Consider the following 103047-nt stretch of genomic DNA (forward strand, 5'->3'; position numbering starts at 1 on the left):
CGGCAACCGGGCGCGCAACCGCAACATCGTCAACGTCTCCAGCCTCTCCGGCTCCAAGGTGTACCCGGGCGGCCAGGCGGTGTACGCCGCGTCGAAGGCGGCGCTGAACCATCTGACCCGGCACCTCGCGGCGGAGTTCGAGGAGTTCGGCGTCCGCGCCAACGCGGTGGCTCCGGACAGCTTCCCCGCTCGGGTTCCGACGGAGAAGGTGCTCCAGGCGATCGTGGAACTGGACGCGGGCGCGATGAACGGAGGCGTGTACAGCGTCGTCGCGAACTGAGCCCGCCGGGCCCTCGCGGCGCCGCCTCTGGCAGTGTGAGCAGGGGCCGAAGCGGCACCGCGCGACGCCGCACCGCCGCGGCGTGTTGGTGCCGATCGCCCGCGGTGACCTGCTGCATACTCACGGAACGTGAGACAGGGGGTCGCCGAGCCAGCGCCAACTCGATCCGAAAGTGCCGATACGACATGCGAGTCGACGGGCGGGAGATCCCGGTAACGGGCAATCTCCTGGAACCGCTGATCCGGCGGACCACGGACATCGTCCGGGTCATGCTCGCGGCGCTGTGGCTCGGTGTGGTGATCGCGGCCTCGGTCATCACCAGACCGGAATGGCTGGCGCTCGAGGATTCGGTGTCCGACATCGTCGGCTTCCTCACCCCGGACCAGTCCAACCTGGTCTACCTGCTCTACGGCATCGCGATCCTCATCCTGCCGTTCGCGATCCTCATCGAACTGGTCATCGGCAGGCAGTGGAAACTGCTCGCCGGATACGCCGCCGCCGGACTCGTCGCCGGCCTGCTGCTCTCCATCACCGGCACCGGCATCTCCGCGCCGCAGTGGCACCTCCAGGTGCCCGATCGGCTCGACACCTTCCTTTCCCAATTCCTCGACGATCCGCGCTGGATCGCGATGCTCGCCGCGGTGCTCACCGTCTCCAGTCCGTGGCTGCCGACCAGGCCGCGGCGCTGGTTGTGGTTCCTGCTGCTGGCCTTCGCGCCGATCCATCTCGTGGTCAGCACCGTGGTGCCCGCGCGGGCGATGTTCGGCCTCGCGGTGGGCTGGCTGGTCGGCGCGCTGATCGTCTGGGTGGTCGGCACACCGGCGCTGGAGGTGCCGCTCGACGCCGCGGTGCGGGTGCTCGCCAAACGCGGGCACACCGTCACCGGATTCACCGTGGTGCGGCCCGCGGGCTCGGGGCCGCTGGTGCTCTCGACCGCCGTGACCGGCCCGGAGCGCGAGCTGACCGTCGAGATGTACGGCAAGAACCAGCGCAGCCACGGCGCACTGCGCATGCTGTGGCGCTGGCTGACCTTTCGCAGCAGCGAGACCGGGGCGCTGCACGGTTCCATGCACCGCGCCGTCGAGCACCGCGCGCTGATGACGATCGCCGCGGGCGATCTCGATCTCGCAGGCCAGCAGGTGGTCGCGGTCGCGGCGCTGGATCGCGGCTGGATGCTCTACGCGCACACCGACTCCGGCGGCGTCCCGATCGCCGAGATCCCCGGCGAGCGGCTGCCCACGGTGTGGAAGGCGCTCGACGCGCTGCACGGGGGCCGGATCGCACACGGCGACCTGCGCCCCGAGGACATCCGCGTCACCGAGGACGCCGTGCTGTTCAGCGGTTTCGGCAGCGCCGAGTTCGGCGCCTCGGACACCCAGATCCAATCCGACATCGCGCAGCTGCTGGTCACCACGGCCGCGATCTACGGCAAGGAATCCGCGGTGCGCGCGGCCATCGAAGCGCTCGGCGAGCAGACCGTGCTCACCGCGACCCGCCGCCTCATCAAATCAGCCACCCCCTCCGGTATCAGGATGTCGATTCCGGAGTGGAAGTCGGTCGTGTCCGAAACCCGCGACGAGGTGCGCAAGCAGACCGGCAAGGACCGGATCGAGGCCGATCAGATCACCCGGTTCTCCCGTAACCAGATCATTCAGCTGGTGCTGCTGATCGGGCTGGTCTACGTGGCGTACCCGTTCATCAGCCAGGTCCCGACCTTCTTCACCCAGCTGAAGACCGCCAACTGGTGGTGGGCGCTGCTCGGGCTCGCCGTCTCCAGCCTCACCTACGTCGGCGCCGCGGCCGCGCTGTGGGCCTGCGCCTCCGGCATGGCGAACTTCCGCAACCTGGTCATCATGCAGATCGCCAACACCTTCGCCGCGACGACCACGCCCGCGCGCGTCGGCGGTCTCGCCTTGAGCGTGCGGTTCCTGCAGAAGAGCGGGCTAGGCGCGGTGCGAGCCACCGCGGCCGTGGCGCTGCAGCAGGCGGTGCAGGTGATCACCCACGTCAGCCTGTTGATCCTGTTCAGCATCGTGGCGGGGACCTCGGCGGACCTCTCCCATTTCGTGCCGGATCCGACCATCATCTACCTGGCCGCCGGTGTCGGTGTCGGCATCATCGGCACATTCATGTTCGTGCCGAAACTGCGGCGCTGGCTGAACAATTCGGTCCGGCCGCAGCTCCAGGAAGTGCTCGGCGAACTGGGCCAGCTGGCGAGGGACCCGAAGCGGTTCGCCATCATCGTGGCGGGCGGTGCCGCCGTCACGCTCGGCATGGCGGGTGCGCTGTGGGCCAGCGTGGAGGCCTTCGGCGGCGGCGCCACCTTCGTCACCGTCACGATCGTCACCATGATCGGCGGCACCCTGGCCTCGGCCGCCCCGACCCCCGGCGGCGTCGGCGCCGTCGAGGCGGCCCTGATCGGCGGCCTCGCCGCCTTCGGCCTTTCCGTGGACATCGCGGTGCCCGCGGTGCTCCTCTACCGCGTCCTCACCTGCTGGCTGCCGGTGTTCTGCGGGTGGTTCACCATGCGCTGGATGACCTCGAAGAACATGATTTAGGGCGGAGCGCGAGCTAGTCCTTGGTCGCGCGGAGGATTCCGGCGATCGGCGGGACGGTCTCGAACTCGACCGAGCGGAAACCCGCTGCCAGCAAGGGTTCTCGATAACGGCGGATGTCGACGGCGGCGAGCGGGTCGGCGTGGTGGTCGGTCGCGGTGTCGCGGGTGCGGTGGGCCGCGAAACGGGACATCGCGCGGATCGCGCCCGGTAGTACCCGGCCGGTGGGGTGGGTGTCGGCGAGGAGCAGTCTGCCGCCGGGGCGGAGCACGCGGAACATGTGGGCGAGCGCGGCCTCGCGCTGCGCCTCGGGGATGTGGTGCATGACGAAGGTGCAGGTCACCACGTCGAAGGAGGCGTCGGGCCGGTCGAGGGTCTGCGCGGGGCCGAGCTCGAAGCGGCAGTTCGGCTGTTTCGTGCGCGCGGTGGCGTAGGCGATCATCCGCGGCGACGGATCGCGGCCGACGACCTCGCCCGCGGGACCGACACGGACCGCGAGCGCACGGGCGAGATCACCGGGACCACAGCCGATATCGAGCACGCGATCGCCGGGCGCGGCGCCGCTGTGGGCGATGAACTCGTGGTCGAGCGCGCGCCCGCGGCCGAGCGCGAACGCGGAGCGGAGGAACCGGTAGCCGCGCGGGCGGGTGATGAGGATGCCGATCTCGGCGGGTTGCTTGTTTGCGGACTGTTGTGCGTTTCCGGACATATGTTCATGATCGAAGGTGGCCGCCGCGGCGACCAGAAGCAGAAGTACGGAATCCGTCCGGTTCGGGACAGTGCGGCCCGGTCCGTCCGGAAACGCAGGGATTGAGATGCACGAGACCACCGACCGCCGGGTGCGGCGCACCAGGGCGACATTGCACCGGGCGCTGATCGAACTACTCCTCGAACGCTCCTACGAGCGAATCACGGTGCGCGACATCCTGGATCGCGCCGACGTCGGACGCTCCACCTTCTACGCGCACTTCCGCGACAAGGACGACCTGCTACTGGTGAGCAGCACCGAATACCTGCGCGCGGCCATCACCGCCGCGCGACCGGACGACCCGGCCGCGCCGCCGCCTTCGGCGCCGCTGGCGCCGATCTACACGCTGTTCCGGCTGGCCTCGGAGAATCCCGAGGTGTATCGCGCGCTGCTCGGGCGCAAGGCAGGCGGCCAGCTGCTGCGTGCCACCCGCGGCATGGTCGGCCGGGTGCTCACCGAACAACTGTCCGGACGCTTCGCCATGGACGACGAGGAATTCGCCGCGATGGTGAACTTCCTGTCCTGGGGCGTGGTCGGCACGCTCGGCGCTATCGCCGACGCGGACCCGCCGATCCGGGCGGACATCGCCTATCGCCGGTTGGAGACGCTGATCGGCCCGGGCCTGACGGGACGCGTCCGAGCGGATTGATTCCCCGTCCGCTTCCGCTGACACTCGACCTTCTCGCCGGGCGCGGCGGGCGGGTGCGGCGCGGAGAATCGATGGGGCGCGCTGTCGTGCTCAGCGGCGGAAGCGATCGACGGTTTCGGCTGCGGTGGTGGGCGCGGAGTTCGAGTGGGCGTTCGCTCAGCGGTGGATGATGTCGAGGGCTTCGGCGGCGGTCACGCATCCCGCGGTGACGAGCTCGAGGTTGGCGAGGGTCGCCTCGTGCGAGGCGGGATCGGCGGCGGTGACGCAATCGGCGACTGGGTGCACCGTGAAACCGAGATCCGTTGCGTGGCGGGCGGTCTGCTCCACGGTCAGGTTGGTGGCCACGCCGGTGACGAACAGGGTGTCGAGGCCACGGTCGGTCAGCCAGTCGGCGAGGGCGTTGCCCGCCAGCCCCGAGAGCTTCTGATTGTCGTAGGTCGCGCTCGGTTGCGCCGCCATCTCCGTGATGAGCTGGGTGCCTGGCGATTCCGGGCGGAACTCGGTCTGTGCCGCGCCGACCGACCGCATGAAACCGGTGTTGCGCACCAGCCCGCCCTCGCCGACGGGAATGGTGAAGCGCGTGAAGATCACCGGGAGCTCGGCCGCGGCGGCCGCGTCGTGGAAGTCCACCGCGCGCGGCACGACGCCGCTGGCCGCGACCGGCGCGGCGAGCATCGGACCGAAGAATCCCTCGGGCCGGATGACATTGACCTGCCAGTGCAGGGCCAGCACGGCGGCGCGGATGCGTGGAATCGCCATGCGTCGATCCTGACGCATCCGCGCCGCGCGCGTGGCCGGTTTCCACGACCCAGTTCGCGGAACCGACACGCAGGCAAGGTACTAGGACGAATAGTCCTTGCGCAGCTGGACTTTCACGACCTTGCCGCTGGCGTTGCGCGGCAGCTCGGGCACGATCACCAGATCCTTGGGGTGCTTGTACCTGGCCAGGTTCTCGTTGAGGTACGGCTCCAGCTCGTCCAGGGTCAGCTCGGCATCGGGGTCGATCAGCGCGACCACGGCGACCGGCACCTCGCCCCACTTCTCGTGCGTGCGCCCGACCACGGCGGCCTCGCGAACCTTGGGGTGTCCGAAGAGCACGTTCTCCACCTCGGCGCAGTAGATGTTCTCGCCGCCGGAGATGATCATGTCCTTCTTGCGGTCGACCACCCAGACGAACCCCTCGTCGTCCGCGCGAACCAGATCGCCGGAGTGGAACCAGCCGCCCGCGAAGGCCTCCGCGGTGGCTTCTGGCTTGTTCCAGTAGCCCTGCATGAGAGTCGGTCCGCGGTAGACGATCTCGCCGACCTCGCCTGGCGCGACATCGTTCATCTCGTCGTCCACGATGCGGGCCTGGATGGTGGGGATCGGCTTGCCCACCGAACCGAGCTTGCGCAGCGCGTCCTCGCCTTCCAGCACGCAGGTGATCGGCGACATCTCCGTCTGGCCGAAGACCGCGACATTGGCGGCGTTCGGGAAGCATTCGGCCATGGCGCGCAGCACCGAGTCCGAGGCGGGCGCCGCGCCCCAGCTGAGCATGGTGAGCGCGAGCTTGCGGTCCTTCACCGTGGGCTCGGCGCAGATGGCCTGCCACTGGGCGGGTACGCAGAACGCGGTGGTGGCCTGCTCCTTCTCGACGGCGTCGAGGAACTCGGTGGGATCGAACGCGCCGAGCGGATGCAGCACGGTCTTGCCGCCGAGCAGGAAATACGGTGCGAGACTGCCGAGTCCGGCGATGTGGAACAGCGGCGAGGTGCAGAAGCCGATGGCCTCGGGGCCGAGGTCCATGGCCCGGATACAGGTCAGCGCCTGCGCGTTCATGTTCGCGTACGAGAGCACCGCGCCCTTCGGGCTGCCCGTGGTGCCCGAGGTGTACATGATCAGCGCGGGGGTGTCCTCCGGAATGTCCAGCGGCGTGTGGGGCGTCCCCTCCTCGGCCAGCACGTCGTCGTAGCCGAGCACGTCTTCGGCGGTCTTGCCGCCGATCACGATGCAGGTCTCGAGTGCGGGCGCCTGCGCGAGCACGGCGGTGGCCAGCGGCTGTAAGACCGTGTCGGTGACGATGGCCTTGGCCCCGCTGTCGCCGACGATGTACGCGACCTCCGGCGGGGTGAGCCGGAAGTTCACCGGCACCGCGATGGCGCCGAGCGCGTTGATGCCGAAGACCGCCTCGATGTATTCGGGGTAGTTCAGCGCGAGAAGGATCACCCGGTCGCCGAACCCGACGCCGCGCCTGGCCAGCGCGTCGGCGAACTTCAGCGACCGCTCGTGCAGCTGCTGCCACGTCGTGTCCACACCACGGAACCGCAGGGCGACCGCGTCCGGACGCATCTGCGCGTGGGCGGCGATCTGATTGTTCCAGTGGTTGCGCCGCGACCTGATCGGCTCGTCGAGCGCCTGTGCACCGGTGGTCATGCCACGTACTCCTCTCGGACCGCCTGCAAGCGTCCGCCGGAGTGGCCGACCGCGTGGACGGGCTGAATTGAGATGAGAATAACAACTAACTTAACCGGACGGCAAGAGATCAAGAGATGAATCCTCGTTAATTGTCTCAGCGAGGTTCCAAGATCGTGAAAACCGACTTCAGCTGCACTTATGCGGATATCCTTCGCCTTCATCGGCGCTCCGCGAGCGCCTAATACCCACTCATCCATGCGAACCGCGACTCACTTACCAGTTGTACACAAGTCGATTTTCGTGTCACGATCATGGCGTCGGGGCGGTCCGGCACGCCCACGCGAACCCGGCGGTGGGACGAGCCGTCACCGTTCGAGGAACACAGCGGTTCCGGCAACAGCGCGGTTCGAGGAACACAGCGGTTCGGGAACACAGCGGCGAGCGATCCCCCGGACGCCGCGGTCACACGGAGGAGAGCGCAATGCTGCGTACCAGGTTCACCGAGGAATTCGGGATCGAGCACCCGATCGTGCAGGGCGGCATGATGTGGGTCGGCCGGGCCGAACTCGTCGCCGCCGTCGCGAACGCAGGCGGGCTCGGTTTCATCACGGCGCTGACCCAGCCCACCCCGGACGATCTGCGCAAGGAGATCGAGCGCACCCGGCAGCTGACCGACAAGCCCTTCGGCGTGAACGTCACCATCCTGCCCTCGATCAACCCTCCGCCGTACGCGGAGTACGTGCAGGCCATCATCGAAAGCGGCGTGAAGATCGTCGAGACGGCAGGCAGCAATCCGGAACCGTTCCTGCCGTACTACAAAGAGGCGGGCATCAAGGTGCTGCACAAGTGCACCAGCGTGCGGCACGCGCTCAAGGCGCAGAAGATCGGCGTCGACGGCGTGAGCATCGACGGCTTCGAATGCGCGGGACACCCCGGCGAGGACGACATCCCCGGCCTGATCCTGATCCCCGCCGCGGCACGCGTGCTCGATATCCCGATGATCGCCTCCGGCGGCATCGCCGACGCGCGCGGCCTGGTCGCCGCGCTCGCGCTCGGCGCGGATGGTGTCAACATGGGCACCCGCTTCCTGTGCACCGCGGAGTCGGCGATCGATCAGAAGGTCAAGGAACAGATCGTCGCCAACAGCGAACTCGACACCCAGCTGATCTTCCGCACCCTGCGCAACACCGCGCGCGTGGCGGACAACGAGATCAGCCGCAAGGTGGTCGAAATCGAGAAGGCGGGCGGCACTTTCGAGGACGTGCGGGAACTGGTCGCGGGCGCGCGCGGCCGCCGGGTCTTCGAAGAGGGCGACCTGGACGCGGGCATCTGGTCGGCGGGCCTGGCCCAGGGCCTGATCCACGACATCCCGACCTGCGGCGAACTCATCGGCCGCATGGTGGAGGAGGCGGAGGAGCTGATCAGCGCTCGCCTCGCCTCCATCCTCGCCTGAGTCGTTGCGGCTCGGGAATCCCGGCCCGCCGCGCCGACGAGTCCAACCGAGCGTCAGCGCGAAGGGTTACGGGCGGCTCGTGCCGTGACCGCGGCGAGGTCGTGACCGGCGACGATCTCGATGTCGTCGGGCAGGGCGTGCAGGCGGTGGATGACGGCGAAGGCGGCGTCGCGATCGGAATCGAACAATTGGCCCGGCATGGGCGCCTTTTCGCGCAGCAGGTCCACCTGGAGTTTGCTCCACACGGCGTCGCCGGCGAGCAGCACGCGGGTGCCGTCGTCCACCGCGAGCAGCACGCCGATGCTGCCGGGGGTGTGGCCTGCCAGGTCGAGCAGCAGCACGGAACCGTCGCCGAACAGGTCCTTGCTGCGCGGGAAGGTCAGCACCGGAGGACCGTCGAGTTCGAACGGGTCGAAAGCGCGACCGCGCAACGGACCTCGGGCCACCCCGACCGGCGCGTGCTCGCCGAGCATCGCCCAGGCGTGCTCGGCGGCGGGAAGCCGGACCGGTATCTCGCCGGGCAGTTCCAGCAAGCCCGACACGTGATCCCAGTGCAGGTGCGTGGGAACGACGAAATCGATGTCGCCGCCCGCCAGATCGCGCGCGGCCAGCGCGTCGGACAGACCGAGCACCGGCTTGTCCGGCGCGGCCAGCAGCGACACTGGGAACGGCAGCTCGGGTATCACCCGCTCGTGCACGCCTGAGCACAGCGCGGGGTCGACGAGGAACCGGGCCTTCGGGTGTTCGATCAGGAACGCCGACATGATCAGCGGCAGCTCCCGCAGGCTGCGCACGCCCTCGGCGACGATGGTCTCCGGAGCGGTCATCTCGCCCTGCGCAAGCACGGTTAGCCGGACGGTAGCAGAAGGTCGCGGCGGCTCGGCGACGGTCAGCCGGGCCAGCAGGTCGGTGTCGGGACGACGTGGGCGCAGCAACCGCGCAGGGGTCGCGGCGAGCGCGGCGCAGCAGCGCAGCACGGTGGGCAGCGTCGGCGTGCGCTCGGCGCGCGTGGCACGGTCGGGTTCGGGCACGGTTGTCACCGTATGTGACGCGCTGGTTTCCGGAAAGCATCGGCGACACGCGCGGCGGCGGAAACTCTCGGCGTGTCGCCAAACGCGCAGGCGCGCAGCGGAAAACGGACGTTTTCCGGCCCTCTCCGGTGCGGCATAATCGCGGGGGTACCGTTCCCGGGCCGCAATCCGCCGGGAGACGGGGAGGGAGGACGAGATGCGGCCCAGTCACCCGGACGGGCGAAGTGATACCGATCGAAACGGCCATACCGACGTGCGCGGCAGGCGTGCCGCGCACACCGCCGCCGCGGTCACAGCGATCGCCGAGTTGCTCGGCGTCGAGACCGCGGCCGTGTCCACCGATACACCGTTCGCCGAGCTCGGTCCGATCTCCGCGCAACTCGCGCGGCTGACCGCACAACTCGAGGACGCGATGGGCGTCGAGGTGTCGCTGGAAGCCGTGTACGACCACCCCGATATCGAGCAGCTGGCCGCGTTCCTCGCGATGCCATGACGGCAGGCACTCCGTCCATACAGCCACCGGTCGCCATCATCGGCATGGCGTGCCGCGTGCCCGGCGCAGCGGGCTTGGAGGAATTCTGGCGGCTGCTGACGAGCGGGCGCGACGCCACCGGCGATCCACCGCCGGGCCGCGAGGTGACCAGGCGGGCGGGCTATCTCGACGACATCGAGTGGTTCGACAACGACTGGTTCGCCATCTCCGCCCGCGAGGCCGCGCTGATGGATCCGCAGCAACGCGTCGCGCTGGAAGTATCCGTCGAAGCGCTCGACGACGCCGGAATCGGCTATCGCACGCGCGGTTCGGACGCCGCGGTGATTTTCGGCGCGTGCGGATACGACCACGGCGTCACGGTGCTCGGCGGCGGCGAGCAGGACGCGCCGTACGCGGTGACCGGTTCGGCATTGAGCATCATCGCCAACCGGCTGTCCTACGCGCTGGATCTGCACGGGCCGAGCCTGGTGGTGGACAGCGCGTGTTCGTCCTCGCTCGCGGCGGTGGACCTGGCCCTGCGGCTGCTCGCGGACGAGACGGTGCCGTTCGCGATCGTCGGCGGCGTGAATCTGACGCTGCTCCCGCACACCTCCGACTACCTGGCCGAGAGCGGATTCCTCGCGCCCGACGGACGCAGCAAACCGTTCTCCGCCGCGGCCGACGGCTACACGCGCAGCGAAGGGTGCGGCGTGCTGGTCCTGCAGCGCACCGCCGACGCGCATCGCGAAGGCAATCGGGTGTACGCCGAGATCCTCGGCGCGGCGGTCGGTTCCGACGGGCGCTCGAACGGCCTCTACGCGCCGAACGGGCGCGCCCAGCGCGAGACCATCCGCACCGCGTGGTCCCGCGCGGGCCTCGACCCGCGCGGGGCGGGCTACATCGAATGCCACGGCACCGGAACGGCTCTCGGCGACGCGGTGGAAGTGGGCGCGCTCGCCGCGGTGCTCTCCGACGACGACGCCGCGGACACCTGGATCGGTTCGGTGAAGTCCAATCTCGGCCACCTCGAGGCCGCGGCGGGCGTGACGGGGCTGATCAAGACCGCGCTGTCGATTCACCACGGTGTCATCGCGCCGACCATCCACTTCGACACCCCGAATCCGCTGCTGAAGCTCACCGAGCGCGGGCTGCGTGTGCCGCGCGAGCCGGTCGACTGGAGCGCGACTCCACCGCGGGAGCGGCTGGCCGGGGTGAGCTCGTTCGGGTTCGGCGGGACCAACGCGCACGCGGTGCTGCGCGGGCATCCGACGACGACGGCATCGCGCGGCGAGGAGCCTCCGGTGCTGATCCCGGTGACCGGGCGCGACGTCGCGGATCTACAGATCCAGGCGTTGGCGCTGGCGCAGCGGCTCGATGCGGCGGGCGAGTCCGCGGCGAGCACCTTGGCCACGGCGGCGGCACGGTTGCTTCCCGAACACGCGCGGGCCGGCGTGCTCGCGCACGACCGCGCGGAGGCGATCGCCGGATTGCGCGCGTTGGCTCGCGGCGAAAGCGGCGCAGGGATCACCGGTCCCAGTACGGGCAGGCAGCGCGGCGGTGTGCTTTTCCTGTTCGCTGGGCAGGGCGGACAGCACGCGCGGATGGGACGGGCGTTGGCGGCGCGCTATCCCGTGTTCGCGCGCGCACTCGCCGAGGCCGCGGACGCGATCGCGGCGCAGGGCGGGCCGAGGGTGTGGACGCCGCGCTACGGGTTCGGCCTCGGCGGAGACGGCCGCGCGGCCACCGAACTGGTGCAGCCAGCGATCTTCGCCTACCAAGTGGCTTTGGCGAAGTTGCTCGACTCCTGGGGTGTTCGGCCCGACGCCGTCGTGGGGCACAGCCTCGGCGAGATCGCGGCGGCCGCGGTGAGCGGCGGGCTGACGCTCACCGATGCGGCGCTGGTCGCGGTGCGGCGCAGCCGCGCCTTGGCGCGGCTCGACGGACAGGGCGCGATGGCGTTGCTGGAGGCGACGCCGGACGAGGCGGAGCGGTTGGTCGCGCCGGTACAGGCCGAAGTGGGTATCGCCGCGGTGAACGCACCGCGTTCGGTGGTGGTGTCGGGGACACCGCGCTACGTCGACACCATCGTGCGACGGGCGAAGCGCCGCGGCATGTTCGCGCAGCGCATCGCGGTCGACTTCGCCGCGCACAGTCCTCAGGTGGCCCCGATGCTCGCCGAGTTCGTCGACGGATTGGCCGATTTGGCGCCGCGCACACCGCACACGCCCATGTACTCCACCGCGCGCCGCGCCGCCGTACTGACGACCGCCGCGCTGGATCGCGGCTACTGGGCCGAGAACGCCTCGGGCACAGTGGAACTCGCGGCCGCGCTGGAGCAGGCGGCCGCGGACGGGCTGACGACGGTGCTGGAGCTCGCGCCGCATCCCGTCCTCGCTCCGGCGGCCCGCGAGTTGCCCGACTTCCGCGATTCCACGCATCCGGTGGCGGCCCGTGACGACGAGGCGGGGACCTTCCTGCGCTGCCTGTCCCGGCTGTACGACGAGGGCCGCTCGCTCGACTGGTCGGCGAGCGGACCGTATCTCGCCCCGCCGCCGCGAAGACGCTGGCGGCGTAGTCGATTCGCGCCGGTCACACAGACGCGCCCGGAAACGGCGATCCCCGCCTTCCGCCCGGATTCGCTGGACGACCATGTGGTGCAGGGTGTTCCGACGGTACCGGCCGTCTACTGGATACGCCGACTGCTGCACCTGGCGAACGGCGCGGCCGCCGGGATGATCGCCGATTTCGTGGTCAACGAACGCACCGACCTGACCGTCCTGGCCGCCGCCGAGTACCACGCGGACGATACGAGCGTGCGGGTGCGAGCGGGCGACACGGTGCTCGCTTCGGCGCGGCCCGCACCCGGCCCCGCGCCCGCCGACATCGTCGCCTGGATGCGGGCTGTCGACGCGAACCGCGCCACCCAGCACCGCATGCGGCCGTTGGCGCCCGGCGCCTTCTACGAAGCATTGCGCCGCAGGGGTCTCGAGTACGGTCCGCGATTCCGTTCGCTCCGTGCGCTCTCGGCCGCGCCGGGCTGCGCGGTCGGGCACTTCGACGCCGCCGAATTACACAGTGCCGCAACACTGGACGGCTGCCTGCATCTCCTGGCCGCCGCCGCGGACGGCGCACTACCCGACGGACTCGTCCCGCTGCCCATCGCGATGGACACGGCGTGGGTGTCCACCGAACCGGGGCGTGTGGCGGCCGAGGCGCACGCCGTCGTCCGTGAGCGCACGGCGCGGGGCTTGATCGGCGACATCGTGGGCACCGATCAGCACGGCGTTCCGGTGCTGGCGTTCGCCGGCGTGCGCGTCCGTTTCGCGGACGCGGCCGCGCTCGGCCACATTCGACAGGACGAGGATTTCGGCGAGGACGAACGCGGCGCGTTCCGCATCGAAACGTGGCAGCCGATGCTCGCGGGCGATCCCCGCTCGTCACAGGCGGCGCGGAGTGATTCCGGCACGCACGCGTCCCGCGTCGCACACCGTCGGCGCGCCCTCGTGGTCGGTGAGTCCGATCTCGCCGTCCGCCTGTCCCGCGCGCTGGAGCGCTCGCTGCCGACCGAGCGGATCGCGCGCGAACCCGACGCCGCGAGCGCCGTTCTCGCATCGGGGTCGCCGGCCCGCGACGCCGCCGACCGCACCGCGCTGGTGGTGGTCTGGCCCGAGGACAGCGCCGATCTCGGAGCGGCCGCGACGACCTCGCTCGGACGGGCGCTGGACCTGCTCCAACGCGCTCGAGCCGACACCTCGATCGTCTCGCTGACGGTGGTGCTCCCGGCACGCGCGCGGCGCGGCGGAGTCATCGCCAACGCCCTTGCCGGACTCACTCGTACCCTGCAACTCGAATCGGGGCGCGAGGTGCGTTTGGTGTGGGCCGATTCCGACCCGCGTACGCTCGCCCGGCTCACCGAACTCGTCACCGAACCCGACGATTCCCTTCCGACCGAAGTCGAAATGACCGGGGGCGACATGGCCGTCCGGCGGTTCGTCCCGGCCGCGCCCGACGCCGCGCCCCTCGTGATCGATCCGAGCGGAACCTATGTGGTGACAGGCGGTCTCGGTGCGCTGGGCGCGGTCGCGGTGCGCTGGCTGCTCGACTCCGGCGCACGCGACGTGGTGGTGCTGACGCGTTCGCCCCGCCCGGTGCCCGCCGTGCTGGACGGGTCCGAGGATCACGTCGTCGTCGTCCGCTGCGACGTGACCGATCGAAGCGATCTCGCCAACGCGCTCAACGACATTCGCGAATGCGGTTCCACCATCCGCGGTGTGGTGCATGCCGCGGGCGCGCTGGAGGACGCGGTCTTCGACGCCGTCGACCAGGATCAGCTGGCGCGGATGTTCGCGCCGAAGGTCGGCGCCGCGGCCGACCTGCTGGCGCTGACCGCCGCCGACCCCACCGATTTCGTGCTGCTGTTCTCCTCGGCCACCGGCGCTTTCGGCGCCCCGGGTCAGGCCGCCTACGCCGCGGCCAACGCCGCGATGGACGCGATCGCCGCATCGGCGGACGGTGGGCGCGTGCTCAGCATCGGCTGGGGCGTGTGGACATCGGGTCTCGCGGCGGCGGCAGGCGGCGCGGAGCATCTGCGACGAGCGGGGATCGCCGCACTCGACGCGGAACGCGGCGCGGCGATGCTGGCCAAGGCCTTGCGGTACCGCGGGCCGTATCTTCTGGCGCTGGACTACACGCCCTCCGGCCACCGGTCTCCGGTAGCCGACCGGCTCCGCGAGCTCTTCGGCGAATCGGTATCCGGGCGGGTTCCGGACGCGATCGGTGCTGCGGCCCAGGGACTTTCCGTCGCATCCCGCAACGGATCTGTCCGCCGGTCCGATGGCGCGGCGGGCACCGAACCGGAGCCGATCACCGCCGCCATCCGCCGCGTGCTGGCCGCCACACTGGACCGGCCTGCCGAAACCATCGGCGCCACCGACGATTTCAACGATCTCGGCCTCAGCTCGCTGCTCGCGATCGAGGTGCGCCGCACCCTGGAGGCCCGGCTGCGCATCGCGATCTCGACGGCCGAACTCTTCCAGCACCCCACCATCGCCGCCCTCGGCGCCGCACTGGCCGACCGAGTCGCCGCAGACGACAGCGAGGCACCGTGACGGCGAGTTGTTCACGGAGACGTTCGGGCAATGGTTTTCGGCACGCGTTGGTCGATCCGGTAGCACGGGCTCGAGGACCTCATCGCCGTGGAGGGCCGGCAACCACTATCCGTCCGACATCGAGTCGACGGTGGCCTCCACCGCGCCCGAGATTCGCCAGGGCCATGTGACCGCCTTCGGCCACGACGACGGGCGGCGTGAGGATCTCGTGGTGGTCGCGGCGACGACCTGAGCGGTCAGTCCTCGGTGCGGCCGAGCAGACGGTCGGTTTCGCGACGCTCGCGTTTGGTGGGGCGACCAGTGCCGCGATCTCGGCGCGGCATGGTCGCGAGGATCTCGGGGGAGGGCGGCGGCGGGCTGCGGTCGATCAGGCATTGCGCGGCGATCGGAGCGCCGACGCGCTTGGTGATGACCCGCTCGACGATCACGATGCGTTCGACACCGCCGGCCCGGATACGGATTTCGTCACCAGGCCGCACCGGTTGGGCGGGTTTGGCCGTCGCGCCGTTGACGCGGACGTGCCCGCCTCGGCAGGCCTCCGCGGCCGCGGACCGGGTCTTGAACAGGCGTACCGCCCAGATCCAGGAATCGACCCTGGCCTGCGATGGGGCAGCCTGTATTCCCTGCGGCACTGGTTCAGACTATGCGTAGGTCCGCCGTCGCTCCAACCACGGCGGGCGACGACGGACCTCGTCCGACTGTTTTCGTCAGTCCACGATGCGACGCGCGGTGACCACCATGTCCGGACGCAGCGGGGTGTAGGACACCGGCTGGCCCGACTGAACGGCGTTGAGCAGCTTGCCGTCGCCCGCGTAGAGGCCGACGTGGCCGCCGCCGTTGGTCACGACGATGTCACCGGGCTGCAGGTCCTGGAAGGCGACGGGAGCGCCGACGTGGGACTGCTCGAAGCTGGTGCGGGGCAGCTCGATGCCAGCCTGCCGGTAGGCCCACTTCACGAGGCCGGAGCAGTCGAAGCTCGACGGACCCGCGGCGCCCCAGGAGTACATGGCGCCGACCTTGGACTTGGCGGCGTCGAGAGCGATGTCGCCCGGGCTGTTCTGCTGCTCGAACAGGTTGGGCATCTGGAAGTTCGGGAACTGCGGCGCGGCGAGCGGGGCCTGCTGAGGGGCGCCGGGCTGCGGCGCGGCGAGCGCCTGCTGAAGCTGCTGGTTGAGCTGCTGGACCGGCTGCTCGAATTCTTGGGGGACCGGCACATCGAAACCACCGAGGCCGGGGATGTTGATCGTGGCGGCCATCGCGGGCACCGCGGGCATCGCGCCGGTGGCGGCCACCGCACCCAAGACGAGAGCACCCTTCACGGAATTCGGCAGTCGCGATTCCCGCTGCAAGCTGTGTTTACCCACCGAGCTGAGTCTCCGATCTTCCTGCTCTTCCACCGACCGGGTTAGCTGACGGGTTCGGGCCGGGAAGATCGGCCCTACCGCGGCGGCCTTGTGGCTTTTGCGGATTCACCCCAGACGAACCTGTGGGTCCCCGGTTCGACAGCCGGATCCTGGTGTGGCTCCGACAGCCGATTAGGCGGTGACTTCATGGCGCCACTCCACTTACGAAGCGACTCCCTCCATGAAGTCACGAAGAGATTACGATGTCGGCGCGGTGTTGTCCAGCGCACAGCGCGTGGTTTTCGGCCTCTTGTGAAAATTCACTGGACGACCGGGCGAAATGCTGCTGCGCCCGTTAGGTCACGACTAGGTCACGGCGCGTCGAGTAGCTGTTACGAACCGTGCAGTGCCTGTTCGCTATCGCGCGTCGCGGTCGGCGACCGCCCGCTCCAGCTCCACGATCCGCCTGCGCGCCTCGGCGAGTTCGGCTTCGAGCCTGGCCACCGCCAGCTCGAGTTTGCCCAGCGCCATGACCAACGGGCCGACCGCGAGATCGGCTACCAGTTGCGGGTCGTCGTATCCCTGTTCGATGGCGACGAGGATGTTGGACCGGATCAGGCCGGCCTGGGTCGCCCCGGCGGGCACGGTCCACGACTCGACCACCTCGGCGGTGGTGTGGGGAGCTGACTCCTCGGACATGACCCCTCCGTTCCCGCGCGCCGACCGTTCACCGAACCGCCCCAAGCGTAAAGACTTCCGCGCAGAAGACAAGCGCGAAATACCCCTCTCTACGACATCACGTAGAGATAGCAAGATTCCGATGTCCGAACGCGCTACGGTGTGTGGGCATGGACCCCGTGCGCAATCCGTATGCACCCGGCGCGGGTCAGCGCCCGCCCGAACTCGCCGGGCGCGACAAGCAACTCGCCGCCTTCGACATCGTGCTGGAGCGCATCGCCAGGGGCAGGCCGGAACGCAGCGTGATGCTCACCGGATTGCGTGGCGTCGGTAAGACCGTGCTGCTCAACCAGCTTCGCTCGGCGGCCATCTCGCGCGGCTGGGGCACCGGGAAGATCGAGGCGCGGCCGGATCAGGAACTGCGCCGACCGCTGTCCTCCGCGCTGCACATGGCCACCCGCGCCATCGCCATGGCGCACCGCAATCCGGAGCGGGTCGACGATTTCCTCGGCATTCTCAAAGCCTTCGCGCTGCGGGCCACCGCGGACAAGGGCATGCGGGAGCGCTGGCAGCCCGGTATCGACGTGCCCGCGGTGTCGGGGCGCGCCGATTCCGGCGACATCGAGATCGATCTGGTGGAGCTGCTCAAGGAAGCCGCGGCGCTGGCCGGCGACATCGGCGTCGGCATGGCGATATTCATCGACGAGATGCAGGACCTGGGCCCCGCCGACATCTCCGCGATCTGCGGAGCCTGCCACGAACTGAGCCAGGACGGCGCGCCGCTCATCGTCGTCGGGGCGGGTCTGCCGCACCTGCCCGCGGTGCTTTCCGCATCGAAGAGTTATTCGGAGCGCCTGTTCAGCTACCACCGCATCGATCGGCTGGACCGGGAGTCGGCCGACCGGGCGCTGATCGCGCCCGCCGAGCGCGAGGAGGTGAAGTTCACCGAGGAGGCGCTGGAGGCACTGTACGAAAAGGCCGATGGATATCCCTATTTCGTGCAGGCCTACGGCAAGGCGGTCTGGGACCAGGCCCCGGAGAGCCCGATCACCGCCGAGGATGTCGAGGTGGCCTCGCCCGCCGCCGAGGAGGAGTTGGCGGTCGGGTTCTTCGGATCTCGCTATGAGCGGGCAACCCCCGCGGAGCGGGAGTACATGCGAGCCATGGCCGATCTGTCCGGCGACGACGGTCCGGTCGCGACGGCCGCGGTGGCCGCCGAACTCGGCCGCAAACCGGCCTCGCTCTCGCCCGCGCGCGACGGCCTCATCAAGAAGGGGCTGATCTACTCGGCCGAGCGCGGCACGATCGGCTTCACCGTCCCGCACTTCGGACGCTACCTGCGCAGCGTGTGATCGCCACTTCGACGGGGGACGCACCGCGAAGGCGACGCCCGTCCATAGACCGCGCACGCCCGGAGCGCACCCGCGTATTCACCTTTCTATCAAGATCATTAGAAATCGATAGAAATCGATACCCCCATTCACCTACCGGTGAGTAACCGACTTTCCTACACTCGAATGTGATTCTGATCACCTCCGAGGAGGACACCATGGCGACTGCCGCGAAAGTCGACGCCACCGAAGAACAGGCTCGCGCACTGGTCGAGGAATCCCGCGAAACCGGCTGGGCCAAACCATCGTTCGCCAAGGAGATGTTTCTCGGACGGTTCCGGCTCGATCTGATCCACCCCTACCCGCAGCCGAGCGCCGAGGACGCCGCCCGCACCGAGGCCTACCTGGCGCGGCTGCGGCCGCTCTGCGAGAGCATCGACGGGTCGGTGATCGAGGCCGAGGGCCGCATCCCGGACGAGTACGTCAAGGGCCTGGCCGAACTCGGCTGTTTCGGCCTGAAGATCCCCGAGTCCTACGGCGGCCAGGGCCTGTCGCAGTACGGCTACAACCGCTCGCTCATGCTCGCAGGCTCGGCGCATCCCAGCATCGGCGTGCTGCTCTCGGCGCACCAGTCCATCGGCGTGCCCGAGCCGCTGAAGCTGGCGGGGACCCCCGAACAGAAGGCCGAGTTCCTGCCCCGCTGCGCGGCGGGCGCGGTGAGCGCGTTCCTGCTGACCGAGCCCGATGTCGGTTCCGATCCGGCCCGCATGGCGAGCACCGCGACCCCGACGGCCGACGGCGAGGCCTACGAGCTGAACGGCGTGAAGCTCTGGACCACCAACGGCGTCGTGGCCGAACTGCTCGTGGTGATGGCGCGGGTGCCCAAGAGCGAAGGGCATCGCGGCGGCATCTCCGCGTTCGTGGTGGAGGCCGACAGTCCGGGCATCACCGTCGAGCGCCGCAACGCCTTCATGGGTCTACGCGGCATCGAGAACGGCCTGACGCGCATGCACAACGTGCGGGTACCGAAGCGCAACCTCATCGGCAGGGAGGGCGACGGGCTCAAGATCGCGCTGACCACGCTCAACGCGGGCCGTCTCGCCATCCCGGCGTTGTGCACCGCCGCCGCCAAATGGTCGCTGAAGATCGCCAGGGAGTGGAGCGCCCAGCGCGTGCAGTGGGGCAGGCCGGTCGGCGAGCACGCCGCGGTGGGCGAGAAGATCTCCTTCATCGCCGCGACCACCTACGCGCTGGAGGCGGCGCTCGACCTCTCGGCGACCATGTGCGACGAGGGCCGCAACGACATCCGCATCGAGGCCGCGCTCGCCAAGCTGTGGGCCAGCGAGATGAGCTGCCAGATCGCCGACGAACTGGTGCAGATCCGCGGCGGACGCGGCTACGAGACCGCGGCGTCGCTCGCCGCCCGTGGCGAGCGGGCCGTCGGCGCCGAGCAGCTGCTGCGCGACCTGCGCATCAACCGGATCTTCGAGGGTTCCAGCGAGATCATGCGGCTGCTGATCGCGCGCGAGATGGCCGACGCGCACATGGCCGCCGCGGGCGCGCTCGTCGACCGCAACGCCGAGCTCAAGGACAAGGCCAAAGCCGCCGTCGGCGCCACCGGCTTCTACGCCAAGTGGTTCCCGCAGCTCGCCGTCGGCGCGGGCACCGTGACCGGTACCTACGCCGAATTCGGTGCACTGGCACGGCATCTGCGGTTCGTCGAACGCAACTCGCGCAAGCAGGCGCGTTCGCTGATGTACGCCATGGCCCGCTGGCAGGCCGGTCTCGAGTACCGGCAGAACTTCCTCGGGCGCATCGTCGACATCGGCGCCGAGCTGTTCGCCATGTCCGCGGCCTGCGTGCGGGCCCAGGCGCAGCTCGCGAGCGGAGGACCCGAGGGGCACGCGGCCGTGGAACTCGCCGACACGTTCTGCCGCCAATCGCGCGTCCGGGTGCGCAGGCTCTTCGACGCGCTGTGGGAGAACACCGACGACGAGGACCGCACGCTCACCAGGGGAGTGCTGGACGGGCGGTACCAGTGGCTGGAGGACGGCATCTTCGACCCGAGCGAGGGCACCGGACCGTGGATCGCCGACTGGCAGGTGGGACCGTCCACCGAGGCCAATCTGCTGCGTCCGTTCTTGCCTTCGACGCGAACCCACGCCACGTAGAGGTCGGCGCAGAGCGCCCGGTGGGGCCGGTCCCCACCGGGCGTCAGGCGACTCTGCGCGAGTATCGCCGATTCGGTAGAGAGTCATAGATTGCCGATACACGCGGGCGGCTGTGGTTCGTCCGCAAAATCTGGGGGTTTCTAGGAGGTTCGGTAGACCGCCCGATACGAAGGTCGTGAGCGGGCGATCGAGCGGAATCTCCGTCTATCTAGCGATCCGGCTAGATTTTCGTAGATTCTCCTGCGAAGAGGTCGGTCAACCGAAACCGATCGACCGGCGGCCTCGGTTGGACAACGTGTCCATAACGTCCGGTATGGGCGGCTAACGGCGCGGAAATGGATATCGAACAACCTGTCAAGACGCTCCGGCACAGGTGCCACGCCGCAGGAGAAAGCCAATGTCGACGATCGCCCGCCGCGCCGCCGATTACGACGGCCACCGTGTCACGGTGTCGACCGATGACGGTATCCCGATCTCGGTCCGCACCTTCGGCGCCGACGATGCGCCGCTCACCGCTGTGTTCGTGCATGGGCACTGCCTGCACACCGAATCGTGGTCCTTCCTGCGGGAACAACTCACGCGCCAGTGGGGCGACGCCATCAGGATGGTCTTCTACGACCACCGGGGCCACGGCGCGTCCGGCGTGGCCGCCCCGGCGACCTACACCATCGACCAGCTCGGCCACGATCTCGACGCGGTGCTGCGCGCGGTCACGCCGGTCGGCCCGGTGGTGCTGATCGGACACTCCATGGGCGCGATGGTGCTGCTCGCCTACGCCAGGCTGTTCCCGGAGGCCATCGGGACGCGCGTGGTGGGCGTCGGCCTGATCGCGGGCGCCGCCAACGGGCTCACCGAGGTCGGCGTCGGCCGGCTCCTGCACCGGTACGCGGTGGTCTCGCTCCAGACCGCCGTGCTGCGCGCGCCGCGGGTCATGCAGGCGTCGAAGCGGTTCTCCCGGCGCATCTTCGAGCCGATCATGCGCGAGGCCAGCTTCGGCACCAGGAAGATCAATCCGAGGATGATCGCCGTCGCGACGGCCATGCTCAACGAGACGCCGCTGCTGACCATGTCCAGCTTCCTCGGCTCGCTGATCGCGTTCGACGAGACCGCGACGCTGCACCGGCTCGGCACCATCCCGGCATTGGTGCTCGCGGGCTCGGCCGACATCGTGGTGCCGTTCGCACACTCGGTGCTGCTGGCCGCGCAACTGACCAGCTCGGAGCTGGTCCGGGTCGAGGGCGCGGGCCACAGCGTCATCCTGGAGCGGGCCGAGGAGGTCGCCCTGTCGATCGTCGCCCTGGTGAACCGGGTATCGGCGACGATGACCACCCCCGGCCCGGAGTACGCCGCCGCCAGCTGATCCGGCCGAACTTCACCGCTGCGGTTGCGAACCGTCGCGGGAGCGCGCACCCTCGATGCACCCCCCGAAGACGCGGGCAACATATCCGCAAATCTGAGAATCCCGAATCGCACGAGCTTGTTCGGGATTCTTTCTGTACTGTGTTGTAAATCACGTTGTGTGGTGAGTCACACGACTCGGTAGCGCGCGGCCCTGGGGAGATCTCCGGAACCGCCCGTGCTGGCCGGGCTCGCACGGCCACCGGGGAACTCAGGAGGTAACGATGACACGCAGCGATATCGCGGAACTCCGCTACGCGGTCAACCAGCTCCGGCAATCCATCGGCGCACTGCGCACCCACTACGGCGACGCGAACACGGTGCGACGGCTGGAAAACGACCTCGACCGGCTCGTCATCGATGCCGACGAGTTCGAGCAGTCGCCGCCGCCCGAAGTGACCCGGCGCCCCCAGGAGACCATCTACGTACCGGACAGCAAATCCGACGAGGCGGCCTGGATGGGCGCACAGGACGAGGGCCTAGGCTTCCACTCCCGCCCACGCACGAAGTAGCGACTCGACAGCGGTGCTCGCCCGTCGATTCGGGCGAGCACCGCTGCGTTCATCCCCGGAGTCGCGCGATCCGCCCACCGTCGTTGTCGCGGAAGCCGATTCGAGACGGCGTGGTGCCGCCGAGCACGACGACGCCTGTCGCTCAGACTCGAAGGCACCCAGAGGGCGCCTCCCGTGGACCACGATCGGATCAGTGATCGTCGACGCGAAGCCGGGGCCACCCAGCGGTTTTGCCGCCGCCCGCAGCACGCCGACCAGGGCGGCGTCCGAAATTCTCGCGCCCTCCGACCATCCGGCCGTAGCCGCACCCACGCCCCATGTGTGGCGCAAATCATAGGCGGCAGGGCGGGTCGGTATTGCCGGGACCACGCTCGAGCCATAGCTGACGTGTCGTATGGTGCTCAGCATCACATTGGATCGCGGTCGGTATCGATTCCGTCCGCAGAGCAGATCAGCGAGGCATCCACCTGTGAGTGCCGCACCGACCGCCACCCCCCAGCAAGGGACCGGCGTTTTCAGCAAGACCAGGGCCCGAATCTCCGAGCGCACGCTCCGCACCGACCGCTGGTGGGTGCCGCCGCTGTTCACCGTGCTCGGGCTGGCCGCTTTCGTCATCTACGCGACCGTCAGATCGTTTGTGCGAACGGCATATTGGGTGCCGGACTACCACTATCTGACGCCGTTCTACTCGCCGTGCCTGAGCGCGTCGTGCGTCCCGGGTTCCAGCCACTTCGGCGAGCCCTTCGGCGAACTGCCGATGTGGATTCCGCTCGGCTTCGTAGTGCTCCCGTTCCTGCTCGGCTTCCGTTTGACCTGCTACTACTACCGCAAGGCCTACTACCGCGCGGTGTGGTTCTCCCCGCCGGCCTGCGCCGTGGCCGAACCGCACGGCAAGTACACCGGCGAGACCAGGCTGCCGCTGATCGTCCAGAACGTGCACCGCTACTTCTTCTATGTGGCCGTGGTGGTTTCGTTGATCAACAGCTACGACGCGATCATCGCCTTCCACGGCAAGGACGGCGGGTTCGGCTTCGGCCTCGGCAATATCGTCCTGCTCGGCAACGTGATCCTGCTGTGGGCCTACACGCTGTCGTGCCACTCCTGCAGGCACATCGCGGGCGGCAGGTTGAAGCACTTCTCGGCCCACCCGGTGCGGTACTGGTTCTGGACCCAGGTGTCCAAACTCAACACCCGTCACATGGGGCTGGCGTGGACCACGCTCGGCACCCTCGTGCTGACCGACTTCTACGTGATGTTGGTGGCCAGCAACACCATTTCGGACCTGCGGTTCATCAACTGACCGCTCGACTCAGGAGTACTCGCGGCAATGCCAGAAGTGGAACGGCACAAGTACGACGTCGTCGTTATCGGTGCCGGTGGCGCCGGACTGCGCGCGGTGATCGAGGCCCGCGAACACGGGCTCTCCGTCGCGGTGGTGTGCAAGTCTCTGTTCGGTAAGGCGCACACCGTGATGGCCGAGGGCGGCTGCGCCGCCTCGATGGGCAACGCCAACGAAAAGGACAGCTGGCAAACCCATTTCAGGGACACCATGCGCGGAGGCAAGTTCCTCAACAACTGGCGCATGGCCGAACTACACGCCCAGGAGGCCCCGGACCGGGTCTGGGAGCTGGAAACCTACGGGGCGCTGTTCGACCGGACCGCCGACGGCCGGATCAGTCAGCGCAACTTCGGCGGCCACACCTACCCGCGGCTCGCGCACGTCGGCGACCGCACCGGACTCGAGATCATCCGCACCATGCAGCAGAAGATCGTCTCGCTGCAACAGGAGGATCACGCGGAGACCGGCGACTACGAGTCGCGCATCAAGGTGTTCGCCGAGTGCACCATCACCGAGCTGCTCAAGGACGGCGAGCGGATCTCGGGCGCGTTCGGCTACTGGCGCGAATCGGGCAAGTTCGTCCTCTTCGAATCTCCAGCGGTGGTGCTCGCGACCGGCGGCATCGGCAAGTCGTACAAGGTGACCTCGAACTCGTGGGAGTACACCGGCGACGGGCACGCGCTGGCGCTACGGGCAGGCGCGACGCTGATCAACATGGAATTCCTGCAATTCCACCCGACCGGCATGGTCTGGCCGCCCAGCGTGAAGGGCATTCTGGTCACCGAGGGCGTGCGCGGCGACGGCGGCGTGCTGAAGAACACCGACGACAAGCGGTTCATGTTCGACTACATCCCTTCGGTGTTCAAGGGCCAGTACGCCGAGACCGAGGCCGAGGCCGATCAGTGGCTGAAGGACAACGACTCCGCTCGCCGCACCCCTGACCTGCTCCCCCGCGACGAGGTCGCGCGCGCCATCAACTCCGAGGTCAAGGCCGGGCGCGGCACCGAGCACGGCGGCGTCTACCTCGACATCGCCTCGCGACTGCCCGCCGAAGAGATCCGGCGCCGCCTGCCCTCGATGTACCACCAGTTCAAGGAGCTGGCCGACGTCGACATCACCAGGGAGCCGATGGAGGTCGGCCCGACCTGCCACTACGTGATGGGCGGCATCGAGGTCGACCCGGACACCGGCGCCGCGACGGTGCCGGGGCTGTTCGCGGCGGGCGAATGCTCCGGCGGCATGCACGGCTCGAACCGCCTCGGCGGCAACTCGCTGTCGGACCTACTGGTCTTCGGACGCCGCGCAGGACTGGGCGCCGCGACCTACGTGGAACTGCTGACCGAGCAGCCCGAGGTAGCCGATGCCGACATCGCGGCGGCGGCGAAAGCCGCTCTGGCACCGTTCGATCCGCCCGCCGAAGGCTCCGGCGAGAATCCCTACACGCTGCACACCGATCTGCAGCAGGCGATGAACGATCTGGTCGGCATCATCCGCAAAGAGCACGAGCTGGAGCAGGCCATCGAGCACCTGGACGGGCTGCGGGAACGCTTCGCGCAGGTCACCGTGGAGGGGCATCGGCAGTTCAATCCCGGCTGGCACCTCGCCATCGATCTGCGCAACATGCTGCTGGTGAGCGAGTGCGTGGCGCAGGCCGCGCTGCTGCGCACCGAGAGCCGCGGCGGGCACACCCGCGACGACTTCCCCACGATGGATCCGGTCTGGCGCAACAAGCTGCTGGTCTGCGCGATCGATCCGGCCGACGCGGCGGAGGACGTACCGCGGGTGCGGGTGACCCCGGAGGACCAGAAGCCGATGCGCGCCGACCTGCTGGCGCTGTTCGACCTCACCGAACTCGAAAAGTATTACAACTCCGCCGAGCTCGCCGGGCACCCGGCCAGTTCGGCCTCGGCCACAGAAGGTGAGGCGTAGCAATGGGTTACGACGCCAAATTCCGCGTGTGGCGCGGTGATCAGGATGGCGGCGCGCTGGAGGACTTCACCGTCGAGGTGAAAGAGGGCGAGGTGGTCCTCGACATCATCCACCGGCTACAGGCCACCCAGGCGCCCGACCTAGCGGTGCGGTGGAACTGCAAGGCGGGCAAGTGCGGTTCGTGCTCCGCGGAGGTCAACGGCCGTCCGCGTCTGCTGTGTATGACCCGCATGTCGACCTTCGAACCCGACGAGCTGATCACCGTGACGCCGATGCGCACCTTCCCGGTGATCCGCGACCTGGTGACGGATGTGTCGTTCAACTACGAGAAGGCGAGGGAGATCCCGTCGTTCACCCCGGCGCCGGATCTGAAGCCCGGTGATTACCGGATGAACCAGGTGGACGTGGAACGCTCGCAGGAGTTCCGCAAGTGCATCGAGTGCTTCCTGTGCCAGAACACCTGTCACGTGGTGCGCGACCACGAGGAGAACAAGCAGTCGTTCGCCGGACCGCGCTTCCTGATGCGGATCGCCGAGCTGGAGATGCATCCGCTGGACGTCGCCGATCGCCGCGAATTGGCCCAGCAGGACCAAGGTCTCGGCCTGTGCAACATCACCAAGTGCTGCACCGAGGTGTGCCCGGAGCACATCAAGATCACCGACAACGCGTTGATCCCGCTCAAGGAACGGGTGGTCGACCGTAAGTACGATCCGCTGGTCTGGTTGGGGAACAAGCTTTTTCGGCGCTGAATCGCGAGCCGAAGCGTTCTCGGAGCCGAAGCACCGATGACAACCGGCCGGGTTCTTGGCCCGGCCGGTCGGCGCACCCGTTCACAGCATCGCGACGACACCTATGGCGACCAACCACACCAGCACACCGACGAACAGCGCCGACAGCAGTGAGCTGGTCAGTACGAATATGCCCACCGATGACACCGCGAAGAGCAGTCCGACGATCAGCCATTCCACCCAATCGCCCGGACGCAGCTTCTTGTACCGGGGTGGGGAGTTCTTCAACCCACGGTCCACAAGCTGTGGGCTACCCGCTCTCGGCCGAGGTAAACGTGTAACCGTTGTCGAATCTGCTTCGTATCGTGATCTTTTCGCCAAAGATGATCACGGATCCGGATACGCCACGACCCGGCCCGCGGGCTTTCGCACCGTCGGACCGGGCCGTCGAACGTCAAGGTAGATCGAACTCGCCGTCGTGTACCCCCGCGGTGAAGGCGGCCCATTCCCCCGGGGTGAACACCAGCACGTGACCGTTCGGGTCCTCGGCGCTGCGCAGGGCTACGTGGCCCGCCGCGAGCAGCGCCACTTCCACGCCCCCGGATCCCGCGCCACCCGCGCTGCGCCACTCGGCGCCGGTCGAATCCACCGTGGCGCCGAGCTTGCCGTGCACCGCGTCCTCGGACATGTTCACGGGCGGGCGAATTCGCCGTCGGCGACGCCCGCCGAGAAGGCGTCCCACTCGCTTGGCGTGAAGATCAAAGCCGGACCCTCGGGGTTCTTGCTGTCGCGGACGCCGACCTGCCCACCGGGCAGGAAGGCCACTTCCACGCAGTCCCTGCTGCCCGAACGGGTGCTCTTGATCCAGGTCGCGCCGACGAGTTCGGTGCTCATGCCGCACACTCCTTCGCTAACTGCCTAAGCAGATGTCTACTGGGTTGGATGTCCAGCGCAGAGCGCTGGAGGCACTCGTGTGCCAGGTGGTAACGCTGAACATCGGCCGGTCTTTCGAGGTAGAGGTCCCCGGTGAAGCCTTCTACGTACACCACCGGAGGCTCGACCTGATGTCCCTTGCTGTCGGTGCCGAACCCTAGAACGGTGAACGGACCCGTGGAATCGCCGAGCGGGACGCCGGCCGCGAACGGCAGGATACGCAGGGAGACATTGGGTCTGGTGCTGAAATCGGCAAGATGACGTAGCTGCGCCGCCATCACTTTGGCGCCACCCACCGCGCGGTGCAGCACCGACTCGTGCAACACCACCTCCACCGTAGCGGGCGAGGCCTTCCTCGTGACGAGAGCTTGGCGTTGTATGCGTAATTGCACGCGCCGCTCGATTTCGTCTTCGGTGTCTTCGGGATAGCAGAGCCGGTTCAGTGCCCGCGCGTAGTCGGGGATCTGCAACAGGCCGAGCACGAGCTCGGGTTGATAGGAGCGCAGCTCGCGCGCCGAAGCCTCCAAACCGACGTAGACGTCGAAGTTTTCGGGGATCAGATCGCCGAACGCGTGCCACCAGCTCTTCACCGCGGCCTGCTGCGCCAGGCCCTTGAGCCCGTCACAGAGCTCGTCGGGGATGCCGTAGATACGACATAGCTCCTGGATGTCGATGGTGCGGATGCGGTCGGCCTGGCCCTTTTCCAGCCGCTGCAAAGTGCTCGCGCCCCACTCCATCAGGCGGGCGGCCTCGGCGATGGTGAGCCCGGCCTGGCTACGCCAGTCCCTGAGGTATCTGCCCAATTGGCGGCGCGGTAGGGTAGACGAGCCGTTGTCGGAGGCCGCGGGAGTGCGGTGGGTCTCGGAGGTCGCGCTCTCCGAATTCGCTGCTGTTCTTGCCGAACTCGCTGACACAGTACGCTCCGCTCTGTGCTCGGACTCCTCACCCGAGGCGATCCGGGGCGCACCCACAAGCTCGGTTCCCCGTGACTTCGCTTGGGCAATAAGGGCAATGGGGCTTCGTGTGGCTCTGCTGTGGCGTTGTCCAACGTCGGTAGCGGACTTCCTCGTCCACTATGGAGAATCCTGCCCTCCCGGTTGGATTTCGTGCTGGGAATTCGCGCGAAATCTTTTGAGATCCCCGAACACTGCCGTGTCGCGGCGGCTCCGGTGGTGTGCTGGAAGTGTGCTCGGATCGAGCGCCGCACCGGGAAACGGACCGAGGAACGAGGAGTCATGGCCGTACACGTCATAGGGTCGTCGTTGATGACCAGCGATCTGACCCCACATCGAGCGCGCAGCGTAGGACAGGAGAGCTGGGTGGTCTCGTACCTGCCAGGGCGCACCCTCACCTGCGCGCAAGCTGTTGCGGCGCTGCGAGTTGCCGAAGTTGTGCCAACCCTGCTTGACACCGTCGGCGAGCTCGCCGACGAGGTGGGGCTCACCGCGCTCGAGGCGGTCGGCATGGCGGTGCACCAAGCGCCATGGGACGAACGGCCCGCGCCGCGGCGCACCCGACTATTCGGCGCGACCCGCGAGCGGGTGGGGGTCGCCTGATGCAATTGACGAATCTGAACATGCACGTCGCCGGACTGCTGGTCTGCGGACGCGACCCCGGCGTGATGACCGACGAACAGGCCCACGCGGCAATGCAATTACATATCGACTGCACGGTAGACAGCTGTCTGGTGCGCCGCCGGGCGCGGACCACGCTGGTCGAATCCGGCAAATGCGTCTTGGACGAGCGGGCGCTGCAACTCTGAGTCAGTGCCAGGTGTGATCGGTGAGCGGGGTGCGGGGGCCGAATTTCGGCTTGTACGCCAAGCCGCTGATCTCCAGCAGACGGACGGCCCGATAGCGATGCGGGCGAAGGGGTTCGAGGTACTCGACCATCGCCTCGTCGTCGATCGGGCGGCCGAGCAAGGTCCAGCCGACGACGGCGGCCAAGTGGTAGTCGCCGACCGAGAGGGCGTCGGCGTCGCCGTAGGCCCGCTGGGCGGTCTCGGCGGCCGTCCAGATACCGATGCCGGGCACCGAACACAGCCGGCGCGCTGCCTCGGCCGGATCCTGGTCGGTGGTGCGCTCCAGCGATTCCGCGAGCCGGGCCGCGCGCACGATGGTCTGCGCGCGCTGGGGTCCGACGTTCGCGCGATGGAAGGTCCAGGACGGGATGCGCCGCCAGGTTTCGGCGTCCGGTGGCAGGCGCAGTCCCTCCGGAGCGGGTCCCGGCGCGGGTTCGCCGAACTGACGCACCAGCTTTCGCCAGGAGGCGCGCGCCGAGATCGTGTGCACCTTCTGCTCGAGCACGGAGGGCACCAGTGATTCGAGAACCAAGCCGGTACGCAGCATGCGCAGACCGGGGAAGCGGCGGTGCGCCTCGACCACCTTGGGGTGTTCGGGCGCGAAATCGGACAGGTCCTCGTCGAGGCAGAGCATGTGCTCGAGCCGGTCGAGGAATTCGGCCGCGCCGGGCCCCCACGCCTGTCCGCGCACCGAACACCGGTCGTCCTGGACGAGCCGGTAGGTGACCGGGCCGCTCGGCATCCGCGAGGCGTGCCAGTGCGCGCCATCGGCGGTCACCTGATGACAGGGGTCGCCCACACCGTGGCGCAGCGGCGCGATGGTGTGCGCGAGATCGATCGGCCGGTCGGACCGCACCGTTCGAGCCAGGCCGGACCGCGCGGCCGTCGCCATCTGTTCGCGCACGGACCCATTGTCCGGGAGTCCCGTGCGGCGACCGCACCCGGCCGGTCGTTTTGCGGAGGGTTGGCTCGGGCGCGCGGATACGGCGCCGGTATTTCGTAACGTGATGAATTGACGTCGCGATATTCGTTCGATCGGCAAACAGCTGGCAGTCGACACAATGGAGGATTGAATGATCACCAACGCGCTCAACTGGCTGCTCAATGCGTGGGGCAGTGTCTTCGCGGGTAGCTCCGGTTACCAGATACCCCCTGGCATGCTGCCCTTCGGTAGCTGAGGCACGCTCGCGCACTCGCCGCGAACATTCTGCGGCGAGTGCGGAATCCTCACTCTCCCACGAGGAATTGCGCCAGATGTCGACCGGGTCGTCCGGCCAGCTGAGTGCTCTGGGTGCGGCAGGAGAATCCGTCGGCGACGAATATCGCGTCTTCGGCAGCGGCACGTAACGCGGGAAGCAATCCATTACCGGCCACCGCGACCGAAATGTCGTAATGGCCTTTCTGCATTCCGAAGTTTCCGGCCATGCCGCAGCATCCGGCGACCTCCGTCACTTTCGCGCCGGTGCGGGTCAACACCCGGCGATCCGCGTCGAAACCGAGCACCGCATGCTGATGGCAGTGCGGCTGGACCACCACCTCGGCGTCGGGCCGCCGGGGTGGATGCCAGTCCGGGTGTCCGATCAGGAACTCGGCGAGCGTGCGGACCGCCGCGGCGGTGGGCGCCGCGCGGGGATCGTCGGCGAGCAGTTCGGGAAGGTCGGCGCGCAGGACCGCGGTGCACGAAGGCTCGAGACCGACGACGATGCCGCCCGCGCGGACGTGCTCGTCCAACTCGGCGAGGGTGGCGCGGAGTTTGGCGCGCGCACCGTCCAGTTGTCCGGTGCTGATCCAGGTCAGGCCGCAGCACAGCCGTCGCCGGGGGATGCGCACGCGATGACCGAGCGATTCGATCAGGGTGACGGCCGCCTCCGCGATCTCGGGATCGAAGGCGTCCGTGAAGGTGTCGAGCCAGAGCAGTACATCGGCGCGCTCATGAGACGGTGGTCCTGCGACCTGGGCTTCGCCCGGTGCGGCCGTTCGTAATTCGGAAGACGACGGAGCTCGCAGCGCCCGCGCCCTTTCGGTGCGGCGGAAGGGACGGTCGGCCAGCCGAGGTATGTCTCGGCGGGGGTCGATGCCCGCCGCGCGCAGGCCCGTCCGGCGCAACCAGCCGACACCGGCGATCGCGTTGGCGGCGCGGGGTATTCGGCTCGCGGGGCGGAGCCAGCGGGGCAACCAGCCGAGCGCGTAGTGGTCGCGCGGGCGCGGTCGGCGGCGATAGCGGCGGTACAGCGCCTCGGCCTTGTAGGTCGACATGTCGACGCCCGCCGGGCAGTCGGAGCGGCAGGCCTTGCACGAGAGGCACAGGTCGAGCGACTCCGCGACGGCGGGCGCGGACCAGGGCAGCGCACCGCGCACCACTTCTTGCAGGACGCGGGCGCGACCGCGGGTGCTGTCCTTCTCGTCGGCGGTGGCCAGGTACGAGGGGCACATGAAGCCGCCCGCGGCGGAGCTGTCGGCGCGACACTTGCCGACGCCGACGCAGCGATGCACCGCGGTGCCGATGTCGCCGTCGTCCTGCGGGAAGGCGAAGCCGCCCGCGGCGGGAACCCGCGGCAGACCCGCGACGCGCAGGTCGGCGTCGACCGGGCGCGGCTCGACCAGCACGCCGGGATTGAGCACGGCATCGGGATCGAACAGCGCCTTGTATCCGCCGAACGCCGCGAGCGCTTCGGGGGAGTACATCACCGAGAGCAGTTCGGAGCGGGCCCGCCCGTCGCCGTGCTCGCCGGACAGCGAACCGCCGTAGCGCACCACGAGTTCGGCGGCGTCGAACAGGAACGCCCGGAACCGTTGCGGCGCTTCGGTGATCGGCAGGTCGAGGCGGACGTGGATGCAGCCGTCGCCGAGGTGGCCGTAGAGCAGGCCGTCCACACCGTGCTGCGCGGTGAGCTCGGCGAAATCGCGCAGGTAAGCGCCGAGGTGTTCGGGCGGGACGGCGGAGTCCTCCCAGCCGGGCCATGCCGGTCGGCCGTCGGCGGTGCGTCCGGCCAGACCGGCGCCGTCGGCGCGGATCCGCCAGAGCGCCGCGACCGCCGCGGCGTCGGTGACGATGCGGGTGTCCAGCGCGTGCGTCGTCCGGCACAGCCGCTCGGCCATCGCGAGCGCCTCCGCCGCGCTCGCGCCCGTGGTCTCCACGAACAGCCAGCCGCCGCCGCGCGGGAGTTCGGGCACGGCGCCGCGATGCGCCCGCACCACGTCGACGAGGCGGGAGTCGATGCCCTCGACCGCGATCGGCGCGCACGCCATGACCGCGGCGACGTCGTCCGCGGCCGTGGCGATGTCCGGGTAGCCGAGCACCGTGAGCACGGTGGCGTGCGGCAGTTCGACCAGCTGGACCTCCGCGTCCAACAGCAGCCCGCAGGTGCCCTCGCTGCCGACGAACGACTTGGCGACGGCCGAACCGCGTTCCGGCAGCAGATGTTCCAGGCCGAAGCCGGAGGCTTGCCGGTCGAAACGACCCAGATCGGTGCGCAATACCGCGAGGTTGGACCTGGTGAATTCGGCCAGCCCCGGCACCGCGGCCGGGTCGTTCGCGAGGACGCGCTCGGTTCCGGTTCCGTCCAGGATGCGCAGCTCGCGCACGGTGTCGGAGGTGCGGCCCCACGCGACGGCGCGCGGCCCGCAGGCGTTGTTGCCGATCATGCCGCCGAGGGTGCAGCGGTTCTGCGTCGAGGGATCGGGGCCGAGCCGCAGCCCGTGCGGGCGGGCCGCGCTCTGCAATGCGGACAGCACGACGCCCGGCTGCACCCTGGCGGTTCGCCGGTCCGGGTCGATGCGCACGATCCGATTCAGATGCCTGCTGAAGTCGAGCACGAGGCCGGATCCGATCGCGTTGCCCGCCACCGACGTTCCCGCGCCGCGCGCGGTGACCGGCAGGCCGTGTTCGCGAGCGAAGCCGAGGGTTTCCGCGACATCGGAGTCCGATCGGGGGAACACCACCGCGGTGGGCAGCACGCGATAGTTCGACGCGTCGGTGGCGTATTCCGCGCGCCGCCGCGGGGACGCGTCCACCTCGCCGTCGATTCGCCCGCGCAGCGTTGTCGCCATCCGCTCCTCGGTCACCATGTCAGCCTAGGCGTACCTGCGCCTTCGCTCCGGCCACGCGCAGGCCAGGGGCAGGACTTCGCCCGGCAGCGCCTCCTGTGCGGACCTCCCGCCCTCGCTCCGGCCGTTCGCGGGTCGAAACGGGACTCGCCCGACAACTCCCGCTGTGGTGCGGGGCGAGCTCGGCCGACCGCGCGCGCCTCGGGAAGCCGCCCGGCCGGTGGCGGTTCGTTCTCCGAACGCGGAATTCGCGGCGACGCGGGAATCGACTTGCCCTCAACCTTTGTTGAGGTCCTAATGTCGGTGGCCAGCAGTTGGATGGCGGGGGTCGAGAGGGAGCGATCGTGAGTATCGAATCGGTGGCGTGGAGCCAGATGTATCGGCGGATGAACGCGCCCGACGAGCAGCGTCCGTTCAGTCTCGCCACCGCGAAGCGGATTCTCCGATTCGCCGCGCCACATCGGCGGCGGATCGGGGTGTTCCTGGCGTTCAGCGTGATCTCCGCGCTGCTCGCGGTGGCGACGCCGGTGCTGGCGGGTCGTGTGGTGAACGACATCGTCGGCGGAGCCGCGCCACGCGTGGTGGCGACGGTCGCGGCAGTTATCGGCGTGCTCGCGGTGCTCGACTCTGCGCTCGGGCTCGGCATCCGCTGGCTGTCGTCGCGGATCGGTGAGGGCCTGATCCTCGATCTGCGCAGCGCGGTGTTCGACCACGTGCAGCGGATGCCGATCGCGTTCTTCACCAGGACCAGGACCGGCGCACTGGTGAGCCGGCTGAACAACGACGTGATCGGCGCGCAGCGCGCGTTCAGCGACACGCTGTCCGGCGTCGTCGCGAACCTGGTCACGCTGGCCTTGACGCTGGGCGTGATGCTCGGCATCTCGTGGCGGATCACGCTGCTGGCGCTGGTGCTGCTTCCGGTGTTCGTGATCCCGGCGCGGCGGATGGGCAACCGGCTCGCCGGACTCCAGCGGGAGGCGGCGCGGCTGAACGCGGCCATGAGCACGCAGATGACCGAGCGGTTCTCCGCGCCGGGCGCCACCCTGGTGAAGCTGTTCGGCCGTCCCGAACAGGAATCCGACGAGTTCGCGCTGCGGGCCCGGCGGGTGCGCGACATCGGTGTGCGCACCGCGATGCTGCAAACGGTGTTCGTCACCTCGCTGACGCTGGTCTCGGCCCTCGCGGTCGCGCTGGTCTACGGACTCGGCGGCTGGTACGCGCTGCGCGGGCAGCTGGACGCGGGCGCGGTCGTCGCGCTCTCGCTGCTGCTGACCAGGCTGTACACGCCGCTGACGGCGCTGGCCAGCGCCCGGATGGAGATCATGTCCGCGCTGGTGAGCTTCGAGCGCGTCTTCGAGGTGCTGGATCTGCGCCCGCTGATCGAGGACGCGCCCGACGCGATCGCGGTCCCGGACGGCCCGGTCGCGGTGGAACTGGACGATGTGACCTTCGCGTACCCGTCGGCGGACAAGGTGTCGCTGGCGTCGCTGGAAGAGGTCGCGACGCTGGACACCAGGGGCGGGGTGGACGTGCTGCACAATGTGTCGCTGCGCGCCGAACCCGGGCAGCTGGTCGCGTTGGTCGGCTCCTCCGGAGCAGGCAAATCGACCATCGCCCAGCTGGTTTCGCGCCTGTACGACGTGGACGGCGGGGCGGTGCGACTGAACGGCGCCGACGTGCGGCAGATCGGCGCGCGCTCGCTGCACGAGACGGTCGGCCTGGTCACCCAGGACGGGCACCTGTTCCACGACACGATCCGGGCGAACCTGCTGCTGGCCCGCCCGGAGGCGACCGAGGCCGAGCTGTGGGACGCGCTGCGGCGGGCCCGCCTGCACGATCTGATCGCCGGGCTGCCGGACGGCCTGGACACCGTGGTCGGCGAGCGCGGTTACCGCCTCTCCGGCGGGGAACGCCAGCGGCTCACCATCGCCAGGCTGCTGCTCAAGCAGCCGCGCGTGGTGATCCTGGACGAGGCGACCGCGTCGCTGGACTCGACCTCGGAAGCCGCCGTGCAGGAAGCGCTTTCGGAAGCGCTGGAGGGCCGCACCGCACTGGTCATCGCGCACCGCCTGTCCACGATCCGCGCCGCCGACCAGATCCTGGTGCTGGAGGACGGCCGCGTCGTGGAACGCGGCACCCACACCCAGCTCCTGGCCGCCGAAGGGCGCTACGCCGAGTTGTACCGCACCCAGTTCGCGGACGAGCCGGTCACCATCGCGGCGTGAGCGAATTGCGCGAAAGGCCGCGTCGCGCAACGTCGACGCGGCCTTGTCCCGATGCACCTCGCACCGAAACGCCAACCAAATGCAGTGCGCGTGAGACCTGCATGAGCAATCATTGACCTGATCGAATCGTCGGAGCGCGGAAGGGACAGTGACGTGGAGCAAGCCACGGTGTATCGCTGGAACATCCGCAACGGCACCGGCGTGTTGGTTCGACCGGACGGTCCGCCCGCGTGGTTTCACTTGTCCAGTGTCGTGGAGGGGGACATACACGCCCTGCGAGAGGGTGACCGGGTCGACGTCGAAATCGAAGACGTTCCGCAGGGGGAATACGAATGCAGGGCGGTATCCGTGCGCAGGCACGCCTCGTAGTCACTGTCACTGCCGCGCTCGCGGCGATCCTCACGGTTCTGCTCGCCTTGGCACCCAAGGCAACCGGGCAACCTGCCGGTGAGTACCACTATCACCCGCATGACACTCGCTACCGCTACGACGGAGAGCACGGCAGTTTCACCGGCGACGTGATCTACGCCAGCCAAAACGCCGACGGCGGAAACAGGCTGATCTGGTCGCTGCGGCTCTCACCCTCGGTGCAGGCGATCGTGCAAGGACCGATGACATGCGGAGCCATCGTCGAAGGCAAACGCGGGTACAGCGACTCGCACGCCGGCATTCCCGCCGACTACTGGTGGCATTCGGTCGTCACCGACCTTCGTCTCGACACGACGTATCGCCTGGTCGCGAACTGCAACTTCACCGCAGCGAACGGACACACGACCGCGCCCGGAAACGTCCGGTACACCGTCGAATTCACGCTGCACTCGACATAGCGCGGTGCTGGGCCGCGTCGGGGTGTCCTCGACGCGGCCTTTCGGCTGTTCAGCTCAGAATTCGCCCGCGACGCCCAGGACCGTACGGCCGGAGTGCTTTCCGCTCTTGATGTCGGCGAGCACGGCCGCCGCCTCGGTGATCGGGGCGTAGCTTTCCAGGGTCGAAAGATGCTGGGGGCGAAGCTCGTTGCCCAGACGCGACCAGAGTCCGCGGCGCTTCTCGATCGGCATGTTGACCGAGTCGACGCCGAGCAGCGCGACGCCGCGCAGGATGAACGGCATGACCGTGGTGGGCAGGTCGTGGCCGCCGGTGAGGCCGCTCGCCGCGACCGCGCCGCCGTAGCCGATGCAGCTGAGCACGTAGGCCAGCGATTTGCCGCCGACGCTGTCGACCGCGCCCGCCCATTGCGCCTTGGCCAGCGGGCGCAGCTTCGCCTCGGGATCCTCCGGCAGGCGGCCGATCACCTCGTTGGCCCCGAGTTCGGAGAGCAGATCGCCCGCGTCTTTCTTGCCCGTGGACGCGATGACCTCGAAGCCGAGGCCGGACAGGATGTCCACGGCCACGGTGCCGACACCGCCGGTCGCACCGGTCACCAGGATCGCGCCGTCGTCGGGGGTGAGACCGCGGTCGAGCAGGGCCTGCACGCTCATCGCCGCGGTGAAACCGGCGGTGCCCAGGGCCGCGGCGTCGCGGGTGTTCAGCTCGTCCAGCTTCACCACCCACTCGTCCGGCACCTTGGCGTATTCGGCGAAGCCGCCGTGGTGTGAGACGCCGATCCCGTAGCCGTGCGCGACGACCTGATCACCCGGCGCGAAATCGTCGGACTCGGAGGCGACGACCTCGCCGGTGATATCGATGCCGGGCACGATCGGATAGTTGCGGACCACACCGCCGCCCGGCGTGATGGCGAGTCCGTCCTTGAAGTTGGCGCTCGAGTAATGCACCTTGATCGTGACGGTGCCCTGGCCGAGGAATTCCTCGTCGACCTGCTGCCGCGTCAACACGATCCCGCTGTCCGATTCGTGTGCCACCATCGCCCAGAACTCCATGCGGTCGAGCATACGAGGATCGGTGCCCGCTCGCGGCGCTCCGGCACTGCGCCGCACGTCGACCCGCGTGCGCTCGGTGTGAGAAAGAGTTGCTTCAGACGGCTGCGACTACTCCTCCGGCACGAACTCCAACCGCACGCCGAGCAGGCGCACCGGACGGTCGAGATCGAAGCGGTCGATGATGCGGAGGGCCGTCTCGGTGAGGGTGGCGACGTCGGCGGTCGGCTCCGGGAGTTTGGCCTGTTTGCTGCGCGTGTAGAAGGTCTTGGTCCGCACGGTGACGGAGACGCGGATGCTGATCCGGCCTGCCTCGGCCATTTCCTCGGCGACCTCGGTGGCGATCCGCGCCACCTGCGCGCGGATCTCGGCGGGGTCGGTGAGATCGTGTGGGAAAGTCTCGGATTTGCTGCGGCCCACCGGGATTCGCGGTTCGGTTGTCACTTCGGTGTCGCCCTTGCCGTGGCCGAGCACCCAGAGGTAGGGGCCCGTCGTGGGGCCGAACGCGTCGGCGAGCCGGTGCCGGTCGGCTGCCATCAGGTCGGCGACGGTGTGGATGTCGAGTTCGGCGAGGCGAGCGGCGATGCGGCTGCCGATGCCCCACAGCGCGTCGGTGGGGCGGTGCGCCATCACCTCGGTCCAGTTGGCGGCCGTCAGCCGGAACATGCCCGCCGCCGCGCCGGCGCCGGGCGCATCGGAGGATTTGCCCGCCGACTTGGCGAAACCGGTCGCGAGCTTGGCGGTGAGCTTGTTGTCGCCGATGCCGATCGAGCAGCTCAGGTCCAATTCCGCGATGGCGCCCCGGATTTCGCGGGCGAGCAGTTCGGGATCGTCGGTGTCGGCGGCCAGGAACGCCTCGTCCCAGCCCCACACCTCGATCCGGCCGGGGAAGGTGCGCAGCAGCGCCATGACCTCCTCGGAGGCTTCTTCGTAGGCGGCCATGTCGAGCGGCAGGAAGACGCCCTCCGGGCATTTCCGCAGTGCGCTGCGCAGCGCCATGCCCGCGCGGACGCCGTAGGCGCGGGCGGGGTACGACGCGCAGGTCACCACCTTGCGCGGTTCGTTCGGGTCGCCGTGGCCGCCGACGATGACCGGCTTGCCGCGCAGTTCCGGGTGGCGACGGAACTCCACCGCCGCCTGGAACTGGTCGAGATCGACGTGCAACAGCCACCTGGCCACCTCTCCGTCATACCGCACGGGTATGACAACCAGGCGCGATCAGGTGAACCTGCTCATCGTTGCGCCGTCGGAAAAACAGAACTAAATTCTGGATATGAAGATCCGAGATCGGTTGCTGCTGGCGGCCGAGCGCCAGTTCGCCGACCAAGGGGTGCTGGACGCGACGCTCGCGCAGATCCGCGAGGCGGCGGGCGCGAGCGTCGGCGCGCTCTACCACCACTTTCCGGACAAGGCGGATCTGTACCGGCAGGTGTGGGCGCACGCGCTGACCGACTACCAACAGCACTTCTGGGTGGTGGTCGGTCAGAGCACCGACGCGCGCGAGGGCATTACCGGGGGAGTGCGGGAACACCTGCGCTGGGTGACCGAAAACCAGCACCGGGCAAAGGTTCTCACCTCGGCCCGGCCGCCCGGCGTCCGCGAGAGCGAAAGCAACCGCACCTTCATGATCGACATCGCCCGCTGGTACCGCACCCACGCGGCGTACGGCGCGGTGCGTTCGCTGGATCTGGATCTCGTCTACGCACTGTGGCTCGGCCCCGCGCAGGAGTATTCGCGGCAGTGGCTGGGCGGTGACATCCGCACCGCGCCGACGGAGGTCGGCGCGGAACTGGCCGAGGCGGCCTGGCTGGCCCTCGACGCCGGATCGATACCGAAAAGAATGGAGCGGCAATGACCGTCGGCACATCGGCACTCGATTTCCACCAGGCCCAACAGGTACTGGCCGCGCAACCTTTCGCGGTGCTGGTCGGCACCGAGCTCACCCGATTCGGCGACGGCGCGGCCACTCTCGTCATCCCGATCCGACCGGAGCTGGGCCAGCAGTTCGGCTTCGTGCACGGTGGGGTGCTCGCCTACGCCGCCGACAACGCCCTCACCTTCGCGGCCGGCACGGTGCTCGGCGCGAACGTGCTGACCGGCGGGTTCACCATCACCTATCTGCGCCCGGCCGCCGGAGTTCGGTTGCGCGCGGAGGCGGCGGTGACGGGGTCCACGCGGCGGCAGGCGGTGGTGCGGTGCGAGATCTACGCGGAGTCGGAGACGGGGGAGTCGGTGCTGTGCGCGGTGGCGCAGGGGACAACGCGCAGTGTCGAGCGTGAGCTCGGGGGCTCGTGATCGGCGATCACCACCGAAAACGAAGGGGCCGGGCACGGTTTCCCGCACCCGGCCCCGAAACCGAACTCACGCAGTAGCGGCGAACGCCGGTCGCTTCAGCGTCTCCTCCACCACCGGCTCGATGGCGTAGGCCAAGATCTCCGCCACGTCGGCGACCGGGCGCACATCCAGCGCCGCAAGCACTTCGGCGGGGACCTCGTCCAGGTCCGGCTCGTTGCGAGCGGGAATGAACACGGTCTTCAGTCCGGCGCGCTGGGCGGCGAGCAGCTTCTGCTTGACGCCGCCGATCGGCAGGACCCGCCCGTTCAGGGTGACCTCACCGGTCATGCCGACATCCGAGCGCACCTGGCGGCCGAGCGCCAGCGACACCAAGGCGGTGACCATGGTGACGCCCGCGGACGGACCGTCCTTGGGCACCGCGCCCGCCGGGAAGTGGATGTGGATATTGCGGTCCAGCACCGACGGTTCGATGCCGATTTCCTCCAGGTGCGAGCGCACGTAGGTCAGCGCGATCTGCGCCGATTCCTTCATGACGTCGCCCAGCTGGCCGGTCAGAGTCAGCGAGCGCTCGCCCTCGGCGGCGTTGGCCTCGATGTAGAGGACATCGCCGCCTGCGCCGGTCACGGCCAAGCCGGTCGCCACACCGGGGACCGCGGTGCGCTCCACCGAGTCCGGGGTGAAGCGGGGACGGCCGAGGTAATCCTTCAGGTCGCCGAGACCGACGGTCAGGCGGCCGGAAGAGATTGTCGGCGAGGCGGTTTCGGGCACGTCGTAGCCGAGCTCCGGGTCGTAGCCGAGACCGATGTCGGACACCGCAGCGCCGGAACCGATTTCACCCTCCGAGAGCCGAGTCGCCGCCTTGCGCAACGCCTTCGCGATCAGGCGCTCCATCTGCCGCACGCCGGCTTCCCTGGTGTAGTTCGCCGCGATCTCGCGCAGCGCCTCCTCGGTGATGGTCACCTCGTCGGCGGTCAGCGCGTTGCGTTCCAGCTGCCTCGGCACCAGGAAGTCGCGGGCGATGGCGACCTTGTCGGCCTCGGTGTAGCCGTCCACGGTGATCAGTTCCATGCGGTCCAGCAGCGGGCCGGGGATGGTCTCCATGACATTGGCCGTCGCGATGAACAGCACGTCGGACAGGTCGAGATCCAGATCCAGGTAGTGATCGCGGAACGTGTGGTTCTGCGCCGGATCCAGCACCTCGAGCAGGGCCGCCGCCGGGTCGCCGCGGAAGTCGGAGCCGACCTTGTCGATCTCGTCGAGCAGCACGACCGGGTTCATCGAGCCCGCCTCCTTCATGGCGCGCACGATGCGGCCGGGCAGCGCGCCGACGTAGGTGCGGCGGTGCCCGCGGATCTCGGCCTCGTCGCGTACGCCGCCCAAGGCGACCCGAACGAACTTGCGCCCCAACGCCCGTGCCACGGACTCACCCAGCGAGGTCTTCCCGACGCCGGGCGGACCGACCAGCACCAGCACCGCACCGGACCCGCGTCCGCCGACGACCTCCAGCCCGCGCTGAGCGCGCCGGGCCCGGACCGCCAGGTACTCGACCATGCGGTCCTTGACCTCGTCCAAGCCGTGGTGGTCGGCGTCCAGCACCGCGCGGGCGGCCGCGACATCGGTGGAGTCGGTGGTCTTCTCGTTCCACGGCAGCTCGAGCACGGTGTCCAGCCAGGTCCGGATCCACCCGGATTCCGGGCTCTGATCGCTGGCCCGCTCCAGCCTGCCGACCTCGCGCAGCGCCGCCTCGCGGACGGACTCGGGCAGGTCGGCCTGCTCCACGCGGGTGCGGTAGTCGTCGGCGCCATCGGGCTCGTCCTCGCCGAGTTCCTTGCGAATGGCGTTGAGCTGCTGGCGAAGCAGGAATTCGCGCTGGGTCTTCTCCACGTTCTCGCGGACCTCGTCACTGATCTTCTCGGTGACCTCGGCCTCGGCGATGTGCGCCTTGGTCCACTCGATCAGTCGGGTCAATCGTTGCACCGTGTCGGGAGTCTCGAGCAGTTCGCGCTTCTGGTCCGCGGACAGGTACGGCGCGTAGCCCGCGGTGTCGGCGATCGCCGACGGGTCGGTCAGCTGGTTGACCGCGTCGATGATCTGCCACGCCTCGCGGCGCTGCAACACCGAGACGACCAGCTTCTTGTACTCGGCGGCCAGCTCCTTGGTGCGGCCGTCCGGGGTAGGAGTCTCGACCGGCTCGGCCTCGACCCACAGCGCGGCGCCCGGTCCGGTGACGCCGTGACCGATCTTGGCTCGGCGCTCCGCCTTCAGTACCGCCGCGGGCGCTCCACCACGCATCCGGCCGACCTGTTCGATGGTCGCGACGACGCCGTAAGTGGCGTAGCCCTCGGTCAGTCGCGGCGCGAGCAGGACCGCCTCTTTCTTCCCGGCGCGCGCGGCGTCGATCGCGGCCTGCGCCGATTCGTCCAGTTCGATGGGCACGACCATGCCCGGCAGCACGATCGGATCGGTCAGGAACAGCACCGGCAGATTCTGAGGTGTAGTCACGTGTTCGACCCTTCCAAAAGTTGAGCGATGCCTACTCAACCCCACCCATTCCGGGTTTGTTCCACCCTTTCCGGACGTTCGCTCAGGGCGAAGGCACGATCGAAGGCCGTGGCCGTCTGTGACAGTGCCCGCTCTCGCGTTGACACCCTCGCGAGCGCAATGAGAATGTGGGTGCCTCTACAGCTCACGGCACTAAGGGGAACGCAGGATGAACACTCTCGCATCCGGGGTGTTCATCGACTGGGAAGAGCTCACCGGCCAGACGAAGTTCGTGGTCGACCTGGTCACTTTCCCGATCTTCAGCGCCCTCGCGGGCTGGCTGACCAACTGGACCGGCGTGCTGATGCTCTTCTGGCCGGTACAGTTCCGCGGATTCCGGGTGCCGGGGCTGCAGGTGCTGTACCCGTACCTGCCGCGACGGGTGCAGGTGCTGCCGACCTTCTCCGAGGACGGGCGCAGGCTCGGCTTCCAGGGCTTCATCCCGGCGCGGGCGGAGAAGATGGCCAGCATCTGTGTCGACAAGGCGCTGATGCGGATCGGCAGTCCCAGGGACTTCATTCACGAAATCGACCTCGACGGCATCGCCGACTACATCGCCGAGCTGGCACGCACGCAGGTGCGGCCGCTCGTGGACGAGGTGATGTACCGGGAGAACCCGGACCTGTGGCGCTCGGTGCCTCGGCAGATGAGACAGGTCATCTACCAGCGGGTCGACCGGCAGCTGCCGAAACTGTGCCGCCGAGGCTTCGACTCGCTCGGCGACAACATCGATCAGCTCATCGACATCAAGAGCTTCGTCATCCGCTACCTGCGCGAGAACCCTTACATCCTGAAGGATCTCACCACCACGATCGCGGCCCCCGAGCTGAAGTTCATGGTCCGCGTCGGCCTGCTCGGTGCGCCGTTCGGCCTGCTGATGGCGCTGTATCTGCATGTGCACGACCGCATTCCGGTGCTCGGCTGGGTGCCCGCCTGGGTGATCGTCCTGCTCAGCGCGGCCGCGATCGGCGTGATCGTGAACGTCATCGCGGTGAAGATGGTCTTCGAGCCCGGCGAGCCGCAGCCGCGCTACAAGTACCTGTGGCGCCAGGCGCTGCTGGCCAAGCGTCAGTCGCAAGCCGCCACCGACCTCGCGCGCATCCTGGCCTACCAGGTGCTCACGCTGCCCAACCTCTCCGCGGAACTGCTGGAGGGACCGAACGGCGACAAGACACGGCAGCTGATCGAGCGCCTGATCTCCGAGGAGATCCACCGTCAGCTCGGGCCGACGCATTCGATGGTGCGCGCCGCGTTCGGCAAGCGGCAGTTCGACAACCTGACGGTCGGCGCGGCCGGGGCCGCGGTGGGGTTGGCGCCGAGCATGGTCGAGGACGAGGAGTTCGCGCGCGAGCAGGCGAAGAAGATCGACGAGTTCGCCGCGCGCAAGCTCCAGCAGCTGAGCCCGGGCGAGTTCATGGAGATGTTCTACGCCTCGGTGGAGCAGGACGCCTGGCTGCTGTACCTGCACGGCGCGCTGCTCGGGTTGGTCGTCGGCGCGGCCCACCTGGTGCTTTTCGGGTGGTGACGGGGCGCCGATAAATACAAGCACGCATGCTTGCATTTTTTCGGCGGCGCTGCGATGCTGGGTCCCACCTGGCACACGCGGCGGTGTGCCCGCGATCGGCAAGGGAACTCATGGCTGACCTCGAAGCGCTGCTCGGCGATTTCGCCGGCGAATGCGCGGACCTGGAATCACTGGTCGCCCCGCTGGCCCCGCAGGACTGGGCGCGGCCGACGCCCGCCCCCGGCTGGAGCATCGCCCACCAGATCGGACACCTGACCTGGACCGACGAGATCGCCACCGTCTCGGCGTCGGACGCCGAGGAGTTCGCGAAGCAGGTCGCAGCGGCCGCGCCGAGGGCGCTGACCTTCGTCGACGAGGCGGCCGAGGAAGCCGCCGCCGCGCCGCCCGCCGACCTGCTCGAGCGCTGGCGCGCCGGGCGCAAGACGCTGGTCGAGGCGCTACGCGCGGCGCCGGCGGGCACCAAGCTGCCCTGGTTCGGCCCGCCCATGAGTCCCGCCTCGATGATCACCGCCCGGCTCATGGAGACCTGGGCGCACGGACAGGATGTGGCCGACGCGCTCGGCGTGACTCGCGAGCCGACCGCTCGGCTGCGCAGCGTCGCCCACCTCGGCGTGCGGACCAGGAACTTCGCCTACTCGGTGCGCGGCAAGGCGGCGCCCGCCGAGGAATTCCGTGTCGAGCTCACCGCGCCCGACGGCACGGTCTGGACCTGGGGGCCGGAGGACGCCGCGCAGCGGGTGACCGGACCCGCGCTGGACTTCTGCCTGCTGGTCACCCAGCGCCGCCACCTCGATGACCTGGCGGTGCGTGCCATCGGCGCGGATGCGGAGGAGTGGTTGACGATCGCCCAGGCCTTCGCCGGACCGACCGGGGAGGGACGGGCGGCGGGACAGTTCGCCTGAGCCGATCCCCCCGAACGGCGAGCAGCCCGGCCGGACAACGTCCGACCGGGCTTCACCCGACCCGATTCGAAAAACTCGGGAGCGGGCGAGCGCCAGACTTGGGTGCGCCGTTCGCGTCGACGGCCGGACGACGTTGGCCGGGTGTCTAAGAGTGGCAGTCGAGAATGACGCTCGCCAGCTATCCGCTTTTTACCCGCTCTTCAACCGGCGGAAACATCCGTAGCCCGGTCTATTGTGATCCTGCTCGCACGGATGCGGTGCCCGATCGGGCGGCGTCGTAACCTGGACATGCGTTCGGCTTTCAACGATGCGGGCCGACGACGCGAGGGGAGTCGGGGCGGAGGGAAAGGAACGCATCGTGACGGCACACAATCCTGCTCAGATCGTGCGTCATACCGCGATCGTGTTGGCCGGCGCGGCCAGTCTCAGCCTGACTTTCGTTGCCGGCGCGTACATCGTGAACCAGATGGCCGATCCCCAGCGCGCGGGCACGGTGCAGGCCGCACCGCTGTCGCCCGCACCCGTCGTCGAACCCTTCACGCCGCACCCCGGCCCCCGGACCGCCGTCACCGTGCTGAACAGCGAGACTCACGCGCTGTCGCCGATCTACCAAGCCGCCGTGTTCCCCGCCAGAACGGCTGTGCCGCAATCTGATCCGGCCGCCGCTCTGTCGCGACCCGCCGGGCTCGGCGGTCGATTGGGCCTCGGCACCGCCTATGTCGGCGCGCAGGTCGCCCCGGTCCGCACCAACACCGTCGCGTTCACCGTCGACACCAACGCCTTCTCGGCGCTCACCGGCCTCGTGCTGTCCGAACCCGTGCGCGACCACCTCGGCATCCACCTCGACCCGGCCGGAATCACCCAGCTCCGCACCGAATTCGACACCCGCACCGGCGAGCTCTCCCTCGTCTTCTCCGACGCCAACCTCGGCGAACACACAATCCAACTCCAGCGCCACCCAACCCCCTCCACCCCGGACGCCCCCACCGGCCACGACGACCCCCACCCCACCACCACCATCTGAGATCTCCCCTGGGAGGTGGCGCGCAGCGCGGCGGCAGGGAAGTACTGTCGGGGCGTGTACGACTTTTGCGTGATCGGGGGCGGGATCGTCGGGGTGGCGACGGCTCGGCGGCTGGTGGAGCGGTATCCGGGGGCTCGGCTGGTATTGGTGGAGAAGGCCGCGGGGCTGGGGGTGCATCAGACGGGGCACAACAGCGGGGTGATTCACTCCGGGATCTATTACGAGCCGGGGAGCCTGAAGGCGGAGCTGTGCAGGCGGGGTGCGCAGTGGACGAAGGATTTCGCTGCGGCGCAAGGGATTCCGTACGACGTATGCGGAAAGCTGCTGGTGGCCACCGATGCCGCGGAGTACGAGCGGATGCTGGCGCTGTACGAGCGCTCGATCACCAACGGGGTGCAGGTCGAGCTGCTCGACGCAGCCGAGCTGGTCCGGCGCGAGCCGCGGATCACCGGCGTCGGCGCGCTGTTCGTGCCGGGTACCGGCATCGTCGACTACCGGAAGATCACCGCGGCGCTGGCCGAGCAGGTGCGCGCGGCGGGCGGTGAGATCGTGCTCGGCGCCGAGATCACCGCGATCGAGGAGACCGATGCGGCGGTGACGGTCTCCGGCCCGGCCGGCGCGTGGACGGCGCGCACCCTCGTGGCCTGCGCCGGTCTGCAAGCCGATCGGATGGCGCGGCTGGCGGGCCTGCCGATCGACTTTCGCATCGTCCCGTTCCGCGGCGAGTACTACCAGCTGCCGCCGGAGCGCGCCGGACTGGTGCGGACGCTGATCTATCCGGTGCCCGACCCGAACCTGCCGTTCCTCGGCGTGCACCTGAGCCCGACCATCGACGGCGAACTCACCGTCGGCCCGAACGCGGTGCTCGGCCTAGCGCGCGAGGGCTACCGCAAAGGCAGCGTCGATCTGCGCGACGCCACAGAGATCGTCGGGTTTCCCGGCATGCACCGGGTGGCCCGCGCGCACGTCAGGACGGGGCTGCGCGAACTGCGCAATTCCCTGTTCAAGCGCGGGTACCTGGCCGAATGTCGCCGCTATTGCCCGGAACTCACCGCGGCCGACCTGCGGCCGCGCCCTGCGGGCATCCGCGCCCAGGCCGTGCTGCGCGACGGCACCCTGGTGCACGACTTCATGATCGAACGCACCGCGCGCTCGGTGCACGTCCTCAACGCGCCGTCGCCCGCGGCGACTTCGGCCATGCCGATCGCGGAGTACATCGTCGATCGGATCTGATTCCACCAAGCAACCGCCCGGTCATGAATCTGGAAAGCCCTCTCACCCACATTGCCGGCAATCTCTCGAATAAAGAGGAGAGTTGTAGTACTTTTGTCCGCAGCCGTGGATCAGGGAGGGCCTATGGGCCACATCAAGTACGCGAGTGACGTCGGGGCTCCGGTAGAAGTAGCGTTCACCTACACAGACAACCACCAGTTCGTACCCGACTGGATGTTCGGCGTCGCTTCCTTCGAACCGACCGGCGAGGTGGACCAAGGTCTCGGCGCACTCTTCGCCACGGCGGCGAGGCTCGGCCCGTGGCATCCCACGATCTCCTGCGAGATCACCGAATATCGCCGCAACGTGGTGATCGGGTATACGCTGCGTGGGCGGTTGTCGGGAACCCTGACGCTGCGCTTCGACCCGCTCGGGTATGGACGGTCGGTGCTGACTTCCGAAGCGGAGTACGCTGCACCTCGCGGCTTCCTCGGCCGCATGTGCGCACGCTTGGTCGACAGTGCCGTGCGATCGGCGCTACGTCGTACCGAGTCTCGATTGCGAAGGGAGATAGAGGAATTCCACGGTACCGATCTTGTCGGTCGGATTGCGTAGGGTGCCAGCCATGATCATCGTGAGCACCGACGGATCCTGCCTCCGAAATCCCGGCGGCGCTATCGGCTGGGCTTGGGTCAATCATCAAGGGAGCACTTCGCGCAGCGGGGGAGCCTCGACGGGGACGAATCAGATCGCCGAGCTACGCGCGATCCTGGAGGCCGTCGACGCGCACCCTGGCGCCGAACCCCTTCTGATCGAAAGCGATTCGCTCTATGCGATCAAGTGCGCGTCGGAATGGATCTCGAGCTGGCGGCTGAACGGCTGGCGGACCTCGTCCGGTGGCGCCGTCAAGAACGTGGAGATCATCAAACAGATCGACCGCGCCATCTCGAGCAGGCCGGGTCCGGTCCGATTCCGTTGGGTACGTGGCCATGTCGGCAACTACTTCAACGAGATGGCGGACACCCTCGCGGGCGAGGCGGCCCGTAAGGCCGCGGCTTCGGCGGCCGCCGAGGTCGACGCGCCCGAACCGGCCGTTGTCACCGCGGCGGAGAGCACGGTTCCGCTCGCGCCGAAGACCGTGTCGAAAAGCTCTGCACCGCAACACAAGACCACCGGGCCGCGGGCCTCGGGGAAGGCGGTCGCGGCGGCTCCTCAGACCTTGACCCTGTTCTGAGCAGCTCCGCGACCGCATAGCAGGACCGCCCGAAAGACCTCCGGCGGTGGTGACTGGGCCCACCGCCGGAGGCGCTTTCGGAGAACTTTCCGAACGATCAGTTGCCGGGCTGCGGCTGGGTCGGCGCCGGAGCCTGGCCGGGCGCGGGAGCGCCGCCGGGCAGGCCGGTGCCCGCACCCTTCAGCATCGGCGAGTCGAGCTTGCTCACCTTCCACTTGCCGCCCTCGTTCTGCAGATCCGCGACGATCACCACGAACTGCCGATCCGGCTGCTGCTGAGTGAAATTGGTGCGGAACTGGGTCAGCGTCACCAGCACCTTGGCCTCGCTGGTGTCACCGCCCTGGTATCCGCACTGCACGTCGTCGGCCCAGGACTTGACCTGTGCTTGCACCATGGCGTCGGTGAGCGCCTTGGTCGCGTCGTCGAATTCCTTCAGGAACTCGCCGGTGGAGCCCTCCTTGACCTTCGTGAAGTAGCCCTCCAGGTCCTTCGAGTAGTCGTAGACCGAGACGTCGCGACCGAAATCGCAGGCCGCGCGCGTGGCGTCGTTGACCGCCGCGAGCTCGTCCGACTTCTTCTGGGCCTGGAGATAGAAGACCACCACCGCGGTGACGGCCGCGACGAGCAGGATGCCCGCCACGAATGCCGCGATCACCGGCAGCAGATTCGACCGGTCCTGGGCCGCCGCGGGAGCGGGCTTCGGCTTCGGTTCGCTCTGCTTCTCGCCCGCCTTCCCCAGGTCAAGCTTGGCCGTCTCCGCGTCGCTCTTCCCGGCCGCGGCGGCGCTTTCTGCGCTTTTCTCGGCGGGCTCGACGTTCTTCGTGGTCTCGGCGTCTTTATTGGTGTCGGCGTCGTCGGTGGACATCGATAAATCCTGCACTTTCCCGGCGCGCGCACGCACCGTATCGGCTGGCCGGTCCGCATGGGCGAACCGTACGCGTTCTACCAGCGAGTATGCCGGGCCGATGGCACAGCCACCGGCCCGGGTGCACACTCACCGCACCGGGGGGAGGGTCCGCTCGTTCGGATCCACACCCGGCGGCATCTGGGCGCCGTTGTTCGGCACGTCGGGCCGCGGGGCGTTCGCCGCACCGCGGATCTGCTGGCCCGGCGGCGGGTTCACACAGTAGTTCCATTTCGGGATGGTGCCGTCCTGCACCACCTCGTTGCGGATCTGCGGGGTGTTGTACGTGCAGTACGGCCGCGGCCAGATGTCGATGATCGCGTGGAACTCGCCGTCGTGCGCCGGGATGCCGAGCGCCTCGACGCCCACGGCGAGCGAGGGGAACAACGCCCGCAGCGCGGGCAGGCGCAGCTGCGCGGCCTTGGTGATGGCGACGAAGTTGGTGGCGAGGCTGGTGATCGGATCCGACGTCTTGTCCAGCACCGCACCCAGGCTCTGCAGCTGCCCTGGGCCCGAGTCGAGGACGCTCTGCAGCTCCGCGTTGGCCGCGTTGAACTGCGCGAACAGCTCCCCGGAGTTGGCGGTGAGGGTGGCGAGATCCGGCTGCGCCTGCGACGTGGTGTCGGCGATGGTACGCAGGTTGGTGATCAGGCTGGTCGTCTGCGGCAGCAGCGAATCCAGACCCGACGTGGCCAGGCTGATGCCGTTGACCAGGCCGCGCAGCTGATCCGGGCCGCCGCTGAGCGCGATGTCCAGCTCGGCGAGGATGACGCTGAACTTGTCCGGATCGACCTGCGCGATCAGCTCGCTGGTGTTGTCCAGCACCGACCACACCGGGGTCGGCGTCTTGACCGTCTCCGGATCGAACTGGACCACCGCGCCGTCGGCGAGGAACGGGCCGTCCTCGGTGCCGGGACGGAAGTCGATGTACTGCTCACCGGCGGCGGACAGGGCCTGCACCGCCACGTCGGTGTCGACCGGGATCTTGTACCGGCTGTCGATCTCGGCCTGTGCGGCGATGGCCTGCCCGCGATCGGTCAGCTCGATGGAGGTGACCTTGCCGACGCGGTAACCGCGCAGCGTCACGTCGTTGCCCGGCTGCAGGCCGCCGGAGCGGTCCAGGTTCACCGTCACGGTGTAGCTCGACCGCAGCGGGTTGATCCGCATGACGCTCACCAGCAGGTACGACGCGCCGACGATCAGCACGATCACCAGGCCGATCGCCGAGAGGATCAGCTTGTTCGACCAGATCTTCGACAGCGCGCTCATCGGTGGCCTCCTTCCACCCGCTGCTGCACGAGTTGCAGCACCTGGATCAGGCTGCCCGCGAAGTCCTGCAGGTCCTCCAGATTCGGGAGCCTGCCGTGCTGCGGGTCGGTCAGCGCGCTGAGATCGAGGTTGGTCGCGGTCGCGTAGACGGCGAAGCTGCGGCCGCGGAAGGTGGCGTCCACCTTGGGGCGGATCTCGTGCAGACGATCCATCAGGAGGCCGAAGTCGTCGCCCGTTCGCGAGAGCGCGTCCATCAGCGCCTGCGTATTGACCAGCAGGTCACCCAGCTGATCGCCGGTGGTGTCGGCGTAATCGCCGAGCGCGGCGCTGGCGACCGACACCTTGGTCAGCAGTTCGCCGATGGCCCGGTTGTTCTCGGCGATGGCGCCGATCATCTGGGGCAGCGTGTCGGCCACCTGACCCAGCTCCGAGCGCCGCGATTCGAGCGTGTTCGCCAGCGTGCCGAACTGGTTCAGCACCGCGTCGACCCGGGCGGTGTTGTCGTTCAAACTGCCGACCACACCGGTCAATTCGGTGATCAGGTGCGCGACCTGCTCCCCGCGCCCGCCGACGATGGAATCCAGTTCCGAGGTCAGCTTGGTGAGCGAGGCGATGCCGCCGCCGTTGAACAGCATGGACACCGAGATGAGCAGCTGTTCGACGGTGGCGCCCGCCGAGGTCTGCTCGAGGGTGAGGGTGTCGCCGTCGTGCATCATCGGCGCGCCCGGTTCGACCTTCGGCTTGGACAGCGCGACGAACACGTCACCGAGCGGAGTGGCCTGGCGCAGCTCGGCGGTGCTGCCCTTGGGCAGCTCGATATCGCTCCGAATGCTCAGGTCGACGACCGCCTGGAAGTTCTTGGTCTTGATGTCGGTGACGACACCGACATCCGAACCGCCGATCTTCACCTTCGCCTGGTCGGGCAGGTTCAGCGCGTTCTCGAACACGGCCTGCACGGTGTAGGTCTCACCCGCCTGCCCCGGCTTGGGCAGCGGTAGATCCTCGACGGTGAGACCGCAGCCGGAGGTGATGCCCACCCCGGCCACCGCCGCGACGGCGACGAGCGCCCTGCGTGCCTTGATCGTCATGCGGTACGTCATTTCGTCAGTCCAAGCAGTGCGGCGGTGAGTCCGTAGTCGGGTCCGAAGTCCTGCATATTTCCGGTGCGGCACCCGTCGGCCTTCATCTGTATCCGCTCGCAGAACAGCGCGACGATCTCGCCGTTGAGCGCGGTGCCGATGATGGCGTGCAGGCGCACGTAGCGGCCCTCGCGGTTCACGATCCGGTCGACGTTCTGCAGTGCCATCGGCGCCACGTCGGTGACCTCGGTGAGGCCGTAGGCGTTGTCCCTGAGCTGCTGGGTGACGTTTGTCAGCCCGGTCAGGCTGCCCGACAGCTGATCCTGGTAATCGACGAGCGTGGTGCTCGTGTTGGCCAGGAAGTCGTTGAGCTGGTCGAGCGTGGCCTGCAGACCGGGCGCCTGCTCGGCGAGCAGACCGGTCATCTGGGTCACCCGGTTGCTGAAATCGCGCACGGACTGGTCGTTTTGGGCCAGCATCGTGGTCAGCTCGTTGAGCTGGACGATGATATTGGAGATCGCGTCCTTGTTGTCGACGCCGACCTTCAGCGCGCCGGAGAGCGCGTTGAGGGTGTCCCGCATCTTCGCGCCGTTGCCGTCCAGCATCGGGTAGAGCACCCGGCCGGCGAGCGGGCCGATTCCTTCGGAACCCTCCTGCGGCGCGAGTGCGGCGGCGAACTGATCGATGGTCTTGATCATCGTGTCCAGCTCGACCGGGGTTCTGGTGCGCGCCTTGGGCAGATGCGTGCCTTCGCTCATCGCCTCGCCCTCGGTGTAGACGGGGGTGAGCTCGATGTGCCGATCGGTGACGATCGACGGCGAAACGATCGCCGCCTCCGCGTTCTTCGGGATCTTCACCCCGGAATCGATCGACAGATGCACCTCGACGAGGGTGCCCTTCGGCACGATCTTGTCGACCTTGCCGACCTGGAGTCCGAGCACCGTGACCGGGTTGCCCTCGTAGATGCCGGCGATGTTCTCGAAGTCGGCGGTGATGTGCATGGTGCCGCCGAGCGCGTCGTTCACCGAGGTGGGCAACAGCGAGCAGCTGCCGACCGTCAGCGCGGCGGCGCTGATCGCGAAAAGCTTTGCGACGGACTTGATTTTGCCTGTGGTGGCGAATTTCATCACTGGCACCCCTCGATGGCTTGTGCGAAGCACAACCAGTTGTCCGGGAACAGCCACGGCAGACCGACGTCGCCGTACGGGCCGCTGCCACCCCACGAGTTCGCCAGGTAGCGCACCGTGGGCGGCATGATCGACAGCATCCGATCCAGGTTGTCCTTGTTCTTCTGCAGACCCTCGGCCATGGTGTTCAACTGCTGGATGGTCGGGCCGAGCTGACCCTCGTTCTGCGCGCCGATCTCCTGCAGCTGCTTGGTCAGCGCGGCGATGTTGTCGAGCAGCTGACGCAGCAGGTCCTGCCGCTCCATCACCCGGTTGGCGATGGCCTCGCCCTGGGTGATCACCAGCAGCACGCTGTTGCGGTTGTCGCCGAGGATCTGAGTGACCCGGTCCAAGTCTTTGAGCAGCTTGTCGACCTCGTCGCGGCGGGTGTCGATCACCTTGGCCAGCGCGCCGACGCTGTCCAGCGCCTGCGCCGTCAGCTCGGCCGAGCCGCCCATCGACTCGTTGATGACATTGAGCGACTCGGCGAGCTTGGCGGTGTCGAGCGCCTCGAACTTCGGGGTGCCGATCTGCACCACGTCGGCCAGGTTGTACGGAACCGCGGTGTTGGACAACGGGATCCGGCCGTCCTTCAGTCCGGAGCCGTTGCCCGGATCGAGGTCGACGTACCTGGCGCCGAGCAGGGTGGCCATCTTGATCGAGGCGCGCGCGTCCGGACCGAGCTCGACGTTCTTGTCGACGTTCATCGTGAGCAGCACGTGGCCGCCCTCGAGCTTCGCACCGGTCACCGTGCCGACCGGAACGCCCGCGGCGTTGACCTTGTCGCCGACCTTGATACCGGCCGCCTGCACGAACTCGGCCTTGACGGTCTGATCGCCGACGCCGAGCATCCGGATGATGCCGGATGCCATCAGCAGCACCACGATCAGAGCGGCGCCGATGAGGCCGAGCCAGAAGTAGCGGTTGCTGTCGAAGCGGTTCTTCATCTTCGCGATCATGGGCGGCACACCGCCGAGTGCGCGTTGCCGCCGATCTGCGAGAACAGACCGCGGGGGAAGAGCACACCGTACAGCGAGACGTCGAGGCCGCACAGGTAGGCGTTGGCGTAGCCGCCCTCGGAGGTGTGCCTACCTGCCGCCGAGAGGATGTTCGGCACGTCGATCGCGGCCTGGTCCAGCTTGGCGCCGTTGGCCAGCAGCAGCGTCAGCGCGGCGCTCGTGGAGTTCTGCGCCACCTGCAGCTTGGGCTGGATGTTGCCGACCATGCCGACCAGCGACGTGGTCGCGCTCGCGATCTGCTCGGTGGAATGCAGCAGGATCTGGCCCTGCTCGTAGAGTCCGCCGATCAAGGCCCGGGTCTGGGTCACCAGGGTCTCCAATTCATCACCTCGTTTGGCCAAGCCCGCCATCACACCGGACAGGTTGGTGATCACGTCGGACAGGATCGCGTCGCGGCGCTGGAAATCGGTGGCCAGCTGGGCGGCCTGCACGATGAACGAGCTCAGCGAGACGTTGTCGCCCTGCAGCGCCTGGATGAACGTCTCCGAGAGGCGGTTCACCTGCTCGGGCTGCAGTACCTGGAACAGCGGCTGGAATCCGTTGAGCAGACCCGACACGTCGAACGACGGCTCGGTGCGCTCCAGCGGAATCGACGCATTGTTCTTCAGCGGCGCGGGATTCGACGCTCCGCCCGGGGACAACGCCACATAGCGCTGGCCGATCAGGTTCTGGTAGCGGACCAGCGCCTTGGTGTCGTCGTAGATGGTCTGGTCGCTCTCGACGATGAACGTCACGTTCGCGACCGACTCCCTGGTCCGATTGTCACGAGCCAGCTCGATCTTCTCGACCTTGCCGACCCGGACACCGGCCATGCGCACGTCGTCGCCTTCGCGGAGGCCGAGCACATCGGTGAACGTCGCGGAGTAGGTCTTGGTGTCGCCGGGCACCACGCGCGCGAGCGTGTTCCAGACGACCACCGTCACCAGGATCGAGACGATCGCGAAGAGTCCGAAACCGATCAGCGGCTTACGAATACTCATCGGACGGCACCATTCTCGGACACTTGCAAGGTTCCGCCCTTCAGAATCGGACTCAGCAGCAGGTACTCCGCGGTGGTCGGCTTGCGGCCGAGCAGCTGCTCGATCGCCGCGTCACCCTGATAGGAGATCGGGCGGGCGGCCGCCGGGGTCGCGGCGGGAGCCGCCGCGGGCGCGGGAGCGGGCGCCATGCCCGGCAGGCCGGGCAGCATCGGGAACAGGCCCTCGAGTGGCGTGCCCGCGAACGGCTGTTGCGCGTTCTGCTGCAGGTCGGCGACGACCCGGCCCGGATCGGGCATGGTGACGCCGGGGATCAGCGGCAGGCCGGGCATCGGCACCACCGGTGGCAGACCGGCCGCCGATTCCAGCGCGCGCGGCCGCAGGTTCTCCGGCAGCGGCGGCAGTTCGTTCACCTCGGGAGCGGTGGCGCAGCTCGGGCCTGCCATCCCGCCGTAGCGCGGGCAGTCCGCGACGGTGTACGGCTTGTACGGCGTCAGCGTGATACCGGCGTTCCAGACCTGTTGCTGCTGCGGACCCCAGTGGAAGGTGGTACTCATCGCCCTGGTCGACTCGCTCAAGTTCAGCAGCGTCCTGGTGATGGCGTCGGGGTCGGCCGTCAGCGCGCCGAACATGTCGGCGGTACCGACGGTGACCTGCTTGCCGACATCGGGGTTGCGGGCGAAGAGGGCGTTCACCGTGTCCACCGTGCCGCTGGTCCCGGTGATGAGCGCGACGAGCTCGTCGCGGCGTTCGGCGATGGTGGTCGCGGTCTGCACCGAGCTGCCGAGCACGTCGAGCAGTTCGGGCGCCGACTGGTTCAGCGCGCGGAACGAACCGGAGAAGTCGTCGAGCAGCACACCGAGATCCGGAATGGACTCGTCGACCGCGAGCACCCAGCGGTCCAGCCGCTCGATGGTCGAGCCCGGCATCCGGCCGCTGCCGTCCAGCGCCTGCGAGAGGGTGCCGAGGACGCGGCCGAACTGCACCGGGTCGATCTTGTCCAGGATGTTGCGGACCGTGGTCAGCGTGTCCTGCAGCGCGATCGTGCCCTTGCTGCGGTCCTCCTCGATGATCGAGCCTTCCTTCAGGTAGGTGTCGGCCGGTCCGTTGAAGACCAGTTCGATGGAGGTGACGGCGAACAGGTTGCTCGGCACCACGCGCGCGGTGACGTTGGACGGGATGTCGCCCGCGTACTCCGGCTTCAGTTCGATCTGCACCTTCTGCAGTTCGCCCTTCGCCGCGACCTCGACCGAGTCCACCACGCCGACCAGGACGCCGCGGAACTTCACGTCGGCTTCCGACGGCAGGCCGTCACCGGTCGTGGTCAGGCTGGCGACGACGTTCACCTTGGGTACGAAGTAGCCGGTGTAGCGCGCCATGAGGAAAGCGAGCACCAGCGCGAAGACGACGAGTCCGCACACGCCGGCGATCAGCAACTGCCGCATCGTGGGCCCGCGCCCACTGGGATCGATGATCATCTGGCCCTTACCCCGAGATCCGGATTCCGGGGTTGACCCCCCATATCGCCAACGTCATGAAGAGGTCCGCGAAAACGACCAGGATGATGCACATCTTGATCGCCCGCCCCGCCGCGACACCGACGCCTTCCGGGCCACCGGAGGCGAAGAAGCCGTAGTAGCACTGGATGAAGGTGGTGATCGCGACGAAAATGATCGCTTTGAGCAGCGAATACAGTACGTCGGTCGGTATCAGGAACTGGTAGAAGTAGTGCGCGTAGGTGCCGCTGGCGGTGCCGCCGACCAGCTGCACGGTCAGCGAGCAGGAGAGGTAGGCGGTGGCCAGGCCGAGGCAGTACAGCGGGACGATCGCGACGATCGCCGCGAACATCCGGGTGCTGACGAGGTAAGGCAGCGGCCGGATGGCCACCGACTCGAGCGCGTCGATCTCTTCGGAGATGCGCATCGCGCCGAGCTGCGCGGTGAATCGACAGCCCGCCTGGGCCGCGAAGGCCAGCGAGGCGAGCAGCGGGCCGAGTTCACGGGTGGTCGCGAACGCGGAGATCGCGCCGGTGATCGGGCTGAGGCCGAGCAGGTTCAGCGAGGTGTAACCCTGGATGCCGACGGTCATGCCGCCGAACGCGCTCAGGATCACGATGACGCCGATGGTGCCGCCACCGACGACGAGATTGCCGTTGCCCCAAGTGACGTCGGAGAGCAGCCGCCACACTTCCTTGGGGTACTGCTTGAGCGCCAGCGGAATGGAGCCGACCGACCGCAGGAAGAAGAACACCTGATGGCCGAGCCGCGCGACGAGATCGACCGGCGCCTGCGCGGAACGCTTGAGTCCCTGGAGGGGCCGCAGCAGCGGCGGTACGTAGGTTGATGACACCGGCTCAGACCACCTGTGGGGGGAAGAGTGCGTTGTAGACCTGGGTGATGATGAGGTTCACGCCGAAGAGCATCAGCGCGGAGCTGACCACCGCCGAGTTCACCGAGTTGGCGACACCGCCGGGGCCGCCGCGGGTGTTCAGACCGGTATCGCAGGCGATGATGGCGGCCAGCAGGCCGAAGATCAGCGACTTCACCAACGCGACGAACAGGTCACGGGTCACGGCGAACGACGAGAAGGTGCTGACGTACGAACCCGGCGTGCCGCCCTGGGCGAAGATGTTGAAGATGTAGCCGGTCAGGAAGCCGACGAAGACGACGAAGCCGCAGAGCAGAACACTGACCAGCATCGCGGCGCCGAGCCGCGGTGCGACCAGGCGGCGCATCGGATCGACGCCCATCACCTTCATGGCGTCGATCTCCTCGCGGATGGTGCGCGAGCCGAGGTCGGCGCAGATGGCGGATCCGACCGCGCCCGCGATCATGATCGAGGTGACCAGCGGCGCGCCCTGCTGGATGATGCCGAGGCCGTTGGCCGCGCCGATGAACGACGTCGCGCCGACCTGACCGGCGACCGCGCCGACCTGAATCGAGACGATGACGCCGATCGGAATCGCGACGAGCAACGTGGGGGCCGCGGCCACATTGGCCATGAAGGCGCACTGCCGGACGAATTCACCGAAGGGGAACCGCCGCCGGAAGATGGCGATGAACAGTTCCGCTACCGCGGCGATACCCATCGTGATCTGACGGCCGAAGGTCTCCAGTGACCGCTTGGGATGGTCTTCCCAGTACGACCTCGTCCAATCGACCGCTTCACTTATCCGTGATCCCGTGGGAGGACTCTTGGTCGACTGCACTGACTAACCCCTCTCGACGCCGGTTGCTCACCCCGACGACTTGTTTGCTTGACGCACCTTACTACGGAGTAGTGCAGAACACACCATCGTCATGTGATTGCAGTCATAGATTCGAGTCACCTTCGTGGAAACCTCACGAGAACGCTGCGACCTCCTTGTCTCCGGCACCAAAATTAAGCACCAAAATTTTAGAACAAGTTACAGTTGAGGCGCCGCCATATGGGCTTCTCTTCTATCTCCGGTCAATTACGAGGAAATCTTTCATCTAAAAGCTGGCGTCATTTTGAATGCTTGCTGAATGAGTTCTACCGAATTTGAAACACATTGGGCGTGTCGTCCAATTGAGCTCAGTAATAGAGATTAGCTATCGCGATTACGATTCGGCGGCACCTCCGAGGCATCCTCGGTACGAGACGCGCCCGAGACCGAATACTGACACGATGGGTGCGACAGATTGATATCGTGCGGGCTTCCGACATCTGGAGGGACATGTTCAGCAAACTCGTCAAGGCGGCCAACGCCGTCTTCGCCGTCGCCCTCGGCGCGGCGCTGCTAGGGACGGGCGCGGGCCCCGCGGCTGCCGCGCCGCCGGTGATCGGGGGCGGATCCGGCATCATCATCGACAATATGTTCGAGTGCACCGTCACCACGGTGGGTCACGACAGCGCGGGCAGACTTGTCGGACTGACCGCCGGACACTGCGGCGACGCGGGTGCGAAGGTGTACTCCGAGGCCGATCGCGGCGCGGGCCAGATCGGTCGTTTCGTCTACTCCAACTCCGAGCTGGACTACGCCGTCATCGAGTTCGACGGGGGCGCGATCACCCCGGTCAACCGGATCGGCAACGTCACCATCACCGGCATCGGCGCGCCTGCCCAGTTCCCGATGATCGTCTGCAAGGAAGGCCGCACCACCGGCAACACTTGTGGCATCGCGTGGGGCGACGTGTTCGGCACCAATGTCGAGACCTGGAGCCAGATGTGCGTCGTGGAGGGTGATTCCGGCGCTCCCGTGGTGGTGGGTACCACCCTGGTCGGCATGGTGAACGCCTACCTGGCCATCGCCTGCTTCGGTCCCGAAGTCGGCACCAACATGAGTGCGATCATGAACGACCTCAACGCGCGGGGCGGGCCCGGCTCGGGCTTCGTGCCGATCTGATCGGCCACCGTGCGGACGACGGGGAGCGGGCGATATCGCCCGCTCCCTTCTGTATCTATGGAGCTTCCGCCTAGGGGGCTTCAGCGCTCCCGTGCGTCGCGTCATCGACGAGGCTCCGCCGGGGTGCGATAGCAGGGCCCGCGACGGCGCACTGCGGCAGGCACTCGACGCTCTTCAGATCCGGCGCATGGCGCTGCGGACGCAACAGCACGGCGGCGATCAGCGCCCCGGCCGCCAACAGCCCCACGCAGATCCACATGGCGGTCTCGAACCCGTCGTCGAACGCGGCCGGGTCGGCGAGGGAACCGGAGATGCCCGCCAGCCCGGGCAGCGCGGCGACCGCGAGCAGCTGCGCGGTCCTGGCGACGGCGTTGTTCACCCCTGAGGCGATACCGGCCTCGGACGCGGGCACCGCGCCGAGCACGGCGCCGGTGAGCGGCGCGACGAGCACGGCGAGACCGAGCCCGAAGACCACGACTCCCGGCAGCACGTCGCCGACGTATCCGGCATTCGGTCCGATGCGGAGCAGCAGCACCAATCCCGCGGCGGCCAGCAGCGGTCCGAGCGTCATCGGAATGCGCGGTCCGTGCACCTGGGCCCATCGCCCGGCGGGCGCGGACAGCGCCAGCATGATCAGCGTGACCGGCACCGTGGCCAGCCCCGACAGCAACGGCGTATAGCCCGCCACCAGCTGGAGTTCCAGCACGAGCAGGAAGAAGACGCCGCCGAGCGCGGCGTAGACCGCCAGCGTCACCAGGTTCGCCGCGGTGAACACCCGCGAACGGAAGAGCGCGGGCGGCACCAGCGGATGGTCGCTGCGCAGCTCGATCACCACGAACACCGCGAGCAACAGCACGCCGGACGCGGCGAGCAGGGGCATCGCGTCGATCAGCCCGAAGGTCAGCGCGCCGAGCGCCAGCGCGACCACCACCGCGCCAGGGACGTCGAGCCGCGCGACGGCGTTGGGGTCGACGCTCTCCGGCACGTGGCGCAGCGCGACGACCACGACCACCGCGACCAGCGGCACGTTGATGAAGAAGATGGACTGCCAGCCGACCCAGTCGATCAGCCAGCCGCCGAGGAACGGCCCGAGCGCGCCCGCCACCCCGCCGAAACCGGACCACAGCCCGATCGCCGCGCCTCGATCGCGTTCGTCGAGCGAGGAGGAGATCAATGCCAGGCTGCCCGGCGTCAGCATCGCCCCCGCCACGCCTTGGAGCACCCGCGCCGCCACCAGCATCTCGATGTTCACGGCCGCGCCGCACAGCACCGAGGCGATCGCGAAACCGACCGCGCCCCAGACGAAGACCTTGCGCCTGCCGAGCTTGTCGCCGAGCGAGCCGCCGAGCAGGATGAACGAGGCCAGCGTCAGGGTGTAGCCGTTGAGCGTCCACTGCAGACCGGCCACGTCGGTGTCGAGGGCTTCCCCGATGCGGGGCAGCGCGATGTTGACGACTGTCGCGTCCAACGAGGCGACCGAGGAACCGAGGATGGTCGCCAGCAGGATCCACCGCCCGGTCGCCGAATGCAGCCGGGGTAGCTCCTGGGCGGTGGTCACCGGTCCAACCTAGTGCGAGTTACAGCTCCTCGACACAGACCACGAAGCGGCGCTCGGAGTACTCGAACCCGATGCCGCTGTCGCAGACGCTCGCGTCGGTCGCGCCGGTCTTGATGTTGGTCACCCGGACGCCCTGAGTACCGCGCTCGGTGCAGTCGATCCGCTTCGGGTCGTCACCGCCGACGTCCATGCAGCCGCCGACCACCCAATCGATGTCCAGGCACAGCGCGCCCTGCTGCACGCCGTTGATGGTCTCGGCGTAGTAGTTGTCGCGGTCCGCCGGGCAGCCCGAGCTGGTCGGCGTCTTGCCGATGACCTTGTAGTTCGATGCCCGGCTGCCGCAGGAGGCCTTCGCGATGGTGGCGTTGGTCGTGGTGCCGCCCAAGGTGACGCAATCGCCGATGGAGGCCTCGAAATCGGTGTTGCCGCCCGTCGGCGTCGGCCTGCCGGAGGTGGGCCTGGCGCTGGACCTGGGCGCGGAGGTCTTCGGAGTGCTGGTGTTGACCGCGTCGATGGTTCCGCTGTCGACCGCGGGCTGCGCGGTGCCGCTGATCGTCGAGCTACAGGCCACCAGGGCGAACACGGCGGCGGCGGTTCCGATCGCGAGCGCGATACCGGATAGCAGTTGACGAGACACGTACAGTCCTCCCGAGCTGTAACGCTCCGAACTCACACCCCCGTAAGAATCCGAAGTTGACGACCTGATCTTCAAATATCACGCCATGCATACACCATCAGCAACGCGGTAGTCGAGTCGGAACGGGCTCGGCAGGCACACTCGAGCGGGCACGCAGCGGCACAACTCCGCGGGCAACCGTCTCGGTATGGTGGGCACTACGGCGCGAAAGGGGTTGTCCGTGAAGCTGATCAGCGCACTCATCTGCTCGACCGCCGCGGTGGGCAGCTCGTTCGCGTTCCCCGCCCTCGCATCGGCAACCGATGCGCATTGCAGTGCGGAGTACGGCGGCGATATCACCGTCATCGATGGTCGCAGCGGTTGCCGTGCCGCCACCGACACACTCGGGGAAGCGCGTTCGGCCGGTTTCGACGGTGTGGGTTATGCCCGCGCAACCTCGGGAGCCACCGCGCTCGGCATCGGCGCCGCGGGCGGCATCGGAGCGAGCGAAGGCGCGGGCGGGATTCCGGTCGCCCTCGGCTTCGGCCCTGACGCACTCGCCCTCACCTCGATCACCGATCCCGATCCGGGCGACGGCAGGACCATCGCGTTGTCCATCGCCTTCGAAGGATCGCGCGCGCAGGTCAGCACCGAGGAGGGAACCGTGGTGTGCCTCGGCGCGGCGGCCCTCGCCTGGAACATGGCCACCGGCGCGTCCTGCCTCGCGACGCCGTTCGGGCGCTGGAGTTCGCCGCACTGACCTCTCCGGTCGAACCGCCGCCGCGGGCAACTCGTAGGTAAAGGCATGCCGACCGAGACCGCCGTCCCCGCGCCGCCGCGACTGTTCCCGTTGCACGCGCTCGCGGCCGGGCTGGACTTCGAACGGTATTTCCGCTGGCGGCGGGCCCGCGAGGGGGATCCTTTCTACGTCCGCTTCCCGGGCTTCGGTGCGGTGCTGTTCACCGGAACACCGGCAGGCGCGCGGGAACTGTTCCGCGCGCCGACGGAGCTGCTGGAACCGCCGCGGCCGAATCCGATCGAGCCGCTGGTGGGACCGGCCTCGCTGATCCTGACCTCGGGCGCCAGGCACCGGCGGGATCGGACCCTGCTCGCGCCCGCCTTCCACGGTGCGCGGGTCCGCGCCTACGGCGAGCTGATACAGGCCGCGACGCTCGACGAGATCGACGGCGGCACGACGCCGTGGCGACCGGGTAAGACGACGCCGTGGCGACCGGGGACGCGGATCGATTCGCGCGCCGCGGCGCGCTCGATCACGCTGCGGGTGATCCTGGAGGCGGTCTTCGGCGTGCGCGCCCGCGAGCGACGGGTCGCCTACACCGCCGCGATCACCGAGTTCCTGACCGCCTTCTCCGGCCCGCTGCTGCTGCTGCCCGCGCTGCGCCGCGGTGCGTTCGGCCGCGCGCCGTGGGATCGGTTCGTCGCGGCGCGCGAACATCTGGACCGGCTCGTCCAGGCGGATCTCGCCGAGCGCAAAGGCACTGCGCGCCAAGACGACTGCGACATCCTCGGCCTGCTGCTGAGCACGCGCTACGACGACGGAAGCGCCCCCACCGACGCCGATCTCGGCGATCAGCTGCGCACCCTGCTCGTTGCCGGGCACGAGACCACCGCGACCAGCTTGGTCTGGGCGCTCTACCATCTGCACCGCGTACCCGAGGCGTTGCGCAGGCTGCGCGCCGAACTGCGCGAGGCGGGTGATTCGCCCGCCGCTCTCCCCGGGTTGCCCTATCTCGACGCCGTCTGCCAGGAGACCTTGCGCCTGCACCCGCCGGTGCCGATCGTGCTGCGCCGGGTGACCGAGCCCGTCACGCTGCGCGGCGTGCGGGTGCGCGCCGGCGACACGATGGGCCTCGCGCTGCCCCTGCTGCACTCCGACCCGGACACCTGGGACGATGCCGCCCGATTCCGGCCCGAGCGATTCCTCGACCGTCGCTACGGTCCGTTCGAGCTCGCGCCGTACGGTGGGGCACATCGACGCTGCGTCGGCGCGAGCCTCGCCGACTACGAACTGCGCGTGGTGCTGGCCACACTGCTCCGCCGCGTCCGCCTCGCTCTGCCGCCGCGCTACGCGCGCGGACGGACGCCACTCTCGGTGCCGCACAACATCGCGACCGGGCCGCATCGGTCGATTCCCTTCGACGTCATCGAGTGATTTCGGTCACGAAATTGTTTGATCTTGCACAAAACCGGACGGACGGCAGGTTGCCGCCCCGGCACCGCACTTGCCGACCTGACCGGGCCGTTTACCGAAAGGCAATGACTGTCAATGGCTTATGTGTTCCATAACACATCCGACCGTGCGGGCGCATAACCGAATATCGCCACTGGCTTCATGTCGTGCCGGGACGGTAGGAATGAACGGGGTTGGGCTGTCATGCCCGTGGGTGCTTCGCAGGCCCCCGGCAATACCCATGGCAGCTCCGATGGACTCGCGACACGGTTCGCGGGCGCCCGAGCACCAAACCGATGAGATATCTCGCTCGCGTACGCGCGCGCGAGAGCTGGAATGGACGAAAACCTATGCAAGCCGCTTCGAACAACAGGTCGCTGTCGAGTTTCCGCGAGGAAAACCGGCTAGCCCGCCGCATTCGGCGGGGCGTCCTCTTGTCCGCGGCGATCGCGGCGGCCGGTGCCATGATCGTCGCTCCCGCTCAGGCCGAGCAGGGCGTTTCCGGAGTCGGTTCGGGATCGGCCGCCGCGGCCACCGATCCCGCTCCGCAGGCCAACTTCGCCCCGCCGACCATCAACATCGCCGACGGCGAGACGGTCGGCGTCGCGCAGCCGATCATCATCACCTTCCAGGAGCCGGTCACCGACCAGGCCACCGCCGAGAAGGCAATCAAGATCACCTCTGCCAAGGACGCGCCCGGCCACTTCTACTGGTTCAGCGACCGGCAGGTGCGCTGGCGGCCGTACGACTTCTGGCCGGACAACACCGACGTGACCGTGGTCGCGGGCGGCACGACCAGCTCGTTCCGCATCGGCGACGCGCTGATCACCACCGCCGACGACACCACCAAGACCATCACCGTCACCCGCAACGGCGAGGTGGTCAAGGAAATGCCGACCTCGATGGGCAAGCCCAAGTACGAGACCCCGAACGGCATCTACATCGTCGGCGAGCGCAACCGCAAGATGATCATGGATTCCTCGACCTACGGCGTGCCGATCGACGCGCCCGAGGGCTACAAGCTCGAGGTCGAGTACGCCACCCGCATCTCCAACAGCGGCATCTTCGTGCACGCCGCCCCGTGGTCGGTGGGCCAGCAGGGTGTGTCGAACGCCAGCCACGGCTGCCTGAACGTGAGCACCGAGGACGCTCGCTGGTTCTTCGAGAACGCGCAGAAGGGCGATCCGGTCATCGTGCAGAACACCGCGGGCGGGACGCTGAACTCGCGCGACGGCCTGGGCGACTGGAACTGATCCCCAGGTAATAGCCACGAAAACGCCGACCCCGCACCGCCGCGCGGTCGGCGTTTTCGTCCTTGCCGCCGTCTTCGCCACGAAATAGCTGGTCACGGATATCGGTTCGACGGCGGCACGCGAACTGGTCGAATGTTCAGCGCGCCGCCAGGCGATATTCACCGAACATTTGCTGCGCGCGTCGTAAAGTCTCCGCCGTGCGAACACGGCCGGAGCGAGTGCTACCGCAACCCCGCGACAGGGGGCTTCGGGGCAAGCCGTGGCAGGACTACGGGCTGTTCCTCGTGCTCGTCGCGCCGAATCTGGCGCTGCTGACGCTGTTCGTCTACCGGCCGCTGGTCGACAACATCCGGCTCTCCTTCACCGACTGGAACATCTCCGACCCGGTGGCCCGCTACATCGGCTTCGCGAACTACCGGGAGTGGTGGAGCCGGGCCGATTCCTGGGAAATCGTCACCAACACGGTGGTCTTCACGCTGGCCGCGGTACTGGGCAGCATGGCGCTCGGCTTGGCGCTCGCGCTGCTGCTGGATCGGAAGCTGTTCGGCCGCAACGTCGTCCGATCGGCGGTCTTCGCGCCGTTCGTCATCTCCGGCGCCGCGATCGGGGTGGCCTTCCAGTTCGTCTTCGATCCCAGTTTCGGGCTGGTCCAGGATCTGCTGCGCCGCGTCGGCGTCGAGCGGGTGCCGGATTTCTACCAGGACCCGAACTGGGCGCTGTTCATGGTGACGGTCACCTACATCTGGAAGAACCTCGGCTACACCTTCGTCATCTACCTGGCCGCCCTGCAGGGCGTGCGGGCGGATCTGATGGAAGCCGCCGAGATCGACGGCGCGAGCCGCTGGACCATGTTCGCCGAAGTGCTGCTGCCGCAACTACGCCCGACCACGTTCTTCCTGTCCATCACGGTGCTGCTGAACTCGCTGCAGGTCTTCGACATCATCAACGTGATGACGCGCGGCGGGCCGCTCGGCACCGGCACGACGACCATGGTCTACCAGGTCTATCAGGAATCGTTCCGCAACTTCCGGGCCGGGTACGGCGCCACCGTCGCCACGCTCATGTTCCTGGTGCTGCTGGTCGTCACGCTGATCCAGGTACGCGTGATGGATCGGGGCGAGCAATGAGACCCGGCGAACGATGAAAAACACAGGGCCGCAGACACGTTCGTACCGCCGACGGCAGCGGGCGGCGACCCTGCTCGGGTACGCGGCCATGGTGTGCGTGCTCGCCGTCGTCGGCGTCCCGCTGTTCTGGATCGTCATCACCTCGTTCAAGGCGCGCCCGGACATCTACACCCAGCCCGCCGTGTACTGGCCGCACAGCTGGCATCCGGAGAACTACACCGAGGCCACCTCGGCGCTGCCGTTCTGGACCTTCCTGCGCAATTCGCTGCTCGTCACCGGGACCATCGCCGCGGTGAAGTTCGCGCTCGGCGTGCTCAGCGCCTACGGCCTGGTGTTTCTGCGCTTCCCGGGCAAGACGGTGATCTTCCTGGTGATCATCGCGGCGCTGATGGTGCCGAACCAGATCACGGTCATCTCCAATTACGCGCTCGTCGCGCAGTGGGGGTGGCGCAACACCTTTCAGGGCATCATCGTGCCGCTCTGCGGCGTCGCCTTCGGAACCTTCTTGATGCGCAACCACTTCCTCTCGCTGCCCACGGAGATCATCGAAGCGGCCCGCATGGACGGCGCCAACTGGTGGCGGCTGCTCACCAGGGTGGTGCTGCCGATGTCCGGGCCGACGATGGTCGCTTTCGCGGTGGTCACGCTGGTCAACGAGTGGAACGAATACCTCTGGCCGTTCCTGATGGCCGACGACACGCGCGTCGCGACGCTGCCGGTCGGCCTGACGCTGCTGCAGAACACCGAGAATCCCAGCGTCACCAACTGGGGGCCGGTGATGGCGGGGACGCTGCTCACCATGCTGCCGATCCTCGTCGTGTTCCTGCTGCTGCAACGCCACATGATCAAGGGCCTCACCTCCGGTGCGGTCAAGGGTTGACGGGCAGATCCGTCGGAAAGTGAGGAATCACGTGACCGCAGCACCGTTCCCCGGGCTGTCCCGGCGCGGATTCATCGGACTGGCGGGCGCGGCCGCCGCGGGAGTGGCGCTGACCGCGTGCGCGGGCACCGGCGGCGGGGGTGAGCAGGGCGGAGACGCGAACACCATCACCTTCTGGTCGAATCACCCTGGCACCTCGAAGGAATTCGAGCTGGAGCTGATCCGGCGGTTCCACGCGAAATACCCTGATCTGCGGGTCGACCTGGTCGACGCGGGCAAGAACTACGAGGAGGTGTCGCAGAAGTTCAACGCGGCACTTTCCGGCGGTGCGCTGCCGGATGTGGTTGTGCTCTCGGATGTCTGGTGGTTCAACTACGCGCTGAACGGCACCATCGAACCCCTGGACGGGCACTTCGCCGACGCCGGGGTGCGGCTGGACGACTACGTCGATTCGCTGGCGGCCGACTACCTGTTCGACGGCAAGCATTACGCGCTGCCCTACGCCAGATCGACGCCGCTGTTCTATTACAACAAGGATGTCTGGGCCGCGGCCGGACTGCCCGATCGCGGTCCGGAGAGCTGGCCGGAGTTCGACGAGTGGGGCCCGAGGATCCAATCCGTGGTGGGCGAGGGCAAACTCGCGCACGGCTGGGGCGATGCGAAGAACTACCTGGCCTGGACCTTCCAGGGCCCGAACTGGACCTTCGGCGGCGCGTACTCCGACGGCTGGACCCTGAAGTTCACCGAACCCGGCACCATCGCGGCGGGCAACTTCCTGCGCCAGATGATCCACACCAAGAAATACGCGGGCATCGAGCCGCAGATCGCGGTCGATTTCGGCGCAGGCGTGATCGCCTCCACCATCGCCTCCACCGGAGATCTGCGCGGGATAAAGAAGAACGCCGAGGGCAAGCTGAATTTCGGCACCGCGTTCCTGCCGCATCCCACCGGGCCCGGCGTCACCACCGGCGGTGCGGGACTCGCCATCCCGTCGCGTATCTCGGACGAGCGAAAAGTCAACGCGCTCAGATTCATCGAATTCGTCACCAATGTCGAGAGCACCGCGTATTTCTCGCAGAACACCGGGTACATGCCGGTACGGAAATCGGCCGTGCACGACCCGAGCGAGCAGCGATTCCTGGCCGAGAATCCGAACGCGAAGGTCGCGATCGAGCAACTGCCGCTGACCAAGTCGCAGGATTACGCTCGCGTTTTCGTGCCCGGCGGCGATCAGATCATCGGAACAGGATTGGAGCAGATTGGACTTCGGAATGCGGATCCCGCAACGGTTTTCGCGAATGTCGCGCAGCAGTTGCAGACGATTGTCGACCGCCAGGTCACGCCCAAGCTACCCAAGTAAGTTCCCGCGACGACACGAGGAGACTTCAGCATGGCGACGGTGCATTTCGACCGGGTGACCCACCGATATCACGGTGCGCCCGCGCCCGCTGTCGACGATTTGGAGCTCGAGATCGCCGACGGGGAGTTCCTGGTCCTCGTCGGACCGTCGGGCTGCGGCAAGTCCACCAGCCTGCGCATGCTGGCCGGGCTGGAATCGGTGGAGAGCGGGCGCATTCTGATCGGCGGCCGCGACGTCACCGGACTGCCGCCGCGGGCGCGCGACGTGGCCATGGTGTTCCAGAGCTACGCGCTCTACCCGAACATGACCGTCGCGCAGAATATGGGATTCGCGCTGCGCAATGCCGGAGTCGACAAGGCCGAGGCCGCCGTCCGGGTCAAGGAGGCCGCCGAGATGCTCGAGCTCGAGGATCTGCTCGACCGCAAGCCCGCCAAGCTCTCCGGCGGGCAACGCCAGCGCGTCGCCATGGGGCGGGCAATCGTGCGCAGGCCACAGGTCTTCTGCATGGACGAGCCCCTGTCCAACCTGGACGCCAAACTGCGCGTGAGCACCCGATCTCAGATCGCCGCTTTGCAGAAACGCCTCGGCGCCACCACCGTTTACGTCACCCACGACCAGGTGGAGGCCATGACGATGGGCGACCGGGTCGCCGTGCTTCGCGAGGGCAGGCTTCAGCAGATCGCCGCCCCGCGCGCGCTCTACGACGACCCGGTCAACACCTTCGTCGCAGGCTTCATCGGCTCGCCGGGCATGAACCTCCTCGACGCGCCCGTGCGCGACGGCGCCGCGGTGCTCGACAACCTCCGAATCCCGCTGCCCCGCAGCGCCGCAGCGGGCCATCGCGTCATCGTCGGCATCCGCCCCGAATCCTGGGAAGTCACCGCCGATCCCGCGACCGGCCTCACGGTCACCGCCGAAATCCTCGAAGAAATCGGCGCCGAATCCTTCGTCTACAGCCACGGCGCCTCGGAGGACTGGCGCAGCCGCACCGGCAAGGTGGTGGCCCGCGTCGACCGCCGCTTCCACCTCGCCCTCGGCGACCGACTCCACCTACGCGCCGAACCCGACGAGATCTTCTTCTTCGATCCCGAAGACGAATCCCGCCTCCGCTGAAGCGATTTCGACAGGACTACCAGATTTTCACGCGTTCGGCGGGTTCCAGGTAGAGGGCGTCGCCGGGGTTGACGTCGAAGGCTTCGTGGAAGCTGTCGATGTTGCGGACGACGGCGTTGCAGCGGAATTCGGGCGGGGAGTGGGGGTCGACGGCGAGGCGGCGGATGGCCTCCTCGGAGCGAGCCTTGGTGCGCCAGACCTGGGCCCAGCCGTAGAAGACGCGCTGCAAACCGGTGAGCCCGTCGATGACCGGGGGCTCGGCGCCGCTCAGCGAGATCTTGTACGCCTCCAAGGCGATGGAGAGGCCGCCGAGATCGCCGATGTTCTCGCCGATGGTGAATTCGCCGTTGACGGTGTGCTCGTCGGCCAGGTCCTTCGGGGAGAGCACGCTGTACTGATCGATCAAAGCCTTGGTGCGCTTGGCGAATTCGGCGCGGTCGGCATCGGTCCACCAGTCGATCATGTTGCCGTCGCCGTCGTACTTGGCGCCCTGATCGTCGAAGCCGTGGCCGATCTCGTGGCCGATCACCGCGCCGATGCCGCCGTAGTTGGCCGCGTCGTCGGCGTTCATGTCGAAGAACGGCGGCTGCAGAATCGCGGCGGGGAAGACGATCTCGTTCATGCCCGGGTTGTAGTAGGCGTTCACCGTCTGCGGGGTCATGAACCATTCGTCGCGATCGACCGGCCCGCCGAGCTTCTTCAGATCGCGATCGTGCTCGGCCGAGTACCCGCTGCGGTAGTTGCCGACCAGGTCGGCGGGATCGATCACCACGGCGGAGTAATCGCGCCAGCGCTCCGGGTAGCCGATCTTCGGGGTGAACTTCTCCAGCTTGGCCAGCGCCGCCTTCCTGGTGTCCGGCCCCATCCACTCCAGCTCGGAGATGTTGCGACGGTACGCCTCCTGGAGATTGGCGACCAGCTCGACCATCCGAGCCTTCGCCTCCGGCGGAAAGTGCTCGGCCACATACAGTTTGCCGACCGATTCGCCGAGCAGTTCCTGCACCAGGGAGACGCCGCGCTTCCAGCGCTCCCGGTTCTCCTGGGCGCCGGTGAGCGTGCGGCCGTAGAAGTCGAAGTTCTCCTCGACCACCTCGTCGGTGAGATACGCCGCGCGCGAACGCAGGACGCGCCACGCGGCCCAGGCCCGCCAGTCGGCCGGATCTTCCTCGGCCCAGGTCTGCGCGAAGGCGCGCAGGTACGAGGGCTGACGCACCACCACTTCGGCGAACAGCTCGTCGGCCGGCTTGCCCGCGCCTGCGGCGAGGGCCGAAGTCCACGCGGCCCAGTCGAATTCGGGGTTCTCGGCGACCAGCGCGTCGAATGTGGTGAGGTTGTAGCTCAGTTCGGCGTCGCGGCGGCGGACCACGTCCCAGTGGCCCGCGGCCAGCTTGCGCTCGAGCTCGAACACCCGCTGCCCGATCGAGTCCAGGTCTTCCGGCAGCAGCGCGGCGATGCGCGGATCGGCCGCGGCCAGCGCGAACATGCGGCCGATGTGCGCGATGTACTTCGCGCGGATCTCGGCGAATTCGTCCTGGCGGTAGTAGGACTCGTCGGGCAGGCCGATGCCGGACTGGCCCGCGTGCACCAGGTAGCGGCTGGAGTCCTTGTCGTCGGTGTCGACGTAGACGCCGACCGCGCCGCCGATGCCGGTGCGCTGGAGCCGCCCGAGCAGCGCGGCGAAGGCGCTGCGATCGGCGACCTCGTGCACGGCCGCGAGTTCGGCGGAGATCGGCGCGAGCCCGGCGGCGGCGACGGTCTCGGTGTCCATGAAGCTCGAGTACAGGTCGCCGATCTTGCGCGCGTCGGTGCCCGGCTCGGCCGCCTCGGCCGCGGCGTTCTGGATGATGGCCTTGACGTCCAGCTCGGCCTGGTCGTACAGCGCGCGGAAGGCGCCGTCGACCGCGCGGTCGGCCGGTATCCGATAGTGGTCCAGCCATTTGCCGTTGACATGCACGAACAGGTCGTCCTGCACCCGGACGGAGTCGTCGAGATGGGACAGGTCGAGGCCGGAGGGGCTGATCGGTTCGGAAGTCACGATGTCCAGTATGCCGATCCGGCGCGAGCGCGCGAGGCGATAACCGCCGCGGACGCGGCCCGTTCACGCAGAGTGAACCCCCGGTCGCGCGGCGACCGGGGGCTGGCGATCAGGCGGGCAGGATGATGCTGTCGAACTCGCCGTCGTGCGCGCCGGCGAGGAAGGCTTCCCACTCTTCGGGGGTGTAAGTGAGGGTGACGTCGCCGTGGCGGAGCGTGGTGGCGCCGTCCGCGGCGGTGTGGACGATCAGGTCGGTGTGCGCCCGTCCACTGTTGAGCAAGGTCAGGAACGAAGTCCATGCGCTCGCGGTGACGGTGATGATGGGCTCTTCGGCGGGGCGGTTGGCCGGGTTGCGGCGGTATTTGCTGTCACGGATGAGCACCGCATCACCATCGAACCGGACCTCGACGCATTGGTTGCCGTTGTTCGATCGGCTCGACGTGAACCAGCCGGTGGAGCCCGGCTGGGGGCTAGCGGTGGTGGCCATGGGCAGGATTTTACCCGAGCGCGTACCGTCTGATCAGGGCCAATGATTCGTCACGGGTCAGCGATTGCTCCAACGCGCGCAGGTAGGCGAAGCTCAGATCGCGCACCAGATCGGGGTCGTCGACCGCACCGCCGAACACCGCGCTCTCGGCCCAGCCGAAGGTGGGCAGCTGCACTCCGACGAAGTCGATCAGATGGAAGCTGCAACCGCCGAGAGTGGCGCCCGCGGTCGCGGCGAACGGGATGACGCGCACCTCGACACTGTCCAGTTCTTCGATCAGTTTGGCCAGGTGTTCGAGCTGGCCGTGCAGCACGGCCGGGCCGCCGGTCTGCTGCAACAGCGCGGCTTCGCCGATGACGGCGGTGAGCTCGACGCGGTCCGGACCGCGCAACCGTTCCTGGCGACGCATGCGGATGGACACCAGCTCTTCCACCTGCACGGGACGGATCATCACGTCGGCGCTGATGAGTGCGCGGGCATAGGCCTCGGTCTGTAGCAAACCCGGCACGATCAGGCTGTCGTAACTGCGGATGCTCTGCGCGCCGTGCTCCATTCCGTACAGCCGCTGGAGTTCCGGGCCGATCAGCGCGGAGGACTTCGCCCACCAGCCGCGCTGTTTGCTGGCGTCGAGCAGGGTGAGCAGTTCGGTGCTCTCCTCGGCGGTCACCTCGAGCAGTTCGAGCACGGGACCGATGGTGTTGCCGGTGAGTACGCGCCTGCCCTTCTCCACGTGCGACCAGTTCGCCGGGGTGAAGCCGACCAGCTTGGCGAAGGTGGCGGAATCGAAGCCACGCTGCTCACGCAACTCGCGAAGGCGCAGCACCAGCTCCCAACGCGCGACAGTGGGCGAGACGGGTGCCATAGCACGGGATGCTACGCCTCGGCAACACGCCAGCGTGTGACTATTGTCAACCCAGTTGCGCAGGGCTAGGGTCGACACCAACGGCCGATTCACCCGTCACGTTCACTCCGTATCGAGGCGAGGTTCGTCATGAGCACGTTCCGCATTGAATCAGGCAGTCACGGTCCACTCGGATCGCCGGACGCCTCGCCATCGCATGCGGCCGCTCAGGAGTACACGGCCAACCAGGACGCCTTCGCCCGCTGCCGCCACTACCGCAAGGACAACGGGCTGTACGCCGTCGTCGACCCGGCGCTCGGTCGCATCATGCTCGAGGTCGGGGCCGTCGGCGCGGTCGTCATGCCCGCCTCCCTCGGCACGAAGGTGCGCGGGTTGCTCACCACCGGCGGACGACAAGGCGGACCGATCATCGCGCATCCGCGTTCAGGGCGCTGGACGTTCCTGACCGGTCCGACCGACAACTCCTACCTGGACATGGCGCTCTTCGCCGACCTTTTCCGGGTCTGCGCCGCGGTCGCCTTGCCCGGCAGCCGAATCGTGCTGCCATCGCCCGCCGATGAACACACCGGTTACCGCACCTGGGTCGCGCGGCCGAACCGGGACTACCGGCCGGAGCTACCGGAGGTGATCGCCGCTACCAGGGCGGCGACGATCCCGCCCAAGCACGAATGAACTCGCCTATGGCGTCGGCCGCGGCGTCAGCGTGACGCTGAAGCGATCCTCGATGTTCTGGTTCCACTTCCGCTCGCACTCGTCGATCTTGGCCTGATCGTTGCCGGCCTTGTCCAGGCAGTCGAGCAGATCCTTGCCGCCGGAATCGACGAAGAAACTCCAACCGACGATGGCGATCAGGACCGTGCCGATCAGGGCGAGCACGCTCAAGATCGAACCGGTGACGGCCATTCCGGTCCCGCCCGCGGTGCCCCTCCTGGCCTTGGCGAAGGCGATGATGCCGAAGATCAGGCCGAACAGGCCGAACACGGCGCCGCCGAGGATGGTCCAGAAGCTGAGCAACGCCAGGATGCCGAGCACCAGCGCGGTGATGGCGAGCCCCTTGCCCTTCGGCGATTCCTGCCAGTAGCCGCCCTGTCCGGGCGGGGGATACCCGCCGGGCGGCGGATACTGTCCGGGCGGCGGCGGAGGGTACTGTCCGGGCGGGGGATATTGCGACATGGACTTCCTCTCAGTCGGTGCCGCTGGGGAACTCGCTGCGGGTCTCGCGGGTTCTGCTGGGGCGCTGCGCGGCGGTCGCCTACTGATCGCGCTCCGTACATTCGGATGTTAATCGGACATACCGAACGAGGGACCGCTCATTGTCCGCCGAGTCGCGCGTGCATCTCCCAGACCAAGACCTCCGCCGGGCCGTGCGCGGTGATGCGCTGGCCGCCGCTGCGCGTCAGGCGCACCGCGTCGCCTTCGTACAGCGGTCCGACGCCCTCCATCTCCACCTCGCCGCGGGCGACGAAAAGATGCAGGTACGGCGCGTCCGGCAGGTCGATCACCTGCGGCTCGGCGCCGGGCTCCGCATCGGCCATGCGGGCCACGTGCAGCGCGGAATGGCTGCTGTTGATCGCGATGGCGGTGCGATCGCGGTAGCGCGGCAGGCCCGAGGCCACGGTGACCAGGCCGCCGCCCGCCAGCTCGTCGTCGATCTCCAGCTGCTCGTAGCCGGGGGTGAGGCCGGGCTCGTCGGGCACCACCCACATCTGTACGAAATGCACGGGCTCCTGGTGCTCGGCACTGTTGTCCAGCCGCCAGGAGTCGTTCTTCTCCGAATGCAGGATGCCGGTGCCCGCGCTCATCCGCTGGGCCAGGCCCGGGTAGATGACGCCGCTGTGCCCGAGCGAATCCTGGTGCACCAAGCTGCCGCCTAGGACCCAGGTGACGATCTCCATGTCCCGGTGCGGGTGGGTGTCGAAACCCTGCCCGGGCAGCACGATGTCCTCGTTGTTCACCAGCAGCAGGCCGTGGTGGGTGTTCTCCGGGTCGTAGTGCTCACCGAAGGAGAACGAATGCTTCGAATCCAACCAGGACACCCGCGTTTTCATGCGGTCGCCGCCACGGTGGACATCGATGTGGGGCGTCGTGAGTGTGGACATCTGGGTCCTCCTCTCTCCGACCGTGCACCGATCACCTTTCAGGGTAGGAGCACTCGAGGTCGACGTACTCCTGATTCCTAGTAAATTGTCCTGCACTCGGCATTTTACGCGAGCGACCAGCGGGTGAACGGCAGGCAACCAGTACCGACCGGTGCGGCGACGCGAGAACAGGACACGTAGGGTAACCGGCGACGGAGCCCTCTCCCGACGGCACCGGGTTCGTAACACGATGCGCCCCAACGGAACCGGAGGTGAGAGCCGAAATGCGACGGGAGGCGCTCGATCGCATCGAGCGGCAGCTCCGCTCCGAGGCGCGCCGCGACGGCATCAGCGACTTCGTGGTCGGTGTCGCCGTGTTCCGCGACCGGAAGCTCCTCGTGGTCCGGCGGGTGCCCGACGACTACCACGGCGGCATGTACGAACTGCCCGGCGGCGGCGTGGAATCGGGGGAGACCTTCGCCGAGTGCGTGGCGCGCGAATTGTTCGAGGAGACCGGGCTGCGGGTGCGCAGCATCACCGAGTTCCTCGGCGGCATCGACTACGCCACCCGCACCAAACCGAGGGTGCGCAAGTTCAGCTTCCTGGTCGAGGTGGAGCCCGGCGAGGTGGCGCTGGCGCCGGGCGAACACGACGCCTTCGCCTGGATAGACGCGGGCGCACTCGACGAGCTGCCGATGGCGCCGGATATGCGCGCGGCCGTCAGTTCCCTGGTCAGCTGGGGCTGACTGAGGGACGTATCTCCGCCCGTGCTCGGTCGAGAGGGCACAATCAGGGCGGTGTCGATCGGTCGCCAAGAAGACAGCCCGCTCGCCGACGCGCCGCGCGTTCGGCTGCGCACGGCGCTGCGCGAGAGTCCCGGCGTGGTGCGCTTGGCCATCGTGCGCTTCGCCGGACAGTTCGGTGACGGGATGTTCCAGGCGGCGTTGTCCGGCGCGATCCTGTTCAATCCCGAGCGCGAGACCGATCCGCTGGCCATCGCCGCCGGCTTCGCCGTCCTGCTGCTGCCGTATTCGGTGATCGGGCCCTACGCGGGCGCGTTGCTCGACCGCTGGGATCGGCGCGCGGTGCTGCTGGTGGCGAATGTGCTGCGTGGCGTGCTGATCGGCGTGACGAGCGTGTGCCTGGTCGCGGGGGTCGCCGAGCCACCGGTGCTGCTGCTCGCGCTGGCCGTGATCGGCATCAGCAGGTTCGTGATGGCGGGCGTCTCGGCGGCGCTGCCGAAGGTGCTCGCCCAGCAGTGGCTGGTGCCGATGAATTCGGTGCTCGCCACGGTGGCCTCGGGGTGCGCGGCCGCGGGCGCAGCCATCGCGGTGGCCGCCATCGGGGTGATCGGGGCGGGCGATTTCGGGTCGGCCGTCGCCGTCGCGATCAGCGCGGCCGGTTCGGTGCTCGGCGCGCTCCTCGCGGCGGGCTTCCGGTCCGGCGTGCTCGGCCCGGAGGACGGCAGCGAGGTCCGGGAAGGGACCGCGCACGCGATCATCACCGGGTTGCGCACCGGCGCGATGGCGGTGTGGCAGTCGGTCTCGGTGACCACGGCGATGATCGGCATCGGCACGCACCGCGTGGTGTTCGGGGCGAACACACTGATCATGGTGCTGGTGTTGCGGCATGTGCCCGAGGGTTCCGGGCTGAGCAGCGGGCTGATCGGGTTCGGTGTGGCGATCGCCGCGACGGCCGCGGGCATGCTGGTCGCCGCCGTCGTCGCGCCGCTGGTGATCCCGCGGTTGGGCCGATCGCGCACGGTGGTCACCGGGCTGGTGGCGGCGATGGTCGTGCAGTTGACCCTGGTGACGCCCATCGCCGTGGCCGAGGCGGGTGCGGCGGCCGAGCGCGCGCATCATCTGCTGCTGGCGGGCGCCTTCCTGTTCGGGCTGGCCGGGCAGACGATCAAACTCACCGGCGACGCCACCATGCAGATAGATATCGACGACGCGCGACGCGGACAGGTGTTCGCCCTGCAAGACACCGTCTTCAACATCGCGTTCGTCTCGGCCATCGCACTCGCCGCCGTGCTGATCCCCGACGACGGGCGTTCACTGCCGGTGGTCGTGGCGGGCGCGGTCGGGTATGGACTGGGGATTCTCGCGATCGCGCTGAACAGCAGGCGGCGGACGACCGCGCGTTAGAACGGCGGGCGCTCGCGGATCACCAGCGCGAGTGCGAATCCTCGAACAGGTCGGGTGCCTGCGCGGGCGGTTCGCCCATCGGCGCGGTCTCGGTCGGCAGCGGCGGGTCGCCGGGGCGGGCCTGGCGGTCGGACCACATCGGATACTCCGACCCGAGCATCGAATGATGCTGCGGCTCGGGATGATTCGGGGCGGGCGGCAGGTCTCGCGGCGACGCCGGGTGGTCCCACGGGGGAACCTGGTGCACGGCGCCTGCGTGCGCCATCGGTTCCGGGTGGATCGGGTAGTCGGCGAGGGCTTCGGTGACGGTGGGGGCCGCACCGTACTGCGGGGCGGCGAGGGGCTCGGGGCCGGTGCGCACGATCCAGTCGAGCGGTTCGCTGGACGCGTCGGCGGCCGAGCCGGTGACCTGGTGATTCCAGGTGCCGAGGCCGGTGGGATCGGTATAGAAGTGGTCGAGCACGCCGTCGTCGTCGAGATCCAGCGCGGTCACGTCGGCGATGCCGGTGCCGTGCGAATCCCACATCGCGTCGTCGACCAGGCCGTCGCCGTCGAAATCCAGCTGGATGGCGTCGGCGGTGCCGGTGCCTGCCAGGTCGAGATCGGCCGGTGACGACCAGACGTGGACGGTGCCGTCGCCCGTCCCGAAGCCGTACTCGATGTCGTTCATATCTGCTTGGACGCGACCGGCCCGAATACGGTTCCATCGCGATCGCGATCGGCGCCGCACGGCGCCCGGCCGGAGCACGTCCGTTCCGGTAAGTTGATCGAGCTGCGACCAATTCGACCAGGGAGTCAACAGATATGGGAGCGCTGCCGCGGAAGCTGGAATCCCCAGCGCTCTTCGGGGTACTGCTCGCCGGAGTGCTGACGGTCCCCGCGCCCGCGCAGGCCGCTCCGCATCCGTGGGCGCCTCCACCGGTGAATCTGTGCGGCGAGACGGGATTCGATCCGCTTGCCCGTGAGCCCGACCCGAACCTGCCGCCGGCACCGCCGATCGTGCTGCCGCCGCAGATCGACATTCCCGTGCCGATCCCGGAGATCACCCCGGTGCCGGTGCCGGACCCGCCGCAGGACACCACCCGCATCGTTCCCGAGCCGCTGCCCGAGGATCCGTGCCGGAACCCGTGTCCCGACATCCGCGACACGCCGAAACCGGAGACAGCGGCTTCGGACCCGGAGACGCCCGAGGCGCCCGCCCCCGGCACCGGATCGAGCTCGGGCAGCGGCAGCGGTTCCGGCACGGGCAGTGCGGATACGGGCAGTGCGGACACAGGCAGCTCCGGCACAGGAAGTTCAGGCACGGGCAGCGGCACCGGCTCGGGCAACGGCGGAATCCAGTTGTCGCGCATCGAGTTCCGCCCGGAGATCGAGCCGATCCCCGTTCCCGTGCCGGGCGGTCCCGGCGAGAAGCCCCAGGATCCGCCGCCGCTGGTCGTGCATCCGGTCGAACCGGGGCCGGTGGCCGAAAGCGTCGGCAAGCCGTTGGTCCACGAGGTCGAACTGGTCGGCCAGGTCACCGGGCACGGCTCGGACAACCGCACCGACATGCGCTGGCAGGTCGACGGCACCGACCTGGGCCTGATGTGGGAGACCAAGCCCGGCGAGGTCGCCGTGGTCTTCGGCGACACCTTCGGCGAGGGCTGGGTCACCGGCGGCGCGGGCGGCCCGGACTGGCGCAGCAACGTACTCGCCTACAGCACCGACCGCGACCTGTCCGACGGCCTGACCATCGACACCATGGTGCAGGACACCCGCTGCCACGCGGCCGAGATCCTGAGCAGCCGCAAGATCAAGAACTGGGAGACCACCGTGATCCCGACCTCGGGGTTCGCGATCGGGCAGCGCCAGTACCTGAGCTACATGTCGGTGAACAGGTGGAGCCGTATCCCCGGTCTGTGGCGGACCAACTACGGCGGCATCGCCTGGTCCGACGACAACGGCAGCACCTGGACCAAGGATCAGTACGCCAAGTGGGACAACCTCTTCGGCATCGGCCAGTTCCAGGTCACCGCGATGGTCCCGCAGGGCGACTACGTGTACATGTTCGGCACGCCCAACGGGCGGGTCGGCATGGTCGGGTTGGCCAGGGCGCCGAAGAATCAGGTGCTGAACAAGACCGCCTACCAGTACTGGGTGCACGGCAGCTGGGCGCCGGTCATCGAAAACCACGCGACGCCACTGTTTCTCGGCATAGCGAGCGAGGTGTCGGTGCGCTACGACGCGGCCGCGGGCACATGGCAGATGGTGTACCTGGATTCGGCGCAGGGCGCCATCGTGCTGCGCGAAGCCGCTGCGCCGCAGGGTATCTGGACCGAATCGGTGCCGCTGGCGTACACCTCGGACTACCCGAAGGCCTACGGCGGCTTCATCCACCCGTGGTCGTCGGGACGGGATCTGTACTTCACCATCTCGGCCTGGGACACCTACAACGTGTATCTGATGCGCGCCGACGTGAGCGTGCCGAAGTGATCAGCTGACCCGCAGGAAGCGCAGTCGCTGACCCGGCCTGGCCTGGGCCACCGCGTCGACGTCGGCGTCGAGTACCACCGCGATCACCGGATAGCCGCCGGTGATCGGGTGATCGGCGAGGAAGATCACCGGCTGACCGCTCGGCGGCACCTGCACCGAGCCGAGCGCCATGCCCTCGGTACGCAATTCGCCGGTGATCCGCCGCCGCAACGGCGGTCCGCTGACGCGGCCGATGCGGGCGCCCACCCGGTCGGTGTCGGGTGAAACCGCCCACTCGCCCGCGAAAAGCGCTGCGGCGTCGTCGAACCAGTCGTCGCGCGGGCCGAGCAACGCACGCACCGTGACGAGCCCGCCGGACGGACCGGCGACGGGCGCGACATCGACGAGCGGCAGCTCGCGCGGCACCGGCCCGATCGGCAGGCGAACGCCCGCGCGCAGCGGTTCCGGCCCGATGCCGGACAGGGTGTCGCGGCTGCGTGATCCGAGCACCGGCGCGACGTCGATGCCGCCGCGCACCGCGACGTAACTGCGCAGCCCGTTCGGCGCGAAGTCGAGCCGAAGGGACTGTCCCTCTTCGATTTCCAGCACGCTGGCATGACCGACCGGGGTACCGTCGAGCACCGCCTGGGCGGGCGCGCCGGTGACGGCGACGGTGTGGTGCCGTTCGGCGCGCAACACCAGGCCGCCGAGCAGCACCTCGATCGCCGCGGCGCCCTCCGGATTCCCGACCAGCCGATTCGCCAGGCGCAACGACGCGCGATCGGCCGCGCCCGAAGGTCCGACGCCGGAATCGAACCAACCCGGGCGGCCCAGATCCTGGATGGTGGCCAGCGGACCGACCCACTCGACGAACATCATCCGGCCACCTCGAAACGGACCAGACCGCCCGCGCGGATCAGCGCGGGCGGATCGCGGTCGACATCCCACATCGGCAGCTCGGTGCGGCCGATCAACTGCCAGCCGCCCGGTGTGCTGCGCGGATACACCGCCGAGTAGCCGCCCGCGAGCGCGACGGCGCCCGCGGGTATCGACGTGCGAGCCGAGTCCCTGCGCGGGACGCTCAAACGGCCGTCGGGGGACTCCAGGTAGCCGAAGCCCGGTGCGAATCCGACGAACGCGCAGCGCCACACCGTGCCGGTGTGCGCGGCGATCACCTCGTCCTCGGTCATGCCGAGCAGTTCGGCGACGCCGGCCAGATCCGCTCCGTCATAGCGCACCGGAATGACGATCGGCTCGGGAGAATCGTTGTGCGGCAGTGTTTCACGGGAAACATCCGGCGAATCAGGCTCGTGCTGGGCGTCTTCCAGCAGTGCGCAGATCTCGCGGCGCACCGATTCGGCGTCATCGGCGGATACCAGGGTCACCAGCACGGTCTCGGCGGCGGGCAGCACGTCCTGGACGCCCTCGGGTGCGCTGTCGCGTAGCCCGTCCGCCAACCTGGCAGCCAGGGCGGGCTCGCTCGGCGTGACCAGCAATGCTCGATCCCCAGCGGCACGAATGTACTGCTGCCAGGGCGATTTTCGATCCCGCAGAGCGGCGCTGGGATTTCTCATCGCATCGCTCCGGTTTACGCGAACGGCTCGACCGGCACACCCGACTCGGCGAGCGACGCGCGAATCCGGCGCGCCATCTCCACCGCGGCGGGAGTGTCGCCGTGCACGCACAGGCTGGCCGCGGTGACCGCGACCGCACCGCCCTCGATCGTGCGCGCGGTGCGCGACGCCGCGATCGACATCGCCTGGGCCACGGCCTCGTCGGCGTGCAATACCGCGCCGGGCTGTCCGCGCGGGGCGAGCGAGCCGGACGGGGTGTAGGCGCGATCGGCGAAGCCCTCGCCGACGAATCGGATCTTCGCTTCGGCGGCGGCCGTCTCCAGCTCCGTCCCGGCCGGGCCGAGCAGCGCGAGCTCGGCGTCGTAGTCGGCCAACGCCGTGAGCAGCGCCTCGGCCAGCTCCCGATCCGCCGCGGCGGCATGGTAGAGCGCGCCGTGCGGCTTCACGTAGCGGACCCGGTCGCCCGCCGTCTTGGCGAAGGCATCCAGCGCCCCGATCTGATACAGCACCTCGTCGCGCAGCTCGGCGGGCGCGACGGCGATCGCGCGCCTGCCGAATCCGACCAGATCGCGGTACCCGACGTGCGCGCCGATCCGCACTCCCTTGCGCACCGCCGTCGCGCAGGTGGCGCGCATGATCGACGGATCGCCCGCGTGGAAGCCGCAGGCGATGTTGGCGCTGGTCACGATGTCGAGCATCGCCGCGTCGTCGCCCATCGTCCACGGGCCGAAGCCCTCGCCGAGATCGCTGTTGAGATCCAGCGCCATCGGTGTCCTCCCGCCGTCGATCCTGCGCGTGCCCCGACATTGTCGTCCTCGCGCGCCGCACCGGCCAAAGAATCGGCAGACCGGCGCCGATGGCCGCCTCCTCGAGCAGACGATCGCCTCCCCGTACGAATGGTCGCACCGCTCGGCGGCAAGTACCCTCGAAGCAATCATGGCCACGTATTTCGATCCGAAGTCATGGTCACCGCTGTGGGCCGTCGACTTCGGCAAGCGCCTGTTCGATCAGTCCTGGCTGGAGCAATGGATCGCGACGACCACCTCGTGGATGGATCCGGTCGTCGACCTCGGCTCGGGCACGGTCACGGCGCTGATGCCGGACGCACTGATGACGGTGCTGAGCGAAGGCATCCTCAGCAGGTTCGGCGGCCAAGAGGTCAACGCCACCCTGCTCGGCCACGAGGTGAACGCGACGCTGCAGGTGTTGAAGGTGCGCAGGCGCGGAGCGCACTTCCAGACCAAGACGGTGCTGTCGCGGCTGAGCTGGGACGAACACCCCATCGAAGCGGTGACGGTGATCGCGCACGGCGTCCGGTTGATCCCCGGCGTCCCGACCAAGTTGCGGGCGTCTCAGCTGGACGTGGAGGCCACCGTCACCACGGCGGCCCTGGTCGGCTGGCTGAACACCCTGCCGCTGGATTGGCAGCTGAGCGTGCACCAGAGCGGCCTGATCGTGGCCAGGCACCGAAAACGCAGGCTGACCGCGCTGGTCGACGCCGCGGTCGAGAACAACCTGCTCACCGTCGAGATCCACCGGGCCAACTGGCTCGGCGTCCGGATACCGCGGCGCGCGATCACCGCGCCCGCGCTGCTGCTGGAGAACCTGCCGCGGCACGCCCGCATCGCACACGCCGTCCGCGAGGGCGACCTGGTCCGATTCCGCGCGGACCTGCCGGAGACGACCGGCTCGTTCGACCTGGCGCAGATCCGCAACGCCATCGTCGCGGGCACCACGCTCATCGTCTTCTGAGCGAAAGCCTTTTCAGCTCTGCGACTTCCACCATTCCAACAACGCCGCCTCGGCTTCCTCGCGGGTCAGCGGGCCGCGGTCGAGGCGCAGCTCCTTGAGATAGTTCCACGCCTTGCCGACCTCCGGGCCGGGCGGCAGGCCGAGCAGCTCCATGATCGCGTTGCCGTCCAGGTCGGGGCGGACCTTGGCCAGGTCCTCCTCCTGCTGGATGCGCTCGATCCGCACCTCGAGCTCGTCGTAAGTGGCCTGTAGCGCGGCCGCGCGGCGCTTGTTGCGGGTGGTGCAGTCCGCGCGCACCAACTTGTGCAGCCTGGGCAGCAGCTCGGCGGCGTCGGTGACGTAGCGGCGCACCGCGGAATCGGTCCACTGCCCCTTGCCGTAGCCGTGGAAACGCAGGTGCAGGAAGACCAGCCTCGCCACGTCCTCGGTGAACTGCTTCGGATACTTCAGCGCGCGCATCCGCTTGCGCACCATCTTGGCGCCGACCACCTCGTGATGGTGGAAGCTGACGCCGCCGCCCGCCTCGTTGCGCTTGGTGTCGGGCTTGCCGATGTCGTGCAGCAGCGCCGCCCAGCGCAGCACCAGGTCCGGATCGCCGTCCTCGAGGTCGATGGCCTGCTGAAGCACGGTCAGGGAGTGCCAGTACACGTCCTTGTGCTGGTGGTGCTCATCGATCTCCAGCTTCATGGCGGGCACCTCGGGCAGCACCCGCTGGGCGAGACCGCTCTCACACATCACATTGATGCCGTCGATCGGATGCGCGCCGCCGATGAGCTTGTCGAGTTCGGTGCGCACCCGCTCGGCGGTGATGCGATCGATCTCGCCCGCCATCGCCTCGATGGCCACGCGCACCCGCGGCGCCAGTTCGAAGCCGAGCTGGGAGACGAAGCGGGCGGCGCGCAGCATGCGCAGCGGATCGTCATGGAACGAATCCTCCGGCGCCGCAGGGGTGTCCAGCACACCGGCCAGCAGCGCGTCCATGCCACCGAGCGGATCGATGAACTCGAGCGAACCGTCCGCGGCGATCTTCACGGCCATCGCGTTGACGGTGAAGTCGCGGCGCACAAGATCGCCTTGGAGCGTGTCGCCGAAGGTGACCTCCGGATTGCGCGACACCCGGTCGTAGGAGTCGCTGCGGAAGGTGGTGATCTCCAGCTGCTGATCGTCCTTGGCCGCGCTGACCGTGCCGAACGCCAGGCCGCCGGTATCCCACAGGTGGTCGGCCCACCCGCGCATCAGCTCCTGCACCTGCTCGGGCCGCGCGCTGGTGGTGAAGTCCAGATCCGTGCCGAGCCGCCCGAGCACCGCGTCGCGCACACTGCCGCCGACCAGATACAGCTCGTGCCCGCGCGCCGCGAACAGTTCACCGAGTGGCGTGAGCACATCGGCGAGCCCGCCGAGAGTGACCGCCGCCGCGGCCAGCAACCGGGTACGCCGCTCCTCGGAAGACAGCGGAGCTGGATCGGTCACTTGCGCATCCTCGGACTTGGGCGAAACCACGAAGCAGCAGCTTACCGAGCCGGGAAAAGCGATTTTCCGGGACGCGACCGAACAACCGCCTCGGACGAAAGGTGACGTCCATCCCACCTGACAAACCGATGGTCACAACCACTCCGGGCAGCCCATGAAGCGAACTCCCACATCCCCAACCACCCCGAGGGTGAGTCTTACGAGCCCGTTCGCGGCCGTCTCGCTTCCCAGCGGCCGAGACGCATGCGACGCAGTCGCGAGTCTCGCCCCAAGCAAGCCAGCCGCAAAGATCTGGAATCCACGCAACATCCCATCCCCACTCACCCACCACGGAGCGAGCCCGACAAGCGACCGTTCGCGGCCATCTCGCTTCCCAGCGACCGAGACGCATGCGACGGCAGTCGCGAGTCTCGACGCCTACCAAGTCAGATGTAAGAGCCTTGAACTCACGCAACATCGCACCCTCACCTGCCCCACCACGGAGCGAGCCCGACGAGCGACCGTTCGCGGCCGTCTCGCTTCCCAGCGACCGAGACGCATGCGACGCAGTCGCGAGTCTCGGTCGCTGGGAAGCGAGACATAGAGGGCCGCGAACCCGCCGCGCGCCAGCGCGGCAAATTGAACACAGTAGGATTGCTTGGTGTCTCCGGCCGATCGCGCGAACAGTCGACGCCGCCAGCCTCGGCGCCGCGGTTCGGCGGCCAACGCGGCGAAACCGCGCATGCGTACCGTCCGGGAGACTTCGGCGGGGGGATTGGTCGTGGACGGTCTGGACGGACCGAGCGATAAACGCAGCGCTGCCTTGATCGGTCGCACCGATCGCCGTGGCCGGTTGCTGTGGTCGTTGCCGAAGGGTCATATCGAGGAAGGCGAGACGGCGGAGCAGACCGCGATCCGTGAGGTGGCCGAGGAGACCGGCATTCACGGCGTGGTGGTGGCCGAGTTGGGCAGTATCGATTACTGGTTCGTCACCGAGGGCCGCCGGGTACACAAGACCGTGCATCATTATCTTTTGCGTTCCGTCGGCGGCGAGTTGTCCGATGCCGACGTGGAGGTCACCCAGGTCGCGTGGGTTCCGTTGACGGAACTGGATTCTCGTTTGGCCTATGCCGACGAGCGCAGACTGGCCGAGGTGGCGAACCGGTTGATCGACCGGATGGAGACCGGCAAGCGATGACGCGTGGACTGTTCCGGATCATCGTGGCGGTCCTGACCCTGCTCGGTTCGATGACGGCCGCGCCGGTGTTGCTCGCCGCCCCGTCGGGTGCGCAGCCGAACGGGTCGAACAATTCCACGACGCCCAAATTCTTGAAGCTGTCGCTGGATTCGGTTTCGCCCTCGGCGGTGACCACGACCAGTGATTCGCTGCTCACGGTGTCGGGCACGGTGACGAACATCGGCGATCGCGTCGTCGACGACGTCAGCGTCCGTATTCAACGGGCCGCCGCGGTGTCGGCGCCGAGCGGGTTGCGTTCGGCGCTGCGGCTGGACCAGGTCAACTACGAGCTCACCGGTCCGTTCGAGGACGTGGTGGAGCGGCTCAGTCCCGGGCAGCGCAAGCAGTTCACGTTGAGCATTCCGCTGCGGTCGGACGACGACGCGTCGTTGCAGATCACCGAGCCCGGCGTGTATCCGCTGCTGTTGAACGTCAACGGCGAGCCCGCGTACGGCAGCCAGGCGCGGCTCGACGACGCACGGTTCCTGCTGCCGGTGCTCGGCCTGCCGCCGGCCGGGCCGAACGCCCCGCAGCCGGTGCCTGCGCCGAGCGACGCTCCGGTGGCGACGACGTTGCTGTGGCCGCTGGCCGACCGGCCGCGGATGGTGGCGGGCGTGCCGGGTTCGGTGAACGGGAACGTCGAGCTGACCGACGACGAGCTGGCCGCTTCGCTCGGCAAGGGCGGGCGCCTGGAGCAGCTGCTCGGCGCGCTGGAGTCGGCGCTCGGTTCCGGGGCGAGCCGGGATCGCGGCCTTGCCTCGGCGGTGTGTGTCGCCGTCGATCCGGATCTGCTGCTCACCGTGCAAGCGATGACCAGGGGTTACCGCGTGCTCGCCAGCCCGTCGGATCCGGACGGCGCGACGCGCGAGGGCACCGGCGCGGAGCACGCGCAGACCTGGCTGGACCGGTTGCGCACGCTCGCCTCGTCGGTGTGCACGGTGGCGTTGCCGTTCGCCCAGGTGGACGTGACCGCGCTGGCAGCGGTGAACGATCCCGAGCTGTCGGCCCGCGCGTTGCACGCGCCCGCGGAGATCATCGATTCGATCCTGGCGACCCGCTCGCTGCGCGGGGTCAGCCTGCCGGATTCCGGCAGCATCGACACGAGTGGCGGGAAGTTGTTGCGCAGCCACGGTTTCGGCACCGCCGTGCTGGCCGGCACGGCCGCAGTGCCGGTCGGCGAGGCGGGCTCGGCGGATTTCAGCAACGGTCGCGCGTCCGCGGGCGCGGAGACGGACGTCGCCGAGTCCGCGGCGCCCGAACTGGTCCGGCTACCGGACGTCACCGCGCACCCGACGCCGGAGCAGTCGCCCCCGGCCCCCGAACCCGGCGCACCGCCCGCCGCACAGCCGGACCCGGCCCTGCACGCGGCGACCTTCGACATCTGGTCCGCGACGGCGCTCGCCGCGGTCGGTTCGAATCCGCCGACGCCGTCGTTCACCCCCGACCGGGTGCGCTACGACGTCACCAACGACTCGCGCGCCGCCCGTCTCCAGGACGCGCTGGGCGCGGTCTCGTGGAGCGCGCTGCATCCGGAGCCGGGCAAGCCGCGCTCGCTGCTGCTGATGCCACCGCAGCAGTGGGGCGCCAACCGGGACGAGGCCGCCGCGCTGCTCGCGCAGCTGGAGCTGCTGGTCAGGAACAATCTCGCGGTGCCGCGCTCGTTCACGGACCTGCTCGCGCAGCCGCCGGACGCCCAACCGCACGAGCTCGACTATCTGCCGCAGGCCGCCGAGGACGCGGTGCCCGCGCGATTCGTGTTGCCGACCCGCGACCAGGGCCACCGAATCACCGAACTGATGCGAGCGCTGGTGGACGTGCCGGAGATCGAGCCGACGCCGCGCCAGTTCCTCACGCCGTTGCGCGACGACCTGCTGCGGGTCCTCTCCCTCTCCGATCGCCGCACCGGCAATGCCACCCAGCCGGACACCTTCGCGCAGCGACGGCTGGATCAGACGACCCGCACGATGGACAACCTGTACCGGTCGGTGACGGTGCTCCCGCCCGGCGGCGTGTACACGCTGGCCTCCGAGCAGAGCCCGCTGCTGCTGGTCGCGCGCAACGACCTGCCCGTCGCGATCCGCATCAGGTTCCGTATCGAGGCGCCCGCCGAGACGAATATCACCGACATCGGCGAACAGCAGCTTCCACCGAAGGGCACGCGGTCGTTCCAGATTCCCACCGAGGTCAGCGACAGCCGCAACCTGGTGATTCCGATTTCCCTCACCACCTCCGACGGTGTCGCGCTCGGCAACGCCACCTCGGTCTCGGTGCGTTCGAACGCCTACGGCCAGGCCTTGGCCATAATTACGGCATGCGCCGGACTGCTGCTCTTCCTGTTGGCCGGCCGCCGGCTCTGGCGGCGCTTCCGTGGCAAGCCCGATCCCGCGGACGAGGGTTTCGACCCGGGCATCAGGCGTCGGGTGAACAGGTACCGGCGTGCGCGCAAGCGAGTACTACGCGAACAGGATCACGGACACGATGAGGGATGATCGATCGGATGCCCTCACCGTGCGGGACAATCGGAGCATCGTCGTGCCCGCTCCGGCGCGGGCGCGTAAACCAGCACGGCGGGGGAGGCTCGATGGGCGAAACGCCGATCGGGCATGCCGGATGCGCAGGTCCGGTACGACACAGGAGGCATGATGAGCGACGATGATTTATCCGCTCATCGGTCTCGACCTGATGAACGACCTGACGGGCCGCCCGCCCGCCGGGCGCCCGCCGCACCTTGGGAGCGGGTCCGGCCGCAGAGCGAACCGCAGGAGGATCCCGGCATGACGCACCGGGACCCCTACGGCGAGTATCCGAGAGTGCCTCGGGTCAGCCGCCCGTCCGGGCCGCCGCAAGGCGGTCGGATGGCGCCGCCCTCGGGGCCCATGCCCGCGCAGCGCGGCCCGCTTCCCGGACAATCCGGCCCGATGCCCGCGCAGCACGGACCCGTCGGCCGTCCGCCCGTGCCGCCGCAACGGCCCGACGCCGCTCCGCATCCCGGTCAGCATCATTACCCGCCGCAGCCCGCCGGTCCCGGCGGACCGCGTCCTACGCCGCAGGGCCGCCCCGCGCCGCCCGCGCAGCAAGGCAGGCCCGCACCCCCTCCGCAGGGACGACCCGCACCGCCGACCAGCATGCCGCCCGGCCAAGGCAGGCCGATCCCGCGCACCCCGGCGCCGCCACAGCGTTTCGCGCCGCCGCCCCAGTACGCGCCGCAGCAGCCGAACCCGGCGCCGCTGCGGACCCGGACCGGGCCTGCCGCGCACAGCTCGGCCCAGGCCGACCGTCCGCCGGCCCACGACTGGGCGGTCACCGAGGCCGAGCCGGAGGCGGCCGAGAGCACGGAGAACACGAACGCTCGGCTGCTCAGGGACTCCGGTTCGATCGCGATCGCGACGCTGATCAGCCGAATCACCGGATTCGGTAAGCAGCTGCTGCTCGCCGCGGTACTCGGTCCGGCGATCGCCAGTGCTTTCACCTCGGCGAGCCTGATCCCGAACATGATCACCGAGCTGGTGCTCGGCGCCGTGCTGACCGCGATGGTGGTGCCCACGCTGGTGCGCGCCGAGAAGGAGGACCCCGACGGCGGGTCGGCCTTCGTCCGACGCCTGGTCACGGCCGCTTTCGTGGTGTTGTTGGGCGCCACGTTGCTGGCGACGGCCGCGGCGCCGTTGCTGGCGACGCACGTCTTCGTCTCCGCCGACGGCAAGGTCAACACCCAGCTGACCACGGCGCTGACCTTCTTGTTGCTGCCCGCGATCCTCTTCTACGGCATGTCGGCGCTGTTCACCGCGATATTGAACACCCGCCAGGTGTTCAAACCCGGCGCATGGGCGCCCGTGCTGAACAACGTCGTCGTGCTCGTTGTGCTCGGCCTGTACGCGGTGACGCCCGGTGAGATCACGCTCGATCCGGTGCGGATGAGCGATCCGAAGCTGCTCGTCCTCGGTATCGGCGTCACGCTGGGCGTGTTCACCCAGGCGGCGACCCTGCTGCCCGCGATCCGCCGCGAGGGGATCGACCTGCGGCCGCTCTGGGGCGTCGACACCCGGCTCAAGCAGTTCGGCATGATGGGCGCCGCCATCATCCTGTACGTGCTGATCAGCCAGGTCGGCCTGGTCTTCGCCAACCACATCGCCTCGACGGCGGACGAGGCGGGCCCCGCCATCTACTCGCTGGCCTGGCTGCTGCTCCAGCTGCCCTACGGCGTCCTCGGCGTCACGGTGCTCACCGCGATCATGCCGAGGCTGAGCCGCAACGCGGCCGAGGGCGACACCCCCGCCGTCGTCGACGACCTGTCCGTCGCGACCCGCCTGACGATGATCGCGCTCGTCCCCGTCGTCACCTTCCTGACGCTCGCGGGACCCCAGCTCGGCGAGGCGCTGTTCGGGTACGCGCGCTTCACCGGCGACGCCGAACGCCTCGGCTATGCCGTGAGCTGGTCGGCCTTCGCGCTGATTCCCTACGCGCTCGTGCTGATCCACCTGCGGGTGTTCTACGCGCGGGAGCAGGCGTGGACGCCGACCTGGATCATCCTCGGCATCACCGCCGTCAAGATCGCCTTCTCGGCGCTGGCGCCGGTCATCGCGGACAACAGCGATCAGGTCGTCATCGTGCTCGGCGTCGCCACCGGCCTCGGGTTCACCGCGGGCGCCATCATCGGCGGCTACCTGCTGCACCGCAGCCTCGGCGATCTGCGGATGGCGAACGTCGGCCGCACCGTCACCCGGGTCGTGCTCGCGTCGATCGCGGGCGGCGCGGTGATGCTGATCGTGGACAAGGTGCTCGGCCTGGAGCGGCTGTCGGAATCCATGGGCGGTCCCGGCTCGCTGATCCGCGTGACGATCACGGCGATCGTCATGTTCGCGACGGCGTTCGGGCTCATGCGTCTCGCCGGTATTCCGGAGATCGTCGCCATCACCGTGGCCATCTCCCGTCGCCTCGGCATCACGCCGCCCGCGCCGGATCTGGACCTCGATGGACCGGTCGAGGACCAGTACGCCACGCAGGTGTTCCGCAGGCCCGATCCGTACATGTACTCCGGCTTCGATCCGTACCTGGATTCGCAGGCCACGATGGTCTTGCCCGTGATCAGACCGGATGCTGTTGACCGCACCGGGCGGGGGGAGTTCCCGTACCCTGTTCGGCAGAGAAGCACAAGTGGCGAATTCGCCGGATCTTCGACATACCAGGGCGAAGGAGGAACCAGGGTGAGCGACGACGCGGCGGTGGGCGGCGTCCCAGCCGCCGATCCTTCTGCGCCCAAGGTCGGTGGCCTGTCCACCGACCATCCGCCCGCCGCGGAGAACCCGTCGGACCCCGAGCATACGAACGAGGAAGCGGTAGGCACTCCCTCCACCGACGGGCAGCACGGTCCGCGCGAGACCTCGCGCCAGGCGCCGCCGCGCGACCCGATGTACGACACCGGAATGATCCCCATTCCGCAGCTGCCGCCCACCGCGCCGGAAACGACGGCTTCGCGTCGAACTCCGCGCGGCCCCAAGCTGATTCCGGGCGCTTCGGTCGCGGGCGGCCGCTACCGCCTGCTCGCCAGCCACGGCGGCGCGCGTGGACTGAAGTTCTGGCAGGCGCTCGACATCAAACTCGACCGCGAGGTCGCGCTCACGTTCGTCGACGCCGATCAGAAGGCCACCGACAACTCCGGCCACGACGGTCCGCAGGCCATCCTTTCCCGCACGCTGCGGCTCGGCCGCATCAATTCGCCCGGCCTCGCCCGCGTTCTCGACGTGGTGCGCGGCAGCTCCGGCGGCATCGTGGTCGCCGAGTGGACCCCGGGTCGCTCGCTACGCGAGATGGCCGAGACGGTGCCGTCGCCGATCGGCGCGGCGCGGGCGATCCGCGCACTCGCCTCGGCGGCCGAATTGGCCCACCGCAGCGGCGGTTCGCTGTCCATCGACCACCCGGACCGGGTGCGGATCAGCGCGTCCGGTGACGCGGTGCTCGCCTTCCCCGGCACGCTATCCGATTCCGACGCGCAATCCGACGTGCGCGGTCTCGGCGCCATGCTCTACGCGCTCATCACCGCGCGCTGGCCGATCCGCTCCGGCGGTCTGACCGGCACCGCCGCCACCGTCGGCGGCTTGCGCCTCGCCGACTTCGGCCCGGACGGAACGCCGATGGAGCCGAGACAGATTCGGCCCGAGGTGCCCTTCGAGATCTCCGCGGTCGCGGTGCGCTCGCTGGAGTCGAACAAGGGCGTGCGGACCGCGGCCACCGTCCAGCACGTGCTGGAACAGGCCTCGGTCGTCGACCAGAAGACCGATTTCATTCCGGTGCTGCGGCTCGGGCAGCGGGCGCAGCCGGTCAACACCGACGATTCGCTGGCCGATCCCGAACTGCTCGCCGCGGAACGCGAGCGGTCGCAGCGCATGATGTGGATCATGGTCGGCCTCGGCATTCTGGCCGCGCTGGTGGTCGGCATCGTGATCTGGTGGATGGTCAGCGTTTTCGCGCCCGGCGCGTCCGAAGCACCGCTCGACGAGCAGCGCAATATCGGTCTGACCACCAACAGTTTGCCCTCGCCGACCACGCCGGCCGGAGCGATCCCTGGCAACCAGGCGTCCGAGGGCGGCGTCCCGGTCCCGGTGACCGGAGCGACCGTGTTCTCCCCGGAGGGCACGCCGGACAACGTCAGCGGCGTCGGCGCGGTGCTGGACAACGACCCGGCCACCGTCTGGCGCTCCGATCAGTACTTCCAGCAGTTCCCCGCCCTCAAGAAGGGCGTGGGGCTGCTGGCCACGCTGCCGAGCCCGGCGAAGCTGACGAACGTCTCGATCACCTCGCCGAGCCCCGGTACGTCCGTGGAAATCCGTACCTCGCCGACGAATTCGCCGACACTGGATCAGACCCAGCTGATCGGCACGGCCCAGCTGGCCGACGGCGTCACCGAAATCCCGGTCAGCGCAGACCAGTCCGCTCGTTACGTGCTGGTCTGGATCACCGGTCTCGGCCGCTCGGGAAACCAGTTCCAGACGACGATCGCCGATCTGCGGTTCGACGCCGCACCCTGATTCCACCCGGCCCGCGCGCCGAATTCTCGCCTGTTCCGGCGTATCCCATCCCGAGCGGTCTTGTTGCTGCCACTTCGGCATCCCCGATATGATCGGCTCGCGCTCTCAGTAGGGGAGCTTCCCGGGACCTGGTTTTTTCGATCCCGGATGCTGCGAAATTTTTTCGGCGACGACCGCTTCGCGCTGTCGTCAGTTGAGCGCACGTCCAAGGGGTTGGTCTTGTCGTCCGAATTGAACGAGGATTCCCACGCGGGAAGCTCGCGGGTCGCGTCCCGCGAGCGCTCGTTCGCGCTCGGCGAGCTCACCGACAAAGAACTGCTGAGCGCCCACGCGCGCGGCGAGCGCCACGCCTTCGCCGAACTGCTGCGCAGGCACAACGACCACCTCTGGCAGACCGCCCTGCGCACCTCCTACACCCGCGAGGACGCCGCCGATTCGCTCCAGGACGCATTGCTTTCCGCGCACCGCACCGCGGGATCGTTCCGCGCCGAGGCCGAGGTACGCAGCTGGCTGCACGCGATCGTGGTGAACGCCTGCCTGGACCGGATCCGGCGCAACAAGACCCGGCGGGCGATCCCGCTGTCACCCGAGACGCTGCCGGAGCCGCGCGACGAACGAGACGAGTTCGCCGAACTGGAGATGTCGATCGTGGTGGACCGCGCGCTGTTCTCGCTGCCGCCCGATCAGCGCACCGCTCTGGTCGCGATCGATCTGGAGGGGTATAGCGTGTCGGAGGCGGCCGCGATGTTGGGGGTTCCGGAGGGCACCATCAAGAGTCGCTGTGCCCGCGGCAGGCAACGCCTGCAAGAACGGTTGGAATTTCTCCGTGATCCGGGGAACCGGAAGTAGTGGCGATGCGTCATTAATAGTGACGAACACCTGAGCGATGTACATACGGTGCCCGCGAGTTCCCGCGGCCCGACCGCGGCAGACAAGACAGTTACGTCGGATGAGAACACTGGAGGTGCGATGGCGACCCGGTCCGTACCGCAGCCTCCATTTTCGCCGGAGCTGCTGGCCGACCTGCACGCCGACAACGTGGACCCCGAACTCGGCGCGCGACTGTGGCCCGCCGTCCGCGCCGACTCGGACGCCGTGCGCTACCTGCGCTCCCTGGACGAGGTGACGACGCGGATTCGCGCCCTGCGCGCCGACGAGCGCGTCGTCCATCCGATGCCCGAGGACGTCTGCGAACGGCTCGCGGCCTTCGTCACCGAACTGGAACTGGACGAGGAGCCGACCGAACGGGTCGCCACCATTCATCGGATCGGCACCGCGGCATCCTGGAACGGCGCCGCCCCCGGACACGACGCTGCCGTCGGAAGTCACAGCGCGCCAATGCCTTCCGAAGAGCGGACGGATAACCTCGCGGCGCCCGTCTCGCTCGACGAGCGTCGCGGAAGACGGTTGCGCTGGCTCGCCGCCGCGGCCGCCGCCCTCGCGGTGATCGCGGGGACCGCCATCGGCGCCCAAATGCTCCGCGTCGACGAAGTGACGCCCACCGCACAACCGACGCCGAGCAACGGTCCCCTCGGTGATGATCTGACCCCCACCGCCGCGCTCGCCGCCCTCGGCCGCAACGACGTCACCGGACCACTCGGCAACCGAGCCGCACTCGACCGCTGCGTCGCCGCCACGGGCATCGACCGAGCAGTCCTCGGGTCGATGAACATGAAGTATCAGGGCAAGGACGCGGTGCTCATCCTGCTCACCGGTCCCACCCAGAACAAGGTCACGGCGTTGGTCGTCGGCCCCGGCTGCACCACGAGCGACCCGCAGGTGAAGCAAGTCACCGACATCGGCTGACCGAGCACGGGCCGCCCGGCGCGGGAACAACAGCGTTTAGGCTGTTGTTGACCGTCACGTTCCCCCCAGATCTTCTCGGAAGGGCCCCATGAGCACGCCAGTTCGCGACCTGATCATCGTCGGCTCCGGCCCCGCGGGCTATACCGCGGCCGTCTACGCCGCCCGCGCCGAACTCGAGCCGTTGCTGTTCGAAGGCACCCAGTTCGGCGGCGCGCTGATGACCACGACCGAGGTCGAGAACTTCCCCGGCTTCCGCGACGGCATCATGGGCCCCGACCTGATGGACGAGATGCGCGAGCAGGCCAAGCGTTTCGGCGCGGACATCCGCACCGAGGACGTGGACGCCATCGACCTGAGCGGGCCGGTGAAGACGGTCACGGTGGGCGATCAGACCTACCAGGCGTACGCGGTCATCCTGGCCATGGGCTCGGCCGCGCGCTATCTGAACGTCCCCGGTGAGCAGCGACTGCTCGGCCGCGGCGTGAGCGCCTGCGCCACCTGCGACGGCTTCTTCTTCAAGGGCCAGGACATCGTGGTGGTCGGCGGCGGCGACTCGGCCATGGAGGAAGCGACCTTCCTCACCAAGTTCGCGTCGAGCGTCACTATCGTGCACCGCCGCGAGGAGTTCCGCGCGTCCCGGATCATGCTCGAGCGCGCCAAGGCCAACGAGAAGATCAAGTTCGTGCTGAACGCTGAAGTGCTCGAGGTGCACGGCGAGAAAGCGGTGACCAGTCTCACGCTGCGCGACACCCGTACCGGCGAGACCTCCGAGCTGGCCGCGACCGGTCTGTTCGTGGCGATCGGTCACGACCCGCGCAGTGAGCTGGTGCGCGGCCAAGTGGAGCTGGACGACGAAGGCTACGTGCAGGTCGAGCACCCGACGACGGCCACGAAGATCCCCGGTGTGTACGCCGCGGGCGACCTCGTCGACCACACCTACCGGCAGGCCATCACCGCCGCGGGTACCGGCTGCCGCGCCGCGATCGACGCCGAGCGCTGGCTGGCCGAGCAGGGTGACATCACCGCGAACACCCTGGACGCCGCGGGCCGGCCGGTCGCCGTGCCGACCAACTGATCTTCGCTCTCACCGATTCACCAAGGAGAAAACCCATGTCCGAGAACACGGTCACCGTGACCGACAAGTCCTTCGCCGACGAGGTGCTGCTCAGTGAGAAGCCCGTCCTCGTCGACTTCTGGGCGGCTTGGTGCGGTCCGTGCAAGATGGTCGCCCCCGTGCTCGAGGAGATCGCGAGCGCGAACGCGGACAAGCTGACCGTCGCCAAGCTGGACGTGGACGCCAACCCGGAGACGGCCCGCGAGTACGAGATCCTTTCCCTGCCCACTATGATGCTTTTCCGCGGCGGCAAGCCGGTCAAGCAGATCGTCGGCGCCAAGGGCAAAGCGGCCCTCCTCCGCGAACTGGAAGGCGAGATCTGACGACGCGAATCCACGACGCGCCGTAGGATGCCTGCACCACCCCCGTAATTGTCGGATTCCGGGGCAGGTCTGAGACAATCGACCGACGCTCCGTCGTGCGAGGGTGTATGCCGTCGCATGAGTGGGTACCCGGGTTGACGGAAGGAAAGGGCTCTCACGCATGCACCGACTTCGTCACGGTGATACCGGTCCAGCCGTCGCAGAGGTTCGGAGCACCCTGGCAAGTCTCGGCTTCCTGCACGCACACGCCATCGGCGCCGATCAAGGCGACGCGCGCGAGTACTGGAAGGACACCGAAGCCTCCTTCGATCACCACCTCGACTCCGCGGTCCGCGCGTTCCAGCAACATCGCGGGCTGCTCGTCGACGGTGTAGTGGGTCCGGCCACATACCGGGCCCTGAAGGAGGCGTCCTACCGGCTGGGCGCGCGCACGCTGATCTATCAGCTGTCCGCGCCGCTGTACGGCGACGACGTCGCCACGTTGCAGCGCAAACTGCAGGACCTCGGCTTCTACGTTCATCGAGTGGACGGGTACTTCGGCCCGCACACCCACGACGCGCTCACCGCGTTCCAGCGCGAGATCGGTCTGGCCGCCGACGGCATCTGCGGTCCGGACACGCTGCGTTCGCTGGAGTTGCTCGGCGCGCGCGTCACCGGCGGCAATCCGCACCGCATCGCCGAAGAAGAGGTGGTGCACCGGGCGGGGCCGCAGCTCACCGGCAAGCGGATCGTCATCGATCCCGGTCTCGGCGGTCCCGACAAGGGGTACGCGGTGCCGAGCGAATTCGGCGACGTCTACGAGTCGGAGATCCTGTGGGATCTGGCCAGCAGGCTGGAGGGCCGGATGGCCGCCACGGGTATGGAGACCTTTCTCTCGCGGCCGTGGGGCGCCAACCCCACCGACGCCGAGCGTGCCGAGACCTCCAACGCCTTCGACGCCGACCTGATGATCTCGCTGCGCTGCGCCACCAACCCGAGCCCCTCGGCGAACGGTGTGGCCAGTTTCCACTTCGGCAACTCGCACGGCTCCGTCTCGATGATCGGGCAGGTGCTGGCCGGGTTCATCCAGCGCGAGGTGGTGGCCCGCACGTCGTTGCAGGACTGCCGGACGCACTCGCGCACCTGGGATCTGTTGCGGCTCACCAAGATGCCCACGGTCCAGGTCGACATCGGCTACCTCACCAACGACTACGACGCCTCGGTGCTCACCAATCCGCGCATGCGCGACGTCATCGCCGAAGCCATCCTGATCTCGGTGAAGCGCCTGTACCTGCTGGGCCAGGACGATCAGCCCACCGGCACGTACACCTTCGCCGAGCTGCTGGCCGAAGAACTGGCCGCCGCCGACCGGGCCTGAGCTCCATCTCGAACGAAAGCCCCTGCCGACTCCGGTCGACAGGGGCTTTCTCGGCTCAGCGTGCGCCCACCCTGGTAGGAGCTGTCATGGACGCGGCGGCGAGCAGCTGGTCGAGCGCGCGCTCCACGTCTTCCTTCCAACCGTGATCGGAATCCAGCTCCAGGCGCAGCCGCGGGAAGCGATGGTGCGGCGCGACGACCTTGAACCCGAAATCCTCCAGCAAGTCCGCATCGATCATGCAGGTCTGCGGTGAGCATTCGGTGGGGGAGGCCGCGGCGGAACCGCGGACCGGTGCGCCGATCCGTTCCATGAGCGTCATCGAACCGACCAAACGGTCCGAGAGGCGGGTGGCCGGCGGCTCGGTGCGAATGCCGAACGCCTCCAAGGCCCGGACACCGCGACGCACCAGATCCGCCACCACGGCCTGCACCAAGCGGTGGGCGACGTCCTCGTCACGGTGCGGAAATTCGGTGCGCAGTGTCGTCAGCAGAATGGCGTCCGGGCTGACGGGGGAGGTGGGGAACAGCGACGCGCGCGGCACGGCACTGGGCGGCGAGTACAGCGCACAGCCCGCCACGCTGCCGTCCACGTTCGCCACCTGGCCGCACGATCCCCACTCGAGCATGACCGTCGACAGCCAGGCTTCCTTTTCGAAGACCGGATCACTGAATGCTCGCGAGTCCTCCGCGACGGCGGGATCGATCTCCCAGAAGACACAGCGACGAGCATGCGCGGGCAGCTTGTCCAGTCCGCCGAGGGTAAGTGCTGTGACGCTGGTCGACACCGCTCTGCTCAGCCTCCAGCTGTCCGATTCATCCACGCTCACGCCGCATCAACGTCTTCTCGCCAGCAAGAATAAGCGATCAAGCGAACCCGCCTCATTCCACGTCGCTGTGCTGTTGGTCGAAGCCCTCGTGCCGGGCCGATTGCGCGCGGAATGCCGGTGTGGCACCGCGGTTTTCGACGCCGTCACAGTGACGTTTCGACGCCGGGCCCGTACTTACCGTTAACACGGGGTTATTTTGCCTTTTCTGTTACTGACCGAGCTGCTCTTGTTCCATCAGACCGACGATGCGTTCCAGATCTTCCACGGACCCGAACTCGACGACGATCTTGCCCTTGCGTTTGCCGAGGCTCACGGTGACTCGGGTGTCGAACGAATTCGACAGGCGCTCGGCCACGTCCTGTAAACCGGGCATGTGGATCGGCTTGCGCCGGGGAGCCGGGGGAGTGGCCGCATCCGGGTCGCGGTTGGCCAGCGTGACGGCTTCCTCGGTGGCCCGCACGGAGAGTCCCTCCGCGACGATGCGGGCGGCCAGCACCTCCTGTGCGTCGGCGCCCGCGTCCAGTCCGAGCAGGGCGCGCGCGTGGCCTGCGGACAACACGCCCGCGGCGACCCGCCGCTGCACCGGGATCGGCAGCTTCAGCAGACGGATCATGTTCGTGACGACCGGACGGGATCGACCGATCCGGGTGGCCAGTTCTTCGTGGGTGACGTCGAATTCTTCGAGCAGCTGCTGGTATGCGGCCGCCTCTTCCAACGGATTCAGCTGCACCCGGTGGATGTTCTCCAGGAGGGCGTCGCGCAGCATCGACTCGTCGGCGGTCTCCCTGACGATCGCCGGGATCGCTTCCAGACCGGCCTCCTGGGAGGCCCGCCAGCGCCGCTCACCCATGATCAACTGGTAGCGGTCGACGCCCGGCTCGACGCGGCGCACCACGATCGGCTGCATGAGCCCGAATTCGCGGATGGAGTGCACCAGCTCGGCGAGCGCTTCTTCTTCGAACACCTGTCGCGGCTGCTTCGGGTTCGGCTCGATCTGATCGGGCGGAATCTCGCGGTAGATCGCGCCGCCGGGGGAGGCGAGATCGGCCTCGTCGGCGGTTTCGGTGGGATCGGGGACGCGGTGCAGATAGGCCGAAGCGGGCTGCGGACCGACGGGATCGAGACCGATCACGACGTTGGCCGCGGCGCTGCCGAGACCCTGCGTGGCCGCGGGGCCCGTCGGGATCAGCGCGGCCAGACCGCGCCCTAGCCCACCCTTCTTCGCCTGAGTCATCGGCCCACCGATCCCTTCCCTCGTTCGCCACCGACCCGGGTCACGCCGACCCGGGTCACCAGTACCCGAATCACTCCGCGCCGTTCGCGGCCTGCCGGGCCATCGCCCGCTGGGCCATTTCACGTCCGGCGTCGAGGTAGCTCATCGCACCCCGGGAGCCTGGATCATAATCGAGCACGGTCATCCCGTAGCCCGGAGCCTCCGAGACCTTCACGCTGCGCGGAATCACCGAGCGCAGCACGACATCGCCGAAGTGGCCGCGCACCTCCTCCGCGACCTGGTCGGCGAGCTTGGTGCGGCCGTCGTACATCGTGAGGATCACCGTCGACACGTGCAGCTCGGGATTCAGGTGGGCCTGCACCAGCCCGATATTGCGCAGCAGCTGACCGACGCCCTCCAGCGCGTAGTACTCGCACTGGATCGGGATCAGCACCTCCTTGGCGGCAACCATCGCGTTGACCGTCAGCAGGCCGAGGGACGGCGGGCAGTCGATCATCACGTAATCGATGTCGTAGCCCGCGATATTGGCCTCCTGGATAGCCCCCTTGAGGCGGCCCTCCCTGGCGACCATCGAGACTAGTTCGATCTCCGCACCCGCGAGATCGATCGTCGCCGGGATGCACAGCAGCCGCTCGTTGTGCGGACTCTGCTGGATAGCGTCCTTGACGGAGACCTCGCCGATGAGCAGTTCATAGCTGGAAGGGACACCCGAGTGATGCTCGATGCCGAGCGCAGTGCTGGCATTGCCCTGCGGATCGAGATCGATCACGAGCACCTTCATCCCCTGATGCGCCAGGGCCGCGGCAAGATTCACCGTCGTGGTCGTCTTACCGACCCCGCCCTTCTGATTCGCGATGGTGATGATCCGTTGCTCGCGAGGTTTCGGCACTGTCACCTTTCCTGGATGCAAGATCTGACTGGCGCGCTGAGCTTCGGCCGCAATCGGGGTCTCACTGGGGGAGATGTGCCCGAACGGTGTGCTTCCGAAGGCCTCCGCATCGAAGTTGCTGGAGTCCAGCATCCCCGGCACGCGCGACATGGTTTCCCGTGAAACATTCGCCGGACCGCTCGACATAGACAGCTCCTAACCAGAGAACTACAGACCACGTGCTCTCGGCCCATGCCGACGCCGTGTTTCAACAGCCTGTGTCGGATCGAACATGATGCTCCATCGGGATGGCGTCCGATCAACCGAGCGGAGCTGTCCCGCACACCACATCCCACCGTGGCACCAACGCTCACGCCCGACGCACACTAGCTTGCCAGCACTGAGCGCTAGAAGAAAGTTGAATCGCGGCGACACGCAGATAGCCGCGAATCAGCGTTGCGCACCGCAGGAATTCCGGCGGGGAGGTGGTTTGCACTGGGGGGATGGGGGTTCGGGGGCGTCCGGTTTCGGTTTTCGGGCGCGTGGAGGTTGGTCCGGCAGTGCAGTTTGGTTGAGATAGGGGCTCGTCTTTTCGATGTTGGGGCTGGTTGCGGCGATGTCGTGGGTAGGGATCTGCGCATCTGTTGCGGCAACGGGTGGGCGATGTTTCACGTGAAGCAATGTGTTTGTTGGTGCGGTGCCGGATCGCTGTTGCGTTAGTTCCGAAGGGGCGGTGGTGCTTCGGGAGGCGGCTCTGGAGTCGTCCGCTTGGGGGATCCGCCGGTTGTCGTCGGTCTGCTGTAATCGGGCGAGTGTGGGGATGGCGTTGCTCGTCGGTTGTCCTGTTATTGCTTGTCAGTCATCGCTTGTCATCAGTTGGCTTGTCGCTGGTGGCTTGTCGCTGGTGGCTTGTCGCTGGTCGTTGGTCCGCCTTCGGTTTCGGCTCCGCCTTCGGTTTCGGCTCCGCCTTCGGCTCCGGCTTCGGCTTCGGCTTCGGCTTCGGCTTCGGCTTCGGCTTCGGCTTCGGCTTCGGCTTCGGCTCCGGCATCGGCTCCGGCATCGGCTCCGGCATCGGCTCCGGCATCGGCATCGGCTCCGGCTCCGGCTCCGGCTCCGGCTCCGGCAACGGCAACGGCAACGGCAACGGCAACGGCAACGGCAACGGCAACGGCATCGGAGGGCGGGTTACCAAGAGCAGCAGGGGAGTCCAGAGCGCGAGTTGCCGATGCGCGGTTGACGGCACGCCGCCGCTCCCACCAATGAGCCGCCCGACGTAGCCGACAGGGAAGATCCGTCCCTCGAATCGCTCCGAATCCTCCAGCAATGACAGCGCTCCGAGCTCCGCACTGTTTCGACGCAACTGCTCTAGTGCAAGTACCTCCGGCGCGACTGCTCTGCTACAAGTACCTTCGGCAGCGCCGCTCTGCTGCGAACACCCCCCGTCTGACTGCTCTGCTACAAGTACCTCCGGCACCGCCGCTCTGCTGCGAACACCCTCCGTCTGACTGCTCTGCTGCGAACACCCGCAGTACGACTGCTCTGCTGCAAGCGCTCTCGGCAGGACTGCTCTGCTGCGAGCTCTCTCGGCACGATCGTTCTGATGCACGCACTCCCGGCACGACCGCTCTGTCGCAGCTGGTCCCAGCGCAACCGCCGGCGCGACTGACTCATCGGCACCACCATTGGGGGCTGCCGTCCGCCTCGGCGAGGAAGGGCGCGGAAAGCAACTGCCGGTCCTCGGGGAGCGGGCCGCCACTTTCGACTACACGTCCGCGCACGGCATTCGCGGCGACACTGCACTATTGCGAGTTCACGAGAGAAGCGGTCGGGCTCCGCGGGCTCCGTCCCACGCTGGCGGCAGCCGCGAGCCAACCACCGCAGCTGAACAGTTCGGAGCCCCACGGCGAAAACATCCAAACCACAACACCCATCAGCGCGCGCAGAGCGACTCGACTCCGAAGGAAGTCCGGGAACCCCTCGCGCATCGAACTCTAACCAGCTCGAGCGCCGACGCCCGGCATCGATGCTTCACGTGAAACATCGATCGAACCCTCCCCATCCCCCAAGGGAAGTCTCCACTCGCACCCACGTCCATCCGCACAGCCGCTCCGCTACCCCACCACACCCCCACCCATCTCCCGACGACGGTGCGAATCGGCTTGATACTGCGCCGGATACCCCAGAGACACAGCAATGCTCGCCCCCGGTCGCGCTCACTACACGGCAGATCCAAGCCGACCATGCCAACGGGTCAACGCACCAGGACGACTCTGTCGATCCGAATCGCATCCCTCTCCCGGCTGGCTGAACCACGACTCGACTCCGCCCCCGACTTCAGCCTGAGCCTGGCCCCGACTTCAGCTCCGGCCACGCTACCGCCGACCCTCCGACTCTGGCTGCGGCGACGGCTCCGCCTCGTGCGGCGGCTTCAGCTCCGGCTTCGGTTCCGCCCTGGCTCGAGCCCCGGCCCCGGCCCGGTCTTCGGCCCCCTGCCCCGGCTTCGCCTCGGCCCCGGCCCCGGCTACGGCTTCAGACGCGGCCCCGGCTTCAGCCCCAAGCTGCGCCACCGCTACCGGCCCCGGCACCGGCTTCAGCTCCTGGCCCCAACTTCACCTCCAGGCCCCGGCGCCGACTTAAGCCCCCACAGGTCCGGCTGCGGCGCCGCCTACGGCACCGACTTGAGCTCCGGCCCCGACCGGAGCTCCGGCTCCGGCTCTGATTGCGGCGGCCGCGGCTCCGGCAGCGGCTCCGGCCTCCGCCCTGGCTGTGGCTGCGGCTGCGGCTGCGGCTGCGGCTGTGGCGCAAGCTCCGGCTCCAGCCCCTCTGCCCCTCCGGCTGCGGCCGAGGTCCGCCTACGGCGCTGGCTTCGGCTCTAGCCCCGGCCCAGTTCCGGGTCTGACTGCGGCGGCCCCGGCTTCAACTCCTCCTCCGGCCCCGGCTTCGGCTCCTTCTCCAGCCCCGGCTCGAGGTCCAGCACCGGCTCCGGCTCAGCTTCAGCTCCTGTCCCCGGCTTCAGATTCGGGCTCAGCTCCACCTCCACCTCCGCCGCCCCTCCGGCTGCGACTCGGCGTCAGCTCCAGCCCGTGCCGTAACTCCGGCCCCATCTCCGGCCCCATCTGCGGCTCCAGTTGCGCTTCAGCTCCAGATTCAGCTCCAGATTCGGCCCCAGCTCCGGCTTCAGATCCGGCTCCTCGCCGCCCCTCGAGCCTCCAGCTGCGGGTGCGGGTGCGGCGCTGCCTTCAGCACTGGCTCCAGCTTCGGCTCCGGCGCCGCCTCCGGCCTCGGCTCCGCGTCCCGGCCCAGCTCCGCCTCCGACCCCGCCGCTCCTCCACACCATCACCCGCGTATCTCCCGACGATGCGAATCTGGTTACTGCTGGGCCGGATAACGCAGAGACACGGGAACTCTCGGACCTCACAGCAACGCGCCACGCGGCAGGCGCGAACCCTGCCATCCCAACGGAACAGCGCGCCAGGAAAGTCCTCTCGCTGATACGAATCGCAGCCCTCGCCCCGACTGGCTGGACAACGGCTCGACTCCGCCCCGGCTTCGGCTCCACTCCGGCCCCGGATCCAGCTTCGGCTCTAGCATCGCCTCCGGCCCGGCTTCAGCTCCGCGCCGCGTCCAGCTGCGGGTGCGGGCGCGGCGTGGGCTGCGGCTCCAGCACCTCCTCCAGCTTCGGCTCCAGCACCGCCTCCGGGTCCCGGCCCCGGGCTCCAACTCGGGCCTCAGCCGCAGCCTCAGCTCCGGCTAGAGCCGCTTCGGCCCCGACTCCAGCACCGGCTCGAGCTCCGCTTCGGGCTCCGGCTTCGGCT

General features: G+C 68.4%; 87 protein-coding genes and 1 riboswitch (1 of these 88 cut by a window edge). Of the genes, 47 read left to right on the forward strand and 40 right to left on the reverse strand.

All coding sequences use genetic code 11. The features are described 5' to 3' along the window. Together ACRWNM_RS29370 and ACRWNM_RS29375 are read left to right on the forward strand one after the other, a co-directional pair. Positions 1–280, forward strand: partial view of an SDR family oxidoreductase gene (locus ACRWNM_RS29370; RefSeq protein ID WP_431971371.1) — the 3' portion only. Its footprint begins 461 nt before the window's first position; 280 of the gene's 741 nt are visible here — the last part of the coding sequence; its start codon lies beyond the left edge, outside the window; its stop codon occupies positions 278–280. 185 nt (positions 281–465) lie between these two features. Then, positions 466–2838, forward strand: a complete 2373-nt coding sequence (locus ACRWNM_RS29375; RefSeq protein WP_431971372.1) for a lysylphosphatidylglycerol synthase domain-containing protein — start codon at positions 466–468, stop codon at positions 2836–2838. Positions 2839–2851: 13 nt separating this feature from the next. Here the strand turns inward: ACRWNM_RS29375 and ACRWNM_RS29380 are convergent, their stop codons facing one another. Then, positions 2852–3544: a methyltransferase domain-containing protein gene (locus tag ACRWNM_RS29380; protein ID WP_431971373.1), complete on the reverse strand. Its 693-nt coding sequence runs from the start codon at positions 3542–3544 to the stop codon at positions 2852–2854. Between the two features lie 106 nt (positions 3545–3650). Here ACRWNM_RS29380 and ACRWNM_RS29385 point away from each other — a divergent pair, with 106 nt between their 5' ends. Continuing rightward, positions 3651–4232, forward strand: a complete 582-nt coding sequence (locus tag ACRWNM_RS29385; RefSeq protein WP_431971374.1) for a TetR/AcrR family transcriptional regulator — start codon at positions 3651–3653, stop codon at positions 4230–4232. Between the two features lie 156 nt (positions 4233–4388). Here the strand turns inward: ACRWNM_RS29385 and ACRWNM_RS29390 are convergent, their stop codons facing one another. Together ACRWNM_RS29390 and fadD5 are read right to left on the reverse strand one after the other, a co-directional pair. Beyond that, positions 4389–4991 (reverse strand): cysteine hydrolase, encoded by a 603-nt coding sequence (locus ACRWNM_RS29390; protein WP_431971375.1) that lies wholly within the window; start codon positions 4989–4991, stop codon positions 4389–4391. A gap of 81 nt (positions 4992–5072) precedes the next feature. Next, a complete protein-coding gene (gene fadD5, locus ACRWNM_RS29395) occupies positions 5073–6644 on the reverse strand; it encodes a fatty-acid--CoA ligase FadD5 (protein WP_431971376.1) in 1572 nt (523 codons plus the stop codon). Positions 6645–7107: 463 nt separating this feature from the next. Here fadD5 and ACRWNM_RS29400 point away from each other — a divergent pair, with 463 nt between their 5' ends. Beyond that, positions 7108–8079, forward strand: a complete 972-nt coding sequence (locus ACRWNM_RS29400; protein ID WP_431971377.1) for an NAD(P)H-dependent flavin oxidoreductase — start codon at positions 7108–7110, stop codon at positions 8077–8079. A 53-nt stretch (positions 8080–8132) separates the two neighbouring features. Here the strand turns inward: ACRWNM_RS29400 and ACRWNM_RS29405 are convergent, their stop codons facing one another. Further along, the gene (locus ACRWNM_RS29405) at positions 8133–9110 is read right to left on the reverse strand and encodes an MBL fold metallo-hydrolase (RefSeq protein ID WP_431971378.1); all 978 of its coding nucleotides are present in this window, start codon (positions 9108–9110) and stop codon (positions 8133–8135) included. A gap of 196 nt (positions 9111–9306) precedes the next feature. On the opposite strand from ACRWNM_RS29405, the gene ACRWNM_RS29410 reads away from it, so the two are divergent. Continuing rightward, entirely contained in the window at positions 9307–9603 is a 297-nt protein-coding gene (locus ACRWNM_RS29410) for an acyl carrier protein (protein ID WP_431971379.1), read from the forward strand. Next, positions 9600–14690, forward strand: coding sequence for an SDR family NAD(P)-dependent oxidoreductase (locus ACRWNM_RS29415; protein WP_431971380.1), 5091 nt, complete (start codon positions 9600–9602; stop codon positions 14688–14690). The genes ACRWNM_RS29410 and ACRWNM_RS29415 overlap by 4 nt, the downstream gene beginning before the upstream one ends. A 236-nt stretch (positions 14691–14926) precedes the next feature. On the opposite strand, the gene ACRWNM_RS29420 is transcribed toward ACRWNM_RS29415, so the two are convergent. The 3 genes from ACRWNM_RS29420 to ACRWNM_RS29430 form a co-directional block, all read right to left on the reverse strand. After that, a complete protein-coding gene (locus ACRWNM_RS29420; RefSeq protein ID WP_431971381.1) occupies positions 14927–15322 on the reverse strand; it encodes an RNA-binding S4 domain-containing protein in 396 nt (131 codons plus the stop codon). Positions 15323–15397: 75 nt separating this feature from the next. Further along, positions 15398–16054 carry a C40 family peptidase gene (locus ACRWNM_RS29425; RefSeq protein ID WP_431971382.1) on the reverse strand — a complete coding sequence of 219 codons (657 nt, stop codon included), beginning with the start codon at positions 16052–16054 and terminating at the stop codon, positions 15398–15400. A gap of 15 nt (positions 16055–16069) precedes the next feature. Then, positions 16070–16242: riboswitch (cyclic di-AMP (ydaO/yuaA leader) on the reverse strand. 208 nt (positions 16243–16450) lie between these two features. Then, a complete protein-coding gene (locus ACRWNM_RS29430; protein ID WP_431971383.1) occupies positions 16451–16732 on the reverse strand; it encodes a hypothetical protein in 282 nt (93 codons plus the stop codon). Between the two features lie 149 nt (positions 16733–16881). Between ACRWNM_RS29430 and ACRWNM_RS29435 the strand changes: the two genes are divergently transcribed. From ACRWNM_RS29435 to ACRWNM_RS29465, 7 genes are all read left to right on the forward strand, one after another. Then, positions 16882–18063 carry an AAA family ATPase gene (locus ACRWNM_RS29435; RefSeq protein ID WP_431971384.1) on the forward strand — a complete coding sequence of 394 codons (1182 nt, stop codon included), beginning with the start codon at positions 16882–16884 and terminating at the stop codon, positions 18061–18063. A 197-nt stretch (positions 18064–18260) separates the two neighbouring features. Further along, positions 18261–20213: an acyl-CoA dehydrogenase family protein gene (locus tag ACRWNM_RS29440; protein ID WP_431971385.1), complete on the forward strand. Its 1953-nt coding sequence runs from the start codon at positions 18261–18263 to the stop codon at positions 20211–20213. Between the two features lie 397 nt (positions 20214–20610). Next, complete coding sequence (locus ACRWNM_RS29445; protein WP_431971386.1) at positions 20611–21573, forward strand: alpha/beta fold hydrolase; 963 nt, start codon at positions 20611–20613, stop codon at positions 21571–21573. Between the two features lie 262 nt (positions 21574–21835). After that, positions 21836–22123 carry a hypothetical protein gene (locus ACRWNM_RS29450; protein ID WP_431971387.1) on the forward strand — a complete coding sequence of 96 codons (288 nt, stop codon included), beginning with the start codon at positions 21836–21838 and terminating at the stop codon, positions 22121–22123. A gap of 469 nt (positions 22124–22592) precedes the next feature. Continuing rightward, on the forward strand, positions 22593–23423 hold the full coding sequence (locus ACRWNM_RS29455; protein ID WP_431971388.1) for a hypothetical protein: 831 nt from the start codon (positions 22593–22595) through the stop codon (positions 23421–23423). Between the two features lie 27 nt (positions 23424–23450). Then, a complete protein-coding gene (locus ACRWNM_RS29460; RefSeq protein WP_431971389.1) occupies positions 23451–25391 on the forward strand; it encodes a fumarate reductase/succinate dehydrogenase flavoprotein subunit in 1941 nt (646 codons plus the stop codon). Between the two features lie 2 nt (positions 25392–25393). Beyond that, entirely contained in the window at positions 25394–26140 is a 747-nt protein-coding gene (locus ACRWNM_RS29465) for a succinate dehydrogenase/fumarate reductase iron-sulfur subunit (RefSeq protein WP_431971390.1), read from the forward strand. Positions 26141–26221: 81 nt separating this feature from the next. Here the strand turns inward: ACRWNM_RS29465 and ACRWNM_RS29470 are convergent, their stop codons facing one another. From ACRWNM_RS29470 to ACRWNM_RS29485, 4 genes are all read right to left on the reverse strand, one after another. After that, positions 26222–26419, reverse strand: a complete 198-nt coding sequence (locus tag ACRWNM_RS29470; protein WP_431971391.1) for a hypothetical protein — start codon at positions 26417–26419, stop codon at positions 26222–26224. 154 nt (positions 26420–26573) lie between these two features. After that, on the reverse strand, positions 26574–26807 hold the full coding sequence (locus ACRWNM_RS29475) for a DUF397 domain-containing protein (protein ID WP_431971453.1): 234 nt from the start codon (positions 26805–26807) through the stop codon (positions 26574–26576). Positions 26808–26809: 2 nt separating this feature from the next. Further along, positions 26810–27013 carry a DUF397 domain-containing protein gene (locus ACRWNM_RS29480; RefSeq protein ID WP_431971392.1) on the reverse strand — a complete coding sequence of 68 codons (204 nt, stop codon included), beginning with the start codon at positions 27011–27013 and terminating at the stop codon, positions 26810–26812. Continuing rightward, positions 27010–27855 carry a helix-turn-helix domain-containing protein gene (locus ACRWNM_RS29485; protein WP_431971393.1) on the reverse strand — a complete coding sequence of 282 codons (846 nt, stop codon included), beginning with the start codon at positions 27853–27855 and terminating at the stop codon, positions 27010–27012. The genes ACRWNM_RS29480 and ACRWNM_RS29485 overlap by 4 nt, the downstream gene beginning before the upstream one ends. 462 nt (positions 27856–28317) lie before the next feature. Here ACRWNM_RS29485 and ACRWNM_RS29490 point away from each other — a divergent pair, with 462 nt between their 5' ends. Both ACRWNM_RS29490 and ACRWNM_RS29495 read left to right on the forward strand, forming a co-directional pair. After that, complete coding sequence (locus tag ACRWNM_RS29490) at positions 28318–28608, forward strand: hypothetical protein (RefSeq protein ID WP_431971394.1); 291 nt, start codon at positions 28318–28320, stop codon at positions 28606–28608. After that, positions 28608–28814, forward strand: coding sequence for a hypothetical protein (locus tag ACRWNM_RS29495; protein ID WP_431971395.1), 207 nt, complete (start codon positions 28608–28610; stop codon positions 28812–28814). The genes ACRWNM_RS29490 and ACRWNM_RS29495 overlap by 1 nt, the downstream gene beginning before the upstream one ends. A 1-nt stretch (position 28815) precedes the next feature. On the opposite strand, the gene ACRWNM_RS29500 is transcribed toward ACRWNM_RS29495, so the two are convergent. Further along, entirely contained in the window at positions 28816–29745 is a 930-nt protein-coding gene (locus tag ACRWNM_RS29500; RefSeq protein ID WP_431971454.1) for a DNA-3-methyladenine glycosylase family protein, read from the reverse strand. Between the two features lie 335 nt (positions 29746–30080). Next, positions 30081–32921, reverse strand: coding sequence for an FAD-binding and (Fe-S)-binding domain-containing protein (locus ACRWNM_RS29505; protein ID WP_431971396.1), 2841 nt, complete (start codon positions 32919–32921; stop codon positions 30081–30083). 323 nt (positions 32922–33244) lie between these two features. On the opposite strand from ACRWNM_RS29505, the gene ACRWNM_RS29510 reads away from it, so the two are divergent. Together ACRWNM_RS29510 and ACRWNM_RS29515 are read left to right on the forward strand one after the other, a co-directional pair. Further along, positions 33245–35125 (forward strand): ABC transporter ATP-binding protein, encoded by a 1881-nt coding sequence (locus tag ACRWNM_RS29510; RefSeq protein WP_431971397.1) that lies wholly within the window; start codon positions 33245–33247, stop codon positions 35123–35125. A 332-nt stretch (positions 35126–35457) separates the two neighbouring features. Continuing rightward, on the forward strand, positions 35458–35952 hold the full coding sequence (locus ACRWNM_RS29515; RefSeq protein WP_431971398.1) for a hypothetical protein: 495 nt from the start codon (positions 35458–35460) through the stop codon (positions 35950–35952). 54 nt (positions 35953–36006) lie between these two features. Here ACRWNM_RS29515 and ACRWNM_RS29520 read toward each other — a convergent pair whose 3' ends face one another. Both ACRWNM_RS29520 and ACRWNM_RS29525 read right to left on the reverse strand, forming a co-directional pair. Then, on the reverse strand, positions 36007–37002 hold the full coding sequence (locus ACRWNM_RS29520; protein ID WP_431971400.1) for an oxidoreductase: 996 nt from the start codon (positions 37000–37002) through the stop codon (positions 36007–36009). Positions 37003–37110: 108 nt separating this feature from the next. Next, complete coding sequence (locus ACRWNM_RS29525; RefSeq protein WP_431971402.1) at positions 37111–38178, reverse strand: DNA polymerase IV; 1068 nt, start codon at positions 38176–38178, stop codon at positions 37111–37113. Between the two features lie 94 nt (positions 38179–38272). Here ACRWNM_RS29525 and ACRWNM_RS29530 point away from each other — a divergent pair, with 94 nt between their 5' ends. Further along, positions 38273–38854, forward strand: coding sequence for a TetR/AcrR family transcriptional regulator (locus ACRWNM_RS29530; RefSeq protein ID WP_431971403.1), 582 nt, complete (start codon positions 38273–38275; stop codon positions 38852–38854). Then, the gene (locus ACRWNM_RS29535) at positions 38851–39294 is read left to right on the forward strand and encodes a PaaI family thioesterase (RefSeq protein ID WP_431971404.1); all 444 of its coding nucleotides are present in this window, start codon (positions 38851–38853) and stop codon (positions 39292–39294) included. The genes ACRWNM_RS29530 and ACRWNM_RS29535 overlap by 4 nt, the downstream gene beginning before the upstream one ends. Before the next feature lie 66 nt (positions 39295–39360). On the opposite strand, the gene lon is transcribed toward ACRWNM_RS29535, so the two are convergent. After that, the gene (lon, locus tag ACRWNM_RS29540) at positions 39361–41736 is read right to left on the reverse strand and encodes an endopeptidase La (protein ID WP_431971455.1); all 2376 of its coding nucleotides are present in this window, start codon (positions 41734–41736) and stop codon (positions 39361–39363) included. A gap of 268 nt (positions 41737–42004) precedes the next feature. Between lon and ACRWNM_RS29545 the strand changes: the two genes are divergently transcribed. From ACRWNM_RS29545 to ACRWNM_RS29570, 6 genes are all read left to right on the forward strand, one after another. Next, entirely contained in the window at positions 42005–43360 is a 1356-nt protein-coding gene (locus ACRWNM_RS29545) for a hypothetical protein (RefSeq protein ID WP_431971405.1), read from the forward strand. Positions 43361–43470: 110 nt separating this feature from the next. Next, positions 43471–44262: a TIGR03084 family metal-binding protein gene (locus tag ACRWNM_RS29550; protein ID WP_431971406.1), complete on the forward strand. Its 792-nt coding sequence runs from the start codon at positions 43471–43473 to the stop codon at positions 44260–44262. 358 nt (positions 44263–44620) lie between these two features. Then, positions 44621–45286: a hypothetical protein gene (locus ACRWNM_RS29555; protein ID WP_431971407.1), complete on the forward strand. Its 666-nt coding sequence runs from the start codon at positions 44621–44623 to the stop codon at positions 45284–45286. Positions 45287–45340: 54 nt separating this feature from the next. Beyond that, the gene (gene lhgO, locus ACRWNM_RS29560; protein ID WP_431971408.1) at positions 45341–46519 is read left to right on the forward strand and encodes an L-2-hydroxyglutarate oxidase; all 1179 of its coding nucleotides are present in this window, start codon (positions 45341–45343) and stop codon (positions 46517–46519) included. Between the two features lie 93 nt (positions 46520–46612). Next, positions 46613–47113, forward strand: a complete 501-nt coding sequence (locus ACRWNM_RS29565; protein WP_431971409.1) for an SRPBCC family protein — start codon at positions 46613–46615, stop codon at positions 47111–47113. Between the two features lie 10 nt (positions 47114–47123). Further along, a complete protein-coding gene (locus tag ACRWNM_RS29570) occupies positions 47124–47732 on the forward strand; it encodes a ribonuclease H family protein (RefSeq protein ID WP_431971410.1) in 609 nt (202 codons plus the stop codon). 97 nt (positions 47733–47829) lie between these two features. Here ACRWNM_RS29570 and ACRWNM_RS29575 read toward each other — a convergent pair whose 3' ends face one another. The 9 genes from ACRWNM_RS29575 to ACRWNM_RS29615 form a co-directional block, all read right to left on the reverse strand. Beyond that, entirely contained in the window at positions 47830–48597 is a 768-nt protein-coding gene (locus ACRWNM_RS29575; protein ID WP_431971411.1) for a hypothetical protein, read from the reverse strand. Between the two features lie 129 nt (positions 48598–48726). Continuing rightward, a complete protein-coding gene (locus tag ACRWNM_RS29580; RefSeq protein WP_431971412.1) occupies positions 48727–49905 on the reverse strand; it encodes an MlaD family protein in 1179 nt (392 codons plus the stop codon). Beyond that, positions 49902–50993, reverse strand: a complete 1092-nt coding sequence (locus ACRWNM_RS29585; protein WP_431971413.1) for an MCE family protein — start codon at positions 50991–50993, stop codon at positions 49902–49904. The genes ACRWNM_RS29580 and ACRWNM_RS29585 overlap by 4 nt, the downstream gene beginning before the upstream one ends. An 8-nt stretch (positions 50994–51001) precedes the next feature. Next, a complete protein-coding gene (locus ACRWNM_RS29590; protein WP_431971414.1) occupies positions 51002–52111 on the reverse strand; it encodes an MCE family protein in 1110 nt (369 codons plus the stop codon). Further along, positions 52111–53109: an MCE family protein gene (locus ACRWNM_RS29595; RefSeq protein ID WP_431971415.1), complete on the reverse strand. Its 999-nt coding sequence runs from the start codon at positions 53107–53109 to the stop codon at positions 52111–52113. The genes ACRWNM_RS29590 and ACRWNM_RS29595 overlap by 1 nt, the downstream gene beginning before the upstream one ends. Next, positions 53106–54149, reverse strand: coding sequence for an MCE family protein (locus ACRWNM_RS29600; RefSeq protein ID WP_431971416.1), 1044 nt, complete (start codon positions 54147–54149; stop codon positions 53106–53108). The genes ACRWNM_RS29595 and ACRWNM_RS29600 overlap by 4 nt, the downstream gene beginning before the upstream one ends. Further along, positions 54146–55624: an MCE family protein gene (locus ACRWNM_RS29605; RefSeq protein ID WP_431971417.1), complete on the reverse strand. Its 1479-nt coding sequence runs from the start codon at positions 55622–55624 to the stop codon at positions 54146–54148. The genes ACRWNM_RS29600 and ACRWNM_RS29605 overlap by 4 nt, the downstream gene beginning before the upstream one ends. 7 nt (positions 55625–55631) lie before the next feature. Beyond that, entirely contained in the window at positions 55632–56495 is an 864-nt protein-coding gene (locus ACRWNM_RS29610) for an MlaE family ABC transporter permease (RefSeq protein ID WP_068060715.1), read from the reverse strand. Positions 56496–56499: 4 nt separating this feature from the next. Then, a complete protein-coding gene (locus ACRWNM_RS29615; RefSeq protein ID WP_431971418.1) occupies positions 56500–57354 on the reverse strand; it encodes an MlaE family ABC transporter permease in 855 nt (284 codons plus the stop codon). A 489-nt stretch (positions 57355–57843) separates the two neighbouring features. Between ACRWNM_RS29615 and ACRWNM_RS29620 the strand changes: the two genes are divergently transcribed. Further along, positions 57844–58512, forward strand: a complete 669-nt coding sequence (locus ACRWNM_RS29620; protein ID WP_431971419.1) for a S1 family peptidase — start codon at positions 57844–57846, stop codon at positions 58510–58512. Positions 58513–58582: 70 nt separating this feature from the next. Here ACRWNM_RS29620 and ACRWNM_RS29625 read toward each other — a convergent pair whose 3' ends face one another. Beyond that, positions 58583–60070 (reverse strand): MFS transporter, encoded by a 1488-nt coding sequence (locus ACRWNM_RS29625; RefSeq protein WP_431971421.1) that lies wholly within the window; start codon positions 60068–60070, stop codon positions 58583–58585. A 19-nt stretch (positions 60071–60089) separates the two neighbouring features. Continuing rightward, a complete protein-coding gene (gene lppU, locus ACRWNM_RS29630; protein WP_431971422.1) occupies positions 60090–60707 on the reverse strand; it encodes an LppU family putative lipoprotein in 618 nt (205 codons plus the stop codon). Between the two features lie 220 nt (positions 60708–60927). Here lppU and ACRWNM_RS29635 point away from each other — a divergent pair, with 220 nt between their 5' ends. The 7 genes from ACRWNM_RS29635 (at position 60928) to ACRWNM_RS29665 (ending at position 68610) form a co-directional block, all read left to right on the forward strand. Then, the gene (locus tag ACRWNM_RS29635) at positions 60928–61446 is read left to right on the forward strand and encodes a DUF6764 family protein (protein ID WP_431971423.1); all 519 of its coding nucleotides are present in this window, start codon (positions 60928–60930) and stop codon (positions 61444–61446) included. 45 nt (positions 61447–61491) lie between these two features. Further along, positions 61492–62859, forward strand: coding sequence for a cytochrome P450 (locus ACRWNM_RS29640; RefSeq protein ID WP_431971424.1), 1368 nt, complete (start codon positions 61492–61494; stop codon positions 62857–62859). Between the two features lie 368 nt (positions 62860–63227). After that, entirely contained in the window at positions 63228–64130 is a 903-nt protein-coding gene (locus ACRWNM_RS29645; protein WP_431971425.1) for a L,D-transpeptidase, read from the forward strand. A gap of 197 nt (positions 64131–64327) precedes the next feature. Then, a complete protein-coding gene (locus ACRWNM_RS29650) occupies positions 64328–65257 on the forward strand; it encodes a carbohydrate ABC transporter permease (RefSeq protein WP_431971426.1) in 930 nt (309 codons plus the stop codon). Positions 65258–65270: 13 nt separating this feature from the next. After that, positions 65271–66137 carry a carbohydrate ABC transporter permease gene (locus tag ACRWNM_RS29655; protein WP_431971427.1) on the forward strand — a complete coding sequence of 289 codons (867 nt, stop codon included), beginning with the start codon at positions 65271–65273 and terminating at the stop codon, positions 66135–66137. A gap of 31 nt (positions 66138–66168) precedes the next feature. After that, positions 66169–67497: an ABC transporter substrate-binding protein gene (locus ACRWNM_RS29660; RefSeq protein ID WP_431971428.1), complete on the forward strand. Its 1329-nt coding sequence runs from the start codon at positions 66169–66171 to the stop codon at positions 67495–67497. A 30-nt stretch (positions 67498–67527) separates the two neighbouring features. Beyond that, entirely contained in the window at positions 67528–68610 is a 1083-nt protein-coding gene (locus ACRWNM_RS29665; RefSeq protein ID WP_431971429.1) for an ABC transporter ATP-binding protein, read from the forward strand. Positions 68611–68626: 16 nt separating this feature from the next. On the opposite strand, the gene ACRWNM_RS29670 is transcribed toward ACRWNM_RS29665, so the two are convergent. The 3 genes from ACRWNM_RS29670 to ACRWNM_RS29680 all read right to left on the reverse strand — a co-directional run bounded on the left by ACRWNM_RS29670 (position 68627) and on the right by ACRWNM_RS29680 (position 71994). Continuing rightward, positions 68627–70645, reverse strand: a complete 2019-nt coding sequence (locus ACRWNM_RS29670; RefSeq protein WP_431971430.1) for a M13 family metallopeptidase — start codon at positions 70643–70645, stop codon at positions 68627–68629. A 109-nt stretch (positions 70646–70754) separates the two neighbouring features. After that, on the reverse strand, positions 70755–71132 hold the full coding sequence (locus ACRWNM_RS29675) for a DUF397 domain-containing protein (protein ID WP_431971431.1): 378 nt from the start codon (positions 71130–71132) through the stop codon (positions 70755–70757). Between the two features lie 10 nt (positions 71133–71142). Beyond that, positions 71143–71994, reverse strand: a complete 852-nt coding sequence (locus tag ACRWNM_RS29680; RefSeq protein ID WP_431971432.1) for a Scr1 family TA system antitoxin-like transcriptional regulator — start codon at positions 71992–71994, stop codon at positions 71143–71145. 129 nt (positions 71995–72123) lie between these two features. Here ACRWNM_RS29680 and ACRWNM_RS29685 point away from each other — a divergent pair, with 129 nt between their 5' ends. Further along, positions 72124–72666, forward strand: coding sequence for a hypothetical protein (locus ACRWNM_RS29685; protein WP_431971433.1), 543 nt, complete (start codon positions 72124–72126; stop codon positions 72664–72666). 6 nt (positions 72667–72672) lie between these two features. Here the strand turns inward: ACRWNM_RS29685 and ACRWNM_RS29690 are convergent, their stop codons facing one another. Then, complete coding sequence (locus ACRWNM_RS29690; RefSeq protein ID WP_431971434.1) at positions 72673–73167, reverse strand: DUF4190 domain-containing protein; 495 nt, start codon at positions 73165–73167, stop codon at positions 72673–72675. 137 nt (positions 73168–73304) lie between these two features. After that, complete coding sequence (locus ACRWNM_RS29695) at positions 73305–74093, reverse strand: pirin family protein (RefSeq protein WP_431971435.1); 789 nt, start codon at positions 74091–74093, stop codon at positions 73305–73307. Between the two features lie 251 nt (positions 74094–74344). On the opposite strand from ACRWNM_RS29695, the gene ACRWNM_RS29700 reads away from it, so the two are divergent. Beyond that, on the forward strand, positions 74345–74818 hold the full coding sequence (locus tag ACRWNM_RS29700) for an NUDIX domain-containing protein (RefSeq protein ID WP_245668567.1): 474 nt from the start codon (positions 74345–74347) through the stop codon (positions 74816–74818). A gap of 51 nt (positions 74819–74869) precedes the next feature. Next, a complete protein-coding gene (locus tag ACRWNM_RS29705; RefSeq protein ID WP_431971436.1) occupies positions 74870–76219 on the forward strand; it encodes an MFS transporter in 1350 nt (449 codons plus the stop codon). A 19-nt stretch (positions 76220–76238) separates the two neighbouring features. Here ACRWNM_RS29705 and ACRWNM_RS29710 read toward each other — a convergent pair whose 3' ends face one another. Continuing rightward, on the reverse strand, positions 76239–76889 hold the full coding sequence (locus ACRWNM_RS29710; protein WP_431971437.1) for a hypothetical protein: 651 nt from the start codon (positions 76887–76889) through the stop codon (positions 76239–76241). A gap of 134 nt (positions 76890–77023) precedes the next feature. On the opposite strand from ACRWNM_RS29710, the gene ACRWNM_RS29715 reads away from it, so the two are divergent. Beyond that, complete coding sequence (locus ACRWNM_RS29715; RefSeq protein ID WP_431971438.1) at positions 77024–78691, forward strand: DUF4185 domain-containing protein; 1668 nt, start codon at positions 77024–77026, stop codon at positions 78689–78691. Here the strand turns inward: ACRWNM_RS29715 and ACRWNM_RS29720 are convergent, their stop codons facing one another. From ACRWNM_RS29720 to ACRWNM_RS29730, 3 genes are read right to left on the reverse strand one after another with little or no spacing between them, the layout of a single operon-like run. Next, positions 78692–79549 (reverse strand): biotin-dependent carboxyltransferase family protein, encoded by an 858-nt coding sequence (locus ACRWNM_RS29720; protein ID WP_431971439.1) that lies wholly within the window; start codon positions 79547–79549, stop codon positions 78692–78694. Beyond that, entirely contained in the window at positions 79546–80244 is a 699-nt protein-coding gene (locus ACRWNM_RS29725) for a 5-oxoprolinase subunit B family protein (protein ID WP_431971440.1), read from the reverse strand. The genes ACRWNM_RS29720 and ACRWNM_RS29725 overlap by 4 nt, the downstream gene beginning before the upstream one ends. A gap of 14 nt (positions 80245–80258) precedes the next feature. Then, positions 80259–81011, reverse strand: a complete 753-nt coding sequence (locus ACRWNM_RS29730; protein WP_431971441.1) for a LamB/YcsF family protein — start codon at positions 81009–81011, stop codon at positions 80259–80261. A gap of 169 nt (positions 81012–81180) precedes the next feature. Between ACRWNM_RS29730 and ACRWNM_RS29735 the strand changes: the two genes are divergently transcribed. Further along, positions 81181–81996: a hypothetical protein gene (locus ACRWNM_RS29735; protein WP_431971442.1), complete on the forward strand. Its 816-nt coding sequence runs from the start codon at positions 81181–81183 to the stop codon at positions 81994–81996. A gap of 12 nt (positions 81997–82008) precedes the next feature. Here ACRWNM_RS29735 and ACRWNM_RS29740 read toward each other — a convergent pair whose 3' ends face one another. Further along, positions 82009–83466, reverse strand: coding sequence for a CCA tRNA nucleotidyltransferase (locus ACRWNM_RS29740; RefSeq protein ID WP_431971443.1), 1458 nt, complete (start codon positions 83464–83466; stop codon positions 82009–82011). A gap of 640 nt (positions 83467–84106) precedes the next feature. On the opposite strand from ACRWNM_RS29740, the gene ACRWNM_RS29745 reads away from it, so the two are divergent. From ACRWNM_RS29745 to ACRWNM_RS29780, 8 genes are all read left to right on the forward strand, one after another. Then, on the forward strand, positions 84107–84643 hold the full coding sequence (locus tag ACRWNM_RS29745) for an NUDIX hydrolase (protein WP_084501546.1): 537 nt from the start codon (positions 84107–84109) through the stop codon (positions 84641–84643). Then, a complete protein-coding gene (locus ACRWNM_RS29750; protein ID WP_431971444.1) occupies positions 84640–87171 on the forward strand; it encodes a DUF6049 family protein in 2532 nt (843 codons plus the stop codon). Before ACRWNM_RS29745 ends, ACRWNM_RS29750 begins: the two co-directional genes overlap by 4 nt. Positions 87172–87807: 636 nt before the next feature. Continuing rightward, entirely contained in the window at positions 87808–91704 is a 3897-nt protein-coding gene (locus tag ACRWNM_RS29755) for a murein biosynthesis integral membrane protein MurJ (protein WP_431971456.1), read from the forward strand. Between the two features lie 219 nt (positions 91705–91923). Continuing rightward, positions 91924–92553 (forward strand): RNA polymerase sigma factor SigM, encoded by a 630-nt coding sequence (gene sigM / locus ACRWNM_RS29760; protein WP_431971445.1) that lies wholly within the window; start codon positions 91924–91926, stop codon positions 92551–92553. Positions 92554–92673: 120 nt separating this feature from the next. Further along, complete coding sequence (locus ACRWNM_RS29765; RefSeq protein ID WP_431971446.1) at positions 92674–93510, forward strand: hypothetical protein; 837 nt, start codon at positions 92674–92676, stop codon at positions 93508–93510. An 88-nt stretch (positions 93511–93598) separates the two neighbouring features. Continuing rightward, complete coding sequence (gene trxB, locus ACRWNM_RS29770; RefSeq protein WP_431971447.1) at positions 93599–94585, forward strand: thioredoxin-disulfide reductase; 987 nt, start codon at positions 93599–93601, stop codon at positions 94583–94585. Positions 94586–94620: 35 nt separating this feature from the next. After that, on the forward strand, positions 94621–94947 hold the full coding sequence (trxA, locus tag ACRWNM_RS29775; RefSeq protein ID WP_431971448.1) for a thioredoxin: 327 nt from the start codon (positions 94621–94623) through the stop codon (positions 94945–94947). 160 nt (positions 94948–95107) lie between these two features. Beyond that, entirely contained in the window at positions 95108–96304 is a 1197-nt protein-coding gene (locus ACRWNM_RS29780) for a peptidoglycan-binding protein (RefSeq protein ID WP_431971449.1), read from the forward strand. A gap of 55 nt (positions 96305–96359) precedes the next feature. Here the strand turns inward: ACRWNM_RS29780 and ACRWNM_RS29785 are convergent, their stop codons facing one another. The 3 genes from ACRWNM_RS29785 to ACRWNM_RS29795 form a co-directional block, all read right to left on the reverse strand. After that, the gene (locus ACRWNM_RS29785) at positions 96360–97088 is read right to left on the reverse strand and encodes a GNAT family N-acetyltransferase (protein ID WP_431971450.1); all 729 of its coding nucleotides are present in this window, start codon (positions 97086–97088) and stop codon (positions 96360–96362) included. Positions 97089–97338: 250 nt separating this feature from the next. Continuing rightward, on the reverse strand, positions 97339–98364 hold the full coding sequence (locus tag ACRWNM_RS29790; RefSeq protein WP_431971451.1) for a ParB/RepB/Spo0J family partition protein: 1026 nt from the start codon (positions 98362–98364) through the stop codon (positions 97339–97341). A gap of 70 nt (positions 98365–98434) precedes the next feature. After that, positions 98435–99385 (reverse strand): ParA family protein, encoded by a 951-nt coding sequence (locus ACRWNM_RS29795; protein WP_431954254.1) that lies wholly within the window; start codon positions 99383–99385, stop codon positions 98435–98437. A gap of 659 nt (positions 99386–100044) precedes the next feature. On the opposite strand from ACRWNM_RS29795, the gene ACRWNM_RS29800 reads away from it, so the two are divergent. Further along, positions 100045–100509 carry a hypothetical protein gene (locus ACRWNM_RS29800; protein ID WP_431971452.1) on the forward strand — a complete coding sequence of 155 codons (465 nt, stop codon included), beginning with the start codon at positions 100045–100047 and terminating at the stop codon, positions 100507–100509. Positions 100510–103047 lie beyond the last annotated feature (2538 nt).

This window comes from Nocardia sp. bgisy134 (assembly GCF_965341865.1).
GTDB lineage: Bacteria > Actinomycetota > Actinomycetes > Mycobacteriales > Mycobacteriaceae > Nocardia.

Excerpts from the sequence above, each read along its gene's own strand:
- ACRWNM_RS29435 (WP_431971384.1), top strand. The coding sequence starts at position 16,882 with ATGGACCCCGTGCGCAATCCGTATGCACCCGGCGCGGGTCAGCGCCCG.
- ACRWNM_RS29685 (WP_431971433.1), top strand. The coding sequence starts at position 72,124 with ATGAGCACGTTCCGCATTGAATCAGGCAGTCACGGTCCACTCGGATCG.
- ACRWNM_RS29720 (WP_431971439.1), bottom strand. The coding sequence starts at position 79,549 with ATGATGTTCGTCGAGTGGGTCGGTCCGCTGGCCACCATCCAGGATCTG.
- ACRWNM_RS29375 (WP_431971372.1), top strand. The coding sequence starts at position 466 with ATGCGAGTCGACGGGCGGGAGATCCCGGTAACGGGCAATCTCCTGGAA.
- ACRWNM_RS29780 (WP_431971449.1), top strand. The coding sequence starts at position 95,108 with ATGCACCGACTTCGTCACGGTGATACCGGTCCAGCCGTCGCAGAGGTT.
- ACRWNM_RS29460 (WP_431971389.1), top strand. The coding sequence starts at position 23,451 with ATGCCAGAAGTGGAACGGCACAAGTACGACGTCGTCGTTATCGGTGCC.
- ACRWNM_RS29590 (WP_431971414.1), bottom strand. The coding sequence starts at position 52,111 with ATGAAATTCGCCACCACAGGCAAAATCAAGTCCGTCGCAAAGCTTTTC.
- ACRWNM_RS29690 (WP_431971434.1), bottom strand. The coding sequence starts at position 73,167 with ATGTCGCAATATCCCCCGCCCGGACAGTACCCTCCGCCGCCGCCCGGA.
- ACRWNM_RS29675 (WP_431971431.1), bottom strand. The coding sequence starts at position 71,132 with ATGGCCACCACCGCTAGCCCCCAGCCGGGCTCCACCGGCTGGTTCACG.
- ACRWNM_RS29520 (WP_431971400.1), bottom strand. The coding sequence starts at position 37,002 with ATGGAGTTCTGGGCGATGGTGGCACACGAATCGGACAGCGGGATCGTG.
- ACRWNM_RS29595 (WP_431971415.1), bottom strand. The coding sequence starts at position 53,109 with ATGATCGCGAAGATGAAGAACCGCTTCGACAGCAACCGCTACTTCTGG.
- ACRWNM_RS29465 (WP_431971390.1), top strand. The coding sequence starts at position 25,394 with ATGGGTTACGACGCCAAATTCCGCGTGTGGCGCGGTGATCAGGATGGC.
- ACRWNM_RS29410 (WP_431971379.1), top strand. The coding sequence starts at position 9,307 with ATGCGGCCCAGTCACCCGGACGGGCGAAGTGATACCGATCGAAACGGC.
- ACRWNM_RS29570 (WP_431971410.1), top strand. The coding sequence starts at position 47,124 with ATGATCATCGTGAGCACCGACGGATCCTGCCTCCGAAATCCCGGCGGC.
- ACRWNM_RS29400 (WP_431971377.1), top strand. The coding sequence starts at position 7,108 with ATGCTGCGTACCAGGTTCACCGAGGAATTCGGGATCGAGCACCCGATC.
- ACRWNM_RS29445 (WP_431971386.1), top strand. The coding sequence starts at position 20,611 with ATGTCGACGATCGCCCGCCGCGCCGCCGATTACGACGGCCACCGTGTC.
- ACRWNM_RS29790 (WP_431971451.1), bottom strand. The coding sequence starts at position 98,364 with ATGACTCAGGCGAAGAAGGGTGGGCTAGGGCGCGGTCTGGCCGCGCTG.
- ACRWNM_RS29440 (WP_431971385.1), top strand. The coding sequence starts at position 18,261 with ATGGCGACTGCCGCGAAAGTCGACGCCACCGAAGAACAGGCTCGCGCA.
- ACRWNM_RS29645 (WP_431971425.1), top strand. The coding sequence starts at position 63,228 with ATGCAAGCCGCTTCGAACAACAGGTCGCTGTCGAGTTTCCGCGAGGAA.
- lon (WP_431971455.1), bottom strand. The coding sequence starts at position 41,736 with ATGGTCGTGCCCATCGAACTGGACGAATCGGCGCAGGCCGCGATCGAC.
- ACRWNM_RS29475 (WP_431971453.1), bottom strand. The coding sequence starts at position 26,807 with ATGTCCGAGGACGCGGTGCACGGCAAGCTCGGCGCCACGGTGGATTCG.
- ACRWNM_RS29490 (WP_431971394.1), top strand. The coding sequence starts at position 28,318 with ATGACCAGCGATCTGACCCCACATCGAGCGCGCAGCGTAGGACAGGAG.
- ACRWNM_RS29730 (WP_431971441.1), bottom strand. The coding sequence starts at position 81,011 with ATGGCGCTGGATCTCAACAGCGATCTCGGCGAGGGCTTCGGCCCGTGG.
- ACRWNM_RS29620 (WP_431971419.1), top strand. The coding sequence starts at position 57,844 with ATGTTCAGCAAACTCGTCAAGGCGGCCAACGCCGTCTTCGCCGTCGCC.
- ACRWNM_RS29415 (WP_431971380.1), top strand. The coding sequence starts at position 9,600 with ATGACGGCAGGCACTCCGTCCATACAGCCACCGGTCGCCATCATCGGC.
- fadD5 (WP_431971376.1), bottom strand. The coding sequence starts at position 6,644 with ATGACCACCGGTGCACAGGCGCTCGACGAGCCGATCAGGTCGCGGCGC.
- ACRWNM_RS29795 (WP_431954254.1), bottom strand. The coding sequence starts at position 99,385 with ATGCTGGACTCCAGCAACTTCGATGCGGAGGCCTTCGGAAGCACACCG.
- ACRWNM_RS29585 (WP_431971413.1), bottom strand. The coding sequence starts at position 50,993 with ATGACGATCAAGGCACGCAGGGCGCTCGTCGCCGTCGCGGCGGTGGCC.
- ACRWNM_RS29385 (WP_431971374.1), top strand. The coding sequence starts at position 3,651 with ATGCACGAGACCACCGACCGCCGGGTGCGGCGCACCAGGGCGACATTG.
- ACRWNM_RS29750 (WP_431971444.1), top strand. The coding sequence starts at position 84,640 with ATGACGCGTGGACTGTTCCGGATCATCGTGGCGGTCCTGACCCTGCTC.
- ACRWNM_RS29530 (WP_431971403.1), top strand. The coding sequence starts at position 38,273 with ATGAAGATCCGAGATCGGTTGCTGCTGGCGGCCGAGCGCCAGTTCGCC.
- ACRWNM_RS29390 (WP_431971375.1), bottom strand. The coding sequence starts at position 4,991 with ATGGCGATTCCACGCATCCGCGCCGCCGTGCTGGCCCTGCACTGGCAG.
- ACRWNM_RS29605 (WP_431971417.1), bottom strand. The coding sequence starts at position 55,624 with ATGATCATCGATCCCAGTGGGCGCGGGCCCACGATGCGGCAGTTGCTG.
- ACRWNM_RS29450 (WP_431971387.1), top strand. The coding sequence starts at position 21,836 with ATGACACGCAGCGATATCGCGGAACTCCGCTACGCGGTCAACCAGCTC.
- ACRWNM_RS29725 (WP_431971440.1), bottom strand. The coding sequence starts at position 80,244 with ATGAGAAATCCCAGCGCCGCTCTGCGGGATCGAAAATCGCCCTGGCAG.
- ACRWNM_RS29710 (WP_431971437.1), bottom strand. The coding sequence starts at position 76,889 with ATGAACGACATCGAGTACGGCTTCGGGACGGGCGACGGCACCGTCCAC.
- ACRWNM_RS29575 (WP_431971411.1), bottom strand. The coding sequence starts at position 48,597 with ATGTCCACCGACGACGCCGACACCAATAAAGACGCCGAGACCACGAAG.
- ACRWNM_RS29715 (WP_431971438.1), top strand. The coding sequence starts at position 77,024 with ATGGGAGCGCTGCCGCGGAAGCTGGAATCCCCAGCGCTCTTCGGGGTA.
- ACRWNM_RS29550 (WP_431971406.1), top strand. The coding sequence starts at position 43,471 with ATGGCTGACCTCGAAGCGCTGCTCGGCGATTTCGCCGGCGAATGCGCG.
- ACRWNM_RS29480 (WP_431971392.1), bottom strand. The coding sequence starts at position 27,013 with ATGAGCACCGAACTCGTCGGCGCGACCTGGATCAAGAGCACCCGTTCG.
- ACRWNM_RS29505 (WP_431971396.1), bottom strand. The coding sequence starts at position 32,921 with ATGGTGACCGAGGAGCGGATGGCGACAACGCTGCGCGGGCGAATCGAC.
- ACRWNM_RS29640 (WP_431971424.1), top strand. The coding sequence starts at position 61,492 with ATGCCGACCGAGACCGCCGTCCCCGCGCCGCCGCGACTGTTCCCGTTG.
- ACRWNM_RS29680 (WP_431971432.1), bottom strand. The coding sequence starts at position 71,994 with ATGGCACCCGTCTCGCCCACTGTCGCGCGTTGGGAGCTGGTGCTGCGC.
- ACRWNM_RS29515 (WP_431971398.1), top strand. The coding sequence starts at position 35,458 with ATGCAGGGCGGTATCCGTGCGCAGGCACGCCTCGTAGTCACTGTCACT.
- ACRWNM_RS29655 (WP_431971427.1), top strand. The coding sequence starts at position 65,271 with ATGAAAAACACAGGGCCGCAGACACGTTCGTACCGCCGACGGCAGCGG.
- ACRWNM_RS29600 (WP_431971416.1), bottom strand. The coding sequence starts at position 54,149 with ATGAGTATTCGTAAGCCGCTGATCGGTTTCGGACTCTTCGCGATCGTC.
- ACRWNM_RS29695 (WP_431971435.1), bottom strand. The coding sequence starts at position 74,093 with ATGTCCACACTCACGACGCCCCACATCGATGTCCACCGTGGCGGCGAC.
- ACRWNM_RS29735 (WP_431971442.1), top strand. The coding sequence starts at position 81,181 with ATGGCCACGTATTTCGATCCGAAGTCATGGTCACCGCTGTGGGCCGTC.
- trxA (WP_431971448.1), top strand. The coding sequence starts at position 94,621 with ATGTCCGAGAACACGGTCACCGTGACCGACAAGTCCTTCGCCGACGAG.
- ACRWNM_RS29495 (WP_431971395.1), top strand. The coding sequence starts at position 28,608 with ATGCAATTGACGAATCTGAACATGCACGTCGCCGGACTGCTGGTCTGC.
- ACRWNM_RS29665 (WP_431971429.1), top strand. The coding sequence starts at position 67,528 with ATGGCGACGGTGCATTTCGACCGGGTGACCCACCGATATCACGGTGCG.
- ACRWNM_RS29380 (WP_431971373.1), bottom strand. The coding sequence starts at position 3,544 with ATGTCCGGAAACGCACAACAGTCCGCAAACAAGCAACCCGCCGAGATC.
- ACRWNM_RS29500 (WP_431971454.1), bottom strand. The coding sequence starts at position 29,745 with ATGGCGACGGCCGCGCGGTCCGGCCTGGCTCGAACGGTGCGGTCCGAC.
- ACRWNM_RS29535 (WP_431971404.1), top strand. The coding sequence starts at position 38,851 with ATGACCGTCGGCACATCGGCACTCGATTTCCACCAGGCCCAACAGGTA.
- ACRWNM_RS29765 (WP_431971446.1), top strand. The coding sequence starts at position 92,674 with ATGGCGACCCGGTCCGTACCGCAGCCTCCATTTTCGCCGGAGCTGCTG.
- trxB (WP_431971447.1), top strand. The coding sequence starts at position 93,599 with ATGAGCACGCCAGTTCGCGACCTGATCATCGTCGGCTCCGGCCCCGCG.
- ACRWNM_RS29755 (WP_431971456.1), top strand. The coding sequence starts at position 87,808 with ATGCCGCCCGGCCAAGGCAGGCCGATCCCGCGCACCCCGGCGCCGCCA.
- ACRWNM_RS29430 (WP_431971383.1), bottom strand. The coding sequence starts at position 16,732 with ATGTCCGAGGAGTCAGCTCCCCACACCACCGCCGAGGTGGTCGAGTCG.
- ACRWNM_RS29580 (WP_431971412.1), bottom strand. The coding sequence starts at position 49,905 with ATGAGCGCGCTGTCGAAGATCTGGTCGAACAAGCTGATCCTCTCGGCG.
- ACRWNM_RS29545 (WP_431971405.1), top strand. The coding sequence starts at position 42,005 with ATGAACACTCTCGCATCCGGGGTGTTCATCGACTGGGAAGAGCTCACC.